Annotated in this window: 111 protein-coding genes, 4 tRNA genes and 1 riboswitch (2 of these 116 running past the window's edge); of the genes, 41 read left to right on the top strand and 74 right to left on the bottom strand. The window is 65.0% G+C overall.

Annotated features, from left to right (window positions below; all coding sequences use genetic code 11):
* The 13 genes from J2T47_RS13180 to J2T47_RS13120 all read right to left on the bottom strand — a co-directional run.
* Positions 1-684 carry the 5' portion of a hypothetical protein gene (locus tag J2T47_RS13180; RefSeq protein ID WP_253447256.1) on the bottom strand. 84 nt of this gene lie to the left of the window's left edge, so the window shows 684 of its 768 coding nt (coding positions 1-684); it begins with the start codon at positions 682-684; the stop codon falls past the left edge of the window.
* On the bottom strand, positions 672-1,310 hold the full coding sequence (locus J2T47_RS13175; protein ID WP_367399504.1) for a cysteine hydrolase family protein: 639 nt from the start codon (positions 1,308-1,310) through the stop codon (positions 672-674). Before J2T47_RS13175 ends, J2T47_RS13180 begins: the two co-directional genes overlap by 13 nt.
* Positions 1,307-2,071, bottom strand: a complete 765-nt coding sequence (locus J2T47_RS13170; RefSeq protein WP_253447254.1) for a creatininase — start codon at positions 2,069-2,071, stop codon at positions 1,307-1,309. The genes J2T47_RS13175 and J2T47_RS13170 overlap by 4 nt, the downstream gene beginning before the upstream one ends.
* A complete protein-coding gene (locus J2T47_RS13165; protein ID WP_253447251.1) occupies positions 2,068-2,943 on the bottom strand; it encodes a DMT family transporter in 876 nt (291 codons plus the stop codon). Before J2T47_RS13165 ends, J2T47_RS13170 begins: the two co-directional genes overlap by 4 nt.
* The gene (locus J2T47_RS13160; RefSeq protein WP_253447248.1) at positions 2,943-3,692 is read right to left on the bottom strand and encodes an SDR family NAD(P)-dependent oxidoreductase; all 750 of its coding nucleotides are present in this window, start codon (positions 3,690-3,692) and stop codon (positions 2,943-2,945) included. The genes J2T47_RS13165 and J2T47_RS13160 overlap by 1 nt, the downstream gene beginning before the upstream one ends.
* Positions 3,692-4,465 (bottom strand): SDR family NAD(P)-dependent oxidoreductase, encoded by a 774-nt coding sequence (locus tag J2T47_RS13155; protein WP_253447245.1) that lies wholly within the window; start codon positions 4,463-4,465, stop codon positions 3,692-3,694. The genes J2T47_RS13160 and J2T47_RS13155 overlap by 1 nt, the downstream gene beginning before the upstream one ends.
* A gap of 2 nt (positions 4,466-4,467) precedes the next feature.
* Complete coding sequence (locus tag J2T47_RS13150) at positions 4,468-5,490, bottom strand: fatty acid desaturase family protein (protein WP_253447242.1); 1,023 nt, start codon at positions 5,488-5,490, stop codon at positions 4,468-4,470.
* A gap of 54 nt (positions 5,491-5,544) precedes the next feature.
* Positions 5,545-6,552, bottom strand: coding sequence for an ABC transporter substrate-binding protein (locus tag J2T47_RS13145; RefSeq protein WP_253447239.1), 1,008 nt, complete (start codon positions 6,550-6,552; stop codon positions 5,545-5,547).
* 44 nt (positions 6,553-6,596) lie between these two features.
* Positions 6,597-6,701: riboswitch (guanidine-I (ykkC/yxkD leader) on the bottom strand.
* A 223-nt stretch (positions 6,702-6,924) separates the two neighbouring features.
* Positions 6,925-8,109, bottom strand: coding sequence for an MFS transporter (locus J2T47_RS13140; protein ID WP_367399503.1), 1,185 nt, complete (start codon positions 8,107-8,109; stop codon positions 6,925-6,927).
* A gap of 122 nt (positions 8,110-8,231) precedes the next feature.
* Positions 8,232-8,372: a hypothetical protein gene (locus J2T47_RS13135; RefSeq protein ID WP_167523196.1), complete on the bottom strand. Its 141-nt coding sequence runs from the start codon at positions 8,370-8,372 to the stop codon at positions 8,232-8,234.
* A 229-nt stretch (positions 8,373-8,601) separates the two neighbouring features.
* Complete coding sequence (locus J2T47_RS13130; RefSeq protein WP_253447236.1) at positions 8,602-10,395, bottom strand: N-acyl-D-amino-acid deacylase family protein; 1,794 nt, start codon at positions 10,393-10,395, stop codon at positions 8,602-8,604.
* Complete coding sequence (locus J2T47_RS13125) at positions 10,392-11,135, bottom strand: sulfite exporter TauE/SafE family protein (protein ID WP_253447233.1); 744 nt, start codon at positions 11,133-11,135, stop codon at positions 10,392-10,394. The genes J2T47_RS13130 and J2T47_RS13125 overlap by 4 nt, the downstream gene beginning before the upstream one ends.
* A complete protein-coding gene (locus J2T47_RS13120; protein ID WP_253447230.1) occupies positions 11,132-12,043 on the bottom strand; it encodes a bile acid:sodium symporter family protein in 912 nt (303 codons plus the stop codon). The genes J2T47_RS13125 and J2T47_RS13120 overlap by 4 nt, the downstream gene beginning before the upstream one ends.
* 190 nt (positions 12,044-12,233) lie before the next feature.
* Between J2T47_RS13120 and qhpR the strand changes: the two genes are divergently transcribed.
* On the top strand, positions 12,234-13,190 hold the full coding sequence (gene qhpR, locus J2T47_RS13115) for an AraC-like transcriptional regulator QhpR (RefSeq protein ID WP_253447228.1): 957 nt from the start codon (positions 12,234-12,236) through the stop codon (positions 13,188-13,190).
* Here qhpR and J2T47_RS13110 read toward each other — a convergent pair.
* Both J2T47_RS13110 and mltA read right to left on the bottom strand, forming a co-directional pair.
* Positions 13,178-13,450, bottom strand: coding sequence for a hypothetical protein (locus J2T47_RS13110; protein ID WP_253447224.1), 273 nt, complete (start codon positions 13,448-13,450; stop codon positions 13,178-13,180). The genes qhpR and J2T47_RS13110 overlap by 13 nt on opposite strands.
* Before the next feature lie 144 nt (positions 13,451-13,594).
* Positions 13,595-14,746, bottom strand: coding sequence for a murein transglycosylase A (gene mltA / locus J2T47_RS13105; RefSeq protein ID WP_253447222.1), 1,152 nt, complete (start codon positions 14,744-14,746; stop codon positions 13,595-13,597).
* A gap of 151 nt (positions 14,747-14,897) precedes the next feature.
* Between mltA and J2T47_RS13100 the strand changes: the two genes are divergently transcribed.
* A complete protein-coding gene (locus J2T47_RS13100) occupies positions 14,898-17,258 on the top strand; it encodes a DNA polymerase II (protein WP_253447219.1) in 2,361 nt (786 codons plus the stop codon).
* 45 nt (positions 17,259-17,303) lie between these two features.
* On the opposite strand, the gene queD is transcribed toward J2T47_RS13100, so the two are convergent.
* Positions 17,304-17,660, bottom strand: coding sequence for a 6-carboxytetrahydropterin synthase QueD (queD, locus tag J2T47_RS13095; RefSeq protein WP_017516521.1), 357 nt, complete (start codon positions 17,658-17,660; stop codon positions 17,304-17,306).
* Positions 17,661-17,766: 106 nt separating this feature from the next.
* Complete coding sequence (norR, locus tag J2T47_RS13090) at positions 17,767-19,326, bottom strand: nitric oxide reductase transcriptional regulator NorR (RefSeq protein ID WP_253447216.1); 1,560 nt, start codon at positions 19,324-19,326, stop codon at positions 17,767-17,769.
* A gap of 171 nt (positions 19,327-19,497) precedes the next feature.
* Between norR and hmpA the strand changes: the two genes are divergently transcribed.
* From hmpA to J2T47_RS13075, 3 genes are read left to right on the top strand one after another with little or no spacing between them, the layout of a single operon-like run.
* A complete protein-coding gene (gene hmpA / locus J2T47_RS13085; protein WP_253447213.1) occupies positions 19,498-20,679 on the top strand; it encodes an NO-inducible flavohemoprotein in 1,182 nt (393 codons plus the stop codon).
* A 50-nt stretch (positions 20,680-20,729) separates the two neighbouring features.
* Positions 20,730-20,987 carry a transmembrane sensor/regulator PpyR gene (locus J2T47_RS13080; RefSeq protein ID WP_253447210.1) on the top strand — a complete coding sequence of 86 codons (258 nt, stop codon included), beginning with the start codon at positions 20,730-20,732 and terminating at the stop codon, positions 20,985-20,987.
* Positions 20,974-22,164, top strand: coding sequence for an NnrS family protein (locus tag J2T47_RS13075; protein ID WP_253447207.1), 1,191 nt, complete (start codon positions 20,974-20,976; stop codon positions 22,162-22,164). The genes J2T47_RS13080 and J2T47_RS13075 overlap by 14 nt, the downstream gene beginning before the upstream one ends.
* Positions 22,165-22,366: 202 nt before the next feature.
* Here J2T47_RS13075 and J2T47_RS13070 read toward each other — a convergent pair whose 3' ends face one another.
* Together J2T47_RS13070 and J2T47_RS13065 are read right to left on the bottom strand one after the other, a co-directional pair.
* A complete protein-coding gene (locus tag J2T47_RS13070; RefSeq protein ID WP_253447204.1) occupies positions 22,367-22,738 on the bottom strand; it encodes a DUF5329 domain-containing protein in 372 nt (123 codons plus the stop codon).
* A 33-nt stretch (positions 22,739-22,771) separates the two neighbouring features.
* Positions 22,772-23,854 (bottom strand): patatin-like phospholipase family protein, encoded by a 1,083-nt coding sequence (locus tag J2T47_RS13065; protein WP_253447201.1) that lies wholly within the window; start codon positions 23,852-23,854, stop codon positions 22,772-22,774.
* A gap of 148 nt (positions 23,855-24,002) precedes the next feature.
* Between J2T47_RS13065 and J2T47_RS13060 the strand changes: the two genes are divergently transcribed.
* Genes J2T47_RS13060 through J2T47_RS13045 form a run of 4 tightly spaced genes read left to right on the top strand, consistent with a single transcriptional unit; the run spans position 24,003 to position 26,615 of the window.
* Positions 24,003-24,311 (top strand): PepSY domain-containing protein, encoded by a 309-nt coding sequence (locus J2T47_RS13060; RefSeq protein WP_253447198.1) that lies wholly within the window; start codon positions 24,003-24,005, stop codon positions 24,309-24,311.
* Positions 24,311-24,625 carry a PepSY domain-containing protein gene (locus J2T47_RS13055; RefSeq protein ID WP_253447195.1) on the top strand — a complete coding sequence of 105 codons (315 nt, stop codon included), beginning with the start codon at positions 24,311-24,313 and terminating at the stop codon, positions 24,623-24,625. The genes J2T47_RS13060 and J2T47_RS13055 overlap by 1 nt, the downstream gene beginning before the upstream one ends.
* On the top strand, positions 24,625-25,299 hold the full coding sequence (locus tag J2T47_RS13050) for a response regulator transcription factor (RefSeq protein ID WP_253447192.1): 675 nt from the start codon (positions 24,625-24,627) through the stop codon (positions 25,297-25,299). Before J2T47_RS13055 ends, J2T47_RS13050 begins: the two co-directional genes overlap by 1 nt.
* A complete protein-coding gene (locus J2T47_RS13045; RefSeq protein WP_253447188.1) occupies positions 25,296-26,615 on the top strand; it encodes an ATP-binding protein in 1,320 nt (439 codons plus the stop codon). Before J2T47_RS13050 ends, J2T47_RS13045 begins: the two co-directional genes overlap by 4 nt.
* Positions 26,616-26,723: 108 nt before the next feature.
* Here J2T47_RS13045 and J2T47_RS13040 read toward each other — a convergent pair whose 3' ends face one another.
* On the bottom strand, positions 26,724-28,868 hold the full coding sequence (locus J2T47_RS13040; protein ID WP_253447185.1) for a methyl-accepting chemotaxis protein: 2,145 nt from the start codon (positions 28,866-28,868) through the stop codon (positions 26,724-26,726).
* 291 nt (positions 28,869-29,159) lie between these two features.
* Between J2T47_RS13040 and J2T47_RS13035 the strand changes: the two genes are divergently transcribed.
* Complete coding sequence (locus J2T47_RS13035; protein WP_253447183.1) at positions 29,160-30,479, top strand: Na+/H+ antiporter family protein; 1,320 nt, start codon at positions 29,160-29,162, stop codon at positions 30,477-30,479.
* Between the two features lie 106 nt (positions 30,480-30,585).
* Positions 30,586-31,653 (top strand): AI-2E family transporter, encoded by a 1,068-nt coding sequence (locus tag J2T47_RS13030; RefSeq protein WP_253447180.1) that lies wholly within the window; start codon positions 30,586-30,588, stop codon positions 31,651-31,653.
* Between the two features lie 173 nt (positions 31,654-31,826).
* Here J2T47_RS13030 and nuoN read toward each other — a convergent pair whose 3' ends face one another.
* From nuoN to J2T47_RS12910, 24 genes are all read right to left on the bottom strand, one after another.
* On the bottom strand, positions 31,827-33,290 hold the full coding sequence (gene nuoN / locus J2T47_RS13025) for an NADH-quinone oxidoreductase subunit NuoN (RefSeq protein WP_253447177.1): 1,464 nt from the start codon (positions 33,288-33,290) through the stop codon (positions 31,827-31,829).
* Between the two features lie 7 nt (positions 33,291-33,297).
* Complete coding sequence (gene nuoM, locus J2T47_RS13020; RefSeq protein WP_253447174.1) at positions 33,298-34,827, bottom strand: NADH-quinone oxidoreductase subunit M; 1,530 nt, start codon at positions 34,825-34,827, stop codon at positions 33,298-33,300.
* A gap of 28 nt (positions 34,828-34,855) precedes the next feature.
* Positions 34,856-36,703: an NADH-quinone oxidoreductase subunit L gene (gene nuoL, locus J2T47_RS13015; RefSeq protein ID WP_253447171.1), complete on the bottom strand. Its 1,848-nt coding sequence runs from the start codon at positions 36,701-36,703 to the stop codon at positions 34,856-34,858.
* On the bottom strand, positions 36,700-37,008 hold the full coding sequence (nuoK, locus tag J2T47_RS13010; protein ID WP_017517116.1) for an NADH-quinone oxidoreductase subunit NuoK: 309 nt from the start codon (positions 37,006-37,008) through the stop codon (positions 36,700-36,702). The genes nuoL and nuoK overlap by 4 nt, the downstream gene beginning before the upstream one ends.
* A gap of 4 nt (positions 37,009-37,012) precedes the next feature.
* Positions 37,013-37,513, bottom strand: coding sequence for an NADH-quinone oxidoreductase subunit J (gene nuoJ, locus J2T47_RS13005; RefSeq protein WP_017517115.1), 501 nt, complete (start codon positions 37,511-37,513; stop codon positions 37,013-37,015).
* Between the two features lie 11 nt (positions 37,514-37,524).
* Complete coding sequence (gene nuoI, locus J2T47_RS13000; protein ID WP_015477483.1) at positions 37,525-38,073, bottom strand: NADH-quinone oxidoreductase subunit NuoI; 549 nt, start codon at positions 38,071-38,073, stop codon at positions 37,525-37,527.
* A gap of 11 nt (positions 38,074-38,084) precedes the next feature.
* Positions 38,085-39,074: an NADH-quinone oxidoreductase subunit NuoH gene (nuoH, locus tag J2T47_RS12995; protein WP_081520492.1), complete on the bottom strand. Its 990-nt coding sequence runs from the start codon at positions 39,072-39,074 to the stop codon at positions 38,085-38,087.
* On the bottom strand, positions 39,071-41,785 hold the full coding sequence (gene nuoG, locus J2T47_RS12990; protein ID WP_253447168.1) for an NADH-quinone oxidoreductase subunit NuoG: 2,715 nt from the start codon (positions 41,783-41,785) through the stop codon (positions 39,071-39,073). Before nuoG ends, nuoH begins: the two co-directional genes overlap by 4 nt.
* A 128-nt stretch (positions 41,786-41,913) precedes the next feature.
* On the bottom strand, positions 41,914-43,263 hold the full coding sequence (gene nuoF / locus J2T47_RS12985) for an NADH-quinone oxidoreductase subunit NuoF (protein WP_081520490.1): 1,350 nt from the start codon (positions 43,261-43,263) through the stop codon (positions 41,914-41,916).
* On the bottom strand, positions 43,260-43,760 hold the full coding sequence (gene nuoE / locus J2T47_RS12980; protein WP_169887231.1) for an NADH-quinone oxidoreductase subunit NuoE: 501 nt from the start codon (positions 43,758-43,760) through the stop codon (positions 43,260-43,262). Before nuoE ends, nuoF begins: the two co-directional genes overlap by 4 nt.
* Complete coding sequence (gene nuoC, locus J2T47_RS12975; protein ID WP_081520488.1) at positions 43,757-45,538, bottom strand: NADH-quinone oxidoreductase subunit C/D; 1,782 nt, start codon at positions 45,536-45,538, stop codon at positions 43,757-43,759. The genes nuoE and nuoC overlap by 4 nt, the downstream gene beginning before the upstream one ends.
* A 59-nt stretch (positions 45,539-45,597) precedes the next feature.
* Positions 45,598-46,275 carry a NuoB/complex I 20 kDa subunit family protein gene (locus tag J2T47_RS12970; protein ID WP_045214755.1) on the bottom strand — a complete coding sequence of 226 codons (678 nt, stop codon included), beginning with the start codon at positions 46,273-46,275 and terminating at the stop codon, positions 45,598-45,600.
* Between the two features lie 10 nt (positions 46,276-46,285).
* On the bottom strand, positions 46,286-46,699 hold the full coding sequence (locus J2T47_RS12965; RefSeq protein ID WP_017517108.1) for an NADH-quinone oxidoreductase subunit A: 414 nt from the start codon (positions 46,697-46,699) through the stop codon (positions 46,286-46,288).
* A 441-nt stretch (positions 46,700-47,140) separates the two neighbouring features.
* Positions 47,141-47,641, bottom strand: a complete 501-nt coding sequence (locus J2T47_RS12960; RefSeq protein WP_253447165.1) for a DUF4442 domain-containing protein — start codon at positions 47,639-47,641, stop codon at positions 47,141-47,143.
* A 190-nt stretch (positions 47,642-47,831) separates the two neighbouring features.
* Positions 47,832-49,427 (bottom strand): isocitrate lyase, encoded by a 1,596-nt coding sequence (locus tag J2T47_RS12955; protein WP_253447162.1) that lies wholly within the window; start codon positions 49,425-49,427, stop codon positions 47,832-47,834.
* A gap of 509 nt (positions 49,428-49,936) precedes the next feature.
* The gene (locus J2T47_RS12950; RefSeq protein ID WP_253447159.1) at positions 49,937-50,752 is read right to left on the bottom strand and encodes a secretin N-terminal domain-containing protein; all 816 of its coding nucleotides are present in this window, start codon (positions 50,750-50,752) and stop codon (positions 49,937-49,939) included.
* Positions 50,749-51,375, bottom strand: coding sequence for a histone acetyltransferase HPA2 (locus J2T47_RS12945; RefSeq protein ID WP_253447127.1), 627 nt, complete (start codon positions 51,373-51,375; stop codon positions 50,749-50,751). Before J2T47_RS12945 ends, J2T47_RS12950 begins: the two co-directional genes overlap by 4 nt.
* A 22-nt stretch (positions 51,376-51,397) precedes the next feature.
* A complete protein-coding gene (locus J2T47_RS12940; protein WP_017517103.1) occupies positions 51,398-51,826 on the bottom strand; it encodes a GNAT family N-acetyltransferase in 429 nt (142 codons plus the stop codon).
* Positions 51,819-52,994, bottom strand: coding sequence for a ribosomal protein uL16 3-hydroxylase (locus J2T47_RS12935; protein WP_253447124.1), 1,176 nt, complete (start codon positions 52,992-52,994; stop codon positions 51,819-51,821). The genes J2T47_RS12940 and J2T47_RS12935 overlap by 8 nt, the downstream gene beginning before the upstream one ends.
* Before the next feature lie 60 nt (positions 52,995-53,054).
* Positions 53,055-54,425 carry an adenylosuccinate lyase gene (gene purB / locus J2T47_RS12930; RefSeq protein WP_192402398.1) on the bottom strand — a complete coding sequence of 457 codons (1,371 nt, stop codon included), beginning with the start codon at positions 54,423-54,425 and terminating at the stop codon, positions 53,055-53,057.
* Positions 54,426-54,519: 94 nt separating this feature from the next.
* Positions 54,520-55,140 (bottom strand): high frequency lysogenization protein HflD, encoded by a 621-nt coding sequence (gene hflD / locus J2T47_RS12925; RefSeq protein WP_253447121.1) that lies wholly within the window; start codon positions 55,138-55,140, stop codon positions 54,520-54,522.
* Positions 55,137-56,264, bottom strand: a complete 1,128-nt coding sequence (gene mnmA, locus J2T47_RS12920; protein WP_253447118.1) for a tRNA 2-thiouridine(34) synthase MnmA — start codon at positions 56,262-56,264, stop codon at positions 55,137-55,139. Before mnmA ends, hflD begins: the two co-directional genes overlap by 4 nt.
* Positions 56,265-56,347: 83 nt before the next feature.
* Entirely contained in the window at positions 56,348-56,791 is a 444-nt protein-coding gene (locus J2T47_RS12915; RefSeq protein ID WP_253447115.1) for an NUDIX hydrolase, read from the bottom strand.
* A gap of 113 nt (positions 56,792-56,904) precedes the next feature.
* The gene (locus J2T47_RS12910; protein WP_253447111.1) at positions 56,905-59,127 is read right to left on the bottom strand and encodes an NADP-dependent isocitrate dehydrogenase; all 2,223 of its coding nucleotides are present in this window, start codon (positions 59,125-59,127) and stop codon (positions 56,905-56,907) included.
* A gap of 357 nt (positions 59,128-59,484) precedes the next feature.
* Here J2T47_RS12910 and icd point away from each other — a divergent pair, with 357 nt between their 5' ends.
* On the top strand, positions 59,485-60,738 hold the full coding sequence (icd, locus tag J2T47_RS12905; protein ID WP_253447108.1) for an NADP-dependent isocitrate dehydrogenase: 1,254 nt from the start codon (positions 59,485-59,487) through the stop codon (positions 60,736-60,738).
* A gap of 73 nt (positions 60,739-60,811) precedes the next feature.
* Here the strand turns inward: icd and cspD are convergent, their stop codons facing one another.
* On the bottom strand, positions 60,812-61,087 hold the full coding sequence (gene cspD / locus J2T47_RS12900) for a cold shock domain-containing protein CspD (protein WP_045214920.1): 276 nt from the start codon (positions 61,085-61,087) through the stop codon (positions 60,812-60,814).
* A 227-nt stretch (positions 61,088-61,314) separates the two neighbouring features.
* Between cspD and clpS the strand changes: the two genes are divergently transcribed.
* Together clpS and clpA are read left to right on the top strand one after the other, a co-directional pair.
* A complete protein-coding gene (gene clpS / locus J2T47_RS12895; protein WP_138526520.1) occupies positions 61,315-61,677 on the top strand; it encodes an ATP-dependent Clp protease adapter ClpS in 363 nt (120 codons plus the stop codon).
* 28 nt (positions 61,678-61,705) lie between these two features.
* Complete coding sequence (gene clpA, locus J2T47_RS12890; RefSeq protein ID WP_253447105.1) at positions 61,706-63,979, top strand: ATP-dependent Clp protease ATP-binding subunit ClpA; 2,274 nt, start codon at positions 61,706-61,708, stop codon at positions 63,977-63,979.
* A gap of 85 nt (positions 63,980-64,064) precedes the next feature.
* Here the strand turns inward: clpA and infA are convergent, their stop codons facing one another.
* The 4 genes from infA to trxB all read right to left on the bottom strand — a co-directional run bounded on the left by infA (position 64,065) and on the right by trxB (position 66,818).
* Positions 64,065-64,283, bottom strand: coding sequence for a translation initiation factor IF-1 (gene infA, locus J2T47_RS12885; RefSeq protein ID WP_002553999.1), 219 nt, complete (start codon positions 64,281-64,283; stop codon positions 64,065-64,067).
* Between the two features lie 104 nt (positions 64,284-64,387).
* Positions 64,388-65,095 (bottom strand): arginyltransferase, encoded by a 708-nt coding sequence (locus tag J2T47_RS12880; protein WP_253447102.1) that lies wholly within the window; start codon positions 65,093-65,095, stop codon positions 64,388-64,390.
* Positions 65,096-65,126: 31 nt separating this feature from the next.
* A complete protein-coding gene (aat, locus tag J2T47_RS12875; RefSeq protein ID WP_253447099.1) occupies positions 65,127-65,831 on the bottom strand; it encodes a leucyl/phenylalanyl-tRNA--protein transferase in 705 nt (234 codons plus the stop codon).
* 36 nt (positions 65,832-65,867) lie between these two features.
* The gene (gene trxB / locus J2T47_RS12870; RefSeq protein WP_253447096.1) at positions 65,868-66,818 is read right to left on the bottom strand and encodes a thioredoxin-disulfide reductase; all 951 of its coding nucleotides are present in this window, start codon (positions 66,816-66,818) and stop codon (positions 65,868-65,870) included.
* A 221-nt stretch (positions 66,819-67,039) separates the two neighbouring features.
* Here trxB and ftsK point away from each other — a divergent pair, with 221 nt between their 5' ends.
* The 6 genes from ftsK to J2T47_RS12840 are packed head-to-tail and all read left to right on the top strand — an operon-like array spanning position 67,040 to position 74,516.
* On the top strand, positions 67,040-69,451 hold the full coding sequence (gene ftsK, locus J2T47_RS12865) for a DNA translocase FtsK (RefSeq protein WP_253447093.1): 2,412 nt from the start codon (positions 67,040-67,042) through the stop codon (positions 69,449-69,451).
* 19 nt (positions 69,452-69,470) lie between these two features.
* Complete coding sequence (gene lolA / locus J2T47_RS12860; protein WP_253447090.1) at positions 69,471-70,094, top strand: outer membrane lipoprotein chaperone LolA; 624 nt, start codon at positions 69,471-69,473, stop codon at positions 70,092-70,094.
* Positions 70,095-70,132: 38 nt separating this feature from the next.
* The gene (locus J2T47_RS12855; protein ID WP_081520470.1) at positions 70,133-71,458 is read left to right on the top strand and encodes a replication-associated recombination protein A; all 1,326 of its coding nucleotides are present in this window, start codon (positions 70,133-70,135) and stop codon (positions 71,456-71,458) included.
* A gap of 46 nt (positions 71,459-71,504) precedes the next feature.
* Positions 71,505-72,785 (top strand): serine--tRNA ligase, encoded by a 1,281-nt coding sequence (gene serS / locus J2T47_RS12850; RefSeq protein WP_253447087.1) that lies wholly within the window; start codon positions 71,505-71,507, stop codon positions 72,783-72,785.
* Position 72,786: 1 nt separating this feature from the next.
* Positions 72,787-74,172 carry a siroheme synthase CysG gene (cysG, locus tag J2T47_RS12845; protein WP_253447084.1) on the top strand — a complete coding sequence of 462 codons (1,386 nt, stop codon included), beginning with the start codon at positions 72,787-72,789 and terminating at the stop codon, positions 74,170-74,172.
* 5 nt (positions 74,173-74,177) lie between these two features.
* On the top strand, positions 74,178-74,516 hold the full coding sequence (locus J2T47_RS12840) for a lysozyme inhibitor LprI family protein (RefSeq protein WP_253447326.1): 339 nt from the start codon (positions 74,178-74,180) through the stop codon (positions 74,514-74,516).
* Positions 74,517-74,548: 32 nt separating this feature from the next.
* On the opposite strand, the gene J2T47_RS12835 is transcribed toward J2T47_RS12840, so the two are convergent.
* The 7 genes from J2T47_RS12835 to J2T47_RS12805 form a co-directional block, all read right to left on the bottom strand.
* Complete coding sequence (locus J2T47_RS12835; RefSeq protein ID WP_253447081.1) at positions 74,549-75,550, bottom strand: glutathione S-transferase family protein; 1,002 nt, start codon at positions 75,548-75,550, stop codon at positions 74,549-74,551.
* Positions 75,551-75,638: 88 nt separating this feature from the next.
* Entirely contained in the window at positions 75,639-76,637 is a 999-nt protein-coding gene (locus J2T47_RS12830) for a glycosyl transferase family protein (protein WP_253447078.1), read from the bottom strand.
* The gene (locus J2T47_RS12825) at positions 76,634-76,969 is read right to left on the bottom strand and encodes a TusE/DsrC/DsvC family sulfur relay protein (RefSeq protein WP_253447075.1); all 336 of its coding nucleotides are present in this window, start codon (positions 76,967-76,969) and stop codon (positions 76,634-76,636) included. The genes J2T47_RS12830 and J2T47_RS12825 overlap by 4 nt, the downstream gene beginning before the upstream one ends.
* Positions 76,966-77,268: a sulfurtransferase complex subunit TusB gene (gene tusB / locus J2T47_RS12820; RefSeq protein WP_253447072.1), complete on the bottom strand. Its 303-nt coding sequence runs from the start codon at positions 77,266-77,268 to the stop codon at positions 76,966-76,968. The genes J2T47_RS12825 and tusB overlap by 4 nt, the downstream gene beginning before the upstream one ends.
* Positions 77,268-77,627, bottom strand: a complete 360-nt coding sequence (tusC, locus tag J2T47_RS12815) for a sulfurtransferase complex subunit TusC (RefSeq protein WP_253447069.1) — start codon at positions 77,625-77,627, stop codon at positions 77,268-77,270. Before tusC ends, tusB begins: the two co-directional genes overlap by 1 nt.
* Positions 77,627-78,019: a sulfurtransferase complex subunit TusD gene (tusD, locus tag J2T47_RS12810; RefSeq protein WP_253447066.1), complete on the bottom strand. Its 393-nt coding sequence runs from the start codon at positions 78,017-78,019 to the stop codon at positions 77,627-77,629. Before tusD ends, tusC begins: the two co-directional genes overlap by 1 nt.
* Before the next feature lie 114 nt (positions 78,020-78,133).
* On the bottom strand, positions 78,134-78,799 hold the full coding sequence (locus J2T47_RS12805) for a Bax inhibitor-1/YccA family protein (protein ID WP_024765156.1): 666 nt from the start codon (positions 78,797-78,799) through the stop codon (positions 78,134-78,136).
* 134 nt (positions 78,800-78,933) lie between these two features.
* Here J2T47_RS12805 and J2T47_RS12800 point away from each other — a divergent pair.
* The 8 genes from J2T47_RS12800 to J2T47_RS12765 all read left to right on the top strand — a co-directional run bounded on the left by J2T47_RS12800 (position 78,934) and on the right by J2T47_RS12765 (position 83,588).
* Positions 78,934-79,021 (top strand) — tRNA-Ser (locus J2T47_RS12800).
* A 216-nt stretch (positions 79,022-79,237) separates the two neighbouring features.
* The gene (locus tag J2T47_RS12795) at positions 79,238-79,501 is read left to right on the top strand and encodes a hypothetical protein (RefSeq protein ID WP_253447063.1); all 264 of its coding nucleotides are present in this window, start codon (positions 79,238-79,240) and stop codon (positions 79,499-79,501) included.
* A 525-nt stretch (positions 79,502-80,026) separates the two neighbouring features.
* Complete coding sequence (gene gacA / locus J2T47_RS12790; protein WP_017517075.1) at positions 80,027-80,671, top strand: response regulator transcription factor GacA; 645 nt, start codon at positions 80,027-80,029, stop codon at positions 80,669-80,671.
* 2 nt (positions 80,672-80,673) lie between these two features.
* The gene (gene uvrC / locus J2T47_RS12785) at positions 80,674-82,500 is read left to right on the top strand and encodes an excinuclease ABC subunit UvrC (RefSeq protein ID WP_253447060.1); all 1,827 of its coding nucleotides are present in this window, start codon (positions 80,674-80,676) and stop codon (positions 82,498-82,500) included.
* A gap of 33 nt (positions 82,501-82,533) precedes the next feature.
* Positions 82,534-83,094, top strand: a complete 561-nt coding sequence (pgsA, locus tag J2T47_RS12780) for a CDP-diacylglycerol--glycerol-3-phosphate 3-phosphatidyltransferase (protein ID WP_253447057.1) — start codon at positions 82,534-82,536, stop codon at positions 83,092-83,094.
* A gap of 68 nt (positions 83,095-83,162) precedes the next feature.
* Positions 83,163-83,238, top strand: a tRNA-Gly gene (locus tag J2T47_RS12775).
* A 35-nt stretch (positions 83,239-83,273) separates the two neighbouring features.
* A tRNA-Cys gene (locus tag J2T47_RS12770) sits at positions 83,274-83,347 on the top strand.
* Between the two features lie 155 nt (positions 83,348-83,502).
* Positions 83,503-83,588 (top strand) — tRNA-Leu (locus J2T47_RS12765).
* A 101-nt stretch (positions 83,589-83,689) separates the two neighbouring features.
* Here the strand turns inward: J2T47_RS12765 and J2T47_RS12760 are convergent.
* Entirely contained in the window at positions 83,690-84,055 is a 366-nt protein-coding gene (locus J2T47_RS12760) for a DUF3509 domain-containing protein (RefSeq protein ID WP_253447054.1), read from the bottom strand.
* Positions 84,056-84,553: 498 nt separating this feature from the next.
* Between J2T47_RS12760 and J2T47_RS12755 the strand changes: the two genes are divergently transcribed.
* Both J2T47_RS12755 and galU read left to right on the top strand, forming a co-directional pair.
* A complete protein-coding gene (locus J2T47_RS12755; protein WP_253447050.1) occupies positions 84,554-84,919 on the top strand; it encodes a LexA family protein in 366 nt (121 codons plus the stop codon).
* A gap of 205 nt (positions 84,920-85,124) precedes the next feature.
* Entirely contained in the window at positions 85,125-85,964 is an 840-nt protein-coding gene (galU, locus tag J2T47_RS12750; RefSeq protein ID WP_024767166.1) for a UTP--glucose-1-phosphate uridylyltransferase GalU, read from the top strand.
* A 59-nt stretch (positions 85,965-86,023) separates the two neighbouring features.
* On the opposite strand, the gene J2T47_RS12745 is transcribed toward galU, so the two are convergent.
* The gene (locus J2T47_RS12745; protein ID WP_253447047.1) at positions 86,024-86,455 is read right to left on the bottom strand and encodes a VOC family protein; all 432 of its coding nucleotides are present in this window, start codon (positions 86,453-86,455) and stop codon (positions 86,024-86,026) included.
* Between the two features lie 88 nt (positions 86,456-86,543).
* On the opposite strand from J2T47_RS12745, the gene gorA reads away from it, so the two are divergent.
* The gene (gorA, locus tag J2T47_RS12740; protein ID WP_253447044.1) at positions 86,544-87,902 is read left to right on the top strand and encodes a glutathione-disulfide reductase; all 1,359 of its coding nucleotides are present in this window, start codon (positions 86,544-86,546) and stop codon (positions 87,900-87,902) included.
* A 75-nt stretch (positions 87,903-87,977) separates the two neighbouring features.
* On the opposite strand, the gene J2T47_RS12735 is transcribed toward gorA, so the two are convergent.
* Positions 87,978-88,976, bottom strand: coding sequence for a bile acid:sodium symporter family protein (locus J2T47_RS12735; RefSeq protein ID WP_253447041.1), 999 nt, complete (start codon positions 88,974-88,976; stop codon positions 87,978-87,980).
* 98 nt (positions 88,977-89,074) lie between these two features.
* Entirely contained in the window at positions 89,075-89,410 is a 336-nt protein-coding gene (locus tag J2T47_RS12730; RefSeq protein ID WP_253447038.1) for a hypothetical protein, read from the bottom strand.
* A 132-nt stretch (positions 89,411-89,542) separates the two neighbouring features.
* On the opposite strand from J2T47_RS12730, the gene J2T47_RS12725 reads away from it, so the two are divergent.
* The gene (locus tag J2T47_RS12725; protein WP_253447036.1) at positions 89,543-90,016 is read left to right on the top strand and encodes an Lrp/AsnC family transcriptional regulator; all 474 of its coding nucleotides are present in this window, start codon (positions 89,543-89,545) and stop codon (positions 90,014-90,016) included.
* Between the two features lie 31 nt (positions 90,017-90,047).
* On the opposite strand, the gene J2T47_RS12720 is transcribed toward J2T47_RS12725, so the two are convergent.
* Positions 90,048-90,554, bottom strand: a complete 507-nt coding sequence (locus tag J2T47_RS12720) for a DUF1993 domain-containing protein (protein WP_253447033.1) — start codon at positions 90,552-90,554, stop codon at positions 90,048-90,050.
* 89 nt (positions 90,555-90,643) lie between these two features.
* Positions 90,644-91,357 (bottom strand): endonuclease, encoded by a 714-nt coding sequence (locus J2T47_RS12715; RefSeq protein WP_253447030.1) that lies wholly within the window; start codon positions 91,355-91,357, stop codon positions 90,644-90,646.
* A 447-nt stretch (positions 91,358-91,804) separates the two neighbouring features.
* Between J2T47_RS12715 and J2T47_RS12710 the strand changes: the two genes are divergently transcribed.
* Positions 91,805-92,170 (top strand): hypothetical protein, encoded by a 366-nt coding sequence (locus J2T47_RS12710; RefSeq protein WP_253447027.1) that lies wholly within the window; start codon positions 91,805-91,807, stop codon positions 92,168-92,170.
* 6 nt (positions 92,171-92,176) lie between these two features.
* On the opposite strand, the gene J2T47_RS12705 is transcribed toward J2T47_RS12710, so the two are convergent.
* Together J2T47_RS12705 and J2T47_RS12700 are read right to left on the bottom strand one after the other, a co-directional pair.
* Positions 92,177-92,362, bottom strand: coding sequence for a hypothetical protein (locus J2T47_RS12705; protein ID WP_253447025.1), 186 nt, complete (start codon positions 92,360-92,362; stop codon positions 92,177-92,179).
* A 112-nt stretch (positions 92,363-92,474) separates the two neighbouring features.
* Positions 92,475-92,789, bottom strand: a complete 315-nt coding sequence (locus tag J2T47_RS12700) for a transcriptional regulator (RefSeq protein ID WP_253447022.1) — start codon at positions 92,787-92,789, stop codon at positions 92,475-92,477.
* A gap of 222 nt (positions 92,790-93,011) precedes the next feature.
* Between J2T47_RS12700 and J2T47_RS12695 the strand changes: the two genes are divergently transcribed.
* Positions 93,012-93,392 carry a hypothetical protein gene (locus J2T47_RS12695; RefSeq protein ID WP_081520447.1) on the top strand — a complete coding sequence of 127 codons (381 nt, stop codon included), beginning with the start codon at positions 93,012-93,014 and terminating at the stop codon, positions 93,390-93,392.
* Between the two features lie 226 nt (positions 93,393-93,618).
* Positions 93,619-95,004 carry a CoA transferase gene (locus J2T47_RS12690; protein WP_253447018.1) on the top strand — a complete coding sequence of 462 codons (1,386 nt, stop codon included), beginning with the start codon at positions 93,619-93,621 and terminating at the stop codon, positions 95,002-95,004.
* Here J2T47_RS12690 and J2T47_RS12685 read toward each other — a convergent pair.
* The 4 genes from J2T47_RS12685 to J2T47_RS12670 all read right to left on the bottom strand — a co-directional run bounded on the left by J2T47_RS12685 (position 94,991) and on the right by J2T47_RS12670 (position 99,181).
* On the bottom strand, positions 94,991-95,557 hold the full coding sequence (locus J2T47_RS12685) for a flavin reductase family protein (RefSeq protein ID WP_253447015.1): 567 nt from the start codon (positions 95,555-95,557) through the stop codon (positions 94,991-94,993). The genes J2T47_RS12690 and J2T47_RS12685 overlap by 14 nt on opposite strands.
* A 21-nt stretch (positions 95,558-95,578) precedes the next feature.
* Positions 95,579-96,496 (bottom strand): bestrophin family protein, encoded by a 918-nt coding sequence (locus tag J2T47_RS12680; RefSeq protein ID WP_253447012.1) that lies wholly within the window; start codon positions 96,494-96,496, stop codon positions 95,579-95,581.
* Positions 96,497-96,656: 160 nt separating this feature from the next.
* Positions 96,657-97,532: a 3-hydroxyisobutyrate dehydrogenase gene (mmsB, locus tag J2T47_RS12675; RefSeq protein WP_253447009.1), complete on the bottom strand. Its 876-nt coding sequence runs from the start codon at positions 97,530-97,532 to the stop codon at positions 96,657-96,659.
* Positions 97,533-97,672: 140 nt separating this feature from the next.
* Positions 97,673-99,181, bottom strand: coding sequence for a CoA-acylating methylmalonate-semialdehyde dehydrogenase (locus J2T47_RS12670; protein ID WP_253447006.1), 1,509 nt, complete (start codon positions 99,179-99,181; stop codon positions 97,673-97,675).
* Positions 99,182-99,312: 131 nt separating this feature from the next.
* Between J2T47_RS12670 and J2T47_RS12665 the strand changes: the two genes are divergently transcribed.
* Together J2T47_RS12665 and J2T47_RS12660 are read left to right on the top strand one after the other, a co-directional pair.
* Entirely contained in the window at positions 99,313-100,209 is an 897-nt protein-coding gene (locus J2T47_RS12665; RefSeq protein ID WP_253447003.1) for a LysR family transcriptional regulator, read from the top strand.
* 95 nt (positions 100,210-100,304) lie between these two features.
* Positions 100,305-100,745 carry a hypothetical protein gene (locus J2T47_RS12660; RefSeq protein ID WP_253447000.1) on the top strand — a complete coding sequence of 147 codons (441 nt, stop codon included), beginning with the start codon at positions 100,305-100,307 and terminating at the stop codon, positions 100,743-100,745.
* 51 nt (positions 100,746-100,796) lie between these two features.
* Here the strand turns inward: J2T47_RS12660 and J2T47_RS12655 are convergent, their stop codons facing one another.
* The 4 genes from J2T47_RS12655 to J2T47_RS12640 form a co-directional block, all read right to left on the bottom strand.
* Complete coding sequence (locus tag J2T47_RS12655) at positions 100,797-101,498, bottom strand: YebC/PmpR family DNA-binding transcriptional regulator (RefSeq protein ID WP_192295751.1); 702 nt, start codon at positions 101,496-101,498, stop codon at positions 100,797-100,799.
* 75 nt (positions 101,499-101,573) lie between these two features.
* The gene (locus J2T47_RS12650; RefSeq protein ID WP_253446997.1) at positions 101,574-101,993 is read right to left on the bottom strand and encodes a PaaI family thioesterase; all 420 of its coding nucleotides are present in this window, start codon (positions 101,991-101,993) and stop codon (positions 101,574-101,576) included.
* Entirely contained in the window at positions 101,990-102,790 is an 801-nt protein-coding gene (locus J2T47_RS12645) for an RNA polymerase sigma factor (RefSeq protein ID WP_253446994.1), read from the bottom strand. The genes J2T47_RS12650 and J2T47_RS12645 overlap by 4 nt, the downstream gene beginning before the upstream one ends.
* Positions 102,791-102,992: 202 nt before the next feature.
* On the bottom strand, positions 102,993-104,393 hold the full coding sequence (locus J2T47_RS12640; protein ID WP_253446991.1) for a PLP-dependent aminotransferase family protein: 1,401 nt from the start codon (positions 104,391-104,393) through the stop codon (positions 102,993-102,995).
* 186 nt (positions 104,394-104,579) lie between these two features.
* Between J2T47_RS12640 and J2T47_RS12635 the strand changes: the two genes are divergently transcribed.
* Positions 104,580-105,353 carry a class II aldolase/adducin family protein gene (locus tag J2T47_RS12635; RefSeq protein WP_253446988.1) on the top strand — a complete coding sequence of 258 codons (774 nt, stop codon included), beginning with the start codon at positions 104,580-104,582 and terminating at the stop codon, positions 105,351-105,353.
* Positions 105,354-105,435: 82 nt separating this feature from the next.
* On the top strand, positions 105,436-106,464 hold the full coding sequence (locus tag J2T47_RS12630) for an ABC transporter substrate-binding protein (protein WP_253446985.1): 1,029 nt from the start codon (positions 105,436-105,438) through the stop codon (positions 106,462-106,464).
* Positions 106,465-106,644: 180 nt separating this feature from the next.
* Here J2T47_RS12630 and J2T47_RS12625 read toward each other — a convergent pair whose 3' ends face one another.
* Positions 106,645-107,271, bottom strand: coding sequence for a class I SAM-dependent methyltransferase (locus J2T47_RS12625; protein WP_253446982.1), 627 nt, complete (start codon positions 107,269-107,271; stop codon positions 106,645-106,647).
* Between the two features lie 367 nt (positions 107,272-107,638).
* Here J2T47_RS12625 and J2T47_RS12620 point away from each other — a divergent pair, with 367 nt between their 5' ends.
* Together J2T47_RS12620 and J2T47_RS12615 are read left to right on the top strand one after the other, a co-directional pair.
* Positions 107,639-108,346: a 2OG-Fe(II) oxygenase gene (locus J2T47_RS12620; RefSeq protein WP_253446979.1), complete on the top strand. Its 708-nt coding sequence runs from the start codon at positions 107,639-107,641 to the stop codon at positions 108,344-108,346.
* Between the two features lie 39 nt (positions 108,347-108,385).
* Positions 108,386-108,739 (top strand): SH3 domain-containing protein, encoded by a 354-nt coding sequence (locus J2T47_RS12615; protein ID WP_253446976.1) that lies wholly within the window; start codon positions 108,386-108,388, stop codon positions 108,737-108,739.
* Positions 108,740-108,766: 27 nt separating this feature from the next.
* Here the strand turns inward: J2T47_RS12615 and J2T47_RS12610 are convergent, their stop codons facing one another.
* Positions 108,767-110,060, bottom strand: the 3' portion of a protein-coding gene (locus J2T47_RS12610; RefSeq protein ID WP_253446972.1) for a mechanosensitive ion channel domain-containing protein. The gene runs 167 nt beyond the window's last position; 1,294 of the gene's 1,461 nt are visible here — the last part of the coding sequence; its start codon lies beyond the right edge, outside the window; its stop codon occupies positions 108,767-108,769.

Here is a 110,060-nt window from a genome sequence, read left to right as displayed (position 1 = left end):
GAGCCAGCCGGCGTCGCGCAGCAGTTCGGGGTGGTCGGGATCGGCTTCGGCGGGCAGCAGACGCGCACCGATGCGCGCCGGCAGGGTGCTCAGCTCGATGCGCCAGGGCGTCACGCCATCCTGGTGGCGGCCGAAGCTCAGCTCGAAATCCAGCAACTCGGGGTTGCCGCTATCGACCAGCGCGGCCAGCGAAGGCGCGCAGGGCAGCGGCAGGCGCCGCCCGGCGGCGAACAGGAAACAGTCGCCGGCCAGCAGCAGGCAGCCCTGGCGGCCGTCCGCGCCGAGCAGCCAGGTGCCACGGTTGCGCCCGATCGACTCGGGCAGGCGCTCCCAGACTTCGTGATAGCTGCCGTCCAGGCCGTCTTCCAGCACCTTTTCGCTGTTCACGAAATGCATGCGGCCGATGTCCTCGCCACCGTTGGGCGGCTGGAAGTCGATCGCCCGGTGCCACTGGCAGATGTCGCCGGTGATCTCGGTGAGGCCGGCGAAACCGGCCTGAGTGGCCAGTGCTTCCGGCATTTCGGGGGCCGGCAGCGGAATGCGCAGGTCGGCGAACAGGCGCTCGGTCTGCAGCCAGTAGACGCGGGTGCTGGTGTCGTGCGTCCCGCCGGTAGTGGTCAGCAGGGTGCGCTGCCAGACGCCCAGGTAGGCGGGCGGTACTGCGGGGATGTTCAGGCCAGGCATGCGTTTTCCTCCCATTCGGCGAGCACGGAGTGGCTGTCCTGCACGCGGCCGAACAGCCCACCTTCCACCTCGACCATGGCCAGGGCAGCGGCGTGCAGCTCGGCACTCGGCGAGCCGCAGGCATCGCTCACCAGCGTACAGGCGTAGCCCAGCTCCACCGCCGCACGCAGGGTGGAGGACACACAGACTTCGGTCGTCACGCCGCAGAGCACCAGGTGGCCGATGCCTCGCCGACGCAGCAGCAGGTCCAGGTCGGTGTAAGCGAAGGCGCTGTAGCCGGGTTTGTCGATCACCGGTTCGTCGGCGAGCGGGCGCAGTTCGTCGATCAGGTCGTGGCCATACTCGCCGCGCACCAGCAGGCGCCCCAGCGGGCCGCGTGCGCCGATGGGCGCGCCGGCCTGTTCGGCGCGGCGGCGCTTGCTCTCGTGCAGGTCGGTGAGATCGGGGCGGTGCCCTTCGCGGGTGTGTAGCACCAGCAGGCCGAGGGCGCGGGCACTGTCCAGCAGGCGCGAAATGGCCGGGATCGGCGCGCGCAAGCGGCTGATTTCCAGCCCGGCCTGATCGGAGTAGCCGCCTGGGGCGCAGAAGTCACGCTGCATGTCGATGATGATCAGGGCGACGCTCACAGCTGGAACTCCTTGCGTACCGCGCCGGCGATGCCGTTGACGATGTCCTTCGCCATGCGCAGGCCCTTGTCCGCGCTGGAACCGCGCGCCGAGGACAGCACGCCCGACGGCGGCACCCACTCGGTGCGGCTGGGGTACATGTCGTAGGGCGGGAAGTCGGCCGGGTCGTCGTCGGGGATCAGGTCCAGGCGTACCAGATTGGGCAGGTAGTGCAGCATCAGCGAAGTCTCGATCACGGCCGCGTGCTCCAGGGCGAAGCCGGGGAAGCCGTCGGGGAATACGTCGTTCAGCGTCGCCTCGCTGCAGAAGTCCCAGTGCTCCAGGCGCATCACTTCCAGCGGGCTGGAAGGCCCGAGCTCACGCAGGGCGAGCTGGATGCCCTCGGTGACGAACCACTGGTTCTCGTAGTGCCCGTCCACCAGCACCAGACGGGTGACGCCGTGGCGGGCGAACTCGCGCACGGCATCGCGCACCAGGGCGATCAGGGTTTGCCCGTCGAGGCTGGTGGTGCCGCAGAAGTGCTGGCCGCCGCCGCACTTGGGCTGCGACTTGTAGCCGTAGGAGAGGGCGGGCGCCACCAGACCGTCGACCTGGCGGGCCACGTCCTCGCACAGTGCGCTGGCCAGCAGCGCATCGGTGCCCAGCGGCAGGTGCGGCCCGTGCTGCTCGGTGGCGCCGCAGGGCAGGAAGACCACGGGGGATTGCTCGCGCACCCGGCGCGCGTATTCGACCCAGCTGAGCTGGTCCATGCGGACAGTCATGTTTCGGCCTCGCAGAGAGTGGGGGAAAGGTCAGGAGCAGGACGTGCGGCGATCAGCGCCGCCGCCAGAACCAGGGAGCCGCCGAGCCATTCGCGCAGGCCCAGCTCGCGGTCGCCGAACCACGCTGCGGTGAGCACGGCGACCAGCAGTTCGATCACCACCAGCACCGCGGCACGGCTCGCCTCGACGTGGCTGAAGCCGTATTGCGCCGCGCCCATGGCCGCGAGCCAGAACAGCCCGAAGCCGGCCAGCTGCAGCCACTGGTGGGCGTCGACGACTGGCAGCGGCGTGCCTTGCAGCAGGCAGAACAGGCCGCCCAGCGCGGCGCTGCCGATGAAGCCGACCACCGCCTTGCTCGCCAGCGGTACCTGTTCGGCAGCGCGGGTGGCGAGGTTGTTGAGGGCGAAGGCGAAGCCGGCGGAGAGCGCCAACCAGTCGCTGGCGGCCAGCGGGCGGAAGGTGTCGTGGCTGATGCCGAGGGTCAGGGCAATGCCGAGCATGGCCAGCGCCAGGGCGCCGAGCCGTGCAGGCGTCAGGCGTTCGCCGAACAGCAGGCGGCCGCCGAGCAGGCCCCAGACCGGCGCCAGGTAGAACAGCAGCATGGCGCGTACCACGTCGCCTTCGGACAGCGCCGCCACCAGCCCGGCCGTGGCCCAGCCGCCGAATACGCCGATGGCCAGCAGGGCGCCGCGCTGCGCTCGCCATTGCCGGCGCTGGCTCAGTACCAGCGGCACGGCCAGTACGCAGAGCAGGCCATAGGTGCAGAGCACCAGCGGCATGCCGGCAAGACCCTGGCCGGCGAAGTGCGCCAGGGGCATCCAGCCCAGGCCCCAGATGGCGGCGCCCAGCAGCAGGACGATTTCCGCGCGCATCAGGCGCCCATCCAGGCGCCGCCGTTGGCGCCGAGTATCTGCCCGTGGAAGAAGCTCGCGCCGGGCGAAACGAGGAACAGCAACGCCGCGGCGATCTCTTCGGGCTGGCCGAGGCGCCCGGCGGGGATGGCGGTTTCCCGGGCGATCATCGCCGCGCTCATGTGCTCCAGCGAAACCATCGGCGTCTCCACCGGGCCCGGCGCCACACCATTGATGCGGATGTGCGGGGCGAACTCCCGCGCCAGCGCCTTGGTCAGGCCGATCACCCCGGCCTTGGCGGCGCAGTACGCGGCGTAGCGCTCGCGGCCGAGCTGGCCCAGCTCCGAGGCGATGTTGACGATGCTGCCGCTGCCGCGCGCCTGCATGTGCGTCAGGGCATGCCGGCAGCAGCGGTAGACGCCATGCATGTCGACACCGAGCAGGTGCGCCCAGTCGTCTTCGCTGGTGTCGAGGAAGGGCTTTTCCAGGATGATCCCGGCGTTGTTCACCAGGATGTCCAGCTCGCCTTCGGCGAGCACGCGGGCAAACATCTCGGCAACCTGTTCCGGCACCGCGACATCGGCCTGCACGGCATAGGCGCGGCCGCCAGCGGCGGTAATGCGCGCGACCAGCGCAGTGGCGGCCTGGGGTTGGTCGAGGTGGTTGATCCACACCTGCGCGCCGGCCTCCGCCAGCGCCAGGGCGATGGCCCGGCCGATGCCCTGGGTGGCGCCGGTGACCAGTGCGGTCTGTCCTGCGAGCGCTTTCATCAGTGCATCACCTCGCCATGGCTGACCGACAGCGCCTGGCCGGTGAGGGCGCTGGCCAGCGGGCTGCCGAGGAACAGGAAGGTGCCGGCGAGATCGGCCGGCGTGAGCAGTTCCGGCACCGCCTGGGCGCTCAGAATCTGCGCCAGCTCCTGGTCCTCGCTGCGGCCACTGGCCTCGGCCATCACCCGCAGCGAGCGCATGGCGGCTTCGGTGGCGATCCAGCCGGGGCAAACCGCGTTGACGCGGATGCGCCTTGGCCCCAGCTCCCAGGCCAGCGAGCGGGTCAGGCCGATCACCGCGTGCTTGCTGGCGACGTAGGCGGAGAAACCCGGCACGCCCTTGAGCCCCCAGATCGAGGCCTGGTTGATCACGCAGCTGCAGGCTTGCAGTTGCGGCAACAGGGCGCGGGTCAGCCGCAGCATCGTGGCGACGTTGTTGTCCAGCAGCGCCTGCCAGCGCTGGTCGGTTTCGGCGTTGCCGCCTTCCAGCGGCGTGGCGTATTCGACGCCGGCGTTGTTGATCAGCACGTCGAGCGCCGCGCCCTGGCGGCTGTCGGCAAAGGCGGCGATGGCAGCGCTGTCGCCTAGGTCGAGGCTGGCAGTGCGCAGGTCGCACAGCGGCGCCAGCTCGGCCGCCACCTGTTGCAGCGCCTCGGCGTTGCGGTCGAGCAGCTCCAGCGTCGCGCCCTGTTCGGCGAACGCCCGCGCCAGGCCCTTGCCGATGCCGCTGGCGGCACCGGTGATGAGGACGCGCTTGTCCCGGTAGTTGATCATGCTCAGACCGCCGTCAGGAAGGAGACGCCCACGGCGCCGTAGAAGCCGTCAGCGCGATCCTTGCCCGCAGGCGCGACCTCGCCGTAGTGGTCGTCCACCACGCGACGCAGGCGGTGCTGGTGGAAGCCCTTGAACAGCAGGTGCATCGGCAGCACCTGGGCGTAGCCGTCGCCATACAGTTCGTGGTGCAGCTTGCGCAGGCGGTACCAGGGCGCCACGGGCTTCTCGTGATGGGCGTTGTGGTAGGCGAAGTTGAGCAGCAGCAGGTCGAGCACCGGCCAGCGCACCGAGACCACGTTGGAGTAGGTGTTCATCTGCTCGTAGGCGCGGTCGCGGGACTTGTCGTCGGGGATCTTGCCGCCGTCCTCGAGCACCGCGAAGGCGTCGTAGGTGTGCTGGTAGGCGTCGGTGAAGCGCAGCACCACGATCATCAGCGTCCAGGCGACGAAGTAGAGCAGCAGCGCCTTCAGCGACACGGCTGCGACTACGCCGAACAGCGCGCCGCGCATCAGCAGCGTCAGCGCCACGCGGCGGCGGTTGGCGCGGTGGCGCGGGTTGTCGGTGATGAAGGGCAGCAGGATCACGTAGTAATGCATGATCAGCTCCACCGCCGGCACATACGCCCACTCGGCGGCCAGCACCACCGCGCGCACCCAGCGCGGGCTGCGGGCGAGGAAGGCCTTGGTGTCGAAGGTGATCACGTCGGCGCGGTCGACGTGGTGGCGCATGTGCTTGCGGCGCAGGTCCTGGAAGCCCGCGTAGCAGCTGCCGCACAGCCAGCTGCAGGCTTCGCCGGCCCAGGTGTTGTGCGCGGGCCTGGCGAAGATGGTGCCGTGGGCGAACTCGTGGATCAGGTAGGCCGCGACAATCATCGCGTGGCCCAGCAGCAGGGTGCCGAAGGCGTTGAGCAGCCAGCTGTCGGCGAACAGCAGGGCGAAGCCGGCGGCGTAGCCACCGAAGGCGTAGGCCAGGGCCAGGCTGTTGGGAAGCCGGCCATCGGCGTAGCGGTACAGGGTCGCGGACATGAACAACCTCCGTGGGCGCTCCCGCCCTCCTGGCGGGAGCGGTGGGTGGGCGCCTTACTGGGCGAGGGCCTGGACGAACTGCGCGTCGAAGGTCTGGGCGAGGTCGGGGATCGCCGGGATCTGGCTGTTGTCCTTGAGCAGCTGGGCGATCACCGCGCCGCTGCCGAAGAAGGAGCTGGTGGCGTCGGACTTCTCGAAGTTCTTGTTCATCTCCGCCAGCGGGATGTTGTAGACCCCGGCCATCTGCTCCTTGGCCTCGGCGGCGCTGACACCCAGCACCTTGCCGATGATCTCGGCGGACTCCTCCGGGTGCGCCTTCATGTAGGCCAGGCCGTCGGCGTAGCCCTGGATCATCGCGCTGATGGCCTTCTGGCGTTTGCCGATGACCTCCTGGTTGAACACCAGCACGTCGGTGATCAGGCCCGGCGCGTCCTTCGACGAATACACGACGTGGAACTTGTCGCCGGGCATGCCGAGAATCTGCGAGACGTTGGGTTCGTAGGTCACGCCCACCGGCAGGCTGCCGGAGGCCATGGCGCCGGGAATGCCCTCGGGCGTCATGTTCACCGGGTTGATGTCCTTGTCGCTCAGGCCGTGGCTCTTGAGCGCATAGGCGAGCAGGAAGTCGGACGGCGACAGCGGGTTGAAGCCGATCTTCTTGCCCTTGAAGTCGGCGACCGACTTGATCGACTTGTCGGCAACGATGGCGTCACCGCCGTTGGAGAAGTCGATGGGCATCACCACGCGGTAGGGCTGGCCCTTGGCGACGCCGCCGACCACCTGGTCGTAGGTGAGCATGCCGCCGTCCAGGGCGCCGCCGGTCATGGCAGTGGGGATCAGCGCCGGGTCGTTGAAGAACTGCAGCTCCACCTTCAGGCCATGGGGCTTGTAGAGGTCGAGCTTGTCGGCGACGTAGAAGGGCGCGTAGCCGGCCCAGACGACGGTGCCGATCTTCAGCTTCTCGGCGGCCTGGAGCGTCAGTGGCACGACCCCGGCGGCAGCAAGCAGACAGGCACCGAGCAGGGTCTTGCGCAGGGAACGCAGGGAAAGCGGCATGGTCATGGCATTGCTCCTAACGGTTGGAAATTGGCACGGGATGACATCACGTCTCCCGGGCTTTTCTCCCGCCGTGTAGCCCTGTCCCTAGGGCCGGAAAACTCTCGGACCAGACGCCCTTCTCGCGAAAGACCGGAACCCTAGTTCGCCTGTGGTGCAACTCCAGTGTGTGCCTTGCAGCGTTCGCCCACCCGGTGGCTACCTTGCCGTGGGTGATGCATCCCGTTGAACAGGACAGAGCAATTGAAATGCCAGCTTTTCTGAAACCGAAAAACCACCGGGGATTTCAAGCGCTTAGCTGAAATCCCCGGAGCAGAGCGGCTACCGGAGCAGGGCGCGCCGGCACCAAGTCGATGCGCCTTGCCTTCTATTGAGGCATCAGGCGTGACGCACGGCGGTGCGCCGCAGCGAGGCGGCCGCAGTGGCCACGAACAGCCCGGCGGCGAGCGCCAGTGCCACCGGCACGCCCTGCGGGCCGAGGTCCATCAGGCTGCCGCTGAGCAGCGGCCCGAGCAGGCTGCCGACACCCCAGAGCATGCCGGCGGCGGCGTTGGCGGTGACCAGGTCGCGGCCACGGAAGCGCTGGCCGATCAATACCAGCGCCAGGGTGTAGACGCCGCCGGCCACGGCCCCCAGCAGCATCAGCGCCGGCCACAGCAGTGACGGCTGACTGATCAGCCAGGGCAGGGCGAGGCCGATCAGCATGGCGCCGGCCCCGCAGCCCAGGTGCAGGGTCGAGCGGTCGAGGCGGTCGGAGAGCCAGCCCAGCGGCAACTGGAACAGCATGTCGCCGAGCAGGATCACCGTGGCCATGAACGCCGCGATGCCCACCGCGTAACCGTGGCTGGAGGCGTAGACCGGGAAGAGCGAGAGCACCACGCTGTCGAAGAAGGAGAAGAACAGCACGCCCATGCACAGCGCCGGGGCAACCCGCAGGAAGCCGGCCAGGGAGAAGCTGCGCGGCTTCTCGACGTGCTCGTGGAGGCCTTCCTCGGGCATGGCGAACGCCACGGTGGCCAGGGCAATCAGGTGCCCGGCGCTGACCAGCACCACCACCCACGGCGTCTGCGCGCCGAGCAGCGCCACCAGTGTCGGGCCGAGCAACTGGAAGGCGGTGAAGCTGGTGGCATACAGGGCCACGATGGTGCCGCGATTGTTCTCGCCGCACAGCTCGTTGACCCAGGCTTCGCCGAGGATGATCGCAATGCCCATGCCGACGCCCAGCGCCAGTCGCGCGGCGGCCAGCAGCCAGAGGGAATGGCCGCTGAACTCGATGGCCGCGGTGCTCGCGGTACACAGCACGAAGCACAGCAGGTACAGGCGGCGCCGGCTCATCAGCTGGCAGGCGCGGTCCACCAGGGTGGCGGCGAGGATCATGCCGGCCGCCGGCACCGCCGAGAGGATGCCGATCTGCAGCGCGCTGGCGCCGTTGTCCAGCAGGCGCAGCGCCACCAGCGGCAGCGTCGCACCCAGGCTCAGGCCGACGATGGAAACGGCGAACAGCAGCACCGCCAGCAGCGGTTTGTTCAGCGAGGATGGCTGAACGGTAGTCGGGGTATTCATGGAAACCTTCTCTTGCCCGGGCGCTCCAGCGCCGGGCGTGCAAATACATACGCGCCCATCGGCGGCTGCCGGTGGGCGGAATCGGAATGCGGAAATGCCGGCGCGTGCGCGCGGCTTCCGGCTCAGCAGCCGGCGGGCGGGGAGAAGGTGAAGGCGAACAGCACGCTGCGGCGACGGCGCAGCACCGTGTCAATCTTGCGTACGCGCGGGGGCTCTCGCAGCAGGGCGAGGCTCGGGTCGGCGAAGCGGTAGAACGGGGTCATGGTGCAGGTATTACGGGGGATGTCGGAAACCGCGCACTCTAGTGAGTGCGCGGCAGGGCGTCAATCTCGGCCGGCCGCACGGTATCGCGTTGAGCGCCGACACCGTAAGCCCTGCTTACGGATCGCGAGCATGGCTCGCTCCTGCAACAACTAGCGCCGCGACTCCCCTGTAGGAGCGGGCCATGCCCGCGATCGCCGGCATGGCCGGCGCCCATCGAGCGCGCTGGAACTACCGGCCGAATGCCGGCGCCCCCGCCGGCACTTCCTGCGGCCGGCTCAGCACATCCCGTCCCGGCAGGAACCGCCCAAAACCACGCTCCTTGCCCAGTGCCTCGGGGAAGCCACCTTCGCGCAGATAAGCCACCCGCCCGTTGATCAGCGTGGCATCCACCGCTGCGTCGTTGCGCTTGACCAGTCGCGTCAGGCCGATGACTTCCATGGGCGCTTCACAGACATCATCCAGTTCATCGGTCAGCCCCGCCGGGTTGACCACCACCAGATCGGCGCGATCGCCCACGCGGATGTAGCCGGCGTCGATCCCGGCGAAGTCCGCCAGCTCGCCGGTCAGGCGGTGAATGGCGCGTCCGGTATCCATGAAACTGCGTCCGGCCAGTTCGGCGTCGCGCACATACTTGAGCATGCGCAGCGGGAAGTTGTACTGCGCGTGGGAGGCCAGGTGCGCGCCCGAGTCGGCGAAGCCCGGCTGGGTCCAGGGGCTGGCCAGCAGCTTGCCCATGATCTCCGGACGGTGGTTGCCGTAGCAGGTGGTCCATTTGAGGTCGTTGCGGTACTGGCCGGCCAGCTCGAAGAAGGCGTCCACCGGGTCCAGCCCGCGCTCGCGGCCGATGTCCTCGAAGTTGCGCCCGACCAGCGTTGCATCCGGGCATTCACGCACCCAGCAGTCGGACAGGTTGCGGTGCCACAGGCCGAGGCTGAGGGTAGCCTTGATGTCCTTCTTGAAGCGCTCGCGGAACGCCGGGTCCTGGATGCGCGTGTAGAGCTCTTCCGGGTCCTTGATTTCGCGCAGGACTTCGCCGGCGCCGAACTCCTCGAAGCCGTTCATGTTCAGCCCTTCGATGCGCACGACGAAGGGCGCGGGCAGGGTCTGCCAGCGGTAGCGGCCGCGCAGCACGCGGTTGGCGACCCAGCCGGAGGCGCGGGTGATGCGGTGCATGAAGGGCTGGGACTTCAGGTCCAGCGCGGTGAGCATCGAGCACTTGAGCGGGCGGCGGAACCAGCCGTGGGCCTGGTAGAGGAAGGCGAACACGTTGATCTTGGTGACCGCGTTGGGCGCGCCCTGCATCAGCGCGTTGCGCCGGCGCAATACAGCGAACAGGCGGGAGAATTCCTTCCAGCTGGCGAAGGTGGAGGGCAGCGGGCTGGACCAGGCGCGGTCGCCGTCCATCTTGTCCAATCGCGTGGTCATCACCGAAAGGCCGAAGCAGCCGGCGTCCAGCGCCTGTTCCAGCAGTTCTTCCATGCGTTGCAGTTCGGCTTCAGTGGGCTTGGCGCCGCTGATTGCGCGCTCCAGGCCCATCACCGTGACGCGCAGCTCGGAGTGGCCGAGAAACGAGCAGAGGTTCGGCCCCAGCGGTTGCTGGTCGTAGAAGGCGCGGTAGCCCCTGGCGTCCTTCCAGTTGCGCTTGTCACGCAGGATCGGCAGCACCTGCTCGCGCGGCACGGCTTCAACGCGGGTGAACAGGTCCGAGCAGTCCTCGGCCTCGCCCAGCACCATGCTGATCGAGCAGGAGCCGACCGACACGGTGGTCACGCCATGGCGCACCGACTCCTTCAGCGCCGGTGCGGCAATGGCCTCGGCGTCGTAGTGCGAGTGGATTTCCAGGAAGCCGGGGGTGACCCAGCGACCGCTGGCGTCTATCACCTGCGCGCAACCGCTTTCGTCCAGCGGGCTGACGCTCAGGGTGTCGATGCGGCCGTCCTTGATGCCGACGTGGCGCAGGCTGCCGGGGGCATCGCTGCCGTCGAAGTACAGGCCGTTCTTGATGATGATGTCGTAGCTCACAGGAGACTCCAGGGCGACAGCAGCAGGACGCCGCTGACCAGCAGCAGGCAGTGGATGGCGAGGCGGAAATGCTGTTCCTCGAAGCGGTGATGCAGGCGTTCGCCCAGCCACACGCCGAGCAGCAGCAGGGGCGCATAGGCGAGCACCTGGGGCAGCGCCGGGCGCAGGCGGCCGTCGAGGAGGAAGGCGAGGGTCAGCAGGCCGTTGAGGGTGAACCAGACGCAGACCAGGGTGGCGCGCAGGCGGGTCTTGTCCAGCGGCCGGGTCGAGAGCGCGTAGACCAGCAGTGGCCCGCCGGAAGCGAACAGGCCGTGACAGACCCCGGCGGCGCCGGTGGCCAGGCGCACCACCCAGTTCGGCGTGCGTCCGCGCTCCGGGGCGCTGGCGCGCAGACGCCACAGCTCGCGGCCGGCGAACCAGAGGATCAGCACGCCGAGGCCGCGCTTGAGCGGTTGCGGGTCCAGGTGCGGCAGCAGCAGGTAGCCGATCAGCATGCCGATGAGCATCCCCGGTAGCACGGTGCGCAGCAGCAGGCGCGTGTCGATCAGGCGGTGGTGGCGCCAGCACAGGTAGCCGGTCATGCCGATGTTCAGCGGCACCAGGATCGGCAGCAGCGTCTCGATGGGCATCAGCAGCGCGCCGAGGGACAGGGCGATCACCACGCTGCCGAAGCCGGTGATGGCTTCCAGGGTGTAGGCCAGCAGGATGAAGCCACCGAGGGCGAGGGCGGGCGCGTTCATGACGCAGTCGCCGCGGCCGCGCGGGGTTCGCGGCGCGCCCAGAGTTGCGCCAGCACCAACCCGGAGAACAGCTGCCAGCAGCCCCAGAACGCGGCGATCAGCAACATCCCGCCGGCCTGCGGGAAGAAGGTGAGGATCAGCGCCATGCCCAGCGCGGAGTTGTGGATGCCGCTTTCCAGGGTCACGGCGCGCACGTCGGCGTCTGGCAGCTTCCACAGTCGTGCGCAGGTGTAGCCCAGCAGCAGAGCCGTGCCGTTGAGCAGCAGCACCAGCCAGAAGAACAGGTGGAAGTAGCCCATGAACTGCTGGAAGTTCTTGGCGAAGGCCATGCCGACGAAGCCGAGCATCACCAGCAGCGACAGTTGCCGCAGCGGCTTCTCCAGGCGCCGAGCGAGCTGCGGTTTGTGCCGGCCCAGGGCCATGCCCAGCAGCATCGGCAGGATCAGCACCAGCACCACCATGCCCACCAGCTCCAGCGGGTCGATGTGGATCTGCGTGAGGCGGTCGCGGGTCGCCGGATTCAGCCCTGCGTAGAGGGCGAAGTTCAGCGGCGTGAAGATGCCTGCGCTCAAGCCAGAGACGGCGGTGACGCTGGCCGACACCGCGACGTTGCCGCGGGCCATCCAGGTCATGATGTTGGAGAAGGTGCCGCTGGGGCAGGTGGCCACCAGGATCATCCCCAGCGCCAGTTCCGGGTCGATCGGCAGGGCGATGGTCAGCAGGCAGGTGGCGGCGGGCAGCAGCAGGAACTGCACCAGCATGCCAATGGCCGGCGCCTTGGGCTGGCGCAGGATGCGGGTGAAGTCGTCGCGGCGCAGCTCCAGCGATACGCCGAACATCATCAGGGCGATGATGGCGTTCAGCGCGATCATCGAGCCGCCGGAAAATTCGAGATGGACGTCAGGCATCGCCGGTCTCCCGCAGCAGGAGGGCGGGGAATGGCGAACGGGCAGTAGCCGGCGGCACGGGCGCGGCTCCGGTTTCAATCAGCATGCAAGGCGACTCTTGTTTGTATTTATCGTTGTAATTGGCAAGCATAGGGGAGCCTTACCGCCCGGTAACGGCTCAATCGGGACCTTCACCGGTTAATTCGGGACCATGTCGCACACCATTACCGTCCATTACGCCCAGGGCATCCTGCAGGCCGCCCAGCGCCTGGGGCTGCCGGTGCCTGCCGATCTGCACGCGGCCAGCCTCGAGCCGCGCATTCCCCTGCAGCGCCAGGACGCCTTCTGGGAAACCATCTGCGCCGCGTCGGGCGATCCGCTGCTCGGCCTGCGCCTGGGCAGCGCGCTGCAGGTGGGGCACCTGGACATGGTCGGCGCGCTGTTGATGAGCTGCGAACACTACGGCGAGGCGCTGGAAGCGCTGCTGGAGTACTACCCGATCATCGCCGAGGGCAGCGAGTTCCAGCGCGAGCAGGACGCCACGCAGGTGCGCCTGGTCTATCGGCCGAGTTATGCCGTGCGCCGCGAGGAACGGGTGGAGGCCGCGCTGGCCAGCCTGGTGCACCTGACCCGCTGGATCACTGGCGACCGGGTGAAACCACAACGCCTGGCGCTGAGCCATGCCGCGCGGGGCGAGCCTTCACGTTACGGGGAATTGCTGGAATGCCCGGTGGATTTCGCCTGCACCGAAAATGCGCTGAGCTTCGCTGTGGCCGATCTGGAGGTGCCGCTGATCCAGGCCAACGCGTTGATGCGCGAGCACTTGCGCGCACTGGCCGATGCGCAGCTCGAACGCCTGGGCGCACAGAGCCTCGCCGCGCGCGTGCAGCAGCTGCTGCGGCAGAACCCGCGCTGGGGCAAGGAAAAGGTGGCCGAGCAGCTGGAACTCAGCGGCCGTCATCTCAACCGCAAGCTGGCCGACGAAGGCACCAGCTTCAAGCTGCTGCGCGAGCAGGTGTTGCACGCCATGGCCGAGCAGCTGCTGCGCGAGTCGTCACGCCTGGGTGAGGTGGCCGAGCGCCTGGGCTTCTCCGACGAGAGCGCCTTCTCCAAGGCCTTCCGTCGCTGGAGCGGGATGACGCCGGGGCAGTTCCGTCACGGCACCTGATTCGCTTGCTGGCGGTTATGGTTCACCGCTGCCAGGGCGTGGGCGGCGGGCAGGTCGACGCGCTGGGGAACGCTGTGCCGGGGAATGTCGCGCTGGTGCTCGATGACGCCGGTGCCCGGCAGCTTCGACACGAAGAACTGGTCGACGCCGAAGAACAGCAGGACCAGGGCGATGGCGCCGATCCAGCAGAGCACGTCGTAGTCCAATGGCCAGCCACGGTGCTGGCGCTGCGAGCGGAGGGGAGGCTGGTTGTTCTTCATGACGGTCACCGCGTTCGGATTGAGGGTCGGCGAAGCCAGGGGAGTGCCTGGATTCGCCGACCATGTTCCGGTGGGCGGCGCTGCCGGTGATTCAGGGAGCTCTGTAGGACGAGTAGGAATTACCTCAACTTTCCTACGCCAATGTCAGGCGCCTGGCAGGGTCTTGTCCTTCGGCCAGAGCAGCCACAGCTGGCCGTCCTGCTTCATGTGCCCGGCCAGTTCACCGGCGGCGTCACCGGTACCCCAGAACAGGTCAGCGCGGACTTCGCCGACAATGGCGCCGCCGGTGTCCTGGGCGGCGACCGGGCGTACCACCGGCGCACCGTCCGGGCGGGTAGTGGAGAGCCACATCAGGCTGCCCAGCGGGATCACCTTGCGGTCGATGGCCACGCTGTAGCCGGGGGTCAGCGGCACGTTCAGCGAGCCGCGCGGGCCTTCGTTGCTGTCCGGGCGCTGGCTGAAGAACACGTAGCTGGGGTTGCTCGCCAGGAGTTCGTCGACCCGTTGCGGGTGAGCGCGGGCCCAGTCGCGGATGCGTGCCATGCTGACTTCTTCCTTGCTCAGCTCGCCCTGTTCCACCAGCCAGCGGCCAACCGGCTTGTAGGGGCGGCCGTTCTGGTCGGCATAGCCCAGGCGCAGCTGACGCCCGGAGGCGAGCTGCACGCGGCCGGAGCCCTGGATCTGCAGGAACTGCAGGTCCATCGGGTCCGGCAGCCAGGCCAGCACGGGGGCATTCACCCCGTCGCGGCGGATGCCGGCGGCGTCGGCGTAAGGCACCAGCGTGTTGCCTTCCAGCTTGCCGCGCAGGCGCTTGCCCTTCAGCTCGGGATAAACGCTGTCCAGCGCCACGCTGATCATGTCCTTCGGCACGCCGTAGACCGGCACGCTGTGCTGGGCGTCGCGCTGCAGGCTGCCGCGGTAGACGGGCTCGTAGTAGCCGGTGATCAGGCCATTGCTGCTGCCTTCGCCGGAACGCAGCTGGTAGGGCTGCAGGTGGGCCTGCAGGAACTGGCGGATGGCCGGGGCGGAAGCCGGCACGCTGGCGGCGTCGGCGCAGGTCGCGGCCCAGATGTCATCCTTCTTCAGGCGTACCGCACACGCCGAGCGCCAGGCGTTGAAGCCTTGCAGCACGTCGCTGTCGGCGGTCTGCGGCAGCTCCGACCAGGAGGCCTTGGAATAGGTGGGTGCCTGGGCCTCCTCGGGCTTTTCGCCGAACAGGCCGCAGCCGGAAAGCAGGCTGGCGAAGCAGAGAGTGGCGAGGAGCGGACGGGTCCAGTGGCGGCACGAAAGGGTCACAGGCAGTTCCTGGCAGGCAAACGAAAGCCCGCTAGCTTGGGCAGACGCGGGGCGTGCGTCAAACGCATCGGTCGGATTAACATGCCTTGCAACGAATCCCCGGGCGGACCGGTAGAATGTCGGCATGAATCGACAGACGGGTGGTTAGAGCGTGGAGGCAAGGCAGGGTTTCGTCCTGACCCGACATTGGCGGGACACGCCCGAAGGCACCGAGGTGGGTTTCTGGCTGGCCACCGATGAAGGACCGCGGCATGTGCTGCTGCCGCCGCAGACTTCGGTGGCCTTCGTGCCGGCCGAACAGCGCGCCCGCGCCGAGAAACTGCTGGCCGGCGAACGCGGCGCGCAACTGCGTCCGCTGGGCCTGCGCGATTTCCAGCAACGCCCGGTGCTGGGCCTCTACTGCCAGCAGCATCGCCAGCTGATGAATCTGGAAAAGCGCCTGCGCGAGGCTGGCGTCGAGGTGTTCGAAGCGGGCATCCGCCCGCCCGAGCGCTACCTGATGGAGCGTTTCATCACCGCGCCGGTCACCTTCAGCGGCGAGCCGGGCGAAGGCGGCAGCACCGTCACCGCTCAACTGCGACCGGCGCCGGAGTATCGGCCGAAACTGAAACTGGCCTCGCTGGACATCGAAACCAATATCCGCGGTGACCTCTATTCCATCGCCCTGGAGGGCTGCGGCCAGCGCCAGGTGTACATGCTCGGCCCGGCCAATGGCGTCGACGGCGAGCGCGATTTCGAGCTGGAGTACTGCGACAGCCGCGCGCAGTTGCTGGAACGCCTGAACCAGTGGCTGGCCGAGCACGACCCCGACGCCATCATCGGCTGGAACCTGGTGCAGTTCGACCTGCGCGTACTGCAGGAGCACGCCAAGCGCCTGGAGATTCCCCTGCGCCTGGGCCGGGGCGGCGACGAGATGGGCTGGCGGCAGCACGCCTCGAGCAACCACTACTTCGCTGCGGCGGCGGGGCGCTTGATCATCGACGGCATCGAGGCGCTGCGCTCGGCGTTCTGGAGCTTCCCGTCGTTCAGCCTGGAGAGCGTATCGCAGCAGTTGCTGGGCGAGGGCAAGTCCATCGACAACCCCTACGACCGCATGGCCGAGATCGACCGCCGTTTCGCCGAGGACAAGCCGGCACTGGCGAAATACAACCTCAAGGACTGCGAGCTGGTCACGCGCATCTTCGACAAGACCCGCATTCTCGACTTCCTGCTCGAACGCGCCAGCGTCACCGGGCTGCCGGCGGACCGCAGCGGTGGCTCGGTGGCGGCCTTCACCCACCTGTACCTGCCGCCGATGCACCGGCTGGGCTATGTCGCGCCGAACCTCGGCGGCAAGGCGCCGGAGGCCAGCCCTGGCGGCTTCGTCATGGATTCGCGGCCGGGGCTCTACGAGTCGGTGCTGGTGCTGGACTACAAGAGCCTGTACCCGTCGATCATCCGCACCTTCCTGATCGACCCGGTCGGGTTGGTGGAAGGCCTGAGCGAGCCGTCGGACGAGGCGTCCATCCCCGGCTTCCGTGGCGGGCGCTTCTCGCGTACGCAGCACTGCCTGCCGGCCATCGTCGAGCGCGTCTGGCAGGGCCGCGACGCCGCCAAGCGCGACGGCAATGCGCCGCTGTCCCAGGCGCTGAAGATCATCATGAACGCCTTCTACGGCGTGCTCGGCTCCAGCGGCTGCCGCTTCTTCGACCCGCGCCTGGCCTCGTCCATCACCCTGCGCGGCCACGAGATCATGCGCCGCACCCGCGAGCTGATCGAAGGCCAGGGGCATCGGGTGATCTACGGCGATACCGACTCCACCTTCGTCTGGCTTGGCCGCGCCCATGACGAGGAAGAAGCCGCCGGGATCGGCCGTGCTCTGGTGCGCCACGTCAACCAGTGGTGGGCTCAGCACCTGCGCGAGGAATACGGGCTGGAAAGTGCGCTGGAGATCCAGTTCGAGCGGCACTTCCGGCGCTTCCTGATGCCGACCATCCGCGGCGCGGAAGAGGGCAGCAAGAAGCGCTACGCCGGCCTGGTGCGGCGCGATGACGGCAGCGACGAGATGGTCTTCAAGGGCCTGGAAACCGTGCGTACCGACTGGTCGCCGCTGGCCCAGCAGTTCCAGCAGGAGCTGTATCTGCGCATCTTCCAGCGCCAGCCGTACCGGGACTACGTGCGCGACTACGTGAACCGCACCCTGGCCGGCGAACAGGATGACCTGCTGATCTTCCGCAAGCGCCTACGCCGCCAGCTCGGCGACTACGAACGCAATGTGCCGCCCCACGTCCGCGCCGCGCGCATCGCCGACGACTACAACGAGCGCCACGGTCGCCCGCGCCAGTACCAGCGCGGCGGCTGGATCAGCTACGTGATCACGGTCAACGGCCCGGAGCCGCTGGAAACGCTGAGCTCGCCCATCGACTACGACCACTATGTCAGCCGGCAGCTACAGCCCATCGCCGACGCCATCCTGCCCTTCGTGGACGATGACTTCAGCGCGCTGGTCGATAAGCAGATGGGGTTGTTCTGAAGCCAAAAAAGCCGGCGTCAGCCGGCTTTTTTCATTCACTGCATATCAGTCGCCGCGGTATTCGCAACCGCTGGTGCAGGTCTCGTGCACGCGGACCTTGGACAGCTCCGGCAGCAGCGGCTTGAGCTGTTGCCAGATCCAGCGGCAGAGGTTCTCGCTGGTGGGGTTTTCCAGGCCGGGGATGTCGTTCAGGTAGTTGTGGTCGAGTTGGTCGTAGATCGGCTTGAAGATCTGCTTGATCTCGGCGAAATCGCGAATCCAGCCAGTGTGCGGATCGACCTCGCCCTCGATGTAGATGGCGGCCCGGAAGGAGTGGCCATGCAGGCGTCCGCACTGGTGCCCGGCGGGAACATGGGGCAGGCGGTGGGCGGACTCGAAGGTGAACTCTTTGAACAATTCCACGTGGTGCGCTCTGTGACGATCGCCGGCCCTGGAACGGGCCGGCCGGAAAATGGGCGCATAGTCTATCACCATCGCACCCGCCGGGCCGGCCGATCCGGCCAGTGGCTCACTTGATCGCCAGGCGTTTCGCCAGGCGGTTGAGGTTGGCGCGGTCCAGGCCCATCTCACGGGCCACCGCCGCCCAGTTGCCGGCGTGACGCTCCAGGCTCTGGCTGATCAGCCGGCGCTGGAAGTCGTCCGTCGCCGGACGCAATTCGCCCGCAGGTTGCGCATCCTCAGGGGGCTGCTTTGCAGCGCTGGCGGCGTCTGGCAATGCTTGCTGCAGAGCATTCAGGGTGAGGTCTTCCACACCCAGGCTGAGGATGCGCGAACGCTGCGAGTGGTTCGCCAGGGCCTTGAGCGAGGCCCGGCCGATCAGGTGTTCCAGTTCGCGCACGTTGCCCGGCCAGGCGTAGCCGACCAGCGCTGCCTGGGCTTCGCGGGTCAGGCGCAGGCTGCGCAGGCCCAGGCGCGGGCGGTTCTGTTCGAGGAAGTAGCCCGCCAGCAGCAGCACATCGCTGCCGCGCTCGCGCAGTGGCGGGACGCGCAGCGGATAGACGCTCAGGCGGTGGTAGAGGTCGGCGCGGAAGCGCCCGGCACGGACCTCTTCGGCGAGGTCGCGGTTGGTGGCGGCGATCAGGCGCACATCCACATGGTGCTCGCGGTCCGAGCCCAGCCGCTGCAACTGGCCGCTCTGCAGGACGCGCAGCAGCTTGGCCTGGATCGCCAGCGGCAGCTCGCCCACTTCGTCGAGGAACAGGGTGCCGCCGTCGGCCAGTTCGAACTTGCCGCGCCGCTCGCCCACCGCGCCGGAGAAGGCGCCGCGAACGTGGCCGAAGAGTTCGCTTTCCACCAGGGTTTCCGGCAGCGCCGCGCAGTTCAGGCTGATCAGTGGCTGGCTGCGGCGCAGCGAATTGGCGTGGATCGACTGCGCGACCAGTTCCTTGCCGACGCCGGTTTCGCCGGTGATCAGCACGCTCAGGTCGCTGCCGGCCACCACCTGGATTTCATGGATCAGCGCTTGGTGCGACTTGCTCTGGCCGATCAGCTCCCTGGGTTGGTCGCCGGAGGCGCGCTGGTAGGCGTCGGCGCGCTGCTGTTCGTGCTCGGCGCGCCGGGCCAGGTCGGTCATGCGCTGGCTGGCCTTCACCGTGGCAGCGGCGAGGCTGGCGAAGGCTTCCAGATTGTCCAGGTCACCGGTGGAGAATCGCTCCGGGTCCAGCGCGTCCAGGGTCAGCAAGCCCCAAGGCTGCTCGTCGACCAGCAGCGGACAACCCAGGCAGTCGTGGACCTCCAGGTGGCCATGGAGGCCTTCCACCAGACCGTCGTAGGGGTCCGGCAGGCCGCAGTCGGCGGCGAAATGCGTCGGACCGGGGTGCTCGATGAGGGCGCGCAGGCGCGGGTGCTCGCTGATCCTGAAGCGGCGTCCGAGGGTGTCCTGGCTCAAGCCGTCGACCGCCAGCGGCACCAGCTGGTCGCCCTCCAGGCGCAGCAGGGCTGTAGCGTCGCATGGCAGCAGGTCGCGCAGGGCTTCGAGCAGGCGCCGATAGCGTTCGCTTTCCGGCAGTTCGCGGGAGAGGTCGGCGACCAGGGGGAGGAGGGTGGCGAGCAATGGGTTGCGAGTCATATTGACCTCTGTGTGGTCGCTATGACCAGATTCGATTGAGGTCATTATGACTCAATATCTGGCGCAAGTCCCGCAGTGCGCGGGCTGCCGGATTGGCATGCTTCCTGAAGTACCTGATTCACAAAGCACAGGCGGTCCCACTCGCCGCCTGGCCAATCCGAGGAGATCCGCATGCTGTCCAACGAACACCGTACCCTGGTCAAGGCCACTGTCCCGCTGCTGGAGACCGGCGGAGAGACCCTGACCCAGCACTTCTACAAGATGATGCTCAGCGAGTACCCGGAAGTTCGTCCGCTGTTCAACCAGGCGCACCAGGCTTCCGGCGACCAGCCCCGCGCGCTGGCCAACGGCGTGCTGATGTACGCCCGCCACATCGACGAGCTGGAGCAGCTCGGCCCCCTGGTGGCGAAGATCGTCAACAAGCACGTTGCCCTGCAGATCCAGCCGGAACATTACCCGATCGTAGGCAGTTGCCTGCTGCGGGCGATCCGCGAGGTGCTGGGCGAGGAGATCGCCACCCAGGAAGTGATCGACGCCTGGGCCGCCGCCTACGGCCAACTGGCCGACATCCTGATCGGCGCTGAGGAGTCCGTCTACCAGCAGAACGCCGAGCAACACGGCGGCTGGCGCGGCGCACGGCGCTTCCGCATCGCGCGCAAGGAGGCCGAGAGCGAGGAAATCACTTCCTTCTACTTCCAGGCGCTGGATGGCGAACCGCTGCTGGACTTCCAGCCCGGCCAGTACATCGGCCTGTCCCTCGAGATCGCCGGGGAGGAAGTGCGCCGCACCTACTCGCTGTCCGACGCGCCCAACGGCCGCGAGTACCGCATCAGTGTGAAGCGTGAACCCGAAGGCAAAGTGTCCAACTACCTGCACGACCGCCTGAACGTGGGCGATGAGCTGGACCTGTTCCCGCCGGCGGGCGATTTCGTCCTGCGCGGTGGCGACAAGCCCCTGGCCCTGATTACCGCTGGAGTCGGCATCACCCCGGCACTGGCCATGCTCAAGCCGGCGCTGGAGTCCGGCCGTGAAGTGCACTTCATCCACTGCGCCCGCCACGGCGGCGTGCACGCGTTCCGCGAGTGGGTGGAGGCGCAGTCCGACGCGCATCCGCAGCTCAAGCACTACTTCTGCTACAGCGAGCCGCGCGCGCAGGATGCCGAGCATGTCGAAGGCTTCCTCAGCCGTGAGCTGCTGGCCGACTGGCTGCCGCAGGACCGCGACCTGGACGCCTACTTCCTCGGTCCCAAGCCGTTCATGGCCCAGGTGAAGCGTCACCTGCGCGATATCGGCGTGCCCGAGCAACAGTCCCACTACGAGTTCTTCGGCCCGGCCAGCGCGCTGGAGGCCTGAACCTGAGCGCCGGCCCGATGGCGGGCCGGCGCAACCCGAGGAGGTGTGTGATGGAAAGTCTTTTCGCCTGCCCGCAACGCAATCTGTCGCTGTCCTGGTCGCTGCTGACCGGTGGGCTCGTGCTGTTGCTGCTGGGAATAGTCGGAGCCTATTTCGTCGATGGCCAGCTGAACCTGCAAAGCATTGTCGCAGCGCATGCCTTCACCATCCTCGGCCCGACACTATTGAAGCTGGGCTACGTGCTGCGGCTGGTGGCCCAACATCAGATGCGCAAGGAAGGCTGGGAGGCTTGCTGTGTTACTGGTTGATCGAAAGGCTCTGCTGACCATCCCGCCGCTATGGCGCCTGGGCTTCCGCCCGTTCTTTCTCGGTGGCGCGCTGTTCGCGCTGATCGCCATCGCGGCCTGGGCGGCGGTGCTGCTCGGCGTGCTGCCGGCCTGGCAACCGCTGGGCGGCTGGCTGGCCTGGCACCGGCACGAAATGCTCTTCGGCTTCGCGGCGGCGATCATCGCCGGCTTCCTGCTGACCGCGGTGCAGACCTGGACCGGTCGCCCCGGTGTCAGCGGCAGGCCGCTGATGGTGTTGTCGCTGGTCTGGCTGGCGGCGCGGGTGGGCTGGCTCGTGGGTGCGCCGCTGTGGCTGGTCACTGTGCTGGAGCTGGCGTTCATGCCGGCGCTGGCCTTCTTCATCGGCCGCAGCCTGTGGCAGGTCCGGCAGAAGCGCAACTACCCGATCATCGCGGTGCTGAGCCTGCTGACACTGGCCGACGCACTGGTGATGGCCGGCATCTGGACCGGTAACGATGCCTGGCAACGCGGTGGCGCACTGGGTGCGCTGTGGCTGGTGGCGGCGCTGATGGGCCTGATCGGCGGCCGCGTGATTCCCTTCTTCACCCAGCGCGGGCTCGGGCGTGCCGCTCAGGTGCCGTCCTGGAACTGGCTGGACAATTCGCTGTTGGGCGGCACCCTGCTGGTGGCGGTCCTGAGCGCAGTCGGCATCGGCCTGACGCCGCACCCGCTGGTGGGTCTGTTGTTCGCCGCGCTGGCGGCAGGACACCTGGTCCGCCTGTGGCGCTGGTACGACAAGGACTACTGGGGCGTGCCGCTGCTCTGGTCGCTGCACCTGGCCTACCTGTGGATGCTGCTGGCCCCGGCAGGTATGGCGCTGTGGAACTTCTCGCCGACCTTCAACGTGAGCCTGGCAATCCATGCGCTCACCGTGGGTGGCGTCGGCGGTCTGATCCTGGCGATGGTTGCGCGGGTCAGCCTCGGCCACACCGGCCGGTCTCTGCAACCGCCGAAGGTGATGTCCTGGGCCTTCGCGCTGCTCAACCTCGGCGTCGTTGCGCGGGTGCTGCTGGTGGTTTGGTGGCCGCTGGAAGGCCTGAGCATTGCGGCGGCGTGCTGGGTGGTGGCTTTCCTGATGTTCGCCTGGCACTACGGGCCGATGTTCTGGAAGCCGCGGCTGGATGGGCAGCCGGGCTGATCGGAGTGTTGCGGTAACGCCGTCTTCGGCGGCGGTTTGCGGGCATGGCCCGCTCCTACTGGTCGTAGGGCGGATAACGCGCCAGCGTTATCCGCCGCTGGCCCATCGGCGCATAACCCGTTCCGGGTTATCCGCCCTACGGGCCTGAGCGGCCTGGGGGCCGCCGTGGACGCAGTCCGCTGCTACGCATTTGCGGGAAAGCTTACTGAGGCTGGCGCAGCCGCTTGAGCTCGTCATTCAGCCAGGCGCTGGCGTCCTGCTTGCCCGCCGGGCAATCCATCTGATAGCGCTGGCCGCTCATGCTGCTCTTGGTCGCGGCGCGCTCGATGAAGTCTTCCGCGCTGCTCACCATGTCCTTGTTTTCCAGGTAGTCCAACTTCTTCTGCAGGTGCGCGCGCGCTTCGGCGGCCGGGTACGCGCTGCCGTTACGGATGAACTGGCAGCCGCTGTGCTCGACGAAGTCCAGCAACTGGGTGATTTCCCGCTGCGCCTTGGCATCGACTGCGGCCTGCGCGCCCATGCTGATGAGCAGGAGAGCGCCCAGAAGCGAGCGAAGCTTTCGAGAGTGCGGCATGGCGATTCCTTGCTGTAGGCGTGAAGCCGCTGATTATGTCAGCGGCTGCAGCCGTTCGCCGAGGCGCCCGCTGTCTACCAGTTCAAGGAACTCGTCACCCATCCGCCGGCTTTCATCCATCGCCTTGCGCCAGTAGCGCTCGCGGCCGGCGTCATCGCCGAGGTAGCGGTGGAAGTCCTTTCTGTCCGGCAGCTTGTTGTGCGGCAGGAGTGCCAGGTAGTCCTTCGACGGCGCCAGCAGCAGCACGTCCTGCAGGCGGCCTGTATCGCCACGGCGCCAGGGCAGGCCCTTGTCGAACCAGCCGGGGATGACCTTGTCGGTGAAGTGCGGATAGAGCACCACACCTTCGCGCTGATAGGGCAGGTCCAGGTGGTAGTCCAGCAGGCCGCCATCGCGGTAGGTGCCGGGGCCGGCGCCGGGGATGTCGCGCACGCCCTCCATGACCATGGGGATGGAGCCGGAGGCGAGCAGGGCATGGCGCAGGTTGGCGAGATCCAGGTGCAGGTAGCGCGAGGGGAAGTCCGATAGCGTCTCCAGCGGCGGTGCGCGGCGGGCGTCGTGGATGATCAGCCGCTCGAAGTGCCGGTGCAGGTGGCGGCGGCCGACGAGGTTGTCGCGGATCACCGCGCCCAGGCCCAGGCCGAGGTTGGCCTTGCCATCCTGCGCCAGGCGGCCGTGGCTCTTCACCACCACCACGTTGAGGCGGTACCAGGGATTGTCCAGCACGCTGGCGTCGTGGCCATCGAGCAGGTCGTCGAGCATCTTCGCGCAGCTTTTCGACACGTCGCTGATGCTCGCGTTGCGGGCGAAACGCTGCTGGGTATACAGCTCGCCGAGGCGACGGATGCCTTCGGCCGGGTCGGGCAGGCAGGCGCTGGCGAAGCGCCAGGAGCCGATGGAGGCGCCGATCAGCGAGCGTTCGCGGGGCGCGCGCGGCAGCCACTCGCCGAACAGGGCAAGGTCCAGGCCCTGAATGCCCAGCGCCTTCGGCCCGCCGGCCGCGCCCGGGAGGATGCCTACATCGGCGGGCGACAGGCCCTGCTCGCGGATGCGCTTGAGCGCACGGGCGCCGGCCTTGAGGGTGAGGGTGGGGGTCTTGATCTGGATGGCGGTCATGCGGGCCTCGCTGTGGCAGGCCGCGATTATAGAGCCTGTACGGGAGAAGCAAGGATACTTCACGGGATGAATGTCTCTTGCCGATTCAGCTTGAGTTAAGTCCTTCGCCTTAGCCTGTCAGCAGTGAAATTCCTACGGAGGTATGCACATGAAATGGCTGCTGACCCTGACCGTGCTGACAGCCCTGCTGCTCGGCGCGGGCGTCGCCACGGCCCACGACATTGGTCCGGACGAGGCGCTGCGCCTGCGCGATGCCGGCACCATCCGCAACTTCGAGGAGCTCAACCGCACCGCGCTGGCCAAGCACGCCGGCGGTTCGGTGTACGATAGCGAGCTCGAACTGGACCACGGCCGCTACCTGTACAAGGTCGACCTCAAGGACGCCCAGGGCGTCAAATGGGATGTCGAGCTGGATGCGGTCACCGGCGAAGTCCTCACCGATCACCAGGATGACTGATGAAGACCGTTCTGCCACGCATGGCGCAGCTTGGCCTGGCGCTCGTTGCCATCGCAGGCGTCGCCCGGGCCCATGACCTGAGCCAGGACGAAGCCCTGCGCCTGAGCAAGGAAGGGGTGATCCGCCCCTTCGAGGAAATCCTCCCCGCCGCGTTGAGCCGCTATCCCGGCTCGCGCCTGCTCGAAGCCGAGCTGGAGAAGGAACACGACACCTACATCTACGAGGTGGAACTGCTGACCACCGAAGGCGTGGTGCGCGAACTGGAACTGGATGCCCGCGACGGCCGCATCCTCAAGGATAAGGAAGACGACTGATGCGCCTGCTGCTGGTGGAAGACCACGTACCCCTGGCCGATGAACTGCTGGCGACCCTGCCCCGCCAGGGCTATGCGGTGGACTGGCTGGCCGACGGCCGCGACGCCGCCGTGCAGGGCGCCAGCGAGCCGTATGACCTGGTGATCCTCGACCTCGGCCTGCCGGGCCGCCCCGGCCTGGAAGTGCTGCAGGAGTGGCGCGGCATGGGGCTTTCGATCCCGGTGCTGATCCTCACCGCGCGGGGCTCCTGGGCCGAGCGCATCGACGGCCTGAAAGCTGGCGCCGACGATTACCTGACCAAGCCGTTCCATCCCGAGGAACTGTTGCTGCGCATCCAGGCGCTGCTGCGCCGTGCCCGTGGGCTGGCCAACCAGAGCCAGCTGGAAGTCGCCGGCCTGAGCCTGGACGAGTCGCGCCAGTGCGTGCAGCAGGGTGGCAAGGAGGTCGACCTGACCTCCGCCGAGTTCCGCCTGCTGCGCTACTTCATGCTGCACCCCGGGCAACTGCTGTCGAAGTCGCACCTCGCCGAGCACCTGTATGACGGTGAGACCGAGCGCGATTCCAACGTCATCGAGGTGCACATCAACCACCTGCGCCGCAAGCTGGGCCGCGAGATCATCGAGACCCGCCGGGGTCAGGGTTATCGCTTTACCGGCAATGGAGTCGCCAATTGATGTCGATCCAGCGCCGGCTCGGCCTCGGGCTGGGCGTGGTGCTGGTGGTGATCGGTCTGGCGCTGGCCCAGGCAGGTCTCTGGCTGTTCGACCAGGGCCTGCGCCGCTACCTGGTCAACGGGCTGCAGGACGAGGCGGAAAGCCTGCTGGTGGGCATCACCCGTGGCCCGGCCGGACTGCAGCTGGACGGCCAGCGCGTCGACGCTGCCTATGAGCGGCTGTTCTCCGGGCGCTACTTCGTCATCCGCTTCGATGACCAGACCTGGCGCTCCCGCTCGCTGTGGGACAACGAGCTGAAACTGCCCTCGCACAAGGGCCTGGAGAGGAAGCTGGAAAAAGGTCCCGAGGACCAGCGGCTGCTGGTGTTCCGCGGCGACTACAAGCGCTATGGCAAGCACCTGAGCATTGTCGTGGCGCAGGACTACACGCCGATCCTCAAGAGCTTCAACCGCCTGCGCAATATTGGCCTGGGCGCCGGTGCGCTGGCGTTGTTGCTGATCCTGGTGTTCCAGGGCTTCACCGTGCGCCGAGCGTTGCGCCCGTTGGAGCGGGTACGCCAGCAGATCGCGCAGTTGCAGGAGGGCCAGCGCAGCCAGCTGGACCGCCAGGTGCCGCGCGAGCTGGAGCCGCTGGTGGAGCAGACCAACCACCTGTTGCAGCATACCGAGGACACCCTGCGTCGCTCGCGCAATGCCCTGGGCAATCTCGGCCATGCACTGAAGACGCCGCTGGCGGTGCTGATCAGCCTGGCCGACCGCGAGGAGCTGCGCGAGCACCCTGAGCTACGGCGCGTGCTGCAGGAGCAGCTGGAGCAGATCGAGCAGCGCCTGGCCCGCGAGCTGGGACGTGCGCGGCTGGTGGGCGAGGCATTGCCCGGCGCGCACTTCGATTGTGACGCTGAGCTGCCGAGTCTGTGCGACATGCTCAAGCTCATCCATGGCGACCACCTCGCCATCGACTGGCAGGCACCACCCGCGACGCGCTTGCCGTATGACCGGGAGGACCTGCTGGAGATGCTCGGCAACCTGCTGGACAACGCCTGCAAATGGGCCGATGCCCAGGTGCGGCTGTCGGTGGAGAAAGAGGCTGATGTCTATCGATTGAACGTGGACGACGACGGTCCCGGCATCGCCGAGGAACAGCGCGACAGCGTTCTGGAACGTGGCACGCGCCTCGACGAGCAAGTGGCCGGGCATGGTCTGGGCCTGGGCATTGCGCGGGATATCGCGGCGGCCTGTGGCGGTGGGTTGAAGCTGGAAAGCAGCGAACTCGGTGGCCTGAGGGTGGTGGTGGAGCTGCCGCGCCGGGCAGTGTGACTCTGGCGCCGGCCTTGCCGGCGGATCGCAGGCATGGCCCGCTCCTACAATGGCTCGGTGTTCACCTGTAGGAGCGGACCCAGCCCGCGACCGATCCCGCTGCGGGGGTCAGACGCGGAACTGATCCATCAGGCCCTGCTGATGGTTGGCCAGCTTGTTCAGCGACTGGCTGACCTGCGCCGATTCCTGCGCCTGGCTCGACAGCGATTCGGTCACGTCACGGATGCCGGCGACGTTGCGGTTGATCTCCTCGGCCACCGCGCTCTGTTCCTCGGCGGCGCTGGCGATCTGCAGGTTCATGTCGGTGATCACACCCACGGCGTCGCCGATACGCTTCAACGCGGCAACCGCCTGTTCGACCTGACTCACGCTGTCCTGCGCCTGGCGGTGGCTGTTGCTCATCGCGCCGACCACGTCGCGGGTGCCGTTCTGCAGGCCTTCGATGACCTGGCGGATTTCCTCCACCGAATCCTGGGTGCGCTTGGCGAGGTTGCGCACCTCGTCGGCGACCACCGCGAAGCCGCGCCCGGCTTCTCCGGCGCGGGCCGCTTCGATGGCGGCGTTGAGCGCCAGCAGGTTGGTCTGCTCGGCGATGCCGCGGATCACCTCCAGCACCGAGCCGATCTGCTCGCTGCTGGCCGCCAGCCCTTCCACCTGGCTCATGGCGCTGCTCATGTCGCTGGCCAGTTCGTCGATCAGGCGGGTGGTGTTGTCGATCACATTGAGGCCATCACGGGTCGCGCCGTCGGCGCCACGGGCGGCATCGGCGGCCATGGCGGCGCTGTTGGCGACGTCGTGGGCGGTGGCGCTCATTTCCTGCGAGGCGGTGGCCACCTGGTCGACTTCGCGGAACTGCTGCTGCATGCCGGCGCTGGTCTGGCTGGCGATTTCGGAGGACTGGTCGGCAGTGGCGCGGGCGTCCTGCACCGAGGACTTCACGTCACGGATGATCGGTTGCAGCTTGTCGAGGAAGCGGTTGAACCAGCCGGCCAGTTCGCCCAGCTCGTCCTTGCCGGCGTAGTCCAGGCGCTTGGTCAGGTCGCCTTCGCCACTGGCGATGTTGCGCAGCATGGCGGCGACATTGAGGATCGGCCGGGTTACGCCGCGGGCGGTGAGCCACATGGCGAACAGGCCGATCAGCGCGGCAACCAGGCCGAAGCCCAGTTGCGAGACAGTGCCCTGCACGCGCTGGTCGTCCAGCTCGTTCTGCAGCGCGATAGCTGGGCCCAGCAGGACGTTCTGCGGAACCTCCAGCAGTACGCCCCAGGGCTTGGAGCCGGGGATCGGCTGCAGCGGCTCGACCACGCGCAGCTGGTCGTCCTGGCGGAAGACCTGCTCATGGTTGCTGGCGATGGCCTGCAGCAGGTCGGCGCCCTGCCTGGTATAGACCTCCTTGAGGTTCTTGCTCAGCTTGGAGGCATCGGCGCTGTGCCCGGCGAGCAGGCCGGCGGCGCTGACGATGCTGACGCGGCCCTGGCCGTCGTACAGCTCCTGGCTGCCCTCGACGGCGATTTCCTGCAGCTTCTCCATGCTGATGTCCAGACCCATGACGCCGATGACCTTGCCGTCCAGTTCCAGCGGGAAGGCGATGCTGGTCATCAGCATCTTCTTCTGACCGACCTCGTCGAAGTACGGATCCAGGACGCAGGGCTGGCCGGTGGTCTTCGGGCAGGTGAACCAGGCGTTGTAGGCGCTGCCGCTGGGGCCGGGGCTGGTGTCCTGCAGCAGCGACTCGGCCATGGCTTCGGATTCCAGGTGGCCCGGGGTGGCCTGCGACCAGTAGATGGAGAAGCGTCCGGTGTCGTTGCTGCCCAGCTCGCCCTGGCCGGCGAAGAGCTTGTCCTTGCCGTCCAGCGCGTCGGGCTCGAAGGCCACGTAGAGTCCCAGCAGCTCCGGGTTGCCTTCCAGTGCGGTCTTCACCTGGCGGGTCAGGTCCTCGCGCAGGTCGTAGGCGTCGAGGAAGCGCTTCTGCGCCTGGTCGCGCAGGAACAGCACCTGCCGCGAGAAGCCCTTGCCGTACTGGTAGGCGTCCATGATGTAGCGCTGGATGCGCATGGCCTGGACTTCGCCGCGTGATTTCAGGCGCGCCTTGGCGGCCTCGTCGAGCATTTCGGTGCTCGATTGCTTGACCAGCGCGGTGCTGGTTTGCGTGCGGTAGACGGACAGGCCGGATAGCAAAGACACGACGCCGAGCAGGCACAGCCCGGCGAGCAACGTGATCTTCCACTGGATGGAGAGACGGCGCAGCAGCATGGAGGGGAATCCTTGTTTGAACTAAGCCCTGGGATGCCCGAGTTATCGGCCTTTCCCGGAATTTCTTGACCCGTGACGGAGCGAAACGCCAGAAAACAGGCGATTCTGGTGCGCCTGGCCGACGGGCGGCAGAAAGCTAGGCAAAAAGCGTGCGCAATGGGCTGAAAGTCGCGCTGGTCGGCTGCGGAAACGTCTTGATTCGACAGGGCTTTTGACACTCCGCCAGGTGTTTGGCAGAGTGCGCGCCTTTTGCCTGCGCTCCGGCGTGGAGCGCTGACGAGGAGTGGTGAAATGAATGCGGTGCTGATTGCCATTGGCCTGATGCTGGTGCTGAGCCTGTGTCGCGTGCATGTGGTGATCGCTCTGATCGCCGGCGCCGTTGCGGGTGGTCTGATCGGTGGGCTGGGGATCGACGGCACGCTGAAGGCGTTCAACGAAGGCCTGGGCGCCGGTGCGACGGTGGCGCTGTCCTACGCCATGCTCGGCGCCTTTGCGGTGGCCATTGCGCGCTCCGGAATGGCGCACGCACTGGCCGATCGCGCCCTGGCGATGCTCGGCCGCCACGAGGCGAACGGTTCCAGCACCTTCAAGTGGATGATGGTCGGCCTGCTGCTGGTGGTGGCGATCTCCTCGCAGAACATCCTGCCGATCCACATCGCCTTCATCCCGCTGCTGGTGCCGCCGCTGCTCTATGTGCTGACGCGCCTGCAGATCGACCGCCGGCTGATCGCCTGCGTCATCACCTTCGGCCTGATCACCCCCTACATGTTCCTGCCGGTGGGCTTCGGCAATATCTTCCTGAACCAGATCCTGCTGGCCAACGTCGCCCGCGCAGGCGTCGACGTGCAGGGCATCAACGTCACCCACGCCATGCTGATCCCGGCGCTGGGCATGCTTTGCGGCCTGCTGATCGCAGTGTTCTTCAGCTACCGGCGCAAGCGTGAGTACGGTCTGGAGCGCATCGAGCAGGCCGAGCGGGTCGACACCCCTTATAGCAGGATGAGCCTGCTGGTGGCGGGCGTCGCGGTCGCCGCGGCGTTTGCCGTGCAACTGCTGCTGGACTCGATGATCCTCGGCGCGCTGGTGGGCTTCCTGGTGTTCTCGCTGTCCGGCGTGGTGCGCTGGAAGGAAGCGGACGACCTGTTCACCGAAGGCATGAAGATGATGGCCATGATCGGCTTCATCATGATCGCCGCCCAGGGCTTCGCGGCGGTGATGACCGCCACCGGGCAGGTGAGCAGCCTGGTGGACAGCGCCGCCGGCTGGATCGGCAGCAGCAAGGCGCTGGGCGCCTTCATGATGCTGCTGGTGGGCCTGGTGGTGACCATGGGCATCGGCTCGTCATTCTCCACGGTGCCGATCATCGCGGCGATCTTCGTACCCCTGGCGGTGCACCTGGGCTTCAGCCCGCTGGCCATCGTCAGCATCGTCGGCACTGCGGGTGCGCTGGGTGATGCGGGCTCGCCGGCGTCGGACTCCACCCTCGGCCCGACCTCCGGCCTGAACGTGGACGGCCAGCACAATCACATCTGGGATACCGTGGTGCCCACCTTCCTGCACTACAACCTGCCGCTGCTGGCGTTCGGCTGGGTGGCTGCGATGGTGCTCTGAAACCTCGGCTGCGGGGCCCTGGCGCGCGGGATTCGGCCAATGAAAGTTGCACTTGGTGAGGTAACTGCTGACTAATGAGCAGGTTTATCCATCCATGGACCCGCTCATGTTCGAATCGAAACTGGAATACCGGACGTTCCTTGCCCTGCTGCTGGTGGTGACACTGGCCTTCGGCTGGATCCTGCTGCCGTTCTACGGGGCGGTCTTCTGGGGCACCATCCTGGCGATCATCTTCGCCCCGCTGCAACGCCGCCTGCGGGTGAAGCTCGATGGGCGCAACAACCTTGCGGCGCTCATTTCCCTCGCCGTGTGCTTCCTGATCGTGATCCTGCCGGTGACCTTCATCGCCGGGGCACTGGTGCAGGAGGGTGCGACCGTCTACCAGCGGCTGAAGTCGGGCGACCTGAACTTCATCAGCTATTACCAGCAGGCGGTCGCCGCGCTGCCGGGCTGGGCGCACCAGTTGCTGGAACGCTTCGACCTGGCGGACCTGTCCAGCCTGCAGGAGAAACTCTCGGCGGGTGCCATGCAGGCCAGCCAGCTGGTGGCCACCAAGGCCTTCAGCATCGGCCAGAACACCTTCGAGTTCGTCATCAGCTTCGGCATCATGCTCTACCTGCTGTTCTTCCTCCTGCGCGATGGCCCGACCCTGGGCCGGCGGATCAAGCAGGCGGTGCCGCTGAGCGTGGAGCACAAACAGCACCTGTTCACCAAGTTCACCACGGTGATCCGCGCCACGGTGAAGGGCAACATCGCCGTGGCCGCGACCCAGGGCGCGCTGGGTGGGCTGATCTTCTGGTTCCTCGGCATCCAGGGCTCGCTGCTCTGGGGCACGCTGATGGCCTTCCTCTCGCTGCTGCCGGCGATTGGCGCGGGGCTGATCTGGGTGCCGGTGGCGGCCTACTTCCTGCTCACCGGGGCGATCTGGCAGGGTGTCACGCTGACGCTGTTCTGCGTGGTGGTGATCGGCCTGGTGGACAACATCCTGCGCCCGATCCTGGTGGGCAAGGACACCAAGATGCCCGACTACGTGGTGCTGATCTCCACGCTCGGCGGCATGTCGCTGTTCGGTCTCAACGGCTTCGTCATCGGCCCGCTGATCGCGGCGCTGTTCATGGCGTCCTGGGACCTGTTCACCGGCCGTGAAGGCGAGCAACCCAAGGCGGCAGAGTAGGGCGGAGCACCTTGTAGGATGGTGTGGAGCGAAGCGATACCCATCGATACCTTACGGCCAGCATGGGTATCGCTCCGCTCCACCCATCCTACGAAAGGCTGAAGAGCCTCACGGCAGGAATCCCACCCAACAAAAAACCCCGCCGAAGCGGGGTTTTTTGTTGCCTGTCGACCTTAGCCGGCGATGGCTACCAGGCCGCTGTGCTGGAGGATGTCCAGCAGCGGTTGCGGGTAGACGCCGAGGAAGAAGGCGAGCAGGGCGATGGCTACCAGCATGATGCCGCCGGCACGCTGGGCCCAGTCCAGGGGAGCGTCGTGGCGCTTCATGTTCGGCTCGACCAGGTACATGGTCACCATGACGCGCAGGTAGTAGAACAGGCCGATGGCGCTGCCCAGTACCAGGGAGCCGACCAGCCACCAGTGCTGGGACTCGACGCCGGTGGCGACGATGTAGAACTTGCCGATGAAGCCGGCGGTCAGCGGGATGCCGGCCAGGGACAGCATCATCACGGTCATCACCGCGGTCAGCACCGGACGGCGCCAGAACAGGCCGCGGTACTCGAACAGCGCGTCGGCGTCGCGGCCGCTGTACGGGGTGGACATCAGGGTGACCACGCCGAAGGCGCCCAGGGTGGTGACGACGTAGGTGGTCAGGTAGACGCCGACCGCTTCCACGGCCAGGCCCTTGCTCGCCACCAGGGCGATCAGCAGGTAGCCGAAGTGGGCGATGGACGAGTAGCCCAGCAGGCGCTTGATGTTGCTCTGGGTCAGCGCCAGCAGGTTGCCGATCAGGATCGAGGCGATGGCGATGACGGCGATGGCGTCATGCAGCAGGCCGTTGTTCAGGGCCGCCGGAGCGATCTGGAACAGGCGCAGCAGCACGGCGAACACAGCGACCTTGGCGGTGGTGGCCAGGAAGGTGGCGACCGGCGCAGGAGCGCCTTCGTAGACGTCCGGGGTCCACAGGTGGAACGGCGCCAGGGACAGCTTGAAGCCCAGGCCGACGACCATCATGCCGACGCCGATGGACAGCAGCGGACCATGGCTGCTGCCTTCGGTCAGCGATGCACCGATGGCCGAGAAGCCCAGGTTGCCGGACTCGGCGTAGAGCAGGGCCATGCCGAACAGCAGGAAGGCCGAGCCGGCGGCGGACAGTACGGTGTACTTGATGCCCGCTTCCAGGGTGCGTTTGTTGAAGAAGGCGTAGGCCACCATGCCGTAGACCGGCACCGACAGCAGTTCCAGGCCGATGAACAGGCCGGCCAGGTTCTGCGCACTGACCAGCACCAGGCCGCCCGCGGTGGACAGCAGCAGGAGCAGGTACAGCTCCTCGCGGTTGCCCGGGAAGCTTTCCATGTAGGCGTGGGCGAGGGTGGTGCAGGCCAGGGCGCCGATCAGGATCAGGGCCATGTAGAAGCAGGCGAAGTTGTCGACCACCATGAGCGGGGTGACTTCGATCGGGGTGACTTTCAGCACCGGGAAGATCGACAGCAGGGCCAGGTTCAGACCGATCACCGAGAGGGTGGCGGTCATCGAGTGGTTACGCTTCCAGGCTACCGCGAGCATCACCACCACCAGGGTGGCGCTGGTGATGAGCAGTGGCAGGAGCGCGATGAAGTGTTGGATCGTGAAGGTCATTTCGCGCTTACCGTGCTGCCAGAGTGGAGAGGGCGGCACCCAGCCATTGCTGGACGCCGTGCATGGTTGCCGCGGAGGTGTCGAGGACCGGCTGCGGGTAGACGCCGAGCACGATCAGCAGCACCGCCAGGCCGAGCACCATGGAGAGCTCGCGGGCATTCAGGCCGGCGATGGCGGTGTCGGACTTGGCCGGGCCGAAGTAGGCGCGGTGGATCATGATCAGCGAGTAGACCGAGCCGAACACCAGGCCGAAGGTGGCGATCACGGTGATCACCGGCACGACCTTGAAGCTGCCCAGCAGGATCAGGAATTCGCCGACGAAGTTGCCGGTACCCGGCAGGCCCAGCGAGGCGGTGGCGAAGAACAGCGCCACGGCCGGCAGGTACGGGATGCGCGACCACAGGCCGCCCATCTTGCGCATGTCACGGGTGTGCAGGCGCTCGTACAGCTGGCCGCAGAGGATGAACAGCGCGGCGGCGGAGAGGCCGTGGGCGATCATCTGCACCACTACACCCTGCAACGCCTGGGGGCTGCCGGAGTAGATGCCGATCATCACGAAGCCCATGTGCGACACGGAGGAGTAGGCCACCAGGCGCTTGATGTCGGTCTGGGCGAACGACAGGAAGGCGCCGTAGAAGATGCCGATCAGACCCAGGGTCATGGCGATCGGGGCGAACTCGGCCGAGGCATTGGGGAACAGCGGCAGGGCGAAGCGGATCAGGCCGTAGGCGGCAGTCTTCAGCAGGATGCCGGCCAGGTCCACGGAACCGGCGGTCGGTGCCTGGGCGTGGGCGTCGGGCAGCCAGGAGTGCACCGGCACCACCGGCATCTTCACCGCGAAGGCGACGAAGAAGCCGAGCATCAGGATCCATTCGGTGTGCGGCGGCAGCTGGGTCTTCAGCAGGTCGGCGTAGTTGAAGGTCAGCACGCCGGTGCTGTTGTAGTGCACGAACACCAGGCCGAGGATCGCCACCAGCATCACCAGGCCGCTGGCCTGGGTGAAGATGAAGAACTTGGTGGCGGCGTAGATGCGGGTCTTCTTGCCGTCGTCCGAGCTATGACCCCAGAGCGCGATGAGGAAGTACATCGGCACCAGCATCATTTCCCAGAAGAAGAAGAACAGGAACAGGTCGACGGCGAGGAACACGCCGATCACACCGCCCAGGATCCACAGCAGGTTCAGGTGGAAGAAGCCGATGCGACGCTGGATCTCGTTCCACGAGCAGAGGACGGACAGCACGCCGAGTAGGCCGGTCAGCGCGACCATCAGCAGGGACAGGCCGTCCATTGCCAGGTGCACGCTGATACCGAAGCGCTCGATCCAGGGTACCTGGAACTGCAGGGTCCATTGCGGCTCGCCACCCGGCGCCGGGGCCAGCTGGAAGTCGCCGGTGTGCCACACCCACAGGCTCAGGGCCAGGGTGAGGACCATCGATCCCAGGGCGACCCAGCGGGGCAGGGTCTTGCTGGTGTACTCGGCGATCCAGCAAAGGAAGCCGCCGATGAAGGGGATCAGGATTAGCCAGGGCAGAATCATGTCGGGCTCAATCTCTTTCGTGAATTCATTAAGCCAGCAGCAGCGCGCCGAGGAGCAGCGCGGCGCCACCCACCAGGGAAGCGGCGTACCAACGCAGGCGGCCGTTCTCGGTGAGGCTGAGGAGTTTGTGACCACCGCGGGCGGTGAGCGGGACCAGGACCAGGGTCTTGTCGATCGGGTCCGCGCCCAGCAGGCGGCAGATCAGCAGATAGGGTTTCACGAACAGCTTGTCGTACAGCCAGTCGAAGCCCCAGGCGTGGTACCACCAGGTGCCGAAGAAGCGACCCGGTGCGCTCTGGGCGAGAGCGCTGACGAAGCGGCGCTTGCCGAGGAACAGCAGGCCCGCCAGCAGGATACCGGCGATGGCGATGGCGCCCGAGGCGATTTCCAGGCTGTGCTTGGCTTCACCACCGGCGTGGCCGGCGCTTTCCGGCAGGACACCGGCCAGCGGCGGAGTGATCAGCGCGCCGATGAAGGTGGAGAGCACGATCAGGATGCCCAGCGGCAGCCAGTGGCTGACGCCATGGCCGGCGTGCGCTTCGGTCTTCGCTTCGCCGTGGAAGGCGATGAAGATCAGGCGGAAGGTGTACAGCGAGGTCATGAACGCACCGACCAGACCGGCGATCAGCAGGTTCTGGTGACCGCTGGCGAAGGCTTCCCAGAGGATCTCGTCCTTGGAGTAGAAGCCGGCAGTCAGGAAGGGCAGGGCGGACAGGGCCGCACCACCGACCACGAAGCTCGCGTAGGCCAGCGGCAGCTTCTTCCACAGACCACCCATCTTGAAGATGTTCTGCTCGTGGTGGCAGGCGACGATCACCGCACCCGAAGCAAGGAACAGCAGGGCCTTGAAGAAGGCGTGGGTCATCAGGTGGAAGATCGCCCCACTCCAGGCGCCAACGCCCAGGGCCAGGAACATGTAACCGATCTGGCTCATGGTCGAGTAGGCGAGGATGCGCTTGATGTCGGTCTGCACCAGGGCGGCGAAGCCGGCCAGGACCAGGGTCACGGCGCCGATGACGCCAACCAGCTCGAGAACGTTCGGAGCCAGCTCGAACAGGCCGTGGCAGCGGGCGATCAGGTAGACGCCCGCGGTCACCATGGTGGCCGCGTGGATCAGTGCGGAGACCGGAGTCGGGCCGGCCATCGCGTCGGCCAGCCAGGTCTGCAGCGGCAGCTGGGCGGATTTGCCGACGGCGCCGCCGAGCAGCATCAGGGTCGCCAGGTTGATCCACAGGTCGCCCTTGGCGAAGTGCTGCGGAGCCAGGACCAGCAGCTCCTGGATGTTCAGCGTGCCCAGGTGCTGGAACAGGATGAACATGCCGATGGCGAAGAACACGTCACCCACGCGGGTCACGATGAAGGCCTTCAGCGCTGCGTTGCCGTTGGGTACGTGGTTGTAATAGAAACCGATCAGCAGGTAGGAGCAGAGGCCCACGCCTTCCCAGCCGAAGTACATGAACAGCAGGTTATCGCCCAGCACCAGGAACAGCATGCTGGCGATGAACAGGTTGGTGTACGCGAAGAAACGCGAGTAACCGGTTTCACCGCGCATGTACCAGGAGGCAAACAGGTGGATCAGGAAGCCGACGCCGGTGACCACGCCGAGCATGGTGACCGACAGGCCGTCCAGGTACAGGGTGAAGTTGGTCTTGAAGTCGCCAACGCTCATCCACTGCCACAGCACCAGGCTGTAGGCGCCACCTTCGGGCGGGTTGCTGTGGAAGCTCCAGATCGCCCAGAAGGCGGAGAGGGCCGCGAGGCCCACGGAGCCGACACCCACCAGTGCCGAGAGATTTTCCGACCACTTGCCACGGGAGAACGAGAGCAGCAGGAAGCCGACCAGGGGGAACAGGAAAGTAAGGGGCAGCAGGTTCATCCGCGCATCTCGCTGGCAGCGTCGATATCGAGGGTATGGAAGCGGCGATACAGCTGGAGCAGGATCGCCAGGCCGATGCTGGCCTCGGCCGCAGCCAGGCTGAGCACCAGGATGAACATCACCTGGCCGTCAGGCTGGCCCCAGCGGGCGCCACCGACCACGAAGGCCAGAGCGGCGGCGTTCATCATCACTTCCAGGCTCATCAGTACGAACAGGATGTTGCGTCGTACCATCAGGCCCACCAGGCCGAAGCAGAACAGCACACCGGCAAGCGCCAGTCCGTGTTCGAGAGGGATTGCATTCATGGTGTTAGTCCTTCGCTTCGTGGCGGCCGAGGTGGTAGGCGGCGACCAGTGCCGCCAGCAGCAGCATCGAGGCCAGTTCGACGACCAGCAGGTACGGGCCGAACAGGCTGATGCCCACGGCCTTGGCGTCCACGGTGGTGTGGCCGATGCCGATGCCGCTCGGGGTGCGCGAGAGCATCCACAGCAGCTCGACCAGCAGCACGGCAGCCAGGGCGCCGGGGCCGATCCAGACGCCGGGCTTGAGCCACTTGCGCTCCTGCTCGGCAATCGCCGGGCCGAGGTTGAGCATCATGACCACGAAGACGAACAGCACCATGATCGCGCCGGCGTAGACGATGATTTCCAGGGCACCGGCGAAGGGTGCGCCGAGGCTGAAGAAGGTCATCGATACCGCGAGCAGCGAAATGATGAGGTAGAGCAGGGCATGCACCGGATTGCTGTTGGTGATGACCCGGAAGGTTGCCAGCACGGCGACGCCGGCGGCGAAGTAGAAAGCGAATTCCACGCGACGTCTCCTTACGGCAGCAGGCTCTTGACGTTGATCGGTTCGGCCTCGTTCTGCGCGGCGCCTTTCGGCTTGCCGGCGATGGCCATGCCGGCAACGCGGTAGAAGTTGTAGTCCGGGTTCTTGCCGGGGCCGGAGATCAGCAGGTCTTCCTTCTCGTAGACCAGGTCCTGGCGCTTGAACTCGCCCATCTCGAAATCCGGGGTCAGCTGGATCGCGGTGGTCGGGCAGGCTTCTTCGCACAGGCCGCAGAAGATGCAGCGGGAGAAGTTGATGCGGAAGAACTCGGGGTACCAGCGACCGTCGTCGGTCTCGGCCTTCTGCAGGGAGATGCAGCCGACCGGGCAGGCCACGGCGCACAGGTTGCACGCAACGCAGCGCTCCTCGCCGTCGGGGTCGCGGGTGAGCACGATGCGGCCACGGTAGCGCGGCGGCAGGTACACGGGCTCTTCCGGGTACTGCAGGGTGTCACGCTTGCGGAAGGCGTGACCGAAGATCATCACCAGGCTGCGCAGCTGGGTGTAGGTGCCGTGCACCACGTCGAAAATGTACTTGATCATGGTCCTACTCCTTACTGGCTGGCCAGCACGACAGCGCCGGTCACCAGCAGGTTGATCAGGGTCAGCGGGAGGCAGAACTTCCAGCTGAAGGCCATCACCTGGTCATAGCGCGGGCGTGGGATGGAGGCCCGCAGCAAAATGAACATCATGATGAAGAAGCCGGTTTTCAGGGCGAACCAGAAGAACGGGATCTGCGGCAGGATGCCGAAGGGACCGTGCCAGCCGCCGAAGAACAGGGTCGCCAGCAGCGCGGACACCAGCACGATGCCGATGTACTCGCCAACGAAGAACATGCCCCATTTCATGCCGGCATACTCGATGTGGTAACCGTCCGCCAGTTCCTGCTCGGCTTCGGGCTGGTCGAACGGGTGACGGTGAGTCACGGCGACGCCGGCGACGAAGAAGGTCATGAAGCCGAAGAACTGCGGGATGATGAACCACACGTGCTGGGCCTGGTATTCGACGATGTCGCGCAGGCTGAACGAGCCGACCTGGGCGACGATGCCCATCAGCGACAGGGCCAGGAACACCTCGTAGGAGATGGTCTGGGCCGAGGCGCGCAGGCTGCCGAGGAGGGCGAACTTGTTGTTGCTCGACCAGCCTGCGAACAGCACCGCGTACACGGTCAGGCCAGCCATGGCGAAGAAGAACAGGATGCCGATGTTCAGGTCCGCCACGCCCCAGTTCGGGGTGATCGGGATGACCGCGAAGGCCACCAGCAGCGCACCCATGGCGATCATGGGGGCGAGGGTGAAGATCATCTTGTCGGCGAACGGCGGGGTCCAGTCTTCCTTGAAGAACATCTTCAGCATGTCGGCGCCGAGCTGGAAGGCACCGAAGGGGCCGACCCGGTTCGGACCGTAGCGGTCCTGCCAGAGGCCGAGCAGACGACGCTCGACCCAGCTGAGCAGCGCGCCGCAGACGACCACGGCGAGCAGGATGACGATGGCCTTGATGACCTCGATCAGGATGTCGACGATGGCGGGTGTCAGCCAGCTCATTGCGCAGCCTCCTGCAGACCTTCAGCGACAGCGCCGATGACACCGGCAGGAATGCCTTGCAGACCGATCGGCAGGGCAACCAGGCCGGCGCCGAGCTCTTCGCTCACGCGCAGCGGCAGGCGCAGTTCCTGGCCCTTGACGGTCAGGCGGATGATCGCGCCTTCGTTGACGCCCAGACGGTCAGCCTCGGCCTTGGCCAGGGTGACATAGGTCTGCGGGATGCGTTCCTGCACCGGGGCGGCTTTCGAGGAGTTCTCCTCGCTGCCGAACAGGTGATAGAAGGGCACCACCTTGAACTGGCTGGCGGCGGTGTGGAACGGCGCGGGGATCTCGCTGAACCACAGGGCTTCGCCCTTGGCCTCGATCAGGCGCACGCCCGGATCGCCGGCGCGCAGGTGACCGCCGACCTCGTCCTGGAACTTGTTCCAGGCCTGCGGGGAGTTCCAGCCCGGGGACCAGGCGAAGGGAATCTGCTGACGCGGTTCGGCGCTGCCGGCGTAGCCTTCCATGGAGAAGGCGAACGCGGAGTCGATGTCCTGCGGCTGACGCGGCTCGCTGACATTGATGTTGGCGCGCATGGCGGTACGGCCGGAGTAGCGGTGCGGCTCGCGCGCCAGCTTCAGGCCCTTGATGCGGAACGCGGCGTTCGGCGCAGCTTCGCGGATGCCAGCCAGTTGCGGCTTGGCGGCGATGACGGCGTCGATCACGTGGTCCAGTTGGGTCCAGTCGACACGCTTGCCTTCGAGGGTGCTGTGCAGGGCATGCAGCCAGCGCCAGCCTTCGCGGACCAGGTTGTCGGCGTTGTAGTAGGTCGGATCGTAGACCTGGAAGAAGCGCTGGGCGCGGCCTTCCTGGCTGACCAGGGTGCCATCGCCTTCGGCGAAGCTGGCGGCCGGCAGCAGGACGGTGGCCTTGGCACTGGTCGCAGTCTGCTGGTGATCGGCGACGACGACGATCTTCGCGGCGGCCAGGGCAGCATCGACAGCGGCAGCGTCGGCGCGGCGGTACAGGTCGTTCTCCAGGATCACCACGGCATCGGCGGCGCCGGAGGTCAGCTGCTCGAGAGCGGCTTCGACGGATTCACCGCCAAAGAGGGCCAGGCCCAGGCTGTTGGCTTCCGGGACGACCAGGCTCAGGGAGCCGCTCTTCTCGCGGTTCTTCAGCGCGCTGGCGATGTTGGCCGCGGCTTCGATCAGGGCGTTGCTGCCCAGCGAGGTGCCGGAGATGACCAGCGGACGCTTGGCGGCGACCAGGGCATCGGCGATGCGCTGGGCGAGGGCGGCGGCTTCGGGGTCGAGGCCGGCCACGGCCGGAGCGCTCGAATCGATGGCGTGGGCCACGGCGAAGCCCAGGCGAGCCAGGTCTTCGGTAGCGGCGTGCACGCACTCGGCGGCGACGTCGTCCAGGCGGGTTTCATCCAGGCTGGCGATGAACAGCGGGTTCATCTCGCGCTGGGCGATGGTCTTCACCGCGGCGTCGAGCCACGGCTGGATCTTCATCGCAGCGGCCATGTCCTCGCCCTTGCCTTTTACCGACTGGCGCAGGGCCAGGGCGATACGGGCAGCGGTCTGGGTCAGGTCTTCGCCGAGCACGAATACCGCGTCGTGGTCTTCGATGTCACGGATGGTCGGCACCGGCAGCGGGCCGTCCTGCATGACTTTCAGGACCAGCTGCAGGCGTTGCAGCTCGTCAGCGGAAATGCCGCTGTAGAAGTTCTGCGTGCCGACCAGTGCGGACAGTGCGTAGTTGCTTTCCAGGCTGGCACGCGGCGAACCGATGCCGATGACCTTGCGGCCCTTGAGCAGCGCGGCGGTCTGGTCCAGGGCGCCGTCCAGCGAGAGCTTCTGCTTGCTCAGCATCAGCTGCGGCTGGCGCGGGCGGTCTTCGCGGTTGACGTAGCCATAGCCGAAGCGGCCGCGGTCGCACAGGAAGTAGTGGTTCACCGAGCCGTTGTAACGGTTCTCGATGCGGCGGATTTCACCGTAGCGCTCGCCGGGGCTGATGTTGCAGCCGCTGGAGCAGCCATGGCAGATGCTCGGGGCGAACTGCATGTCCCACTTGCGGTTGTAGCGCTCGGAGTGGGTCTTGTCGGTGAACACGCCGGTCGGGCAGACCTCGGTCAGGTTGCCGGAGAATTCGCTCTCCAGTACACCGTCCTCGATACGGCCGAAGTAGACGTTGTCGTGCGCGCCATAGACGCCCAGGTCGGTGCCGCCGGCGTAGTCCTTGTAGTAACGGACGCAGCGGTAGCAGGCGATGCAGCGGTTCATCTCGTGGGCGATGAACGGGCCGAGCTCCTGGTTCTGGTGGGTGCGCTTGGTGAAGCGGTACCGGCGCTGGTTGTGGCCGGTCATCACCGTCATGTCCTGCAGGTGGCAGTGACCGCCTTCCTCGCAGACCGGGCAGTCGTGCGGGTGGTTGGTCATCAGCCATTCGACGACGCTGGCACGGAATGCCTTGGATTCTTCGTCTTCGATGGAAATCCAGGTGTTGTCGGTGGCGGGAGTCATGCAGGACATGACGATGCGACCGCGGGTGTCGTTTTCGTCGGTGTACTGCTTGACCGCGCACTGGCGGCAGGCGCCGACGCTGCCGAGCGCCGGGTGCCAGCAGAAGTAGGGGATGTCGAGACCGAGGGAGAGGCAGGCCTGCAACAGGTTGTCCGCTCCGTCGACTTCTAACGTCTTGCCGTCTACGTGGATCGTGGCCATGGGTCTAAGTCTTCGTTGGCCCGTTGTCAGCGGGCGTGGCTAATAGAAATCACGGTTTCATCGGGCCGGCGGCACGCCGCGGCACTGCAACGAAACAACGCCGGGCGCAATGCCCGGCGATCAAAGCATCAAGCGCCGACGGTCTGCGGTGCTTGTACGGCCTGAGCCTGGCGGGAAATGCCCGCTTCGAACTCGGGACGGAAATACTTCAGTGCGCTGCCCAGCGGCTCGACGGCACCCGGTGCGTGGGCGCAGAAGGTCTTGCCGGGGCCGAGGAAGTTGACCAGCTGCTCGAGGGTTTCCAGGTCGCCCTGGGCGCCTTCGCCTTTTTCCAGTGCACGCAGGACCTTCACGCTCCACGGCAGGCCGTCGCGGCACGGAGTGCACCAGCCGCACGATTCGCGGGCGAAGAACTCTTCCATGTTGCGCAGCAGGGAAACCATGTTGACGCTGTCGTCCACCGCCATGGCCAGACCGGTACCCATACGGGTGCCGACCTTGGCGACGCCGCCGGCATAGAACAGCGCGTCCAGGTGTTCCGGCAGGAGGAAGCCGGTACCGGCGCCGCCCGGCTGCCAGGCCTTGAGCTTGTAGCCGTCGCGCATGCCGCCGGCGTAATCCTCGAACAGCTCGCGGGCCGGAAGGCCGAAGGGCAGTTCCCAGATGCCGGGGTTCTTCACCTTGCCGGAGAAGCCCATGAGCTTGGTGCCCATGTCTTCGCTACCCGGACGGGCGAGGCCCTTGTACCAGTCGACGCCGTGCTCGACGATCGCCGGCACGTTGCACAGGGTCTCGACGTTGTTCACGCAAGTCGGCTTGCCCCAGACGCCAACGGCGGCGGGGAAGGGCGGCTTGGAGCGCGGGTTGGCGCGACGGCCTTCCAGCGAGTTGATCAGCGCAGTTTCTTCGCCACAGATGTAGCGGCCGGCGCCGGTGTGCACGAACAGCTCGAAATCGAAGCCGCTGCCGAGGATGTTCTTGCCCAGCAGGCCGGCGGCCTTGGCTTCATCGATGGCGCGGTTCAGGTTGCGGGCGGCGTCGACGTATTCGCCACGCAGGAAGATGTAGCCACGGTAGGCCTTGAGGGCTCGCGCGGAGATCAGCATGCCTTCCACCAGCAAGTGCGGCAGCTGCTCCATGAGCATGCGGTCCTTCCAGGTGTTGGGCTCCATCTCGTCCGCGTTGCACAGCAGGTAGCGGATGTTGAGGGATTCGTCCTTGGGCATCAGGCCCCACTTCACGCCGGTGGGGAAGCCCGCACCGCCGCGGCCCTTGAGGCCGGAGTCCTTGACGGTCTGGACGATGTCGTCGGTGGCCATCTGCGCCAGCGCCTTGCGCGCCGCCGCGTAGCCGTTCTTCGACTGGTACTCCTCCAGCCAGACCGGGGCGCCGTCGTCACGCAGGCGCCAGGTCAGCGGGTGGGTTTCGGCCGCGCGCGCGGTGCGGTTGGGCGTGCCGTAGGAGGTGAGGCGACTCATGCGTAGGCCTCCAGCAGTTTGGCGACGCCGTCGGGACGCAGGTCGCCGAAGGTGTCGTCGTCGATCATCATCGCCGGGGCCTTGTCGCAGTTGCCCAGGCAGCACACCGGCAGCAGGGTGAAGCGGCCGTCGGCGGTGGTCTGGCCGAGGCCGATGCCCAGCTGCTTCTGGATCTCGCCGACCACGGACTCGTGGCCGCCGATGTAGCAGACCATGCTGTCGCAGACGCGGATGATGTGGCGGCCGACCGGCTGGCGGAAGATCTGGCTATAGAAGGTAGCCACGCCTTCGACGTCGCTGTCCGGAATGCCGAGGATGTCGGCGATGGCCGGAATGGCGCCGTCCGGCACCCAGCCGCGCTGCTTCTGGACGATCTTCAGGGCTTCGATGGACGCCGCGCGGGAGTCCTCGTAGTGATGCATTTCGTGCTCGATGGCCGAGCGCTCGGTTTCGCTGAGTTCGAAACGATCAGTCTGGATAAGGGTACTCATGATCAGCGGTCCACGTCGGCCATAACGAAGTCGATACTGCCCAGATAGGCGATCAGGTCAGCGATCATGCTGCCGTTGATCACCGACGGAATCTGCTGCAGGTGCGGGAAGCTGGGCGTCCGGATGCGGGTCCGGTAGCTCATGGTGCTGCCATCGCTCGTCAGGTAGTAGCTGTTGATGCCCTTGGTCGCTTCCACCATCTGGAAGGCTTCGTTGGCCGGCATGACCGGGCCCCAGGAAACCTGCAGGAAGTGGGTGATCAGGGTTTCGATGTGCTGCAGCGTGCGCTCTTTGGGCGGCGGCGTGGTCAGCGGGTGGTCGGCCTTGTACGGGCCTTCGGGCATGTTCTTCAGGCACTGCTCGATGATGCGCAGGCTCTGGCGCATCTCACCCATCTTGACCATGCAGCGGTCGTAGGCGTCGCCGTTGGCCGCCAGCGGTACTTCGAACTCGAAGTTCTCGTAGCCGGAGTAGGGGCGGGCTTTACGCAGGTCGAAATCACAGCCGGTGGCGCGCAGGCCGGCACCGGTGGTGCCCCATTCCAACGCTTCCTTGGTGTTGTACGCGGCAACGCCGATGGTACGGCCACGCAGGATGCTGTTCTTCAGGGCAGCGGTTTCGTACTCGTCCAGGCGCTTGGGCATCCAGTCGAGGAATTCGCGGACCAGCTTGTCCCAGCCGCGCGGCAGGTCGTGGGCGACGCCACCGATGCGGTACCAGGCCGGGTGCAGGCGGAAGCCGGTGATGGCTTCAACGACCTTGTAAGCGCGCTGGCGGTCGGTGAAGGTGAAGAACACCGGGGTCATCGCGCCCACGTCCTGGATGTAGGTACCCAGGTAGAGGAGGTGGTTCAGGATGCGGAAGAACTCCGACATCATGATGCGGATGACGTCGACGCGCTGCGGCACCTTGATGCCGGCGAGCTTCTCGACCGAGAGCACGTACGGCAGGTTGTTCATCACGCCGCCGAGGTAGTCGATGCGGTCGGTGTAAGGAATGAAGCTGTGCCAGGACTGACGCTCGGCCATCTTCTCGGCGCCACGGTGGTGGTAGCCGATCTCCGGAACGCAATCGAGGATCTCTTCGCCGTCCAGCTGCAGGATGATGCGGAACGCACCGTGCGCAGACGGGTGGTTCGGGCCGAGGTTGAGGAACATGAAGTCCTCGTTCTCGCCGTGGCGCTTCATGCCCCAGTCTTCGGGCTTGAAGCGCAGCGCTTCCTGCTCGAGGTCCTGCTTGGCGGCGGACAGCGCGTAAGGGTCGAACTCGGTGGCGCGCGCCGGGTAGTCCTTGCGCAGCGGGTGACCTTCCCAGGTCGGCGGCATCAGCATGCGGGTCAGGTGCGGGTGACCATTGAAGGTGATCCCGTACATGTCCCAGACCTCGCGCTCGTACCAGTTGGCGTTCGGCCAGATACGGGTGGCGGTGGGTACGTTGAGGTCGCCTTCGGACAAGGCCACCTTGATCATCACGTCACTATTACGCTCGAGCGACATCAGGTGGTAGAACACGCTGAAGTCGGCGCCCGGCAGGCCGCGACGGTGAGTGCGCAGGCGCTCGTCGACACCGTGCAGGTCATAGAGCATGACGTACGGCTTGGGCACATTGCGCAGGAAGGTAAGGACGTCGATCAGGCGCTCACGGGCAACCCAGAGCACCGGCATGCCGGTGCGGGTGGCCTGGACGGTGAAGGTCTCGGCGCCAAAGCGGGAATTCAGTTCGACGACGATATCTTGGTCGTCTGCCTTGTAAGGCGGGATGTACAGAGCGGAGTCTGCATTCATAGTCTTTAAGTCACTCGGTCAACGGTGGAGTGAAAACGGGCCTCTCGTGGAGGGCCGGATCACACTTCGTCGGGGCTGCGCAGGTTGGTGACCGCAATGCGCTGTTCGCGCTTGAGATCCTTCTGGGCAGGCATGTCGGCGCGATAGACGCCTTGATCGCCTACAACCCAGGACAACGGACGACGCTCCTGGCCGATGGATTCCTGCAGCAGCATCAGGCCTTGCAGGAACGCCTCCGGACGGGGCGGGCAGCCGGGGATGTACACGTCCACGGGGAGGAACTTGTCGACCCCCTGAACGACCGAGTAGATGTCGTACATGCCGCCGGAGTTGGCGCACGACCCCATCGAGATCACCCACTTGGGCTCCAGCATCTGCTCGTACAGGCGCTGGATGACCGGAGCCATCTTGATGAAGCAGGTGCCGGCGATGACCATGAAGTCAGCCTGGCGTGGCGATGCACGGATCACTTCGGCGCCGAAACGGGCGATGTCGTGCGGCGCAGTGAACGCCGTGGTCATCTCCACGTAGCAGCAGGACAGCCCGAAGTTGTACGGCCACAGGGAGTTCTTGCGACCCCAGTTGACAGCACCGTTGAGAACATCCTCGAGCTTGCCCATGAAGATGTTCTTGTGGACCTGCCCTTCGATGAGCGGGTCTTCTACCGTTTCGCGTTCGCCGATCGGGTATTGATCATTGGGCGCATCCGGATCGATCCGGGTAAGTTTGTATTGCATCGCCAAAGCCTCATTGTTTTAGCTTCGCCTGCCGTGCGCGACGTGCCGCCGGCGCCCAATCGAGCGCGCCGATACGCCACAGGTAGACAAGACCTGCCAACAGAATTGCTATGAAAATGGTTGCCTCGATCAGACCGGCCCAACCGCTTTCACGGACGGACACGGACCAGGCGAAGAGGAAGAGGGCTTCGACGTCGAAGATCACGAAGAGCATCGCGACCAGATAGAATTTTGCCGACAGACGCAGGCGTGCGCTGCCGGTAGGAACGATCCCGGATTCGAACGGTTCGTTCTTGCTGCGACCAAATGCCTTACTGCCAAGCAGGCTGGAAACCCCTAGCATGAAGGCGAGCAGGCCCAGCACTCCTAAAAGGAAGGCGGCGAGTCCCCAGTGTTGAGCTGCAAGTTCAGCTGGATTGGGCATGCCGATACTCCTTCCTACAAAAAACGATTGTCTTGGGTTTCGGGCGCAACGCCCGACTACTGCGAACCCGACAACTCAAGGATAGTGAGCTAAGGGTTCAGGTCATCTTTCCAATTTTATGCCCAAAGCCTTCAGCAAGTAAATTTTTCCAACACAAACAGATGCTTCTATTTCGGGCAAAAGGCTTTTGCATTTCCCGTAGCGCCCTGTTTGCGCGGCTCTGGATGCCTAGTGTGACGGCACTTCGGCTTTGGTCGAATAGTACTTTCGAGGTATTTGGCCGCAATAAATCGCCAGGCTATAAATGATAAATATTATCATTTGCAGTGTCGTATATCCGTAACTTTACTACATATAAGCGGCGCAGCTTTTATTTCGCCTGGTATTCGACTTCGAATTATCCCACTGTGAACTCGTTGGTCGCCCCTCGGCTGGAGTGGTTCAGTTTCCCTTCCGAATCCACGCCCAAAGCATCTCGCAGCGCACCGGCTCGGCGCCGGAGTCGTCCAGCAAGGTGACCTGCACCAATGCTTCGCCGCGATCTTCCTCCAGCATTGCGCGGCGCTGTTCCGGCGTCAGCGTGGCGATGGCGCGCAGGCTGCCGCTGGCCCGACGCAGATAGTCCACCTTGAGGGTCTTGATCAGTGGCAGCTTGTGATCGGGCAGATTCATGCCGACCATGCAGCCACTCGCGGACTCTGCCAGCAGGGCCATTGCTGCGGCGTGGACGCCGCCGATGTGATTGCGGGTGCGGCGGTGGTTGGTCAGGCTCATGCGTACTTCATCGCCTGAGAGCTTCTGGATGCGCACGCCAGCGGTGCCGGCAAAGCGCACCTGGGAGCAGAACAGGCGGCTCAGCAGTGGTTCGTGCAGGCGGCGTGGCAGGCGCTGGATGAGATGGGCGGCGAGGGCGAGGCGGTTGCGCCTGGGTTTTCCGTGCATGCGTGGCATTCCGTTCATATAAAGGAAGCCCGAGGCTGGCATGTTGGCGCGGATCTGCCCTTGGCGGGCGGAGAAGCGGTGGCTGGCGGTTCGGCCAAGCGCATTTCGGTCAGGCAGAAAAAGCAAGACCCCGGCCGAAGCCGGGGTCTTGCTGAGCCTCCCAGCCCCGAGGGGCTGGTTGTGCCAGTTCTTAGTGGAACTGGTTCATGGTGTTGTCTTTACCGGAGGCTTTCAGAGCGGCTTCGCCAGCGAAGTACTCTTTGTGGTTGTCGCCGATGTCCGAGCCAGCCATGTTCTGGTGCTTGACGCAGGCGATGCCCTGACGCAGTTCCTGACGCTGAACGCCCTTCACGTAGGCCAGCATGCCCTGGTCGGCGAAGTAGCCTTTGGCCAGGTTGTCGGTGGACAGCGCGGCGGTGTGGTAGGTCGGCAGGGTGATCAGGTGGTGGAAGATGCCGGCGTGGGCGGAGCCGTCACGCTGGAAGGTACGGATCTTCTCGTCAGCAACCTGGGCCAGTTCGGTCTCGTCGTACTCGACGCTCATCAGCTTGGCGCGGTCGTAGGAGGAAACGTCCTTGCCTTCGGCGACGAACGCATCGAACACCTGCTGGCGGAAGTTCAGGGTCCAGTTGAACGACGGGCTGTTGTTGTAAACCAGCTTGGCGTTCGGGATGACCTGACGGATACGGTCAACCATGCCCTTGATCTGGCCAACGTGTGGCTTCTCGGTTTCGATCCACAGCAGGTCGGCGCCGTTCTGCAGCGAGGTGATGCAGTCCAGGACGCAACGGTCTTCGCCGGTGCCCTTGCGGAACTGGAACAGGTTGGAAGCCAGACGCTTGGGACGCAGCAGCTTGCCGCCGCGGTTGATCACCACGTCGCCGTTCTGCAGTTCGGCAGCGGAAACTTCTTCGCAGTCCAGGAAGGAGTTGTACTGGTCGCCCAGGTCGCCCGGCTCTTTGGTCACGGCGATCTGCTTGGTCAGGCCGGCACCCAGGGAGTCGGTACGGGCAACGATCACACCGTCGTCAACGCCCAGTTCGAGGAACGCGTAGCGAACAGCGTTGATCTTGGCGAGGAAGTCTTCGTGCGGAACGGTCACTTTGCCGTCCTGGTGGCCGCACTGCTTCTCGTCGGAAACCTGGTTCTCGATCTGGATGCAGCAGGCACCGGCTTCGATCATTTTCTTGGCCAGCAGGTAGGTGGCTTCCGGGTTGCCGAAACCGGCGTCGATGTCGGCGATGATCGGTACTACGTGGGTTTCGTAGCCGTCGATCTGGGCCTGGATTTCGTCCTGCTTGACCTTGTCGCCGGCGGCGCGAGCGCTGTCCAGGGCGGTGAAGAGCAGGTCCAGTTCGCGGGCATCAGCCTGGCGCAGGAAGGTGTACAGCTCTTCGATCAGGCCGGAAACGGCGGTTTTCTCGTGCATGGACTGGTCGGGCAGCGGGCCGAAGTCGGAGCGCAGCGCGGCAACCATCCAGCCGGACAGGTAGAGGTAGCGCTTGTTGGTGGTCTTCAGGTGCTTCTTGATCGAGATCAGCTTCTGCTGACCGATGAAGCCGTGCCAGCAGCCCAGGGACTGGGTGTAGACGGAAGCGTCGGCGTCATACTCGGCCATGTCCTTGCGCATGATGGCCGCAGTGTACTTGGCGATGTCCAGACCAGTCTTGAAGCGGTTCTGAGCGCGCATGCGGGCAACCGACTCGGGGTTGATAGCGCTCCAGCTGTTACCGGTTTTCTCTTTCAGAGCGGCAACGGCCTTGATGTCGTTTTGATAAGCGGACATGGTCAATCCTTCAAAGTATGTGTGTGGTTGAGCACCGACTACCCACTCAAAACCCGTATCTGCACGGAGTTGACTGCGGGTTGCTCGCCGCGGGATGGCGAAGATGCGACCGAAAGAAGGAGTGGCACTGGAGGAATGGGGTAGAGCGGCTTACAGACTGGTGACTGCAGCGGTGACATCCAGAATCGCTTGCCGGCTCGTGGCAGCCGTTGGGCGATGGTGGACGGCTGAATCCGTCACTTCGTACTGTTGCTAAGGCTTGCTTCCCCGTCCCTCAGGACAACCTCTTGCCAGTCGCAACCTCGTCGATCCGCCTTGTGGGCTTAACAACACGGACCAGCGCGGCGGGTGGGCCACAGGCTCGGTCCGGAGGGCTTTGAGACCCTCTGGTTAGCGGGAGCGAAGCCATCATGCACTTTCAAACGAGCGTTCGTCAAACGTTTTGTAGTGTTTTTTTTGGACTACTACACGAAGGTCTAACGAGGACTGGCAAGTCACCTACGGAAGGATTAGTCGAGCACTTCGACCTTCACCCGCAGGGTGCTGTCGCTGCGTCCCTGGGTGCTGTATTGGCGGGTGTAGCCGCTTTGCGTGCTCTGGTTGCTCTGGCTGACGCCGCCGACTTCGATCCACTGGCCGATGGGGCCGCTGACGCTGGTATCCGCCGAACTGGTGTTCATCGAGCCCTGGTAGTTGTTGTTGAAGCGGTCGTTGCGGGTGCTCAGGGTGATGTGCACGAGGTTGCCGGTGAGGCTGGCGGTCACGTACATGCCCTGGTTGGCGTCGCGGTATTCGGTCTGGCTGTAGACCTGGCCGTAGGGGCCGATGCCGGCGTTGGTCACCGGCTGGCTCTGGCCGACCTGGATGAAGGCAGGGGAGCCCTCGGTGGTGCGCACCTGCTGCGTGCCGCCACCGCGACTGTTGGTGGAGCGATTGATGATGCGCACCTGGTCGCGGCCGTTGACTTCCCCGCGGCCGGCCTGGATGTCGACGTTGCCGGCGCTGACCGAGCCGTTCACCGAGTAGCCGCTCTGGCTGCCCTGGCTGCCGTCGAGCGTGTCGACGCTGATCAGTAGCTGATGCGGGCGCGTATCCAGTTGTTCGAGTACCTGCTGCAGTTCGCGGATCTTCGCCAGCTCGGCGTTCACCACCAGCTGGTTGCCGTAGGCGGTCACCCGGCCTTCGTTGCCCAGCACCTGCTGTGCCACCGGCAGCACGTCTTCGGCGGTGCGGTAGTTGAGCGGGATGATCTCGGTGCGCGGCGCCGCAACGGCGGTGACGCTGATGGCGCAGGCGAGCAGCAGGGCGAGAGGGTGTCGGCTCAAATCAGGAAGCTCCGCAGGTTCGGATCGAGGACGCTGGTGTTCCAGGTCTGTTCGAATTGCGCGATCAGCTGGCGGACGCGGCCAGCGTTGTTGTAGTGCGCGTAGCCGGCGTACTCGCCCGGCTCCGGGCGCAGCAGCAGGCCGCAATCGTCGGCGAGCAGGAAGGCATGTTCCTCGCTCGGGTAGTCGGGATTGATCCGACGGATCTGGCAGTAGCTCGACAGTCGACGGCTGAGGTTGAGCAGGCGATGGCCTTCCTTCACCGCGCGGGTGCTGTCGCGTACCAGGATCATCAGGCGATTGCGCGGATTGCCCAGCAGCAACTGGGTGCAGGCCTCCTGGATGCTGCTGTGGTGGTACAGCCAGGGTTCCAGGTCGGGGGTGTAGAGGTAGAGCGTGCGGCGCGCCTGCTGGATCAGTGCGAGGGCGTGGGCGCGGGCCTCGTCCGGCTTGCTGAAGCGCTGCAACTGGTCGCCTTCGCCGAGGCGAAACGGCGCCGGCTCCAGTATTTCGGGCGGCAGCGCTTCACTGGGCGGGTTGTGAACGGCAAAACGCCCCGGTGACTGAAACTCGATATCCGGCAGTTCTACCGGGAGGTCGTCTTTTTCCGGGGCGTTATCCATGTCGCTCCTTGTCGGTGGTTGCTCAGGCGCTCTCGCGCACCATGTCCACATGGGGGAGGCCGGCGTCGAGGAATTCGCCGCTGGCCACCTGGAAGCCTAGCCGTTCATAGAAGGGGATGGCGTAGACCTGAGCCGTCAGCAACTGGCGCTGCAGCCCCTGGCTTTCCGCCTGCTCGATGGCGGCGCGCATCAACAGGTCGCCGACCTTCAGGCCGCGCCAGTCCTTGAGGACCGAGACCCGGCCGATGTGCCCGTCCGGCAGGAGGCGGGCGGTGCCGATGGCGTAGTCGCCTTCGAAGGCCAGGAAGTGCACGGCTTCGACATCCTCGGCGTCCCATTCGAGTTCCGGCGGGACCGATTGCTCGGCGATGAACACTGCCTCGCGAATGCGCCGCAGATCGGCATTATCCTTTTGCCAGTCCGCGACGCGAACCCTGATCTTGCTACTCATCGGCAAACTCCAGACTGCCCTGTTTGATCAGTTCTCCGATGAGCTTACGCCCATCGTCGTCGGCCAGCCATTGGCCGAGATTCCCTTCGTGCAGCGATTCCGCCGAGCACACCAGCTTGAGCAGGTCGCGCAGTTTTTCCGGCAGGACCACGGTCTGGCCGCTGGCGAACAGCAGCAGGCCGACGTCCACTTCGCTCCAGGCCATGCGCGCGCTGGGGTTGCGGATCAGGACTTCGCCGTCTTCGATGGCGGCGGTCAGGTCGTCTTCCTCGATCTCCTCGCCGGCCACCAGTTCCGGGTAGCGTGGCTCGGTCATGAACTGGCCGAACCAGGTGAGCAGCAGGCGCTCGTCGCTCATGTGTTCCTGCAGCAGGTTCTTCAGACGATCGAGGGCGTCGCGCTGGATCTGGTGCTGATCGAAGTCGCCTTTCATGGCTGCCATGCCGGCGTCGCTGTAGCGCTCCTCGTCGGAGAGGAACTGCGCGAGGAAGTCGGTGAAGTGGGTCAGCACTTCAGCGGCGCTGGGCGCGCGGAAACCGACCGAGTAGGTCATGCAGTCGTCTTCGGCGATGCCGTAGTGGGCGATGCGCGGCGGCAGGTAGAGCATGTCGCCGGGTTCGAGTACCCAGTCGGCGGTCTCTTCGAATTCGGCGAGGATGCGCAGGTCGGCGTGGGGCAGCATCGGGCTGCTGGCGTCGCAGGTCTGGCCGACTTTCCAGCGGCGGCGGCCGTGGCCCTGCAGCAGGAATACGTCGTAGTTGTCGAAGTGCGGGCCGACGCCGCCGCCGGGAGCGGCGTAGCTGATCATCACGTCGTCGATACGCCAGCTGGGCAGAAACCTGAAGTGCTCCAGCAGCTCGGCGACTTCCGGGATGAACTGGTCGACGGCCTGCACCAGCAGGGTCCAGTCGCGCTCCGGCATCTGGCTGAAGGTGTCTTCCTGGAACGGGCCGCGGCGCAGTTCCCAGGGGCTGTCGCCGTGTTCGAGGACGATGCGCGATTCGATCATCTCTTCCAGGGCGAGGCCGGCCAGCTCATCAGGGTCCAGCGGGCTCTTGAAATCAGGGATGGCCTGGCGCACCAGCAGGGGCTTCTTCTGCCAGTAATCGCGGAGGAATTCGTCGGCGCTGATGCCGCCCAAAAGCTGAAGAGGAATAGCAGGATTCATGGTTAAGTCCTTGAAACAAAAACGCCCGGCACAGCCGGGCGTGCAAAGTCAGGGCGAATCTCAGATGCGCTTGGCCTGGGCGACAGCGTTACCGATGTAGTTCGCGGGGGTCAGTTTCTTCAGCTCGGCCTTGGCTTCTGCCGGCATGTCGAGGCCTTCGATGAACACCTGCAGGGCTTCGGCGCTGATGCCTTTGCCGCGGGTCAGCTCCTTGAGCTTCTCGTAGGGGTTCTCGATGCCGTAACGGCGCATGACGGTCTGCACCGGCTCGGCCAGGACTTCCCAGCAGGCGTCCAGGTCGTCGGCGATGCGCGCAGCGTTCAGCTCCAGCTTGCCGATGCCCTTGAGGCTGGCCTCGTAGGCGATGACGCTGTGGGCGAAGCCCACGCCCAGGTTGCGCAGCACGGTGGAGTCGGTCAGGTCACGCTGCCAGCGGGAGATCGGCAGTTTGCTGGCCAGGTGCTGGAGGAGGGCGTTGGCGATACCCAGGTTGCCTTCGGAGTTCTCGAAGTCGATCGGGTTGACCTTGTGCGGCATGGTCGAGGAGCCGATTTCGCCGGCAACGGTCTTCTGCTTGAAGTAGCCCAGGGAGATGTAGCCCCAGATGTCGCGGTCGAAGTCGATGAGGATGGTGTTGAAGCGCGCGACGGCGTCGAACAGCTCGGCGATGTAGTCGTGCGGCTCGATCTGGGTGGTGTAGGGGTTCCAGTTCAGGCCGAGGTCACCCTCGATGAACTCGCGGGCGTTGGCTTCCCAGTCCACTTGCGGGTAGGCGGACAGGTGGGCGTTGTAGTTGCCCACGGCGCCGTTGATCTTGCCGAGCAGTTCGACCGAAGCGACTTGCTTGATCTGGCGCTCCAGGCGGTAGACGACGTTGGCCAGTTCCTTGCCCAGGGTGGTCGGGGAGGCCGGCTGGCCGTGGGTGCGCGAGAGCATCGGTACGTCGGCGAACTTCACCGCGAGTTCGCGGATGGAATCGGCGATCTGGCGCATCAGCGGCAGCAGCACGGTGTCACGGCCTTCGCGCAGCATCAGGGCGTGGGACAGGTTGTTGATGTCCTCGGAGGTGCAGGCGAAGTGGATGAACTCGCTGACCTTGGCCAGCTCCGGCAGCTTGGCGGCTTGTTCCTTGAGCAGGTATTCCACGGCTTTGACGTCGTGGTTGGTGGTGCGCTCGATGTCCTTGATGCGCTGCGCGTGCTCCAGCTGGAAGTCGTCGGCCAGCTGGTTGAGCAGGGCGTTGGCTTCGGCGGAGAAGGGGGCGACTTCAGGGACGCCGGCGTGGGCGGCGAGACGCTGGAGCCAGCGGACCTCCACCAGGACGCGGAAACGGATCAGGCCGTATTCGCTGAAAATCGGACGCAGGGCGCTGGTCTTGCTGCCGTAACGGCCGTCAACGGGGGATACCGCGGTAAGGGAGGAAAGCTGCATGGGGCGTTCTCGTAGCTGTCGGTCAACGAAAAGGGCGCACATCATACATGAAAGGCGCGAACCGGTCGCCCTTGCGACGACCGCAAGGGGTGTTTCAGCCTCGCAACAGGGGGCGCAGTTCGTTGAGCATTTTCTTCCGGCTGAACAGCATCTGCCAGCGGTTGCCGCCGAGCTGTCGCCACAGGCGCGCGGAGCGGATGCCGGCCAGCAGCAGGGCGCGGATGCGCGCAGCGTTGGCATTGATCTGCAGGTGGCGCATGTCGCCGTGGACCTGGATGCGCTGGCGGAAGGTGCTCAGGGTGTCCTGGTAGAGGCCGGCGCAGGAGGCGATGACGTTCTCGTGGACCAGGCCGAAGTGCTGCACCTGTTGTTGGACCTGATCGAGGCGGGTGCCCATGATGTCGAGCATGTCGGGACGCTTGTTCAACTGGCGTTCCAGGCCGATCAGCGACAGGGCATAGCGCAGCGGTTCGCGCTGCAGGCTGTTGGGGTCGCGCTCCAGGGCGCTGACCAGTGCGCGGAAGCCCTCGCGCAGGTTGGCGGTGTCGCCGCCGTAGACATCGAGGGTGGTCTTCGGATCGCGCACCAGCAGGCTGCCTAGCATGCAGCCCAGCGGCGCCTCGGGGATCTGCCCGGTGCGGGCGAGGCGGTCTACCAGGGCAGAGGCTTCAAAGACGCCGGATAGGGCGATGATCTGGTCGTGCAGATCGCTCATGGATGGTCCTTAGCGAACGCGGGTTCAGCGGATTCGATGACGCCGCCACCGAGGCAGACTTCGCCGTCATAGAAGACGACGGACTGGCCCGGGGTGACGGCGCGCTGCGGCTCGTCGAAGACGGCGCGGTAGCCGTTCCCGGTATGCTCCAGCACGCAATCCTGGTCGGCCTGGCGGTAGCGCACCTTGGCACGCAGGGCCTTGGGCTGGTCCAGGTCGATGGGGTTGACCCAATAGATGTGCGAGGCGTGCAGGGCGCGGGAGAACAGCCATGGGTGGTCGTTGCCCTGGCCGACGACCAGGACGTTGCGCGCCAGGTCCTTCTCCAGCACGTACCAGGGGCTGTCGTCGGCATTCTTCAGGCCGCCGATGCCCAGGCCCTGGCGCTGGCCGATGGTGTGGTACATCAGGCCGACATGCTTGCCAATGACCGTGCCGTCGGTGGTCTCGATGTTGCCTGGCTGGGCCGGCAGGTACTGCTTGAGGAAGTCGCTGAAGCGGCGCTCGCCGATGAAGCAGATGCCGGTGGAGTCCTTCTTCTTCGCGGTGGCCAGGCCGTATTTCTCGGCGATGGCGCGGACCTCGGGCTTTTCCAGTTCGCCGACCGGGAACAGGGTCTTGCCGATCTGCTCGCCGCCCACGGCGTGGAGGAAGTAGCTCTGGTCCTTGTTCGGGTCCAGGCCCTTGAGCAGTTCGCTGCGGCCGTCGATGTCGCGGCGGCGCACGTAGTGGCCGGTGGCGATCAGGTCGGCGCCCAGGGCGACGGCGTAGTCGAGGAAGGCCTTGAACTTGATTTCGCGGTTGCAGAGGATGTCCGGGTTCGGCGTGCGGCCGGCCTTGTATTCCTCGAGGAAGTGCTCGAAGACGTTGTCCCAGTACTCCGCGGCGAAGTTGGCGGTGTGCAGCTTGACGCCGATGCGGTCGCAGACGGCCTGGGCGTCCGCGAGGTCGGTCATGGCGGTGCAGTACTCGGTGCCATCGTCCTCTTCCCAGTTCTTCATGAACAGTCCTTCCACCTGGTAGCCCTGTTCCTTGAGGAGGAGGGCGGAGACGGAGGAATCCACGCCGCCGGACATGCCGACGATGACGCGGGTGTTCTGGGGGGCTTTGGGGGAATCAGACATGGCAGCGGGTCACGAACGCAGGTAAAGAGAGCGATTCTACCAGAGCCGAGCGCCAGAGGCTCGGCTGCGGGTTTTCGCCGGGTTCAGTCGCGGATCAGTGCCAGGGGGAAGCTTTCGCCCGCGAGGTGGTCATCGATGCAGCGCAGGACCAGGTGGCTGCGCCAGCGATCGGGCTGTGCGGCCAGCTCTTCGCGGGTCATCCAGCGGGCGCCGAGGATGCCGTCGTCCAGTGCGCGCTCGGGGTGGTGGCGCAGGGGGCGGGCGGCGAAGCAGACGCGCTGGTAGGTCACGCCGTTGCTGGGGGCGGTGTACAGGTAGATGCCGGTAACGGCGGTCAGCTCCACGTCCCAGCCGGTTTCCTCGAGGGTTTCGCGCACGGCGGCCTCGAGCAGGGTTTCGTTGGCTTCCAGGTGGCCTGCGGGCTGGTTGAAGACCGGCTTTTTGTCAGCGGACATTTCCTCCACCAGCAGGAAGCGGCCCTGGTCTTCGACGATGGTGGCGACGGTGACGTGTGCTAGCCAGCGCATGGGTGTGGATTCCCCTCGGGAAGATTGTGGAAAAGGCGCGAGTTTAACGTTGCCGGAAGCAGAAAGCAGAACCCCCGGGAAGGCCCGGGGGTTCTGGTGTCACGCGAAAAGGCTTACGCCAGTGCGTCGATCGCGGCGTTGAAGGTCGCGCTCGGGCGCATGACCTTGCTGGTCAGCTCCGCGTCGGAACGGTAGTAACCACCGATTTCCGCCGGCTTGCCCTGTACGCCGTTCAGTTCGGCGACGATGGTTGCTTCCTTCTCGGTCAGGGTCTTGGCCAGGCCGGCGAAGTGAGCTTTCAGCTCGGCGTCGTCGTTCTGCTCGGCCAGGGCCTGGGCCCAGTACATGGCCAGGTAGAAGTGGCTGCCGCGGTTGTCGATCTCACCGATCTTGCGCGACGGCGACTTGTTGTTGTCGAGCAGCTTGCCGGTGGCGATGTCCAGGGTCTTGCCCAGTACCTTGGCCTTGGCGTTGTCGGTCTTGATGCCTTCTTCTTCGAAGGAGACCGCCAGGGCCAGGAACTCGCCCAGGGAATCCCAGCGCAGGTAGTTCTCTTCCACCAGCTGCTGTACGTGTTTCGGAGCCGAGCCGCCGGCGCCGGTTTCGTACATGCCGCCGCCCGCCATCAGCGGAACGATGGACAGCATCTTGGCCGAGGTGCCCAGTTCCATGATCGGGAACAGGTCGGTCAGGTAGTCGCGCAGGACGTTGCCGGTCACCGAGATGGTGTCCAGGCCGCGCAGCTGGCGCTCCATGCTGGTGCGGATGGCTTCGTTGTAGCCCTTGATGCTGATGTCCAGACCGGTCAGGTCGTGGTCTTTCAGGTACAGCTCGACCTTCTTGCGCAGCTCGTTGTCGTGGGCGCGCTCCGGGTCCAGCCAGAAGATGGCTGGGGTGTTGGAGGCGCGGGCGCGGGTAACGGCCAGCTTGACCCAGTCGCGGATCGGGGCGTCCTTGGTCTGGCAGGCGCGCCAGATGTCGCCGGCTTGAACTTCGTGCTGCATCAGGACCTTGCCGTCGGCATCGACAACGCGCATCACGCCGTCAGCTTCCAGTTCGAAGGTCTTGTCGTGGGAGCCGTATTCCTCGGCCTTCTGCGCCATCAGGCCGACGTTCGGTACGCTGCCCATGGTGGTCGGGTCGAACGCGCCGTTGGTTTTGCAGAAGTTGATCATTTCCTGGTAGATGCGGGCGTAGGTGCTTTCCGGCATTACCGCTTTGGTGTCTTTCTGCTTGCCGTCCTTGCCCCACATCTGGCCCGAGTTGCGGATCATGGCCGGCATGGAGGCGTCGACGATCACGTCGCTGGGGATGTGCAGGTTGGTGATGCCCTTGACCGAGTCGACCATCGCCATTTCCGGGCGGTGGCTGTACACCTCGTGGATGTCGTGGAGGATTTCTTCCTGCTGCGAGGCCGGCAGCGACTTGATCTTGTCGTAGACGCTGGAGATGCCGTTGTTCGGGTTCACGCCCAGCTCTTCGAACAGCTGGCCGTACTTCTCGAACACGTCCTTGTAGTAGACGGTGACGGCGTGGCCGAAGACGATCGGGTGGGAGATCTTCATCATGGTGGCCTTGACGTGCAGGGACCACATGACGCCGGTTTCCTTGCAGTCCTGCAGGGTCTTCTCGAAGAAGGCGCGCAGTTTGCTGCAGCTCATGAACATGCTGTCGAGGACTTCGCCGTCCTGCATCTTCAGGGTCTTCTTGGTCTCGACCTTGCCGTCCTTGCCGACGAACTCGATGCGGACTTCACCGGCCTTCGGGATGGTGACCGACTGCTCGCTGGAGAAGAAGTCGCCGCCACGCATGTAGTCGGCGTGGGAGCGCGAAGCCATGCTCCACTTGCCCATGCTGTGCGGGTGCTTGCGGGCGTAGGCTTTTACGGCGGCCGGGGCGCGGCGGTCGGAGTTGCCTTCACGCAGGACCGGGTTCACGGCGCTGCCCAGGACCTTGGCGTAGCGGGCGCGGGTGTCTTTCTCGGCGTCGGTCTGCGGGTCTTCCGGGAAGTCCGGAACGGCGTAGCCCAGCTTCTGCAGCTCGGCGATGGCGCCCTTGAGCTGCGGCACCGAAGCGGAGATGTTCGGCAGCTTGATGATATTGGCTTTGGCGTCGGTGGCCAGTACGGCCAGGTAGGCCAGATCGTCTTCGATGGCCTTGTCGCCGAGCTGGTCAGCGAAGGAGGCCAGGATACGGCCTGAAAGAGAGATGTCGCGGGTCTCGACGTCGATGCCGGCGGAAGCGGCAAAGGCTTTTACGATAGGAAGAAGCGAATAGGTGGCAAGGGCGGGTGCTTCGTCGGTGAAGGTGTAGGTGATCTTCGAGCGGATGGACATCTCGTTCTAACTCTCTTCTTTGCTGGGCGCGCACAGAGTCTCGAATCGCGTTGGTACACGCTTGCGGTCAGCGAAGTGGTTGACCGACCTTCGAGATTTGCCGCGGGGATATTGGGGCGCCAGTAGAGCGTTGTACGGCGGGATCCTGGTGAGGACGTGCGCCGCTGCGAGGAGAGAGTCTGGTCCCAGACTGCTCGGACCTCGATGACCATTAAGTCATGCCGGCCAGTATACCACCCTAAAGGCAGGGTGAAGCGTGTCCCTTTTTTAGACTAAGGAATGATGTAGTTCGATTACCGACTTGTGAGCTACCCTCAGTGGCTGCAAGAGGGTTTCAATCAAAAAGCGGAGTTCAGCATGGGATACCAAAAGATCCAGGTGCCGGCCGGTGACAAAATCACCGTCAACGCCGATATGTCCTTGAATGTACCGAAGAACCCGATCATCCCCTTCATCGAGGGCGATGGCATTGGTGTCGATATCAGTCCGGTCATGATCAAGGTCGTCGACGCCGCCGTCGAGAAAGCCTACAAGGGCGACCGCAAGATCGCGTGGATGGAAGTCTACGCGGGCGAGAAGGCCACTCAGGTGTACGACCAGGACACCTGGCTGCCCCAGGAAACCCTGGATGCTGTTCGCGACTACGTCGTATCGATCAAGGGCCCGCTGACCACTCCGGTGGGCGGTGGCATTCGCTCCCTGAACGTGGCGCTGCGCCAGCAGCTCGACCTTTATGTCTGCCTGCGCCCGGTGCGCTGGTTCGAAGGTGTGCCGAGCCCGGTGAAGAAGCCCGGCGACGTGGATATGGTGATCTTCCGCGAGAACTCCGAAGACATCTATGCCGGCGTCGAGTGGAAGGCCGGAACCCCCGAGGCGCAGAAGGTCATCAAGTTCCTCACCGAGGAAATGGGCGTCAAGAAGATCCGCTTCACCGAAAACTGCGGCATCGGCATCAAGCCGGTTTCCCAAGAGGGCACCAAACGCCTGGTGCGCAAGGCCCTGCAATACGCCGTGGACAATGACCGTAGCTCGGTCACCATCGTCCATAAAGGCAACATCATGAAATTCACCGAGGGCGCCTTCAAGGACTGGGGTTATGAGCTCGCCCGCGACGAGTTCGGTGCCCAGCTGCTCGACGGCGGTCCGTGGATGCAGTTCAAGAACCCGACCACCGGCAAGAATATCGTGGTGAAGGATGTGATCGCCGACGCCATGCTGCAGCAGATCCTGCTGCGCCCGGCCGAGTACGACGTCATTGCCACGCTCAACCTCAACGGTGATTACCTGTCCGATGCCCTGGCGGCAGAGGTGGGCGGTATCGGCATTGCACCGGGAGCCAACCTGTCCGATTCGGTGGCCATGTTCGAGGCCACCCACGGCACTGCGCCCAAGTACGCCGGGCTGGACAAGGTCAACCCGGGCTCGGTGATCCTCTCCGCCGAGATGATGCTGCGCCACATGGGCTGGCCGGAAGCGGCCGACCTGATCATCGACGGCGTGAACGGCGCCATCGCCGCGAAAACCGTGACCTACGACTTCGAGCGACTGATGGACGGTGCCAAGCTGCTGTCCTGCTCCGAGTTCGGTGACGCGATCATCGCCAAGATGTAACCGGGTGATGCGTTGCCCATGAAAAAGGCCGGCTTGCTGCCGGCCTTTTTCGTTTCGTCTGATCCTTGACGAATCAGGCTTCCGCCGTGAGGTTTTCTACCTCGCTGCTCGGGGCAGTCTGCGCGGACGGGGTGGATGCATTGGCGTTGACGGGCTGGATGTTCACCGCGTGCAACCCCTTCGGACCTTGCAGGATCTCGAAACTGACGGGTTGGCCGGCCTTGAGAGTCTTGTAGCCATCCATCTGGATTGCCGAGTAATGAGCAAACAGGTCCTCATCTCGGCCATCAGCCAGGATGAAACCGTAGCCCTTGGCGTTGTTGAACCACTTGACCTTACCGCTAAGCATGCTGATATCCCTCTGCAAAGGACTCCATCGCTGGAGTATCATCCACTACTATTCCGCTATGCCTTTTTCTGAAGACTGGCGTCCGGAACTCCTGATACCCTCCGGGGGTATCCTTTGGTTGTAACACCCTTTTGCCGTTAGTCAAGGCGGCGTCGTCTGGGCCTGAGAGGCGATTCAAACTCCGGCCGGCCCACTCATTCACCCACTCGCAAAGCTTTTATTCCAGCATGCATGCAAGTAGCCAGATTCGACTAACATTCAATCAGGACCGCCCGGATCCATTGGAAGACGACGGGACGGGGCTGGCGGTTGAAGAAGCCAAGCCGGCCCTGAAGGCGCCGTCCATGTATCGGGTCATCATGTTCAACGATGATTACACCCCGATGGATTTCGTGGTTGAGGTGCTCGAGCTGTACTTCAACATGAACCGCGAGCAGGCAACCAAGGTCATGTTGACTGTGCATACCCAGGGCAAGGCGCACTGCGGGACCTTTACCCGCGATGTCGCGGAAACCAAAGCCATGCAGGTCAATCAATATGCGAGGGAGAGCCAACATCCACTGTTGTGCGAAATTGAGATAGAAGGTTGATGCGGATGTTTGGGAGCGAGGTGAAGTCATGTTGAATCGAGAGCTCGAAGTCACCCTCAATCTCGCCTTCAAGGAGGCGCGGGCGAAGCGGCATGAGTTCATGACCGTTGAGCACTTGCTGTTGGCGCTTCTTGATAATGAGGCTGCCGCGACGGTTCTGAAGGCGTGCGGTGCGAATCTGGACAAGCTGCGGCGAGACCTGCAGGAGTTCATCGATTCCACCACGCCGCTGATCCCCCAGCACGATGAGGATCGCGAAACCCAGCCGACCCTGGGCTTCCAGCGCGTCCTGCAGCGTGCCGTATTCCACGTGCAGAGTTCCGGCAAGCGCGAAGTCACCGGCGCCAACGTACTGGTCGCCATCTTCAGCGAGCAGGAAAGTCAGGCGGTGTTCCTGCTCAAGCAGCAGAGCGTTGCGCGGATCGACGTGGTCAACTACATCGCCCATGGCATCTCCAAGGTGCCGGGCCATGCCGAGCATCAGGACAACGAGCAGGAGATGCAGGACGAGGAGGGCGGCGAGTCTTCCACTTCCAGTCATCCGCTGGATGCCTATGCCAGTAACCTGAACGACCTGGCGCGTCAGGGGCGTATCGACCCGCTGGTCGGTCGTGAGTCGGAAGTCGAGCGCGTGGCGCAGATCCTGGCTCGTCGCCGCAAGAACAACCCGCTGCTGGTGGGTGAGGCTGGCGTCGGCAAGACCGCCATCGCCGAAGGCCTGGCCAAACGCATCGTCGACGGCCAGGTGCCGGACCTGCTGTCCGACAGCGTCGTCTACTCCCTGGACCTGGGTGCGCTGCTGGCGGGCACCAAGTACCGCGGCGACTTCGAGAAGCGCTTCAAGGCGCTGCTCAACGAACTGCGCAAGCGTCCGCATGCGGTGCTGTTCATCGACGAGATCCACACCATCATCGGTGCCGGTGCGGCATCGGGCGGAGTGATGGATGCGTCCAACCTGCTGAAGCCGCTGTTGTCGTCCGGTGAGATCCGCTGCATCGGTTCAACCACCTTCCAGGAATTCCGCGGCATCTTCGAGAAGGACCGCGCGCTGGCTCGTCGCTTCCAGAAGGTCGACGTCACTGAGCCGTCCGTCGAAGATACCTTCGGCATCCTCAAGGGCCTGAAGCCGCGCTTCGAGCAGCACCACCACATCGAGTACAGCGATGAAGCGCTGCGCGCCGCCGCCGAGTTGGCCGCCCGCTACATCAATGACCGGCACATGCCGGACAAGGCCATCGATGTGATCGACGAGGCGGGTGCCTACCAGCGCCTGCAGCCGGAAGAGAAGCGCGTGAAGCGCATCGAAGTGCCGCAGGTCGAGGACATCGTCGCGAAGATTGCGCGGATTCCGCCCAAGCACGTTTCCAGCTCCGATAAAGAGCTGCTGCGCAACCTGGAGCGGGACCTGAAGCTGACCGTGTTCGGCCAGGCCGCGGCCATCGAGTCGCTGTCCACTGCCATCAAGCTGTCACGCGCCGGTCTCAAATCGCCGGACAAGCCAGTCGGCTCCTTCCTGTTCTCCGGTCCGACCGGGGTGGGCAAGACCGAGGTGGCTCGTCAGCTGGCCAAGGCGCTGGGTGTGGAGCTGGTGCGCTTCGACATGTCCGAGTACATGGAGCGGCATACCGTGTCCCGTCTGATCGGCGCGCCTCCGGGCTACGTCGGTTTCGATCAGGGTGGCCTGCTGACCGAAGCGATCACCAAGACGCCGCACTGCGTGCTGCTGCTGGACGAGATCGAGAAGGCGCACCCGGAAGTCTTCAACCTGCTGCTGCAGGTGATGGACCATGGCACCCTGACCGACAACAACGGACGCAAGGCGGACTTCCGCAACGTCATCCTGATCATGACCACCAACGCTGGCGCGGAAACCGCGGCGCGGGCCTCCATCGGCTTCACGCAGCAGGACCACTCCACCGATGCCATGGAAGTGATCAAGAAGAGCTTCACCCCGGAGTTCCGCAACCGTCTGGACACCATCATCCAGTTCGGCCGCCTGAGTCACGAGACTATCAAGAGCATCGTCGACAAGTTCCTCACCGAGCTGCAGGCGCAGCTGGAGGACAAGCACGTGCAGATCGAAGTCAGCGACTCGGCGCGCGGTTGGCTGGCGGACAAGGGCTATGACCCGCAGATGGGCGCTCGCCCGATGGCGCGGCTCATCCAGGACAAGATCAAGCGGCCGCTGGCCGAGGAGATCCTGTTCGGCGAGCTGGCCGAGCACGGTGGCGTGGCCCATGTGGACCTGAAGGATGGCGAACTCGCCTTCGAGTTCGAAGTGATCGCCGCAGAACCGGCCTGACGCTTATAAATCAGGCGTAAACGAAAACGCCCGGCAATGCCGGGCGTTTTTCTGTGTGCCGGTTTTTACCGGCACCTACCGTCTGTCAGCGAGCGCGGTAGGTGATGCGACCCTTGGACAGGTCGTAGGGCGTCAGTTCAACGCGAACTTTGTCGCCGGTCAGGATGCGGATGTAGTTCTTGCGCATCTTCCCGGAGATGTGCGCGGTAACGACGTGCCCGTTCTCCAACTCCACGCGGAACATGGTGTTGGGCAGGGTGTCGACGACAGTGCCTTCCATTTCGAAGCTGTCTTCTTTCGACATGCAGTAGAACCCTCGGTATCTATGGTTGCCTGAAGTTTCAGGGCATTAAAAAAGGCACACATTGTGCCTGAAATCGCCCCACAACGCCAATGGGTGTTTTCGCTTCAGTTCAGCGCCACCCAGCGCTGGTTCACGAAAAGCTCGATCGGGCGGTACTGGGTCTTGTAGTTCATCTTCCGGCAATTCTTGATCCAGTAGCCCAGGTAGACGGCGTGCAGGTTCAGGCGCTCGGTCTCGGCCACCTGCCAGAGGATGGCAAAGCGCCCCAGGCTGCGGCGCTCCTCATCCGGGTCGTAGAAGGTGTAGACGGCGGAGAGACCGTTGGGCAGTACGTCAGTGACAGCGACGGCGAGCAGTCTGCCGTGCAGGCGGAACTCGAAGAAGCAGCTGAATGGCAGGTCGCGGACGAGGAAGGTGGCGAACTGGTCGCGGCTGGGTGGGTACATGTCTCCGTCGGCATGGCGTTGTTCGATGTAGCGCATGTAGAGGGCGTAGTACTCCTCGGTGAAGGCGGGGCGCTTGCGGAGGACTTCCAGGTCGGCGTTGCGCTTGATGATGCGCTTCTGCTGGCGGTTCGGTTGAAAGCCAGTGGCCGGAATGCGTGCCGGGATGCACGCGGTGCAATGCTGGCAGTGTGGTCGGTAGAGGTGTTCGCCGCTGCGCCGGAAGCCGACCTCGGACAGCGAGGCGTACAACTGCGCGTCCATGGGCTGGCTGGGGTCGAGGAACAGGGTGGTCGCCTGTTCTTCGGGCAGATAGCTGCATGGATGCGGTTGTGTGGCGTAAAACTTCAGGCGGGCGAGCTCGGTCATCTTCAACCCCTGCGAGGTCCCTCAGGCAAGTTTAAGACAGGCTGAGCGGGTCCGCCTGCGAAGTCCAGTCCTGCGATGGAGTTTCGTCGAGATGACGGCGCAGGTAGCTGGCGAATTCGCGACGGGAAATGGCGCGGGCACCAAAACTGTGCAGGTGCTGGGTCGGCATCTGGCAGTCGATCATCACGAAGCCGGCGGCCTTCAGGCGCTGCACCAGAGTGACGAAGGCGACCTTGGAGGCATTGTCGGCGCGACTGAACATGGATTCGCCGAAGAACAGGCGGCCGATGGCCAGGCCGTAAAGCCCGCCGACCAGTTCATTGCCGTGCCAGGCTTCCGCCGAGTGGGCGATGCCCAGGCGGTGCAGCTCGCAATAGGCCTCCTGCATCGGCGTAGTGATCCAGGTGCCGTCCGCATAATCGCGCGGGCCGGCACAGCCGTGAATGACCTGCTCGAAGGCCTGGTCGAGGGTGACCTGGTACTGCTGCTGGCGGATGAACTTGGCGAGGCTGCGGGAGACATGCAGTTCTTCGGGAAACAGCACGGTGCGCGGGTCGGGTGACCACCAGAGGATCGGCTGGCCGTCCTGGTACCAGGGGAAACAGCCATGGCGGTAGGCCTGGATCAGGCGCTGCGGGTTGAGGTCCCCGCCGGCCGCAAGCAGGCCGTTGGGCTCGTGCAGGGCCTTGTCGAGGGGCGGAAAGTCGAAATTGCTGCGCGAAAGCCACTTGAGCATAGGGAGGAGGGGAGGGCGAGCCTCCCCTTGCGCCGATCAGTTGTCGTCGAGGAACTTTTCGGCATCCAGCGCGGCCATGCAGCCGGCGCCGGCGGAGGTGATCGCCTGGCGATAGACGTGGTCGGCCACGTCGCCAGCGGCGAATACGCCGTCGATGCTGGTCAGGGTTGCATTGCCTTCGGCGCCGCCCTTGATTTTCAGGTAGCCGTCATGCATTTCCAGCTGGCCCTTGAACAGGTCGGTGTTGGGCTTGTGGCCGATGGCGATGAATACGCCGGAGAGGTCCAGCTGACGGGTTTCGCCGCTTTCGGCGTCCTTCAGGCGCACGCCGATCACGCCCATGTTGTCGCCCAGGACTTCGTCCAGGGTGGTGTTCCAGTGCAGGCGTACGTTGCCGTTCCTGGCCTTCTCGAACAGCTTCTCCTGCAGGATCTTCTCCGAGCGCAGCTTGTCGCGGCGATGGATCAGGTGGACTTCCTTGGCGATGTTGGAGAGGTACAGCGCCTCTTCCACGGCAGTGTTGCCGCCGCCGACCACGCAGACGACCTGGTTGCGGTAGAAGAAGCCGTCACAGGTGGCGCAGGCGGAAACGCCCTTGCCCATGAAGGCCTCTTCCGAGGACATGCCCAGGTACTGGGCCGAGGCGCCGGTGGCGATGATCAGCGCGTCGCAGGTGTAGGTGCCGCTGTCGCCCTTGAGGGTGAAAGGCTTCTGCTGCAACTCGGCGGTGTGGATGTGGTCGTAGACGATCTCGGTATCGAAACGCTTGGCGTGCTGCTCCATGCGCTGCATCAGGGCGGGACCGGTCAGGCCCTCGACGTCGCCGGGCCAGTTGTCGACCTCGGTGGTGGTGGTCAGTTGGCCGCCGGGCTGGATGCCGGTGATGACAACAGGCTTGAGGTTGGCGCGCGCGGCATACACGGCCGCGGTGTAGCCCGCGGGGCCGGAGCCCAGGATGATCAGGCGCGAATGCTTGACTTCACTCATAAAAAGACTCCATAAGCCTTTGTCACGTAAGAGAATGCATGCTCCAATTGAGCAGCCGAAAAGCGGTGTTGGGCTATGCTACACCGAACCCCGGAAAGCCGGCAAAAGCGCAGTCAGGCACACCCGGGTTCGCTGGCATCGGCCGGCCAAAGCCGTACAATAGGCCCGTTTCGCGGCCCAACGACTCTCGGACGCGCGTATAGCGCAGGAATAGAAGCGTTTTGAAGGACACCACAGCAAGCCATGCCGCCGCCTGGCGCCAGCAACTGCATTACCGTCTGAAGGAAGGGGCTCTGATCGCGCTGGGCGCGCTCTGTCTTTACCTTTGGATGGCGCTGCTCACCTACGATTCCTCCGATCCGGGCTGGAGCCATTCCAGTCACGTCGAGCAGGTGCAGAACGCGGCCGGCCGTCTGGGTGCGCTGAGCGCTGACATTCTGTTCATGGTGCTGGGCTATTTCGCCTACCTGTTCCCGCTGCTGCTGGCGGTAAAGACCTATCAGGTCTTCCGCAAGCGCCACGTGGCCTGGGAGTGGAGCGGCTGGCTATTCTCCTGGCGCCTGATCGGCCTGGTGTTCCTGGTCCTGTCCGGCTCCGCGCTGGCCTACATTCATTTCCACACCAGTGGTGCCCACATGCCCGCCACGGCTGGCGGCGCCCTGGGTGAGAGCCTGGGCCAGCTGGGCATCAATGCGCTGAACGTGCAGGGCAGTACGCTGCTGTTCCTGGCGCTGTTCCTGTTCGGCATGACGGTGTTCGCCGACCTGTCCTGGTTCAAGGTGATGGACGTCACTGGCAAGATCACTCTCGACCTCTTCGAGCTCATTCATAACGCCACCAACCGCTGGTGGAGTGCCCGCAGCGAGCACAAGCAGCTCGTCGCCCAGTTGCGTGAAGTCGACGAGCGCGTGGCCGAAGTCGCCGCTCCCATCGTTGCCGACCGCCGCGAGCAGGCCAAGGTCAAGGAGCGCCTGATCGAGCGCGAGGAAGCGCTGGTCAAGAGCGTGCAGGAGCGCGAGAAGCGCGTGGCGCCGAAGATCGACGTCCCGCCGCCGCCCACCAAGCCGGCCGAGCCGAGCAAGCGCGTGCTGAAAGAGAAGCAGGCGCCGCTGTTCGTCGATACCGCCGTGGAAGGTACGCTGCCGCCGCTGTCGATCCTCGACCCGGCTTCCGAGAAGAAGCAGAGCTACTCGCCGGAATCCCTGGAGGCCATGTCGCGCCTGCTGGAAATCAAACTCAAGGAATTCGGCGTCGAAGTCATCGTCGAGTCCGTGCATCCGGGCCCGGTGATCACCCGTTTCGAAATCCAGCCGGCCGCCGGCGTGAAGGTCAGCCGCATCTCCAACCTGGCCAAGGACCTGGCGCGCTCGCTGGCGGTGATCAGCGTGCGCGTGGTGGAAGTCATCCCCGGCAAGACCACCGTGGGCATCGAGATTCCCAACGAAGACCGGCAGATGGTGCGCTTCTCCGAAGTGCTGATGACACCGGAGTACGACGAGCACAAGTCCACCGTGCCACTGGCCCTGGGCCATGACATCGGCGGCAACCCGGTCATCACCGACCTGGCGAAGATGCCGCACCTGCTGGTGGCCGGTACCACCGGTTCGGGTAAGTCGGTGGGGGTGAACGCCATGCTCCTGTCGATCCTGTTCAAGTCCACGCCGGAAGAGGCGCGGCTGATCATGATCGACCCGAAGATGCTGGAACTGTCGATCTACGAAGGCATTCCGCACCTGCTTTGCCCGGTGGTCACCGACATGAAGGAGGCCGCCAACGCGTTGCGCTGGAGCGTCGCCGAGATGGAGCGCCGCTACAAGCTGATGGCGGCCATGGGCGTGCGTAACCTCGCCGGCTTCAACCGCAAGGTGAAGGATGCGGAGGAGGCCGGCACCCCGCTGACCGACCCGCTGTACCGCCGCGAGAGCATGGAAGACGAGGCGCCGCTGCTGCAGACCCTGCCGACCATTGTGGTAGTGGTCGATGAATTCGCCGACATGATGATGATCGTCGGCAAGAAGGTGGAAGAACTGATCGCCCGTATCGCCCAGAAGGCGCGTGCGGCGGGCATCCACCTGATCCTGGCGACCCAGCGTCCGTCGGTGGACGTGATCACCGGCCTGATCAAGGCGAACATCCCGACCCGAATCGCCTTCCAGGTGTCCAGCAAGATCGACTCGCGCACCATCCTCGACCAGGGTGGCGCCGAGCAACTGCTGGGCCACGGCGACATGCTCTACCTGCCGCCGGGTACCGGCCTGCCGATCCGCGTCCATGGCGCCTTCGTCTCCGACGATGAGGTGCACCGCGTCGTCGAGGCGTGGAAGCTGCGTGGCGCGCCGAACTACATCGAAGACATCCTCGCCGGTGCCGACGAAGGCGGCGGCGGTTCGTTCGAAGGTGGCGGTGGCGGCGAGGGCAGTGAGGGCAGCGAGGACGATCCGCTCTACGACGAAGCCGTACGCTTCGTCACCGAAAGCCGCCGGGCTTCGATCTCCGCCGTGCAGCGCAAGCTGAAGATCGGCTACAACCGCGCCGCGCGGATGATCGAGGCAATGGAGATGGCCGGCGTGGTCACTCCGATGAATACCAATGGCTCGCGCGAAGTCATCGCGCCGGCCCCGATCCGTGATTGATTCGACTTCGAGGGTTTCGATGCGTCTGATCCGCCTGTTGTTCGTTGCTGCGCTGGCTGTTGCCGGCGTCCAGGCCCATGCCGACGAGGCTGCTGCGCAGCGCCTGAGCGGGATGCTCACCAAGGCCCAGACCATGACCGCGCGCTTCTCCCAGCTGACCCTGGATGGCAGCGGCACCCGTCTGCAGGAAACCGCCGGCACCCTGGGCCTCAAGCGCCCGGGCCTGTTCCGCTGGCACACCGATGCGCCGAACGAGCAGCTGCTCATCTCCAACGGCGAGAAGATCTGGCTGTATGACCCGGACCTGGAGCAGGTGACCATCCAGAAGCTCGACCAGCGCCTGACCCAGACCCCGGCGCTGCTGCTCTCCGGCGACGTGTCGAAGATTGGCCAGAGCTTCGACATCAGCGCCAAGGACGGTGGCAACGTAGTGGACTTCACCCTCAAGCCGAAGTCCAAGGACACCCTGTTCGACAGCCTGCGGATTTCCTTCCGTAGCGGCGTGGTGAACGACATGCAGCTGATCGACAGCGTCGGCCAGCGCACCAACATCCTGTTCTTCGACGTGAAGATGAACGAGGCGATGGACGCCAAGCAGTTCGTCTTCGAAGTGCCCAAGGGCGTCGACGTCATTCAGGAATGATCGGCGCCAAGCGCCTGCTTTAAGTAATAGGTAAGACCGTGGATCTGTTCCGCTCCGCCCCCGTTTCCCAGCCCCTGGCCGCGCGCCTGCGCGCGACCAGCCTGGACGAGTACGTCGGTCAGGAGCACCTGCTCGCCCGCGGCAAGCCGCTGCGCGAGGCCCTAGAGCAGGGCGCGCTGCACTCGATGATCTTCTGGGGCCCGCCTGGGGTCGGAAAGACCACCCTGGCGAAGCTGCTGGCCCAGGTTACCGACGCGCACTTCGAGACCATCTCGGCGGTGCTCTCCGGGGTCAAGGAGATTCGTCAGTCGGTGGAAGTGGCCAAGCAGCATGCTGCGCAGTACGGTCGCCGCACCATCCTCTTCGTCGACGAAGTGCATCGCTTCAACAAGAGTCAGCAGGATGCCTTCCTGCCCTATGTGGAAGACGGCACGCTGATCTTCATTGGCGCGACCACCGAGAACCCGTCCTTCGAACTGAACAACGCGTTGCTCTCCCGCGCCCGCGTCTACGTGCTGAAAAGCCTTGATGAAGCAGCCCTGCGCCGGCTGGTCGAGCGTGCGCTGACGGAGGAGAAGGGCCTGGGCAAGCGCAACCTGAGCCTGCCCGACGACAGCTTCGCCATCCTTATGGCGGCTGCTGACGGCGATGGCCGGCGCCTGCTCAACCTGCTGGAAAACGCCTCGGACCTCGCCGAGGACAACGGCGAGATCAGCGCCGAGCTGCTGCAGAACCTGCTGGGCGACTCGCGCCGGCGTTTCGACAAGGGCGGCGAGGCGTTCTACGACCAGATCAGCGCGCTGCACAAGTCAGTGCGCGGTTCCAGCCCCGATGGCGCGCTGTACTGGTATTCGCGCATGCTCGATGGCGGCTGCGATCCGCTGTACATCGCCCGCCGCGTGGTGCGCATGGCCAGTGAGGACATCGGCAATGCCGATCCGCGCGCCCTGACCCTGTGCCTCCACGCCTGGGATGTGCAGGAGCGCCTTGGCAGCCCCGAAGGCGAGTTGGCGATTGCGCAGGCTATCGTGTACCTGGCCTGTGCGCCGAAGAGCAATGCCGTCTACAACGCCTACAACACGGCGCGCCGTGATGTGGCGGAAAGCGGTTCGCTGGAAGTGCCGCTGCACCTGCGCAATGCACCGACCAAGCTGATGAAGAACCTGGGCTATGGCGACGAGTACCGCTATGCCCATGATGAGCCGGATGCCTATGCGGCCGGAGAAGACTACTTCCCCGAGTCCATGGAACCGCGCCAGTATTACCAACCCGTGCCGCGCGGGCTCGAACTGAAGATCGGCGAAAAGCTGCGCCACCTGGCCAGCCTCGACAAGGCCAGTTCCCGCCGTCGCAGAAAATCCTGAAGTGGCGCCCGCGAGCGCCGCCTGACACTAGACACGAGAAGACACCATGCTCGATTCCAAACTGGTTCGTACCCAGCCGCAGGAAGTGGCCGAACGCCTGGCCACCCGTGGCTTCACCCTGGACGTGGCGCGCATCGAAGCGCTGGAGAGCCAGCGTAAGTCCGTGCAGACCCGCACCGAGACCCTGCAGGCCGAGCGCAACTCGCGCTCCAAGGCCATCGGCCAGGCCATGAAGAATGGCGAGGACGTTGCGCCGCTGAAGGCCGAGGTCAACCGCATGGCCGAGGAGCTGGAATCCGGCAAGCGCGAGCTGGACGCCATCCAGGTCGAGCTGGACATCCTGTTGCTGAACATCCCGAACCTGCCCCACGAATCCGTGCCGGTGGGTGCTGATGAGGAAGAGAACGTCGAAGTTCGTCGCTGGGGTACCCCGCGCACCTTCGATTTCGAGATCAAGGACCACGTCGCCCTCGGCGAGCAGCACGGCTGGCTGGACTTCGAGACCGCCGCGCGCCTGTCCGGCGCGCGCTTCGCCCTGATGCGCGGCCCGATCGCTCGCCTGCACCGTGCCCTGGCGCAGTTCATGATCGACCTGCACACCCGCGAGCACGGCTACGAGGAGGCCTACACCCCGTACCTGGTGCAGGCTCCGGCGCTGCAAGGCACCGGCCAGCTGCCGAAGTTCGAGGAAGACCTGTTCAAGATCCAGCGCGAAGACGAAGCGGACCTGTACCTGATCCCGACCGCCGAAGTCTCGCTGACCAACATCGTCGCCGGGCAGATCCTCGATGCGAAGGAGCTGCCGCTGAAGTTCGTCGCTCACACGCCTTGCTTCCGCAGCGAGGCTGGTGCGTCGGGCCGCGATACCCGCGGCATGATCCGCCAGCACCAGTTCGACAAGGTCGAGATGGTGCAGATCGTCGAGCCGTCGAAGTCCTGGGAAGCCCTGGAAAGCCTGGTCGGCAACGCCGAGAAGGTCCTTCAGGCGCTGGAGCTGCCGTACCGCGCCCTGGCGCTGTGCACCGGCGACATGGGCTTCGGCGCGGCCAAGACCTACGACCTCGAAGTCTGGGTGCCGAGCCAGGACAAGTACCGCGAGATTTCCTCCTGCTCCAACTGCGGCGATTTCCAGGCTCGCCGCATGCAGGCGCGCTACCGCAACCCGGAAACCGGCAAGCCGGAGCTGGTGCACACCCTCAACGGCTCGGGCCTGGCCGTGGGCCGTACCCTGGTCGCCGTGCTGGAGAACTACCAGCAGGCAGACGGCTCGATCCGCGTGCCGGAAGTGCTCAAGCCGTACATGGCGGGCATCGAGGTAATCGGCTGAGATGGACTTCCTGCCGCTGTTCCACATCCTGCGCGGACGTCGCGCGCTGCTGGTCGGCGGCGGTGATGTCGCACTGCGCAAGGCGCGCCTGTTGAGCGATGCCGGCGCGGTGCTGCGCGTCGTGGCTCCGGAGGTGCATTCCGAACTGCGCGAGCTGGTCGAGGAGGGGGCAGGTGAATTGCTGCTGCGTCCCTACGCCCAGGGTGATCTGCAGGATTGTGTGCTGGTCATCGCTGCCACGGATGACGAGCCGCTCAATGCCCAGGTTTCCTGCGACGCCAACGAACGCGGCGTGCCGGTCAACGTGGTCGATGCGCCGGCGCTGTGCAGCGTGATCTTCCCGGCCATCGTCGATCGTTCGCCACTGGTGGTGGCGGTTTCCAGCGGTGGCGATGCACCGGTGCTGGCCCGTTTGCTGCGCGCCAAGCTGGAAACCTGGATTCCCGCGACCTACGGCCAGCTGGCCGGCCTCGCCAGCCGCTTCCGCGAGAGCGTGAAGCAGCGCCTGCCGGACCTGCAGCAGCGCCGCAAGTTCTGGGAAGACGTGTTCCAGGGCCCGGTCGCCGAGCGCATGCTCGCCGGTCAGCCGAGCGAAGCCGAGCGACTGTTGGTCGGCAAGCTGGAATCGCCCCAGGCTGAGTCCCGTGGTGAGGTCTATCTGGTCGGTGCCGGTCCGGGTGATCCCGACCTGCTGACCTTCCGCGCCCTGCGTCTGATGCAGCAGGCCGATGTGGTGCTTTACGACCGCCTCGTTGCGCCGGCCATCCTCGAGCTGTGCCGCCGCGATGCGGATCGGCTCTACGTCGGCAAGCGCCGAGCGGACCACGCCGTGCCGCAGGACGAGATCAATCGCAAGCTGGTCGAACTGGCCCGACAGGGCAAGCGCGTCCTGCGTTTGAAGGGCGGCGACCCGTTCATCTTCGGACGCGGTGGCGAGGAAATCGACGAACTGGCTGCCAATGACATCCCGTTCCAGGTGGTGCCCGGTATCACTGCGGCCAGCGGCTGCGCAGCCTACGCCGGTATTCCGCTGACCCATCGTGATTACGCACAGTCCGTGCGTTTCGTCACCGGTCATCTGAAGGATGGCAGTACCGACCTGCCGTGGAACGATCTGGTCGCCCCCGGGCAGACCCTGGTGTTCTACATGGGTCTGGTCGGCCTGCCGGTCATCTGCGAGCAACTGGTGCGTCACGGCCGTTCCGCCGATACGCCTGCCGCGCTGGTCCAGCAGGGCACCACGGTGCATCAACGCGTGTTCACCGGCACCCTGGCCAACCTGCCGGAGCTGGTGGCCGAGCACGAAGTACATGCGCCGACCCTGGTGATTGTCGGGGAAGTGGTGCAACTGCGCGAAAAGCTGGCGTGGTTCGAGGGGCAGCAGTGAAAGCCCTGCGCGTTGCAATTCTGGGGGGCGCCTGCGCCCTGGGGTGCTTCGCCTTGCCCGCCTCGGCGGCCAGCTTCGACTGCAAGAAGGCCAGGCAGGCCGATGAGAAAGCCATCTGCGCGGATCGTCAGCTGTCCGAGATGGATGTGCAGGTGGCGACCACCTACCGCCTGCTGCGCGGTCTGTTCGCCATGGGCATGCGCGGCAATCTGGGCGACTCCCAGCTGGCCTGGCTGGAACAGCGCCGCGCCTGCGGCGCCAACAAGGCCTGCCTCAGGCAGCGCTACCAGGAACGCCTGGATGCGTTGCAGAAGGTCTACGACGGTATCGACAAGCCGATCTGACTCGACACTCCTGCAGAATCGGTAGCATCCAGTCAGTCCTTGCGCGCAATCCCGTTGCCCGGCAGATGGTCCCGCCCGTGCGGCCCGGTGAAGTCCTGCTGCGGGCCGAGCGGCACGACGCCGGTCGGGTTGATGGTGCGGTGGCTGGCGTAGTAGTGGTTCTTGATGTGCTGGAAGTCCACCGTGCCGGCAACGCCCTCAAGCTGATACAGCTCGCGCAGCCAGCCGGACAGGTTCGGGTAGTCCGCCAGGCGGCGCAGGTTGCACTTGAAGTGGCCGTGGTAGACCGCGTCGAAGCGGATCAGTGTGGTGAACAGGCGCACGTCGGCTTCGGTCAGGTATTCACCGGCCAGGTAGCGCTGCTGGCCCAGGCGCTGTTCCAGCCAATCCAACTCGTTGAACAGGGTCTTGAAGGCTTCTTCGTAGGCGTCCTGCGTCGTGGCGAAGCCGGCGCGGTAGACACCGTTGTTCACGGCCGGGTAGATGCGCTCGTTCAGCTCGTCGATCTGCGCGCGCAGCGGTTCCGGGTAGAGATCCAGCGAGTTGCCGGTGATGCCGTCGAAGGCACTGTTGAACATGCGGATGATCTCCGCCGATTCGTTGCTGACGATGCGTTGCTCGTGCTTGTCCCACAGTACCGGCACGGTCACGCGGCCGGTGTAGTTCGCATCGTCTTTGGTATAGCGCTGGTGAAGGAAGGTCAGGCCATCGAGCTTGTCGCCGGTGGAGCCAAGTGCCTTGTCGAAGGTCCAGCCGTTTTCCAGCATCAGCCAGCTGACTACCGATACGTCGATCAGCGACTCGAGGCCCTTGAGTTGGCGGTAGATCAACGTGCGGTGGGCCCAGGGGCAGGCCAGTGAGACGTAGAGGTGGTAGCGGCCGGCTTCGGCGCGGAAGCCGCCCTCGCCGGTGGGGCCGGGCTGGCCGTCGGCAGTAACCCAGTTGCGGCGCTGCGCGTTCTCGCGCTGGAAACGACCGTCCTTGCTGGTGTCATACCACTGGTCATGCCAGCGGCCATCGATCAACTGTCCCATCTCATTGCTCCAGAAAACGGGGGAGATGGGACCAGTCTATCGGCTGTGGCTCGATTGTTTAGCGCAAAAACAGGATTCCAAATATCGATTAAATCGATTTATTCCGCGCAGCCCAGCGTCTATCGGCTTCCGCGAAGGCTTCGTCGCGCTGCATTCCCAAGGCGCGCAGGGCGAGTGCCATGGTGGCGCGGACGGCCAGTTCGCCGTAAGCGTCCTCGGCTTCACCCCGCCAGAAGGCGACCAGGTGTGCCGGGTCCAGGGTTTCCGGCTTGACGTGGCGCAGTGGCGACAGTGCCGGCCACTCTTCGTCCCAGGCTCCGCCGTCGCGGCAACCATAGAGGTGAGAGGTGGCGTCGGGGTTCATCTCGATCTCGCCGCCTTCGCCCTTGATGACGATGGCGTAGTCGCCGAGCAGGCGGCTGCCCTCGCGGTGCACTTCCTGATAGCCAGGGTGGAAGATGCTCTGCAGGACGCAGGTGGCGCCCAGTGGGTTGAGCAGGCGCACGGCCGAGTGCATGGGGGAGCGCAGGCCGAGGGTGTTGCGCAGGTCGATCATGCGCTGCAGGCGTGGCATCCAGTCGACCAGCGGGGCGAAGGCGATACCTTTGGCGTCCAGTGCCTCGCTGACCGAGTTCCAGTCGCGACACAGTGGCAGGCCAAGCTGCTCGAGCAGCTGTTCGCTGTAGACCCGACCAGCAGTATGCGCGCCGCCGCCATGCAGGAGGATGCGGGTGCCGCTGCCACCCAGGCACTTGGCGGCCAGCAGGTACCAGGGCAGGTGACGCTTCTTGCCGGCGTAGCTGGGCCAGTCGAGGTCCACGGCGATCTTCGGTGCCTGTAGGCGGGAGCGTACGGCCTCGGTAAAGCCGGCGAGTTCCTCGGCGCTTTCTTCCTTGTGCCGCAGCAACATCAGGAAGGCACCCAGCTGCGCCTCCTCGACCTTGTCGTCGAGGATCATGCCGAGGGCTTCGCGGGCTTCCTCGCGGGTCAGGCCGCGCGCGCCGCGCTTGCCTTTGCCGAGAATGCGGACGAATTGGGCAAAGGGGTGTTCGGCGGGTGTCTGCAGGACGAGCGGGGAAGCGGTCATAGGCAATTGGTCGGCTTCGGCAGGCCGGCGAGCTTGGCGGCAAGCTTGGCCGGTGTGCCCTTGAACAGGAGGTTGAGGTGCAGGCTGCTGCCCTTTTCCGCGCCCAGTTTCTGGGCGGCGTACTTGATCAGCGGGCGGTTGGCCGGCGAGAGCTGGAACTCGCCGTAGAACTCGCGCAGCAGCAGGAGGATTTCCCAGTGCTCGGGGGTCAGGTGGATGCCCTCGTTGGATGCCAGGGCCTCGGCGGCGGCGTCGCTCCAGTCGTTGAGGTCGACCAGGTAGCCGTCCTTGTCCAGCGGCAAGGCCTGGCCGTTGACCAGTAGGGTGCTCATAGCCAGGCGTTCACCTTGTCGAAGCGGGTACAGAGTTCGACGAAGCCGGGGTAGTCCACGGCGACGACGCGGGCAGGGATATCGTCCAGCCCTCGGGCTTGCAGATCTTCCTGCAGGGCGAACAGCGCGTTGCTGCCGGGCAGTGCCAGCAGGTCCTGCGCGGGCTTGCTGTTTGGCTGCAGCGCGTAAGCCGCATCGCCGGTCAGCAGGATGCCATCTTCGGCTCCAGCGAGAAGCAGGCAGCTGTCGAAGCGGCCATCGTTGAACGGGGAGTGGGAGAGCAGGTGGAGAGTAGCCATCAGATCGTGATCACCTGGTCGTGGGTTTGCAGCAGGTGGCGCAAGGCGGCATCGTCCAGCGCCCGGGTGGGGAGCGTCAGACTGGCGCCGTCCAGCCCGCGTTCGGCAAGGCTGCGGCTGCTGGTATAGAGGGCTTCCACGCCGAACAGCGGCAGGGCTTGCAGATTGGCCTGCAGGTCCTTCTGTTCGACTGTTGTGGGACGCTGGTCGGGAGCAAGCTGGAACACGCCGTCATCGAGAAAGAGCATCGAGATCGGCAGGTCGAAGGCGCCGCCGGCGAGGGCGATATCCAGCGCCTCGCGGGCGGCAGGGCCGGCCCAGGGTGCCTGGCGGCTGATGATCAGCAGGGACTTGGCCATCAGTTGCCTCCGAAACAGACCAGGCGGTCCGCCAGTTGCGCCGCCTCATGCAGCTGGCCGAGGCCGGAGAGATCCCAGGGTGCCTGCAGGTTGGCGGCAGGCCGCGAGTAGCGATTCGCCTCTTCCGGATTGAGCACGCCCCGGCGCAGCGCGGCGGCAATGCAGACCACACCGTCCAGCTGGTTGTCGGAGACGAAGCGCGTCCAGGCGGCGGCGACATCCAGCTCGTCCTGGCTGGACACGGCGTTGGCCGAGGCGCTGTGCACGCCGTCCTGATAGAAGAACAGCCGGGTGATGTCGTGGCCGCCGGTCAGCGCAGCCTCGGCAAAGCGCAAGGCGCGCCGGGCGGCCGGTGAATGCGGCGGAGAGAAGAGGGCGATGACGAATTTCATGCTCGGACTGACTGCAACGATGTATCGCCGAATGATACGGCAACGCGTCTTTTTTGCCCTGCCGGAAATGAAAAAAGCCCGCCGAAGCGGGCTTTTTCCTGGGTGGCGTGGTGATCAGTCGTCGCTGCCCATGATGCCGAAGATCTGCAGCAGGCTAATGAACAGGTTGTAGATCGACACGTACAGGCTGATGGTGGCCATGATGTAGTTGCGCTCACCGCCGTGGATGATCGCACTGGTCTGGAACAGGATCATCGCCGAGGAGAACAGCACGAAGCCGGCGCTGATGGCCAGTTGCAGGCCGCTGATCTGGAAGAACAGCGAAACCAGGACGGCGCCCAGCAGCACGAAGAATCCCGCGGTGATGAAGCCGGACAGGAAGCTCATGTCCTTGCGGGTGGTCAGTACATAGGCGGACAGGCCGAAGAACACCAGGGCGGTCATGAAGAAGGCCGAGGAGATGATGCTCGCGCCGTTGGCCATGCCCAGGTACATGTTCAGGATCGGGCCGAGGGTGTAGCCCATGAAGCCGGTGAGGGCGAAGGTGCTGACCAGGCCCCAGGCGCTGTTGCGCAGCTTCACGGTGAGGAAGAACAGGCCGTAGAAGCCCAGCAGCACCACGAAGAAGCTGGGGTAGGGCAGACGCATCTGCTGCGAGGCGAAGGCCACCAGGCCGCTGAAGGCCAGAGTCAGGGCCAGCAGGCCATAGGTATTGCGCAGGACGCCGCTGACCTCTTTCTGCTCCACGGCTGTGGAGTCGAGATATTGCCGTTCTTGCATGTCGAGACACTCCTGTTAAGCGGGATACGGATCCATGACCGTAGTGGGGCTCATCATAACAGAGGGAAAAGCGTGCTGAATCATCAGAGTTTGACAGTGTGTTGCGATCCGGTAATATTGCCGCCCGCTCATGTGGAAGCGTGGCCGAGTGGTTTAAGGCAACGGTCTTGAAAACCGTCGACGGGCAACTGTCCTAGAGTTCGAATCTCTACGCTTCCGCCACTATTACAACGTTGAAAGCCCCGCAGTGCGGGGCTTTCGCGTTTCTGGCGATGCAGCGCGGCGCGTGGTGATTCCATCCATTTAGGCATCGCGTTCATTGCGAATGCATGGCACAAGTTGAACGGCGTCAGAAAAGACAGTCATCCCGATAGATGATTCTGTAGGACGTTGATCCGCTCAGTTAAACTTCAAGTACCACCCTCCGGAATAGCCTGAATGAATCAAGTCGAAGATCTCGAGCGGCAGATGCGCGAAGCACTGGGCGTTGCTCCGAAGAAAGTGAAAACCACTCGGGAAGCCAGTAACCCCATGAGGGGCTATCTGATTGTCCTCAGTGTGCGTGGCGCGAATGGGCCCGCCTTTCGCTTCGAGCATCGTTCGCGTTCGCTGAGTCGGACCGAGGCGATCCTGGAGGCGGAAAAGGCCGCACGCACCGCAGGCTACAAGCCGTGGGCCCTGCTGGATGCCGTCGAAGCCTGAGGTTCATCGACCGGGAGTCGAGCTGTGGCGGGAGCTTGGGTTGTCTGTGCTGTTCTATCGGTTACCGCTATTGCCTGGCTGGCTTTGCGCAAGTCGCGTCGCGCCGATGGCGTCAATCAGAATGGCAGTTCCCAGTACGATTCGATCGGCACGTTTGGTGCAGCCGATAGCCGCGAATCGCTCCGCGGCAGTGAGTACGCCAGCGATTGCGGCAGTGCCGATACCGACTCAGGCGGTGGATGTGATTCCGGCGCAGGTGGCGGAGGCTGATCGCGTCGGCCTGTCTCTCAATTGCCTCATCGTTGTCGTCGACGCTTCCGGTTAGAGGCGTCCCGGTACGGCCGTCCTAGACGGGCCGGCAGGCATCTGTCAGCATTTATCCCTCCTGCGCTGCATTTCTCTGGCGCTTGCATTTTGGCGAACCGCTTCCAAGCTAGGTCGTAGAGCTGCTTTCTGTTAAGGTTCGACAATTGTTCGGAGTCCCTTTTCGGGGCTCGCCAATCCATTCTGCTCAAGGGGTGCTGTGTGATTAAGGTGCTGGTGGTCGATGATCACGATCTGGTGCGCACCGGAATTACCCGCATGCTGGCTGATATCGATGGCCTGCAGGTCGTCGGGCAGGCCGACTCTGGCGAGCGTGGGCTGCAGCTGGCGCGCGAGCTCAAGCCGGACGTTGTGCTGATGGACGTGAAGATGCCCGGCATCGGCGGCCTGGAAGCCACCCGCAAACTGCTGCGCAGCCAGCCCGACGTGCGCGTGGTGGTAGTGACGGTTTGCGAGGAAGACCCGTTTCCGACTCGCCTGATGCAGGCTGGCGCGGCCGGCTATCTCACCAAGGGGGCGGCGCTCGACGAGATGGTCCAGGCGATTCGCCAGGTCTTTGCCGGCCAGCGCTATATCAGCCCGCAGATCGCCCAGAACCTTGCGTTGAAATCTTTCGAGCCGGAAAGAAATGCATCGCCGTTCGACACCCTGTCCGAGCGTGAGATCCAGATCGCGCTGATGATCGCCAACTGCCACAAGGTGCAGAGCATCTCGGACAAGCTGTGCCTTTCGCCCAAGACCGTGAATACCTACCGCTACCGCATCTTCGAGAAACTCTCGATCACCAGTGACGTCGAGCTGGCGTTGCTGGCTGTCCGGCACGGCATGGTCGACGCCAGCAACTGATCATGGCGCAACAATTCGATTCGGCGGCTTTCCTGGCCACCTGCAGCGGGCGGCCGGGCGTTTATCGGATGTTCGACGCAGAGGCCAAGCTGCTCTACGTCGGCAAGGCGAAGGACCTCAAGAAGCGTCTTTCCAGTTATTTCCGCAAGTCCGGCCTGGCGCCGAAGACCGCCGCCCTGGTGGCGAAGATCGCCCAGGTCGAGACCACTATCACCGCCAACGAGACCGAGGCGTTGCTGCTCGAGCAGACGCTGATCAAGGAGTGGCGGCCGCCTTACAACATCCTGCTGCGCGACGATAAGTCTTATCCCTACGTCTTCCTGTCGAGTGAGGATTCTTTCCCGCGCCTCACCATCCACCGTGGTGCCAAGAAGGCCAAGGGACGTTACTTCGGTCCATACCCGAGCGCTGGCGCCATTCGTGAAAGCCTTGCGCTGCTGCAGAAGGCCTTCTTCGTGCGCCAGTGCGAAGACAGCTACTACCGTAACCGCACGCGCCCATGCCTGCAGTACCAGATCAAGCGCTGCAAGGCGCCCTGTGTGGGGCTGGTGAGCGAGGAGGAGTACGCCGAAGACGTGCGCCACTCGATCATGTTCCTCGAAGGGCGCAGCAATGTGCTGGCCGAAGAGCTGTCCACCAGCATGGAGCAGGCAGCGATGCGCCTGGACTTCGAAAAGGCGGCGGAACTGCGCGACCAGGTGCAGATCCTGCGTCGCGTGCAGGACCAGCAGAGCATGGAGTTCGGCACGGGAAACGTCGATGTGGTGGCGGCGATCGTCAATCCGGGTGGCGCCTGCGTGCACCTGATCAGCGTGCGCGGTGGGCGGGTGCTGGGCAGCAAGAACTTCTTCCCGCAGGTGGCCATCGAGGAGGAGGTAGCCGACGTCCTGCTGGCCTTCCTCGGGCAGTACTACCTCAGTCATCACGAGCGCGATCTGCCGAACGAGTTGATCGTCAACGCCAGGCACGAAGACTTCCCGATCCTGGCATCGGCCATCGAGGAGTCCCGTGGTCGCTTGTTGGAAATCACCCCGCGAGTGCGAGGCACGCGCGCGCGCTGGCAGCAGTTGGCGGTCACCAACGCCGAGCAGGCGCTGGCCGCACGTCTCGCGAACCGCCAGCACATGGCCGCACGCTTCGATGCGCTGGGCGAGGCGCTGGACTTGCCGGAGCCGCCGCAGCGGCTGGAATGTTTCGACATCAGTCACTCCAGCGGCGAAGCGACTGTCGCGTCCTGCGTGGTCTTTGGTCCAGAAGGTGCACTGAAGTCGGACTATCGCCGCTTCAATATCGAAGGCATTACCGGGGGTGACGATTACGCCGCCATGCACCAGGCGCTGACCCGCCGTTTCAGCCGCTTGAAGGAAGGCGAGGGCAAGATGCCCGATATTCTTCTGGTGGACGGCGGCAAGGGACAACTGACCATGGCCCAGGAAGTGCTCCAGGAGCTGGCGGTAGTCGGCCTGACACTGCTCGGCGTCGCCAAAGGCGTAACCCGCAAGCCCGGCCTGGAAACCCTGTACCTCAACGACGCCGAACACGAGTTCACCTTGCCCGCCGATTCGCCTGCGCTGCACCTTATCCAGCAGATCCGCGACGAGGCCCACCGCTTTGCCATTACCGGGCACCGTGCTCGGCGCGGCAAGGCGCGGCGTACCTCCACACTGGAAGACGTCGCTGGCGTCGGACCCAAGCGCCGGCGCGACCTGCTCAAGCATTTCGGCGGGTTGCAGGAACTGGGCAGAGCCAGTATCGAAGAAATCGCCAAAGCCCCCGGTATCAGCAAAAAGCTGGCAGAGCAGATTTATGCTGCTCTGCACAGCGAGTAGAATGCCGGCTCAACTCGAAGACCTTGCGACCCGATGAATATCCCGAACCTGCTTACACTGCTCCGCGTTCTGCTCATTCCGATCTTCATCCTGCTGTTCTATCTTCCGTTCCCGGCGAGCCACCTGGCCGCCAGTGCCGTGTTCGCTCTGGCTGCCGCCACCGACTGGCTGGATGGTTACCTGGCGCGGCGACTGGGGCAGAGCACGCCCTTCGGCGCGTTCCTCGATCCGGTGGCGGACAAGCTGATGGTCGCCACCGCGCTGGTGCTGCTGGTGGAAGAGCACGCGAACCTGTGGCTGACGCTGCCGGCGGCGATCATCATCGGTCGCGAGATTGTCGTTTCCGCGCTGCGCGAGTGGATGGCAGAAATCGGGGCGAGGGCGCATGTGGCCGTTTCCAGCCTGGGTAAATGGAAAACCGCAGCGCAGATGCTGGCGCTGGTCATCCTGCTAGCCAATCCGCCACTGATGACCTTCTGGGTCCTGGTGGGTTACTCGCTTCTAATCGTTGCTGCCATCCTTACCCTGTGGTCGATGCTGCACTACCTGGTGGCTGCCTGGCCGCACCTGAATACCAACCCGAAAGAGAAATAAGTATTTTTGAATCAAGGAGTTGACAGGCATTTCCAAATCGTTAGAATGGCGCCCGTCAACACGACAACGCGGGAATAGCTCAGTTGGTAGAGCACGACCTTGCCAAGGTCGGGGTCGCGAGTTCGAGTCTCGTTTCCCGCTCCAGATTTTGATGATTCGCCTTGAGTCATCCGTGTTATGGCTGAGTAGCAGAGTGGTTATGCACCGGATTGCAAATCCGTGAACGCCGGTTCGATTCCGACCTCAGCCTCCAATAGAAAAGCCCTGTAAATCGAAGATTTACAGGGCTTTTTCTTTACTAGCCCGCTGCAGGGATTGCGAGTTTCAGCAACTTGCGCAGGGGGAGTGGGGCTGTATATAGTCCTGCCCTTTCCGGGCTTGCACCTGGAAATACTGCAACGCGCTGCCGCCCGGATGGCGAAATCGGTAGACGCAGGAGACTTAAAATCTCTCGCCCTTTGGGCGTGCCGGTTCGATTCCGGCTCCGGGCACCATCTTCTTCTTTCCCGATTTGCTGCAGATTGCAGCTCCGAATCGAGGCGAGCACTCCATATAAAAAACCCGGCCTAGGCCGGGTTTTTTATTGCTCACCTATTCAGGCCCCGATATTGGCAATTGACCGCAGCTTCGCGCCGGCCTTGACGATGCGGCGCTGGCGCAGTGGCTCGGCGGTCTCGTAGAAGTTCTGCAGCGGAACTTCTTCCTTGAAGTGATCGGCATCGCGTTCCTGCAGCGGTCCGTATTCGGTCGCGAGGTCGCGACGAATACGACTAACCAGGCTGGTCAGCAGGGCTTCGTCACGTTGCTCTTCCCGGCGCACCACGCGACAGGCAATGTGTTCGCCCGCATCCTTGCTCAACGTCATGATGAGATTGCCGTCCGGTCGAGAGGTGAAGCTCACATCGAATTCGGAGAAGACCTGGCAGAGGTATTGGGCGGCAGGCAGTCGATCGATTGGCATGGTGTCGTCCTCGGCAAAGAATGGGCAGTTCCTTCCCTTTCATTGCAGGGTGCATACCAATCTCTTAAAAACAAAAAATCTTTATAAATCAATAATTTGAAAATTATTACCGTCCCGTTTTCCATGCAGCTTGCAAGGCGGCGCGTAAATGCCATGGCATTTTGCACGATGGCGATTTCAGTGCGGGAGAGGATGGTGCCGCGACGAGGTGGCTTTGGCCTTTTGCCTGGGTTTCTGCAAACGAGCCCGGCGCATGGGAACCCGCAGGATGGCCCACAGAGTGACCAAGGCCAGCAGGACCCAGCCGAAAATCATGAGCGTGACGAACGTGCCTGGATTCATATCGATATCCTCACCCCTCCCTAAGGGTAGTCCACCGTCATCGGTGCGCTGTCCTTTCGGTTGAGCGGCATTGCTTCCCGGAGGTTCCATTCAATTGCTTGTCGGGCCGGCGGGTATCTGGTATCTGTATGCATATACAGTATTCGGAGAAAGGTCATGCAGCAAGCCATTCTGGAAGTCCGAGATGTCGTGCAGCTTGGCGGAGTGGCCGGCGTTGCGGCTCTTCATACCTACATAGTCCGTGCGTGTGGCGAAGGCATGACGCAGGCGGGCATTCACGACTGCGACCTGCTGCTGGTCGATCGCTCGGAGCTGGCAGCTCCCGGTGAGATTGTGGTGGCGGCGCTCAACGGTGAGGCGCTGATCCGTCGTCTGGCCATTATCGATGGTTCGTTCGCGCTACAGGCGGCGAGCGATGGATATCCGACGCTGAAAGTCGAGGAGGGCGATGAGCTCTCAATATGGGGAGTGGTGCGTCAGCGGCTTACCGGAAGCGACGTTTCGCCGGGCGCCCGGGCGTAGCGTTGGTGCGGGGCGGAGCAGGATGCTGACCATTTGCCAGTAACTTCGAGAACTAAATCAGGGCCTTGATGGTCAGATGCGCGTGCTGCTGGTTTCGCAAGTCCTCACAAGAGTCGTGCAGCTTGCAATCCGGGGCATTGTAAGGCGGGCGCAGCCTGATTAGACTGCGCGCAACTCGCACCCCTGTCCCTCTCGAAGGACTCCCATGATCAAGAAATGTCTGTTCCCGGCCGCCGGCTACGGTACCCGCTTCCTCCCGGCCACCAAGGCCATGCCCAAGGAAATGCTGCCGGTGGTGAACAAGCCGCTGATCCAGTATGCCGTTGAAGAGGCACTGGAGGCCGGTCTCGGTGAAATCGGTATCGTCACTGGCCGCGGCAAGCGCTCCCTCGAAGACCACTTCGATATCAGCTACGAGCTGGAGCACCAGATTCGCAATACCGACAAGGAAAAGTACCTGGTCGGTATTCGTCGCCTGATCGACGAATGCACCTTCTCCTACACCCGCCAGGTCGAAATGAAAGGCCTGGGGCATGCCATCCTGACTGGCCGCCCACTGATCGGTGACGAGCCCTTCGCCGTGGTGCTGGCGGACGACCTGTGCCTGAACCTCGAAGGCGACAGCGTCCTCAAGCAGATGGTCAAGCTGTACAACCAGTTCCGCTGCTCCATCGTGGCGATCCAGGAAGTCCCACCGGAAGAGACCAACAAGTACGGCGTGATCGCCGGCGAGATGATCCGCGACGACATCTACCGCGTGAACACCATGGTCGAGAAGCCCAAGCCCGAAGACGCCCCGTCGAACCTGGCGATCATCGGCCGCTATATCCTGACGCCGGATATCTTCGACCTGATCGAGCAGACCGAGCCGGGCAAGGGTGGTGAAATCCAGATCACCGACGCGCTGATGAAGCAGGCCCAGGACGGTTGCGTGCTGGCTTACAAATTCAAGGGCAAGCGTTTCGACTGCGGTAGCGCCGAGGGTTACATCGAGGCGACCAACTTCTGCTACGAGCACCTCTACAAGACTGGCAAGGCCTGGTAATTCCGGCCCTTCCCGCTCTTTGAAAAAGCCACCTCCGGGTGGCTTTTTCGTTTCTTGCACTACATCGAGCGTGGAATCGGCATCGCTTCCGATCCCGGCCCCAGCGGTTGGCCGTAGCTGAACTCGACGTAGTTGCCGGCCGGGTCGCGCAAGCCGCAGTAGTAACCCACGGGATAGGGCTCTTCGCGGGGCGCCCAGATCAGGCAGCCTGCGGCTTTGGCATCCATCGCAATGCGGTCGACCTCATCGTGGGAATCGACGGCGAAGCCGAAGTGGCTGTAGTCATCGCTGGCCAGGTGGCGTTCCTGGCCACCGGGCATGATGACGAAAATGAAGCTGTGCTCCTTGCCCGGCTCGGCCATCCAGACAATGCGCGAGCCCTTGCCGTCGCGCTCGTGAATGACGCGCATGCCGCAGAATCGCTCGTAGAACGCAACACAGGCTTCCAGGTCGGGCACGTGCAGGGCCAGGTGGGTCAGGGTCGGGCGCATGGCAATACCTCCTTCGGGACCGGCAGTTGGCAGGATAGGTCAGGCGCCATGAGGTATGCTGCCCGACATATCCAAGCGGAGAACCATGATGTCTTTCGATTTTGACCTGTTCGTCATCGGTGCGGGTTCCGGCGGCGTGCGCGCCGCACGCTTCGCTGCTGGCTTTGGCGCCAAGGTCGCCGTGGCGGAAAGCCGCTACCTGGGCGGTACCTGCGTCAATGTCGGTTGCGTGCCGAAGAAGCTGCTGGTGTACGGGGCGCACTTCCATGAAGACTTCGAGCAGGCTGCCGGATTCGGCTGGACCCTGGGCGAAGCGAACTTCGACTGGAAGACCCTGATCGCCAACAAGAACCGCGAAATCCACCGGCTCAATGGCATCTACCGCAACCTGCTGGTGAGTAGCGGCGTCACGCTGCTGGAAGGACACGCCAAGCTCAGGGATGCGCACACCGTCGAGGTCGACGGGCAGAGCTTCCGCGCCAGGCACATCCTTATCGCTACCGGCGGTTGGCCGCAGGTGCCGGACATTCCCGGCAAGGAACACGCGATCACCTCCAACGAAGCCTTCTTCCTCGAGTCGCTGCCGCGCCGAGTGCTGGTAGTCGGCGGTGGTTACATTGCGGTCGAGTTCGCTGGCATCTTCCACGGCCTGGGCGCGCAGACTTCGCTGCTGTACCGCAAGGAGCTGTTCCTGCGTGGTTTCGATCGCAGCGTCCGCGAGCACCTGCGCGACGAGCTGGCCAGGAAGGGGTTGGACCTGCAATTCAACAGCGATATCGCGCGTATCGACAAGCAGGCCGACGGCTCCTTGGCTGCCACGCTCAAGGACGGTCGCGTGCTGGAAGCGGACTGCGTGTTCTACGCCACTGGCCGTCGCCCGCAGCTGGATAACCTGGGCCTGGAGAATGTCTCCGTCGAACTGGACGACCGTGGCTACGTGAAAGTGGACGAGGCCTATGGCACCAGCGAGCCGTCTATTCACGCCATTGGCGACGTGATCGGTCGCGTGCAGCTGACCCCCGTGGCGCTGGCGGAAGGCATGGCGCTGGCGCGCAAGCTGTTCCGTCTGCAGGAGTATCGCCCGGTGGATTACAAACTGATCCCCACGGCGGTATTCAGCCTGCCGAATATCGGTACGGTTGGCCTGACCGAAGACGAAACGCGCAGTGCCGGGCACAAGGTGAAAGTCTTCGAGAGCCGTTTCCGACCGATGAAGCTGACCCTTACCGAGAGTCAGGAAAGGACCCTGATGAAACTGATCGTCGATGCCGACAGTGACAAGGTGCTGGGCTGCCACATGGTGGGCCCGGATGCCGGGGAGATGCTTCAGGGCATCGCCATTGCGCTGAAGGCCGGGGCGACCAAGCAGGTGTTCGATGAAACCATCGGCATCCACCCGACGGCGGCCGAGGAATTTGTCACCATGCGCACGCCAGTCGGCTCCTGACGGCCGCGACGACTATAAAAAGCCGGTGCAGATGCACCGGCTTTTTTGTGGGCGAGTTTCGCCAGCAGCGCGGAGTCAGTTCGTGCGCTCCAGCGAAGCGTGGCCGGCTTCCTCGCGCTGTGCGTAGCGCTGGGCGAGCACGGCGCAGACCATCAGCTGGATCTGGTGGAACAGCATCAGCGGCAGCAGGATCACGCCGACTGTGCTGCTGGCGAAGAGTACCGAGGCCATGGGCACGCCGGTGGCCAGGCTCTTCTTCGAGCCGCAGAAGACGATGGTGATGCGGTCTTCCAGAGAGAAACCCAGGTAGCGGCCGAGCAGGTTGGTGGCGATCAGCGCCAGGGCCAGCAGCACGCAACAGGCGACCACCAGGCCGGCCAGCGCGGGCAGCGGGATCTGGTGCCAGAGGCCCTGGATCACGGCGGCGCTGAAGGCGGTGTAGACCACCAGCAGGATCGAGCCCTGGTCGACGTACTTCAGTACCGGCTTGTTGCGCTCGACCCAGGCGCCGATCCAGGTGCGCAGCAGCTGGCCTGCAACGAAGGGCGCCAGCAGTTGCAGGGTGATCTTGCCGATGGCATCGAGGGTCGATATGCCGGTGTCGCCGTGGGCGCCGATCAGCAGCTGCACCAGCAGCGGAGTCAGGAACACGCCCATCAGGCTGGAGGCCGAGGCGCTGCAGATCGCGGCGGGCACGTTGCCGCGCGCTAGCGAGGTGAAGGCGATGGACGATTGCACGGTGGCGGGCAGGGCGCAGAGGTAGAGCATGCCCAGGTACAGGTCCGGGGTGACCAGCGGCGACAGTACCGGCTTGAGCGCCATGCCGAGGATCGGGAAGAGGATGAAGGTGCAGGCGAACACCAGCAGGTGCAGGCGCCAGTGGGTGGCGCCGGCGATGATCGCCTGGCGCGACAGCTTCGCGCCGTGGAGGAAAAACAGCAGCGCGATGCCCAGGTTGGTGATCCAGCCGAAGATCACGGCAGCGGTGCCTTCGCAAGGCAGCAGGCTGGCAACGGTCACGGTGGCTATCAGCGCCAGGGTGAAGTTGTCGGGGAGCAGGCGTGGGCGAGCCATGGGCACATCTCTCTTCGTTGTTGTGTGTGAAAGACCGCTAGGGTCAGGTTCGCACTCTAAGCCCGGGAGGATGTGCCGGCTAACGCCAGAAAGTCAGCTTATGTCGCTGAAAGGACAGTTTCCGCACCCTGTACATGCAGATCCACCGACCACACGCTGACCATGCCGCGCATGCGCTGGGCAATCACTTCGGCGCGGTAGCGCGGCAGGGTGTTCACCCGCAGGGCGATGTCCAGCCAGTCCTCCCGGCGCGAGGATTCGACCTCGGCCGGTACGTGGCCCTGGAGCGCGAACTGATTCAGCAGCCGGCAGAGGATGTCGGCGTCGATTTCGGCGCGGATCAGGTAGCGCACGTCGGCGGCCACCTCGGTGGGAACCGGACGGTCCTGCTGATCCAGGGGGAATTCGACGAGATTGAGTGCGGGGAGCGTCATGACGGCTGGCCGATGCGAGGAAAGTGAGGACTATTCTGCGGCCCGCTGCGGGGATTTGTTTGCCTGATCTTGGCTATGAGGCGGCCATTTGTGCATTAATGATTCTCTGGATTTGTCCTTGGTGAATAATTCATGCCTGTTTCTCTGGATTCTCATGACCGCAAGATTCTTGCCCTGCTGCAGGAAGAGGCAACGCTCTCCACGGCGGAGATCGCCGAGCGCATCGGCTTGTCCCAGTCGCCGTGCTGGCGGCGGATTCAGCGATTGAAGGACGAGGGAGTGATCCGCAAGCAGGTGACCCTGCTGGATCGCAAGAAGATCGGCCTGAACACCCAGATATTCGCTCAGGTGAAGCTCAACGCCCACGGGCGCAATCACCTGACGGATTTCGCGCGGGCGATGGAGGAGTTTCCCGAGGTGCTGGAGTGCCACGTGCTGATGGGGGCCGTGGACTTCATGCTGCGTATCGTCACCGAGGATGTGGAGGCGTACGAGCGTTTCTTCTTCGAGCGGCTGTCGCAGGTGCCGGGCGTGCAGGAGATCAACTCCATCGTGGCGCTCTCGGAGATCAAGTCCACCACCACGCTGCCGCTGCCGCGCGGTTGAAGGGCGCCGGGGAGACCGGCGCCGAGGGCAGTCAGACGCCGCCCAGGTAATCCATCTTGCCGACTTCCACGCCGTTGTGGCGGAGGATGTCGTAGGCGGTGGTGATGTGGAAATAGAAGTTCGGATTGACGAAGCCCAGCAGGAAATCCGCCCCCTTGAAGCTGATTTCGCGGGTGCGCAGCTTCAGTTCGATGGTGCGGTTTTCGGCGCCGTCGAACTGCTCGGGCTTGAGGGATTTGAGGAACTCGATGGTCCTGGTGATGCGCGCCTGCAGTTCGTCGAAGGTGGTTTCGTCATCGGCGTAGCTCGGCACTTCCACGCCGGCCAGACGCGCGCCGGCGCCCTTGGCGGAGTCGGAGGCGATCTGCACCTGGCGCGCCAGGGCGAACATGTCCGGGGCAAGGCGGGCGTTGATCAGGACGGAAGGGTCGATGGACTTGGCCTGAGCGTGCTCGGCAGCCTTGGTGAGGATCACCGAAAGGTTGCCAAGCATGCGGATGAAGACGGGAACCGAAGCCTGGTAGATCGAGAAGGACATGCTGCGTACTCCAGACAGATAAAGGTGGGGTTCGTCGCGCTGGACGGCTGTCGGAGTCTACTGCTGGCGCTTGCGCCTGTCGCCAGGCTTCAGCGTCTGGCCACCTTCGGTGTCGGGCAGCGGTCGGCCTCGATCGGGCCGACGTAGGGATTGCCCCAGCCCATCGCGCAGCCAACCATCTGGTTGCGCTGACGCTCCCAGGCTTCCACCGGGTACTGCTTGCTCCAGGCGGTGAACAGCTGGCGGTCCTGGTTGGACAGTTTCAAGCCATAGCGGTCGCTCATGTAGAAGTAGGTGCGGGCGATCATGCCGCGGATCTGCGGGCGGGGCATGGCCTTGCGCGCCTTGAAGTCCACCACCATCGGGCAGGCGCCGTACTGCGAGGGTTTCTGTTGCAGCCAGCCGAAACTGAAGTTGTTCCGATCGCCGTTGACCTCACCGATGCTCGGCACCAGGTTGTGCAGGTCGGCCTCGGCCTTCTGGTACACCCGGTCATTGCGCGCGCAGTTCTTGCGTCCACCGCTTTGCCAGCATTGGCGCTGATGGCCGATCACCCAGGCGGGGACGATGTGTTCCCATTCGATGCGCGCAGCCCGGTTGGCGTTCTTGCGCGGGGTGTAGCCGCAGCTCTTCAGGTCGACCCGGGTGCCGTTGTAGCGGCAGCCGCAATAGAACTCCACCGACTGGCGGGCATACAGCTTGCGCCCGACCTTCTTGGCTTCCTCGAAGGTGCGCGGGGCGGCGGCGGAGGCGACGGTGGGGATGGCGAGGATCAGCAGCAGGGTCAGGCAGCGTCCGAACATGAGGCGTTCCTTACGAAAGTCGCTGCATCTTACTGATTGAGAAAGAAATGCCAATCGTGGCAATGGAATGGCAAGGGGTGGATTGCCCGGATGGAGGCGCTGGTTGGGTCGCCGCGCCATGGGACTGCTGGGAGCGCTTTGCAACAAGCCTCCGTTACCTCTTGTAAAGCTTGAGGATATCTCTTTATGTGGTTGTTTTTAAACGGAAAAATATTCTATAAAAAGCTTTAAAAGTCGGCGCTATCCGTTTGTTTAAACAAGGGCTTAGGGAGTCCTGCGGGGCCGTGTTGCCACGCAGCACCCTGAGGAGGCAATTTCCTATAATTAACGTGATAATAGTTTTTTAAGTTATTGAGCTATAAGGATTTATGTTGAGTTTACGTATTGCCCTGTACTGAGCGGCGAGGCTTGGTAAGCTGGAGCCTTTCCATCATTCGGGAGATCGCCATGATCGGTCTCAGAATCCTCGGGGCCATCGCCTGTTGTGCCCTGGCGCTACCGGCCTACGCGCAGCAGTTTTCCACGCAGGAAAGACAGTCCCAGCAGAACTACCAGGGGCAGCCGCAAAGGCAGCAACCGCCGCCAGTGATCCAGCGTATCTATGTCAGCCCCGGGGCGAGCGGCAGCGTGGAGAGTTCTTCCAGTTGGCAGCGCAATGAGGGCTATGGTGGCGTCCAGGTGCCGCGCAGCTACGGCGAGACGCGCTCGGGCACGGTGATCATCGACCAGGGCAGCGGTGGTATCCGCCAGAGCATCGAGTACCCCAACGGCGCGGTCTATCCGCGCGGCAATGGGTATTACCAGCAGCAGTAGTTCGGCTCAGTCGAGCAGATCGTCGCGGGTCAGGCGGGATTTGCGCAGGCCACCGTGGCTGTAGAAGAGCCCGGTGTCGCCGCGCCAGTGGAAGAGTGTGGCGAGAAACGCCGAGCTGACCCGGCCCACATCCCAGCTACGGAGTTTGCGGTAGGCCCAGAGCCAGCTGTCGTCTGAGGAAGAGTCGCTCATGGAATCGTCCTTGATTCGGCAAGCGGGAAAAGTGCATGGGACATTAGTGCGCCGGGTGGGCCTTCGCAAGTCGCTGCTCCCGCGACCGTGACCTGCGAAATGGCCCGCGCCTTCAGGCGATGCTGACCGCCTTCGATTCCTCGACGTATTCCTTCAGCCAGCGCAGCACTTCCACGGCGTCCCAGCGACTGGGATCGAACATGGCATAGGCCTGGCCCTGGTAACCCACCACATCCAGCGGGCGGTGATAGCCGGCGCGCTGCATCAGGGCCTCGATTTCCGCGAAGCACACGTTGAAGTGGGTGCGGCTGAAGGGCGTCTTGCCTTCTGTGACCAACCCCTCCAGCAGCAGTTCCGACACGGCCTCGCTGACTTCCTCGATGGCCATGTGGTTCACGGTGTATTTCAGCTGATGGATGCTGACCATCGCTTGCTCCTCAATGGGTTTCAGGCCCATGCCCGGTGATTCGAGGTGATCGACGTAGCCAATGGACTGTGGCCTTTCGTCGAGGTTTAAAAAATTTTCGCAAAATACTGTATGCATGAACAGTATTTTCTCCTAGTATCCCTCTCACGGTCTGACAGAAACCCTGAAGTGCCCGTCGCCACTGGCCTGGCGGGCACTCCTCGAAGAACAGGAGCGATGGCGATGCTGCAGAAACTGATGCTTTGCGCAGGTGTGGCGATGCTGGCGGGCTGTGCCCAGCCCCAGGCGGACGTTCCGCGCGCCAATGGCGCCTACCTGATCATCGAGGGCAAGGAGGCCTGGGCCGTGCTGGTGGCTGACGGCAAGCGCATCGAGGAGCGCGGCACGGTGCGCGACGCCATCCGCCTGCCGAAGGAGCGCTCGGCGATCGCCGCCAGCTATGTGATCGACACGCCCAACTGCGGCCGCCTGCAGTGGCTGACCGAAGGCGAGGGCGACTCCACGGTGCGCCTGTCCTCGCGGGGTGCAGCGGATGACCTGTCGAGCTGCCAGATCAGCGATGGGCTCAGCCGTGTCTGGACCGCGCTGGACTATTCGAGCTGAGTGCCGGTCTCCAGAAAATCCGTTCTCCGACAAAATGTTTCGGCTGGCCCTCCCTTCACGTTTTTTTCACACCTGGGGGCAGAGGATGAAAACCAGCTAAGGGATTAGCTCCCCATCGAAAAGCCCGCTTGATTGCGGGCTTTTTATTGCCTGTCGACCAAGGTCGGCTCGCCCGCCGGACGCTGCGCGGCTAAGGTGGAACACCACGGAATAGGCGGAGATAGAGATGCAGCGCGTTCTTGCGGAGCGACTTTGGGTTGCCCTGGGGGGCCAGGCCGAACGCCTGAGTCACCTGGCCTTTCGCAGCGAAGGCTCCCTGCCTTCGGCTTTCTTCGTCACCGAACTGGCTGCCGCCAGCATCGCCAGCGCCGGGCTGGCGCTGGGCGAGTGGCTGGAGCCGGAGCCCGGTGCCGCCACATCGCTGGTCGTGGATCGGCGGCTGGCTTCCTTCTGGTTCTCCACCTCATTGCGCGCCCAGGGCTGGACACCCCCCGACCTGTGGGATGCGATTGCCGGCAACTACCGTACCCGCGCCGGCTGGATTCGCCTGCATACCAATGCGCCGCATCACCGCGCCGCCGCCCTTCGGGTACTCGGTACCGACAATGATCGGGAGCGGGTTGCAGGCGCCGTGGCAAACTGGGACGCGGGTGAGCTGGAACTGGCGATCGTGAAGGAGGGTGGCTGTGCCGCCGAGATGCGCTCCTGGGACGCCTGGAAAGAGCACCCGCAGGGCCTCGCCGTAGCCCGTGAGCCGCTGGTACTGCGTGATACCCAGCTGGTGTCCGCGCCCTCCCTGGATATCGAGATTGACCCTGAGCGCCCGCTGGCCGGATTGCGCGTGCTGGACCTGACCCGCGTGTTGGCCGGGCCGATTGCCACCCGACTGCTGGCCGGCTTCGGCGCCGAAGTCCTGCGCATCGATCCGCCGGACTGGGATGAGCCCGGCGTGGTGCCTGAAGTCACCCTGGGCAAGCACTGCGCGCGTCTGGACCTGCGCCAGGCTGCGGACCGCGAACGCTTCCAGGCGCTGCTCGCCAGCGCCGACGTGCTGGTGCACGGCTACCGGGCCGATGCCCTGGATCGCCTGGGCTTTGGTGCCGACGTGCGCCGCACCATTGCGCCGGGGTTGGTGGATGTGAGCCTGAACGCTTATGGCTGGTCTGGCCCCTGGAGCGAAAGGCGCGGGTTCGACAGCCTGGTGCAGATGAGCAGCGGCATCGCCGAGGCAGGGCGCGTCTGGCGGGGCGAAGACAAACCCGTACCCTTGCCGGTGCAGGCGCTCGATCACGCCACCGGCTACCTGATCGCCGCGGCTGCCTTGCGCGGCTTGGCCGAGCGCCGGCGCAGCGGTCGCGGCAGTCGTTGGCGGCTGTCGCTGGCGCGCACGGCTCAATGTCTGCTGGAGGCGGGAGTTTCGTCGGTAGGTTCGCTGGGGCTGGCGGAGGAGGCGGCCGCCGATCTGGCACCGGGCATCGAGACAACCCCCTGGGGGCACGCGCGGCGCTTGCGTCCGCCACTGCAGGTCGCGGGCTCGCCGCTTTACTGGGAGTCGCCGGCCTCCGAGCTGGGCTCGGCGCCGGCAGCCTGGCAGCCAGTCAGTCCCGAGTGACCTGGAACGCCTCGCCGGTGGCGAAGAAGGCGCCACCGGCCTGGTAATGAATGGTGCGCAGCTCGTCGTTGGGGAAATGCCAGCGGCCGTTCGAGAAGGCGCGCTCATCGGCGTAGGCGGCGACGACTTCGGCGATGAACAGGTCGTACTTCTCCTGGTTGTGCGGCTCGCTGATCACCTTGCATTCCAGGTAGGCCACGCAGCCATCGACCACCGGTGCCTCGATCTGCTTCGCACGGGAAGTGCGGATGTCCAGCTGCTCGAACTTGTTGCCTTCGCCGCCGTTGCTCGAACCCACCGCCAGGGTCAGCTCCGCCTGCTGGCGTGTCGGCAGCTGGATGACGAAGGCGCCGGAACCCTCCACCAGGTGGCGCGACCAGGTGTTGCGGTCGAGCACCAGCATCAGCTTGGGCGGATCGAAGTCCAGCGGCATGACCCAGGCCGCGGCCATGACGTTGGCGACGCCGTTGTGCTCGCTGGTGACGAGGGTGCTCGGGCCGTGGTTGAGCAGCAGGTAGGCCTTGTTCAGCGGCACGTCTTTCAGGTGGTTCATTCTTGGGTCCTCAAGGCCGGATCAGAGCAGCAGGCCGTCCACCGGCTTCAGCGGTTCGGGCAGGTCGGTCTCGCCGAGAATTTCCAGCACGGCGATTTCCATGTTGCGGCTCATGGCGTCCAGCGGCAGGTCGTTGGGTTGGGTGTCGAACGGGTCGGCAATCTGGTCGCCGAGGGCGTCCAGGCCGAAGAAGGTGTAAGCCAGCACACAGACCGCCAGCGGGGTGAACCAGCCGATGCTGTCCACCAGGCAGAAGGGCAGCAGGAAGCAATAGACGTGAACGATGCGGTGCAGCATCAGGATGTAGGGGTAGGGGATCGGCGTGTTGCGGATGCGCTCGCAGCCGCCCAGCACGTACGACAGTCGGGTCATCTGCTGGTCGATGGCGGCCAGGGTGATATCGCTGGCGCCGCTGGCGCGCCCACGGTCGGCAAATCGCTGGCCGAGGCTGGCGAGCAGGATGTTGGTCGGGCTGTGGCTGGCGGCCAGCGCGGCAGCTTCGTCGCCCAGCAGCCGACGCACGTCATCGCTTTGCGGGGTGCCGCGCAGCTGGTCGCGCAGGGCGTAGCTGAAGGCGATCAGCTGGTTGCCCAGCTGGCGGCGACCTTCGCTGTCCAGGTCCGGCAGCAGTGAACGGGTCTGGCGCGCCAGGTTGCGGGTAACGATCAGCAACTCGCCCCAGAGCGTACGGGCCTCCCAGAAGCGCTGGTAGGCGACGTTGTTGCGGAAACCGAGGAAGATCGCCAGCGTCAGGCCCCAGAGGGTGAAGGGCGTGGAGGTGATGATCACCTTGTAGTGGTAGAGCGTGCCGTGGGTGGCCACCACCAGCGAGCTGAGCAGCACCGTGTACAGCACCTTGCGCCAGATGGCGGGGATGATCGACCCCTTGAGGGAAAACAGCAGAACCCAGAGTGTCGGGGTTTGCGGGCGGAGGATCATGGGCGGCATCCGGGTGGGGCGGAGCGCGCATGATAGCCGAGATAGCCGAGATAGCCGAGATAGCCGGGTTGCTGGGGCGGTGCAGGAGCGGACTCCGTCCGCGACAGGTCCGCATCACGCCGGAGACTATCGCGGACGAAGTCCGCTGCTGCGCAGGGTTTCAGTTCTGTTCGTAGAGCTTGACGATGGCCGAGAAGTCCAGCTGGCCGTTGCCCTGGTTGCTGAAGGTCTGGAACAGCTGTTGGGCCAGCGCGCCGAGCAGCACTGGCTGGCGCACCTGGCGTGCGGCCTCGCTGGCCAGGCCCAGGTCCTTGAGCATCAGGTCGGTGCCGAAGCCGCCGCTGTAGCCGCGAGCCGCCGGTGCACCGGTGAGCGGGTTGTTCACCTCTGAACTCCAGCAGCGGCCGCTGGAGGTGTTGATGATGCCGGCCAGCACTTCCGCGTCCATCCCCAGCTTCACGCCCAGGGACATGGCTTCCGCCACGCCGATCATGGAGATGCCCAGCAGCAGGTTGTTCGCCACCTTGGCCACCTGGCCATTGCCGGCGCCGCCGCAGTGCACGATGTTCTTGCCCATGGCCGCGAGCACCGGACGGGCGCGCTCGAAGTCGGCCGGCTCGCCACCGACCATGAAGGTCAGGGTGCCCGCGGCAGCACCAGCGGTGCCGCCGGAAACCGGCGCATCGAGCATCGGGTTGCCGTGGGTGAGGGCGGCCGCGCTGACCTCGCGGGCGTTCAGCGGGTCGATGGTGGAAGAGTCGATCAGCAACACGCCGCGCTGCACGTTGGCCAGCAGGCCGTCGTCGCCGAGGAAGACCTGCTTCACGTGGGCGGCGGCGGGCAGCATGGTGATGATCACCTCGACATCGTCGCGCGCCACTTCGGCGGGCGATGCCAGGGCGCGGGCGCCCAGGGCGACGGCCGCTTCCACGGCCCTGGCGGAAAGATCGAAGACGCTCAGGTCGAAGCCGGCCTTGAGCAGGTTGGCGGCCATGGGGCCGCCCATGTTGCCGAGTCCGATGAAGCCGATGCGCATGGGTTGATCCTCTTCTTCTTGTTCGGGGTACCTGGTCGATCAGGTGCGAAAGGAGGTGCCCGCCCGCGTGGTGCCGGGTCCGGACCGGCATCCTTGCTGAAGTCCGGATCGGCTCGGGGCGAGCGGGCGGGCAGGCTGATTTACTTGAGGTTGATGGTGGTGTTCACCGCGCCGCCGACCTCGTTCTCGTCGAACCAGCGTTCGGTGACGGTCTTGGTCTGGGTGTAGAACTGCACCACCTGCTTGCCGTACGGGCCCAGGTCGCCCAGCTTGGAGCCGCGCGAACCGGTGAAGGAGAACAGCGGCACCGGCACCGGGATCGGCACGTTGATGCCCACCTGGCCGACGTCGATTTCTTCCTTGAAGTGCCGTGCGGCAGCGCCGGAGCGGGTGAACAGCGCGGTGCCGTTGCCGTTGGGGTTGGCGTTGATCAGCTCGATGGCCTCGTCGAAGGTCTTCACCGACACCACGCAGAGCACCGGGCCGAAGATTTCCTCGCGGTAGATGGTCATCTGCGGGGTGACGCCGGAGAACAGGGTCGGGCCGACGAAATTGCCCTTGGCGTAGCCGGCCACCTGCGGGTTGCGGCCGTCCAGCTCCAGTTTGGCGCCTTCCTGGGTGCCGCGTTCGATCAGGCCGCTGACACGGTCCAGCGCCGCGCAGGAAACCAGCGGGCCGACATCGGTGTTGGCCTCGGTGCCGCCGCTGACCTTGAGGGTCTGCGCCTTGGCCACCAGGTCGGGAATCCACTCGTGGGCTTCGCCCACCAGGATCGCCACCGACAATGCCATGCAGCGTTGCCCGGCGGCGCCGAAGGCCGCACCGGCAATGGCGTTGAGGGTCTGCTCCTTGTTGGCGTCGGGCAGCACGATGGCGTGGTTCTTCGCGCCCATCATGCACTGCACGCGTTTGCCGGCCTGGGAGGCACGGTTGTAGACGTGGGTGCCGACACGGGTCGAGCCGACGAAGGAGACGGCCTTGATGTCCGGGTGGTCGCAGATGGCGTTGACCACGTCCGGGCCGCCATGGATGACGTTGAGCACGCCCGGCGGCACGCCGGCTTCATGGGCCAGTTCGACCAGGCGCATGGTCACCATCGGGTCCTGCTCGGAGGGCTTGAGGACAAAGGTGTTGCCGGTGGCGATGGCCATCGGGAACATCCACAGCGGGATCATCGCCGGGAAGTTGAAGGGGGTGATGCCGGCGCACACGCCGATGGGCTGCAGGATGGTGAAGGTATCCACGCCGCCGGCCACGTTGTTGGCCAGCTCGCCCAGCTGCAGGTTGCCGATGGCTGCGGCGTGCTCGACGACTTCCAGGCCGCGGAACACGTCGCCCTCGGCATCGGGCAGGGTCTTGCCCTGTTCGGCGGTGAGGATGGCCGCCAGTTCCTTCATGTTCTCGCGGATCAGCTGCTGGTACTTGAGGAAGATGCGCGCGCGGGCGCCGATGGGGGTCTTCTTCCAGGTCTTGAACGCGGCCTTGGCGCTGGCCACTGCGCGCTCGACTTCCTCGGGCGTGGCGAAGGGCACGCGGGCGAGGACTTCCTGGGTGGCGGGGTTGATCACGTCGCGCCATTCGGAGGTGGTGGACTCGACGGGCTTACCGTCGAGGAAGAGTTTGACGGTCGGGACGGCAGTAGCAGTCATCGGGATTCTCCCAGCCTGAAGGCTTTCTTGTTGTCTGGAACGATCCTAGCAGTGCATTTTTGATGTGCTCAATGAGGTGATGTGCAAGTATGCTCTGCATTTTTGCAGACATGGCCCGTGCAGAGGCAGAGATGGACTGGGACAACCTGCGGTTTTTCCTCGAGCTTTCCCGAGCCGGCAAGCTGACCGTCGCCGCCCGGCGCCTGGGCGTGGACCACACCACGGTCGCCCGGCGCCTGCAGGCGCTGGAGAAAAGCATCGGCGCCCAGCTGCTGGTGCGCGAGCCCGCCGGCTATCGGTTGACCGAGGCTGGCCACGGGCTGCTGCCCCAGGCCGAGGCCATGGAAAGCGCCTGCAAGGTCATCGAGAAACGCCTGGCCGGCGCCGAGGACAATCTTTCCGGCAAGGTGCGCATCGGCGCCACCGAGGGTTACGGCTCGACGCTGCTGACCTCGCAACTGGTGGAGCTGAACCAGCGCCACCCGCACCTGGGCGTAGACCTGCTGGCGGTACCGCGTGCGTTGCAGCTGTCGCGCCATGAGGCGGACATCGTCATCACCCTGGAACGCCCCGGCCGCGGCCCGTACCTGATTACCCGGCTGACCGACTACGTGCTGCGCCTCTACGCCTCGCAGGACTACCTCGCCGCACGCGGGCCGATCCGCAACCGCGACGACCTGCGCGAGCATGCGCTGGTCGGTTACGTCGACGACCTGCTCTACAGCAAGGAGCTGCAGTACCTCGACGAGATCGGCCGGCCGCTGCACATGGCGCTGCGCTGCACCAGCATCCTCGCCCAGCAGCGGGCGGTGGCGGAGGGCGCCGGGCTGGCGATCCTGCCGGCGTTTGCGGCAGCCGAAGACCCGTCGCTGCAACCCGTGCTAGGGGGAGAGATCGAATTCGTGCGGACCTTCTGGATGCTGATGCCTACCGAGCTCAAGGACATCGCGCGGATGCGCACCACCTGGGATTTCCTGCGCGAGAAGGCCGAAGGCAGCCAGGACGTCCTGATGGGCCGCGCACGCTGAGCGACGCGCTCCGGCGTGCCGATCGGCACAATGGGCGATTCATAGTGACAGGGACCTGCCAGGACAGTGCGGGAACCGTTTCAGGAGAAGGAAGCATGGCTGAAATCATTCCGCTGTCGGCGGAGCTGGAACAACAACTGGCAGACCTGCAACAGCAGGGCCTGGAGCTGCTTCAGCTGGCGCCCGAGTTGCCGCCCCGGGAGGTGGTCGCAGCGATCACCCAGTACGTGCGTGATGCCAAGGCGCAGCAGCGCGAGGTGGACGATGACGCGGTGTTCGCGCTCGGCGCGCTGCTGGGGCGGCAGTTCGTGCTGGGGCTGGGTTGGCACTGGGGCGACGTCACCTGGGACGAGGATCCCGATACGGCGGCCATCGGCGTGCTCAACCCGGATGATTCGCTGTTCAACAACCCCATCGGCTGGATCAGCCAGGCGCTGGCCAGCGAGGGTGGCGTGACCTTCATGCTGAGCTACAACATGATCCAGGCCAACGAGACTCCGGTGTTCGAGCCGGGGAGCGCGACCGGACTGTACTGACGCCTGCAGCAGGGAGATGGGCGTGCCCCATCTCCCTCGGGTGGCTTGCCGTTACGCCAGGCCGACGTAGAGGTTCTGCACGTCGTCGTTGCCGTCCAGGGCATCGAGGAAGGCTTCGACTTCTTCCAGTTCCGCGTCGGACAGGCTTACCGGATTCTTCGCCTTGTAGCCGAGCTTGGCCGAGGCGACGGTGAAGCCGTGCTCGGGCAAGGCGCGGCAGACGGCGTCGAGGTCGGTGGAGTCGGTGAGGAACAGGGTGTCACCGTCTTCCTCGCCCGGCTCGAAGTCCTGGGCGCCGGCTTCGATGGCGGCCAGTTCCGGATCAGCGTCAGCGCTGGCCGGGGTGGCCTCGACCAGACCCAGGTAATCGAAGTCCCAGGAGACCGAGCCGGAAGCGCCCAGCTGGCCCTTGCGGAACAGCACGCGGATTTCCGCGATGGTGCGGTTCACGTTGTCGGTCAGGCACTCGACGATCACCGGCACGCGGTGCGGGGCGAAGCCTTCGTAGACCACGCGCTCGAAGGTGGCGGCGCCGTCCAGCAGGCCGGCGCCTTTCTTGATGGCGCGCTCCAGGGTGTCGCGCGGCATGGAGGCCTTCTTGGCCTGCTCGACGACCAGGCGCAGCTTCGGGTTCATGTCGGGATCGGCGCCGTTGCGCGCGGCGATCATGATTTCCTTCGACAGTTTTCCGAAGATGCGGCCCTTGGCGTTGGCGGCGACTTCTTTATGTTTGGCTTTCCACTGGGCGCCCATAGTGATCTCTTGCTGGCGGTTGCTGATGGGCGGCAAGTCTAAGGCCTCGCGCGGCCGCTGGCGATATCCGCTGGATCAGTGCGGGACCGCGAACACCGCGCTGGCCTGCGCCACCACCTTGTCACCCACCGACAGCAGCGCATTGGCGAAGGCCATCTGCCGGCCGCGCCGGCAGTGCTGCAGGCGGATGCTCAGCCAGTCGCCGACCTGTGCCGTGGAGACATAGTCCAGGGTCAGGCTGGCGGTGACCAGGGGCTGCGGCGGTTGGCTGGAGAAAGCCATGGCGTAGCCCATGCCGATATCCGCCAGGGTGGCGAGGATGCCGCCGTGCACCCCGCCGCGGCTGTTGGTGTGGCGTTCGTCCAGCAGCAGCCCGAGCTCCAGTGATTCGCCTTCACCGCGCACCAGGAACGGACCGAGCAGGTCGAGCAGTGGGTTGCGCCGCTGCAGCGGCTGGAAACCCTCGGGGTAGCCCAGATCGGCGATGGCGTTCATTGCCAGCCTCCGGTGTGCTGCTGCAGCACGGCGCGAACGGTTTCGATGACCCGTTGCGGGACGCGGTAGTCCGGGTGGGCGCGGAACACCGCCGCGGCGTCGGCCAGGCGGGTGAGGGCAAGCAGCTCGCTTTCGGCCCTGCGGGTATCGCTGGCGCCGGCCGGCAGCGCGAGGGCCTGGCGCTCGCAGGAACAGGCGGCCTGCGCGTTGACCAGCCCGCAGTGCTGCTGCATGAACTCATCCAGCCGCTGGCGTGCACGCGACAGGCGCTTGCGGTAGGTCGCCGGTTCGATCTCCAGCACCGCCGCCGCCGTTTCGGAATCCAGCCCGAAGGCGATGTCCAGCACGTAGGCCAGGCGCTGCTCGCGCTCCAGGCACATCAGCATGCCCTGGGTGCAGGCCAGGGCGATGCGCTCGGCGGCGAGCTTGTCGGCCGGCTCCAGCGGGCGTTCGTTGGCGTCGGCCAGGCGCAGGCCGAGGTCGAGTTTCTCGGCCAGGGCCTCCAGCGACACGGTGGGCGTCTCGCGGACCCTGGTGCGCACAGTCAGCAGCGCGTTGCTGGCGATGCGAAAGGCCCAGGTGGAGAACTGGCTGTCGCCGCGGAAGCTGGCAAGGTGGGTGGTGATGCGCAGGAGGATTTCCTGGCTGGCGTCCTGGGCGTCTTCTCGGCGGCCGAGCATGCGCAGGGCGAGGTTGTAGACCGGCGCTTGCAGGGTCAGCAGCAAGGCGTCGAGGGCGGCGGGGTCGCCTTGCTGGGCACGTTGCAGTTGCTGCGGATCGATGGTGGGAAATTTCACGGTGTCCTCCTGACCTTCCGGACGAAATGCCGGCTGTTCTTCCTTGGACTCGGCGGCCGCGAGTTTTGTGACCGCGAGGCAGCCCGAAGCGGAGAAGGTGCCTGGAATTTCTGGTAGGAGCGAGCTTGCTCGCGAACGGACTCGCCGGCAGCCAAGGCGCCTGGGCGGTTCGCGAGCAATAACGATGGTGTCCCCCTCGCTCCTACAAGGGCGTCCCGCCTTGCGCTGAGAGGAAGGCGTAAAGCCGCTCGTCCAGCGAGTGCGCGACGTTGAAGCGCATCCACGGCACGCTGCGGCCGTCGGGCATGAACAGCTGGCCGGGGAATAGCAGGATCTTCGCCTCCTTGGCCCGGCTGGCGAGCAGGGTGGCGTCATCCACCGCGCGGTGCCGGGCCCAGAGGAACAGGCCGGCGCGGGGTTCGTGGAAGATTTCCAGGCCGGCGGCTTCCAGGCGCCGCGCCACGCTGTCGTGGGCTTCGCCGAGCTGGTCGCGCAGCTGGCGCACGTGCTTGCGGTGGCGGCCCTGCAGGAGGATGTCCAGGGCCAGGGTCTCGGTGAGTTCCGAGCTGGTCAGGCCGCTGACCATCTTCAGCGGCACCAGCTCCTCGATCAGCTCCGGGTGCGCGGCGATGAAGCCGGTGCGCAGCGCCGGGGCGATGACCTTGGACAGGCTGCCGATGTAGATCACCCGCGCCAGCTGGTCGAGGTTGGCCAGCAGCAATTGGCCGGCGGGGTCGAGCTCGGCGTAGATGTCGTTCTCGACGATCAGGAAGTCGTACTTCTCCGCCAGTTGCAGCAGGCGGTGCGCGGCGGCCAGCGACAGGCTGCCGCCCGTGGGGCTCTGCAGGCGCGCCTGGGTGAAGTAGACCTTGGGGCGGTGCTCGCGGGCCAGTTGCTCCAGGCGGTCGAGGTCCAGCCCGTCGGCGCTGCGCGGCACGCCCAGCAGCTGCGCGCCCTGCAGCCGCAGGTTGAGGAACAGGTTGTGGTAGCCGGGCTCGTCGACCAGCACCGGATCGCCGCGCTGTACCAGGTAGCGCACGGTCAGGTCCAGCGCCTGACTGGCGCCGGCGGTCAGCAGGATCTGCTCCGGACTGGCGGCCACGCCCGCATCGCCCAGGCGGTCGGCGAGCTTGCCGCGCAGCTTGGGGTTGCCCTTGCTGTGGCCGTAGTTGCCGAACTGGGTCGGCTCTTCCCGCGCCAGGCTGCGCAGGCCGCGCAGCAGGCCTTCACCGTCGAGCCAGTGTTCGGGCAGCAGGCCGACGCCGGGGCGTAGCTCCATGCCCAGCGGCTGGAACACCTTGTGCAGCAGCAGGTGGGCATCGAAGTCGAATTCGGTGGGCGCCTCGTCGCTGGCGCTGTCCTCGACTGCCGGACCGCGCACGTAGAAACCGGCATTGGGCACTGCATTCAGGCAGCCGCGCGCCACCAGCCGGTCGTAGGCCTCGACCACGGTGAAGTGGCTGACGCCGTTGGCCTGGGCGAACTTGCGGATCGAGGGCAGCTTGGCGCCGGGGCGCAGGCGCTGCTCGTCGATGGCCTGGGCGATGCCGTCGACGATCTGGGTGACCAGGGGAATGTCCGAGGTGGGGTCGAGCAACAGCATCCGAAGGTCCGATTCTGATGGGGAAGGATCTGTACAGGTCGCCGGACCATAACAGCACTGCAAATTCCGTGAGGTCCCTGTGCATGGTGCGGGTCGGGCGCGCCCAGCACACTCGGCCCCAGACGGCGGCAATCCGCCGCATGGCCTGATACAAGAACCCCCGAATAAGAACAGGGAATGCCCGTCATGCGTGACACAGCTTACAACATCGATCCGTCGAGCATTTCGGCCGAAGAGTGGCAGGCGCGCTGCGACCTCGCCGCGCTGTACCGGCTGATCGCCCACTTCCGCTGGACCGACCACATCGACACCCACATCTCCGCGCGGGTGCCGGGCGAGCCGGGGCACTACCTGATCAACCGCTACGGCGTGCTGTTCCATGAAATGCGCGCCTCCGACCTGGTGAAGGTCGACCACGCGGGCGACGTCATCGACCCGCGCTTCGGCCCGAAAAGCGTCAACCGCGCCGGCTTCAACATCCATTCCGCGGTGCACGCGGCCCGCGAGGACGTGGCCTGTGTGATCCACACCCACACCGCCGCCGGCATCGCGGTGTCTGCCCAGGAAGACGGCCTGCTGCCGATCAGCCAGCACGCGCTGAAGTTCTACAACCGCCTGGGTTACCACAACTACGAAGGCATCTCCCTGGATCCGGAAGAGCGTGAGCGCCTGGTCAACGACCTGGGCAGCCACATGGTGATGATCCTGCGCAACCACGGCCTGCTGGCCACCGGGCGCTGCATCGCCGAAGCCTTCAACCAGATCTACTTCCTCGAACGCGCCTGCCAGGCGCAGGTCCAGGCCCTGGCCGGCGGCCGCCAGCTGCGCTACCCGCCGCACGCCGTGTGCGAGCGCGTCGCCGTGCAGGAAGAGGAAGCGCTGGTCGACGGCCTGCACCTGCTGGCCTGGGAGTCGGCGCTGCGCCTGATCGAAGACGGTGAGGCCGTCTACCGTACCTGAGCCTGTTATCGTGCCCCGGTCCGCAGAGACCGGGCGCCTGCGTGCTTGAACCATCTGCCAACAACAAAGCCAAGAGGTGGAAATGAAAAACCCGATTCTGGGAGCCCTGCTCATGGGCGTGGCGTCCGGCGCCATGGCTGCTGACCTGACCGTGATCTCCTTCGGCGGCATCAGCAAGGACGTACAGACCGAAGCCTTCTACAAACCCTTCGAGAAGAAGGAAGGCATGAAGGTGATCGCCGGCGAGTACAACGGCGAAATGGGTAAGATCAAGGCCATGGTCGACACCGGTGGCGTCAACTGGGACGTCGTCCAGGTGGAAGGCCCGGAGCTGCTGCGCGGCTGCGAAGAAGGTCTGTTCGAACATCTGGACCCGTCGATCCTCGGCAAGGCCGAAGACTACGTGCCCGGCACCATTTCCGACTGCGGCGCCGGCCTGCTGGTCTGGTCGATGGCCATGGTCTACGACGGCAAACGCCTCGCCAATGGCCCGACCGGCTGGGCGGATTTCTGGGACACCAAGAAATTCCCCGGCAAGCGCTCCCTGCGCAAGGGCGCCAAGTACACCCTGGAGATCGCTCTGCTCGCCGATGGCGTGAAGAGGGAAGACCTGTACAAGGTGCTGGCCACCAAGGAAGGCGTGGATCGCGCGTTCAGGAAGCTCGATGAGATCAAACCGTCGATCCAGTGGTGGGAGTCCGGCGCGCAGCCGATGCAGTTCCTCGCCAGCGGCGACGTGGTCATGAGCACCGCCTACAACGGCCGCGCCTTCGCTGCACAGGAAGAGGGCGTGCCGATGAAGGTGGTATGGAACGGCAGCCTGTACGCCATCGACTCCTGGGCGATCCCCAAGGGCAGCCCGAACAAGAAGGCCGCCGAGGACTTCATCGCCTTCTCGCTGTCGCCCGAACAGCAGAAGATCCACACCGTGAAGCTGGGCTACGGTTCGGTGAACCTGGGGACCAACAAGCTGATCGATCCCAAGCTGATCGAGCGCCTGAACACGGCGCCGGCGAACCTCGAACAGGCCGTGCCGGTGAACTTCGAGTTCTGGGTCGACCACGGCGAGGACCTGGAACAGCGCTTCAACGCCTGGGCGGCGAAGGGCTGATCGGCGGTTTGACGCGGGTGGCAACACCCGCGTGATCGAATCGCTGGTGCGGTTCGCCCCTGCCAGGAATCGTGTTCCCCGGCAGGGGCGGGCCCTGCCTGCGATCGCGCCCATCGGGCGCTCCTGCAGGTTTGCTCCGGCGCTTTCCGTGGCGTAGCGGTTTCCCGCGTCCGAGTCAGTTCAGACCTTGCGCCACACGCTTGCCAGCCAGGGCTGCTGCTCCCGCGGCAGTCCGGCCGGGCGATAGTAGTGCTCCAGTTCGCGGAACCCGGCGTCCTCCAGCAGGCGCGTCCAGTTCTGCAGATCGTGGTAGGAGCCATAGCGCCCACCATTCCAGCCTTCCTGATTCTCCCCACGCGGATTGGAGCTGAACAGCACGCCACCCGGCTTCAGCGCCCCATGCAGCTGGCGCAACACGCGCGGCAGCTCGCTGCGCGGTACGTGGAACAGGCTGGCATTGGCATAGATGCCGTCGAAGCGCTCGGCGGGCAGGTCGAGAGCGAGGAAGTCCTGCTGCCAGACCTCGCAGCCGCTGGCCTCGCGGGCCATGACGACGAAGTCGGCGCAGCCGTCCAGGCCGACCGGTGCATGCCCCATGCCTTTCAGAGCACACAGGTCGCGCCCTGGGCCGCAACCGAAATCGAGCAGCACGAAAGGTGCTTCGCCCTGGATATGTCGCAGCAGCGCGGCAATGTTCTGGGTGACGTCGTGGTCCCAGGTTCCCTCGCGGAAAGACTGGGCGCTGTTCTGGTAGTGCTGCAGGGTGACGCGGGAAATGTCGCGCAGGATCGGATCTTCGGTGCTCATGGCGGTAGTCGGTCCGGGGTGGATGTCTGTGATTCTACAATGACAACTGACCGATGGGCCCATTGGTCGGCCACCGCAGGGCGACTAACCTGGAAGGGCTGTCCGCCATGGCGGCGGATAACGCCATAGGCGTTATTCGCCCTACAGGGCCGGCCGCTGACCTGATTTCCTGGTACCCGTAGGGCGAATAACCCGGAACGGGTTATCCGCCGATGCCACCGCGGCGGATACCAACACTGTAGGAGCGGGCCATGCCCGCGATCGCGCCCATGGGGCGCTCCTACAGGGAAGTTTGAAAGTCAGTGCCGGGGCGCGCTGCGGGAAGGGGCGGTCCTAGACTGAGGCATTGCCATCACGGATCGCCAAGATGCCCCTCTCCCGAACCCTGTCCGGCCTGGACTGGCCTGCACTCACCCGGCAACTCGACGCCGACGGCCACGCGCTGATCCCCGGCCTGCTGGACAGGACGCAGTGCGAGACGCTCCGCGCGCTCTACGACCAGGAAGCGCCGTTTCGCAGCCGCGTGGTCATGGCCCGGCACAACTTCGGCCTCGGCGAATACCGCTACTTCGCCTATCCCTTGCCGGCGTTGCTGCAGGAGCTGCGCGAGGCCTTCTATCCGCCGCTGTGTACCATCGCCAATACCTGGCAGGAGCGCATGGGCACCGGCATCCAGTACCCGCCGGAGCATGCCGTCTTCCTCGCCCAGTGCGCCGCCGCCGGCCAGCGCCGGCCGACACCCTTGCTGTTGCGCTACCGCGCCGGTGACTACAACTGCCTGCACCAGGATATCTACGGGGAGCTGGCCTTCCCGCTGCAGGTGGCGATCCTGCTGTCGCGGCCGGGCGAGGAGTTCGAAGGCGGCGAGTTCGTTCTCACCGAGCAGCGCCCGCGAATGCAGTCGCGGGCGGCCGTGGTGCCGTTGCGGCAGGGCGATGCGGTGGTGTTTGCCGTGGCTCAGCGCCCGGTACGCGGCGCGCGCGGGTATCACCGGGTCAACCTGCGCCATGCTGTCAGTCGCCTGCATACCGGTGAGCGCTTCACCCTCGGGGTGATCTTCCATGATGCGCTGTGAGGAGTAGCATGGATCGGTCCAGGGTACCGGGAGATCGACATGCACTACGAAGTGATCCAGCGTCACCGCAGCGAGTACCCCGCGCCCATCACCTTCACCAAGGGCGCGCCGCTGTTCGTCGGTGAGCGTTACGAAGGCGCCGAGGGCTGGGAAGACTGGTACTTCTGCTCGACGCCCGGCCAGCGTCAAGGCTGGGTGCCGGGGCAGGTGTTCAATCTGACCGCGCCGGGGGCCGGGGTGGCGATGGAGGACTACACCGCCCGCGAGCTGGACGTGGAAGTCGGCGAGCGGCTCGAAGGCGGGCGAGAGCTGGGCGGCTGGCTCTGGTGCGTGCGCTCCGGTGGCGATGCCGGCTGGGTGCCGCTGGACTGCCTGCAGGAAGTCAGCGCCTGATCCAGCAACGCCTGATCTGCAATGGAGTCAGGCCTTGTAGCGGCGTCCGGCGTGCTGTTTGAGCCAGGCCATCAGTCCGCGCTGCTGCACCACCGCGGGCTGTTCCACCAATAGCGCGGCGCTGGCCTTCTGGCGGAAGTCCAGCAGACGGCCCATGGCCTCGGCGATCTCCTGACGCGCCTCCATGCAGGGGGCGAGGGTCTCCTTGTCGATGTAGTAGGCGGCGCCGTCGCTGATGGCGGTGAACTGCGCCTGCCAGGCTGAACCGGTCAGCACGCCGGCCTCACCGAACACCTCGCCCGGCCCCATGCGGCCGGCCTCGATGGTCTGGCTGTCGTGGGGCAGGGTGACGCTGACCACGCCGGAGTCGATGATCAGCAGGCGGTCGCTGATGTCCCCCGGCGCCAGCAGCACTTCGCCGCGCTTGAAGGGCCGGCGCTGCATGCGCTTCGCCAGCTCCTCGCGCTCCTCGTCGCGCAGCGCGTCGAACAGGCCCGAGCGCACCAGCAGCGCCCGTGCCCGCGAGGCGCTCTCGCGCATCGGCGCGTCGGCCTCGGCCAGCAGGTTGATGCCGGCGGCCTGCAGGTGGCGATAGGCGAGGTCGAACAGCTGGTTGCGCACCTCGCGTTTCTCGCCCATGGCGGCGACGAAGCCACTCATTTCGTATTCCACCCCGTCCGGCGCGGACTTGCGCACGCTCACCGCGGGGGCCGGACTGGCCAGCAGGGCGCGGCAGCCGCCCAGGGCATGTTCCAGGGCCTCGATCACCTTGCGTGGTCGGATGTGCGGGCTCACCGTCAGGCTCACGCTGACCCCATAGAGGTTCGCCGGGCGGCTCAGGTTGAGCACCTTGGCCTTGGCCGCAAGGGAGTTGGGCACCACGGCCAGCGTGCCCTGGGAAGTCTGCAGGTAGGTGGAGCGCCAGTCGATCTCGGTGACCTTGCCCTCGATGCCGTCGATGGAAATCCAGTCGTCCAGCTGGTAGGGCTTGGTGGTGTTCAGCACGATGCCGGAGAACACGTCGCTCAGCGTGCTCTGCAGTGCCAGGCCGAGGACGATGGCCACCACCCCGGAAGTGGCCAGCAGGCCCTTTACCGGCAGCTCCAGCACGTAGCCGGCAGCGGCGATGATGGCGACCAGGAAGATCAGCGCGCCAACCACGTCCTGCAGCAGCCGCCCGCCGTGGCCGATGCGTTGCACCAGCAGGAAGCCCAGCACCACAGTCAGGCAGCGAGCGGCGAACAGCCACCAGACTATCTGCACGGCGGTGGCGACCATGTGACTGGGCAGGTCCTCCGTCCAGGGTGCGGCCTGCAGCGGG

Origin of the sequence: Pseudomonas nitroreducens (assembly GCF_024170165.1) — a bacterium.
GTDB lineage: Bacteria > Pseudomonadota > Gammaproteobacteria > Pseudomonadales > Pseudomonadaceae > Pseudomonas > Pseudomonas nitroreducens_C.
The sequence above is the reverse complement of the archived record's forward strand: the minus strand, read 5'-3'. Positions and strand labels throughout refer to the sequence as shown.

Coding starts and splice junctions, on each gene's coding strand:
- J2T47_RS13170 (WP_253447254.1), bottom strand. CDS start 2,071: ATGACTGTCCGCATGGACCAGCTCAGCTGGGTCGAATACGCGCGCCGG.
- J2T47_RS13165 (WP_253447251.1), bottom strand. CDS start 2,943: ATGCGCGCGGAAATCGTCCTGCTGCTGGGCGCCGCCATCTGGGGCCTG.
- J2T47_RS13160 (WP_253447248.1), bottom strand. CDS start 3,692: ATGAAAGCGCTCGCAGGACAGACCGCACTGGTCACCGGCGCCACCCAG.
- J2T47_RS13155 (WP_253447245.1), bottom strand. CDS start 4,465: ATGATCAACTACCGGGACAAGCGCGTCCTCATCACCGGTGCCGCCAGC.
- J2T47_RS13150 (WP_253447242.1), bottom strand. CDS start 5,490: ATGTCCGCGACCCTGTACCGCTACGCCGATGGCCGGCTTCCCAACAGC.
- J2T47_RS13145 (WP_253447239.1), bottom strand. CDS start 6,552: ATGACCATGCCGCTTTCCCTGCGTTCCCTGCGCAAGACCCTGCTCGGT.
- J2T47_RS13140 (WP_367399503.1), bottom strand. CDS start 8,109: ATGAATACCCCGACTACCGTTCAGCCATCCTCGCTGAACAAACCGCTG.
- J2T47_RS13135 (WP_167523196.1), bottom strand. CDS start 8,372: ATGACCCCGTTCTACCGCTTCGCCGACCCGAGCCTCGCCCTGCTGCGA.
- J2T47_RS13125 (WP_253447233.1), bottom strand. CDS start 11,135: ATGAACGCGCCCGCCCTCGCCCTCGGTGGCTTCATCCTGCTGGCCTAC.
- J2T47_RS13120 (WP_253447230.1), bottom strand. CDS start 12,043: ATGCCTGACGTCCATCTCGAATTTTCCGGCGGCTCGATGATCGCGCTG.
- qhpR (WP_253447228.1), top strand. CDS start 12,234: ATGTCGCACACCATTACCGTCCATTACGCCCAGGGCATCCTGCAGGCC.
- J2T47_RS13110 (WP_253447224.1), bottom strand. CDS start 13,450: ATGAAGAACAACCAGCCTCCCCTCCGCTCGCAGCGCCAGCACCGTGGC.
- norR (WP_253447216.1), bottom strand. CDS start 19,326: ATGACTCGCAACCCATTGCTCGCCACCCTCCTCCCCCTGGTCGCCGAC.
- hmpA (WP_253447213.1), top strand. CDS start 19,498: ATGCTGTCCAACGAACACCGTACCCTGGTCAAGGCCACTGTCCCGCTG.
- J2T47_RS13080 (WP_253447210.1), top strand. CDS start 20,730: ATGGAAAGTCTTTTCGCCTGCCCGCAACGCAATCTGTCGCTGTCCTGG.
- J2T47_RS13070 (WP_253447204.1), bottom strand. CDS start 22,738: ATGCCGCACTCTCGAAAGCTTCGCTCGCTTCTGGGCGCTCTCCTGCTC.
- J2T47_RS13065 (WP_253447201.1), bottom strand. CDS start 23,854: ATGACCGCCATCCAGATCAAGACCCCCACCCTCACCCTCAAGGCCGGC.
- J2T47_RS13060 (WP_253447198.1), top strand. CDS start 24,003: ATGAAATGGCTGCTGACCCTGACCGTGCTGACAGCCCTGCTGCTCGGC.
- J2T47_RS13055 (WP_253447195.1), top strand. CDS start 24,311: ATGAAGACCGTTCTGCCACGCATGGCGCAGCTTGGCCTGGCGCTCGTT.
- J2T47_RS13050 (WP_253447192.1), top strand. CDS start 24,625: ATGCGCCTGCTGCTGGTGGAAGACCACGTACCCCTGGCCGATGAACTG.
- J2T47_RS13040 (WP_253447185.1), bottom strand. CDS start 28,868: ATGCTGCTGCGCCGTCTCTCCATCCAGTGGAAGATCACGTTGCTCGCC.
- J2T47_RS13035 (WP_253447183.1), top strand. CDS start 29,160: ATGAATGCGGTGCTGATTGCCATTGGCCTGATGCTGGTGCTGAGCCTG.
- J2T47_RS13030 (WP_253447180.1), top strand. CDS start 30,586: ATGTTCGAATCGAAACTGGAATACCGGACGTTCCTTGCCCTGCTGCTG.
- nuoN (WP_253447177.1), bottom strand. CDS start 33,290: ATGACCTTCACGATCCAACACTTCATCGCGCTCCTGCCACTGCTCATC.
- nuoM (WP_253447174.1), bottom strand. CDS start 34,827: ATGATTCTGCCCTGGCTAATCCTGATCCCCTTCATCGGCGGCTTCCTT.
- nuoL (WP_253447171.1), bottom strand. CDS start 36,703: ATGAACCTGCTGCCCCTTACTTTCCTGTTCCCCCTGGTCGGCTTCCTG.
- nuoK (WP_017517116.1), bottom strand. CDS start 37,008: ATGAATGCAATCCCTCTCGAACACGGACTGGCGCTTGCCGGTGTGCTG.
- nuoI (WP_015477483.1), bottom strand. CDS start 38,073: ATGATCAAGTACATTTTCGACGTGGTGCACGGCACCTACACCCAGCTG.
- nuoH (WP_081520492.1), bottom strand. CDS start 39,074: ATGAGCTGGCTGACACCCGCCATCGTCGACATCCTGATCGAGGTCATC.
- nuoG (WP_253447168.1), bottom strand. CDS start 41,785: ATGGCCACGATCCACGTAGACGGCAAGACGTTAGAAGTCGACGGAGCG.
- nuoF (WP_081520490.1), bottom strand. CDS start 43,263: ATGAGTCGCCTCACCTCCTACGGCACGCCCAACCGCACCGCGCGCGCG.
- nuoC (WP_081520488.1), bottom strand. CDS start 45,538: ATGAATGCAGACTCCGCTCTGTACATCCCGCCTTACAAGGCAGACGAC.
- J2T47_RS12970 (WP_045214755.1), bottom strand. CDS start 46,275: ATGCAATACAAACTTACCCGGATCGATCCGGATGCGCCCAATGATCAA.
- J2T47_RS12965 (WP_017517108.1), bottom strand. CDS start 46,699: ATGCCCAATCCAGCTGAACTTGCAGCTCAACACTGGGGACTCGCCGCC.
- J2T47_RS12960 (WP_253447165.1), bottom strand. CDS start 47,641: ATGCACGGAAAACCCAGGCGCAACCGCCTCGCCCTCGCCGCCCATCTC.
- J2T47_RS12955 (WP_253447162.1), bottom strand. CDS start 49,427: ATGTCCGCTTATCAAAACGACATCAAGGCCGTTGCCGCTCTGAAAGAG.
- J2T47_RS12945 (WP_253447127.1), bottom strand. CDS start 51,375: ATGGATAACGCCCCGGAAAAAGACGACCTCCCGGTAGAACTGCCGGAT.
- J2T47_RS12940 (WP_017517103.1), bottom strand. CDS start 51,826: ATGAGTAGCAAGATCAGGGTTCGCGTCGCGGACTGGCAAAAGGATAAT.
- J2T47_RS12935 (WP_253447124.1), bottom strand. CDS start 52,994: ATGAATCCTGCTATTCCTCTTCAGCTTTTGGGCGGCATCAGCGCCGAC.
- purB (WP_192402398.1), bottom strand. CDS start 54,425: ATGCAGCTTTCCTCCCTTACCGCGGTATCCCCCGTTGACGGCCGTTAC.
- hflD (WP_253447121.1), bottom strand. CDS start 55,140: ATGAGCGATCTGCACGACCAGATCATCGCCCTATCCGGCGTCTTTGAA.
- mnmA (WP_253447118.1), bottom strand. CDS start 56,264: ATGTCTGATTCCCCCAAAGCCCCCCAGAACACCCGCGTCATCGTCGGC.
- J2T47_RS12915 (WP_253447115.1), bottom strand. CDS start 56,791: ATGCGCTGGCTAGCACACGTCACCGTCGCCACCATCGTCGAAGACCAG.
- J2T47_RS12910 (WP_253447111.1), bottom strand. CDS start 59,127: ATGTCCATCCGCTCGAAGATCACCTACACCTTCACCGACGAAGCACCC.
- icd (WP_253447108.1), top strand. CDS start 59,485: ATGGGATACCAAAAGATCCAGGTGCCGGCCGGTGACAAAATCACCGTC.
- cspD (WP_045214920.1), bottom strand. CDS start 61,087: ATGCTTAGCGGTAAGGTCAAGTGGTTCAACAACGCCAAGGGCTACGGT.
- clpS (WP_138526520.1), top strand. CDS start 61,315: ATGCATGCAAGTAGCCAGATTCGACTAACATTCAATCAGGACCGCCCG.
- clpA (WP_253447105.1), top strand. CDS start 61,706: ATGTTGAATCGAGAGCTCGAAGTCACCCTCAATCTCGCCTTCAAGGAG.
- infA (WP_002553999.1), bottom strand. CDS start 64,283: ATGTCGAAAGAAGACAGCTTCGAAATGGAAGGCACTGTCGTCGACACC.
- J2T47_RS12880 (WP_253447102.1), bottom strand. CDS start 65,095: ATGACCGAGCTCGCCCGCCTGAAGTTTTACGCCACACAACCGCATCCA.
- aat (WP_253447099.1), bottom strand. CDS start 65,831: ATGCTCAAGTGGCTTTCGCGCAGCAATTTCGACTTTCCGCCCCTCGAC.
- trxB (WP_253447096.1), bottom strand. CDS start 66,818: ATGAGTGAAGTCAAGCATTCGCGCCTGATCATCCTGGGCTCCGGCCCC.
- lolA (WP_253447090.1), top strand. CDS start 69,471: ATGCGTCTGATCCGCCTGTTGTTCGTTGCTGCGCTGGCTGTTGCCGGC.
- serS (WP_253447087.1), top strand. CDS start 71,505: ATGCTCGATTCCAAACTGGTTCGTACCCAGCCGCAGGAAGTGGCCGAA.
- cysG (WP_253447084.1), top strand. CDS start 72,787: ATGGACTTCCTGCCGCTGTTCCACATCCTGCGCGGACGTCGCGCGCTG.
- J2T47_RS12835 (WP_253447081.1), bottom strand. CDS start 75,550: ATGGGACAGTTGATCGATGGCCGCTGGCATGACCAGTGGTATGACACC.
- J2T47_RS12830 (WP_253447078.1), bottom strand. CDS start 76,637: ATGACCGCTTCCCCGCTCGTCCTGCAGACACCCGCCGAACACCCCTTT.
- J2T47_RS12825 (WP_253447075.1), bottom strand. CDS start 76,969: ATGAGCACCCTACTGGTCAACGGCCAGGCCTTGCCGCTGGACAAGGAC.
- tusB (WP_253447072.1), bottom strand. CDS start 77,268: ATGGCTACTCTCCACCTGCTCTCCCACTCCCCGTTCAACGATGGCCGC.
- tusC (WP_253447069.1), bottom strand. CDS start 77,627: ATGGCCAAGTCCCTGCTGATCATCAGCCGCCAGGCACCCTGGGCCGGC.
- tusD (WP_253447066.1), bottom strand. CDS start 78,019: ATGAAATTCGTCATCGCCCTCTTCTCTCCGCCGCATTCACCGGCCGCC.
- J2T47_RS12805 (WP_024765156.1), bottom strand. CDS start 78,799: ATGCAAGAACGGCAATATCTCGACTCCACAGCCGTGGAGCAGAAAGAG.
- J2T47_RS12795 (WP_253447063.1), top strand. CDS start 79,238: ATGAATCAAGTCGAAGATCTCGAGCGGCAGATGCGCGAAGCACTGGGC.
- uvrC (WP_253447060.1), top strand. CDS start 80,674: ATGGCGCAACAATTCGATTCGGCGGCTTTCCTGGCCACCTGCAGCGGG.
- pgsA (WP_253447057.1), top strand. CDS start 82,534: ATGAATATCCCGAACCTGCTTACACTGCTCCGCGTTCTGCTCATTCCG.
- J2T47_RS12760 (WP_253447054.1), bottom strand. CDS start 84,055: ATGCCAATCGATCGACTGCCTGCCGCCCAATACCTCTGCCAGGTCTTC.
- J2T47_RS12755 (WP_253447050.1), top strand. CDS start 84,554: ATGCAGCAAGCCATTCTGGAAGTCCGAGATGTCGTGCAGCTTGGCGGA.
- galU (WP_024767166.1), top strand. CDS start 85,125: ATGATCAAGAAATGTCTGTTCCCGGCCGCCGGCTACGGTACCCGCTTC.
- J2T47_RS12745 (WP_253447047.1), bottom strand. CDS start 86,455: ATGCGCCCGACCCTGACCCACCTGGCCCTGCACGTGCCCGACCTGGAA.
- gorA (WP_253447044.1), top strand. CDS start 86,544: ATGTCTTTCGATTTTGACCTGTTCGTCATCGGTGCGGGTTCCGGCGGC.
- J2T47_RS12735 (WP_253447041.1), bottom strand. CDS start 88,976: ATGGCTCGCCCACGCCTGCTCCCCGACAACTTCACCCTGGCGCTGATA.
- J2T47_RS12730 (WP_253447038.1), bottom strand. CDS start 89,410: ATGACGCTCCCCGCACTCAATCTCGTCGAATTCCCCCTGGATCAGCAG.
- J2T47_RS12725 (WP_253447036.1), top strand. CDS start 89,543: ATGCCTGTTTCTCTGGATTCTCATGACCGCAAGATTCTTGCCCTGCTG.
- J2T47_RS12720 (WP_253447033.1), bottom strand. CDS start 90,554: ATGTCCTTCTCGATCTACCAGGCTTCGGTTCCCGTCTTCATCCGCATG.
- J2T47_RS12715 (WP_253447030.1), bottom strand. CDS start 91,357: ATGTTCGGACGCTGCCTGACCCTGCTGCTGATCCTCGCCATCCCCACC.
- J2T47_RS12710 (WP_253447027.1), top strand. CDS start 91,805: ATGATCGGTCTCAGAATCCTCGGGGCCATCGCCTGTTGTGCCCTGGCG.
- J2T47_RS12705 (WP_253447025.1), bottom strand. CDS start 92,362: ATGAGCGACTCTTCCTCAGACGACAGCTGGCTCTGGGCCTACCGCAAA.
- J2T47_RS12700 (WP_253447022.1), bottom strand. CDS start 92,789: ATGGTCAGCATCCATCAGCTGAAATACACCGTGAACCACATGGCCATC.
- J2T47_RS12695 (WP_081520447.1), top strand. CDS start 93,012: ATGCTGCAGAAACTGATGCTTTGCGCAGGTGTGGCGATGCTGGCGGGC.
- J2T47_RS12690 (WP_253447018.1), top strand. CDS start 93,619: ATGCAGCGCGTTCTTGCGGAGCGACTTTGGGTTGCCCTGGGGGGCCAG.
- J2T47_RS12685 (WP_253447015.1), bottom strand. CDS start 95,557: ATGAACCACCTGAAAGACGTGCCGCTGAACAAGGCCTACCTGCTGCTC.
- J2T47_RS12680 (WP_253447012.1), bottom strand. CDS start 96,496: ATGATCCTCCGCCCGCAAACCCCGACACTCTGGGTTCTGCTGTTTTCC.
- mmsB (WP_253447009.1), bottom strand. CDS start 97,532: ATGCGCATCGGCTTCATCGGACTCGGCAACATGGGCGGCCCCATGGCC.
- J2T47_RS12670 (WP_253447006.1), bottom strand. CDS start 99,181: ATGACTGCTACTGCCGTCCCGACCGTCAAACTCTTCCTCGACGGTAAG.
- J2T47_RS12665 (WP_253447003.1), top strand. CDS start 99,313: ATGGACTGGGACAACCTGCGGTTTTTCCTCGAGCTTTCCCGAGCCGGC.
- J2T47_RS12660 (WP_253447000.1), top strand. CDS start 100,305: ATGGCTGAAATCATTCCGCTGTCGGCGGAGCTGGAACAACAACTGGCA.
- J2T47_RS12655 (WP_192295751.1), bottom strand. CDS start 101,498: ATGGGCGCCCAGTGGAAAGCCAAACATAAAGAAGTCGCCGCCAACGCC.
- J2T47_RS12650 (WP_253446997.1), bottom strand. CDS start 101,993: ATGAACGCCATCGCCGATCTGGGCTACCCCGAGGGTTTCCAGCCGCTG.
- J2T47_RS12640 (WP_253446991.1), bottom strand. CDS start 104,393: ATGCTGTTGCTCGACCCCACCTCGGACATTCCCCTGGTCACCCAGATC.
- J2T47_RS12635 (WP_253446988.1), top strand. CDS start 104,580: ATGCGTGACACAGCTTACAACATCGATCCGTCGAGCATTTCGGCCGAA.
- J2T47_RS12630 (WP_253446985.1), top strand. CDS start 105,436: ATGAAAAACCCGATTCTGGGAGCCCTGCTCATGGGCGTGGCGTCCGGC.
- J2T47_RS12625 (WP_253446982.1), bottom strand. CDS start 107,271: ATGAGCACCGAAGATCCGATCCTGCGCGACATTTCCCGCGTCACCCTG.
- J2T47_RS12620 (WP_253446979.1), top strand. CDS start 107,639: ATGCCCCTCTCCCGAACCCTGTCCGGCCTGGACTGGCCTGCACTCACC.
- J2T47_RS12615 (WP_253446976.1), top strand. CDS start 108,386: ATGCACTACGAAGTGATCCAGCGTCACCGCAGCGAGTACCCCGCGCCC.